Raw genomic sequence first — 112944 nt, forward strand, 5'->3', positions numbered from 1 at the left:
TTCTCGCCGACGCAGGCGGTGACGCCGTCGTCGAAGACCATACCGTCTTCCTTGCACATCAAGCCGTAACGGGCCTTGCCCACATCCAGCTTGGTCCAGGCGTTGGTGTACACGCGGTTGAGGAACTCGCGCGCATCCGCGCCCTGGATGTCGATTTTGCCCAGGGTCGAGGCGTCGAGGAAGCCGACGCTGTCGCGCACGGCCTTGCACTCGCGGGCCACGGCGGCATGGATGTCTTCACCGGCCTTGGGGAAGTACCACGGACGCTTCCACTGGCCCACGTCCTCGAACTCGGCGCCGTTCTTCACGTGCCAGGCGTGCAAGGCGGTGAAGCGTACGGGCTCGAACAGGTGGCCACAGTGCCGACCCGCTACCGCGCCGAAGGTCACCGGCGTGTAGTTGGGGCGGAACATGGTGGTGCCCATCTGCGGGATGGTGATGCCCATCGAACGGGCGGCGATGGCCAGGCCGTTGATGTTGCCCAGCTTGCCTTGGTCGGTACCGAAGCCCAGCGCGGTGTAGCGCTTGACGTGCTCGACCGACTCGAAGCCTTCGCGGGTGGCCAGCTCGATGGCTGCAGCGGTGACGTCGTTCTGCTGGTCGACGAACTGCTTGGGCGCACGGGCGGTGCCCTTGTCGTGCGGCACCTGGAACAGCGCCACGGTGGCGTCTTCCTTGCGCGACACGGTTTTCGGCAGGGTGCCGACGGTGGCCTTGAAGCCGGCCTCGGTGGCTGCGCGCACGCCGCCTTCGAAGCCATCGGCAATGGCATCGCCCAGCGGGTAGACGCCGTTGATGCCGCCGACGCATTCGCGTTTCTGCGGGGCATTGCCCGGCACGAAGCCGAGAATGTCGTCACGCCACACCGGGCGACCGCCCAGGTGCGAGGCCAGGTGAACCACCGGGCTGTAGCCGCCGGACGTGGCGATCAGGTCGCACTCGAGGGTTTCGCCTGGGCTGGTGACCTTGTGCGCCTGCACATCGATGGCCGCCACGCGGGCGCCCGTGACGTGCTTGCTGCCCTTGGCTTCGATCACGGCGCTGGAGGTGAGGATACGGATGCCTTTGGCACGTGCTTCCTCGACCAGCGAACCGCGTGGGTTGTGGCGTGCATCGGCGATGGCGACCACTTGCAGGCCGGCATCGTGCCAGTCCAGCGCGGTGCGGTAGGCGTGGTCGTTGTTGGTCGACAGCACCAGCTTACGGCCCGGCGCCACGCCATAGCGGCGTACGTAGGTGGAGACCGCACCGGCCAGCATGTTGCCCGGCACGTCGTTGTTGCCGTAGACCAGCGGACGCTCGTGGGCGCCGGTGGCCAGGACCACGCGCTTGGCCCGCACGCGGTGCACGCGATGGCGCACCTGGCCGATCGGCGCGCGGTCGCCGAGGTGATCGGTGAGGCGCTCGTGAATGGTCAGGAAGTTGTGGTCGTGGTAGCCGTTGACCGTGGCGCGCGGCAGCAGGGTCACTTCCGGCAGGCCTTCGAGCTCGCTGACGACGCTGGCGACCCACTCGGCAGCGGGTTTGCCGTCGAGAGTTTCGCGGGTGTCGAGCAGGCTGCCACCGAACTCTTCCTGCTCGTCGGCCAGGATCACCCGGGCACCGCTGCGCGCAGCGGCCAGGGCAGCGGCCAGGCCCGCCGGGCCGGCACCGACGATCAGCACGTCGCAGTGCTGGTTCATGTAGTCGTAGCTGTCCGGATCGTTCTGCAGCGGCGCCCGGCCAAGACCGGCGGCTTTACGGATGTACTTCTCGTAGGTCATCCAGAACGACTTGGGATACATGAAGGTTTTGTAGTAGAAGCCCGGCGGCATCATGCTGCCGCCCACCTTGCCGAGGATGCCCATGACGTCGTTGTTGACGTTCGGCCAGCCGTTGGTGCTGGTGGCCACCAGGCCCGAATACAGCGCCTGCTGGGTGGCACGCACATTGGGGATCTGGGTGGCTTCGCTGGCGCCGATCTGCAGGATGGCGTTCGGCTCTTCGGTACCGGCCGCGATGATGCCGCGCGGGCGCGAGTACTTGAAGCTGCGCCCGACGATGTCGACGCCGTTGGCCAGCAGCGCAGCGGCCAGGCTGTCGCCGGCATAACCCTGGTAGGTCTTGCCGTTGAAGGTGAAGTTCAGCACCTTGCTGCGGTCGATACGGCCGCCGCTGGCGAGGCGATAGGTCTGGCTCATACGTTGACTCCCCGTTCGTTTACGGCCGCCGAGCGCTCAGGTGTGTGTTCGCGGGCGCTGACCTGCGGCTTCTCGCCAATCTTGTAGGTTTCCAGGATCTCGTAGGTCTCGGTGTTGCGGGTGACGTTGAAGTACTGACGGCAGCCGGCAACGTGATCCCACAGCTCATGGTGAATACCGCGCGGGTTGTCACGGTAGAACATGTAGGTGCCCCATTCCTGGTCTGAGCAGGCGTTGGGGTCCAGCGGACGGGCGATGTGCGCCTGGCCCGAGGCGTGGAACTCTTCTTCGGAGCGCAGCTCGCCGCAGTGGGGACAGAAGATATACAACATGACGGTGTCTCCGGTTAGTGGGCGACGGCAGCAGCGCCGTGTTCGTCGATCAGTGCGCCGTTGTAGAAACGGTCCATGGAGAACGGCGCGGCCAGCGGGTGCATTTCGCCCTTGGCCAGGCTCGCAGCGAAGACGTTGCCCGAACCTGGAGTCGCCTTGAAGCCGCCCGTCCCCCAACCGCAGTTGAAGAACAGGTTCTTGACCGGGGTCTTGGTGATGATCGGGCAGGCGTCGGGCGAAGTGTCGACGATGCCGCCCCATTGGCGGTTCATGCGCACGCGCGACAGGTTGGGGAACATCTCGACGATGGCCTGCAGGGTGTGCTCGATCACCGGGTACGAGCCGCGCTGACCGTAGCCGACCCAGCTGTCGATACCGGCACCGATCACCAGGTCGCCCTTGTCTGACTGGCTGATGTAGCCGTGCACGGCGTTGGACATGATCACGCTGTCGATGATCGGCTTGATCGGCTCGGAGACCAGTGCTTGCAGCGGGTGCGACTCCAGCGGCAGGCGGAAGCCGGCCAGCTTGGCCATGTGTCCGGAGTTACCGGCGGTGACCACGCCGACGCGCTTGGCGCCGATGAAGCCCTTGCTGGTCTCGACGCCGATCACGGCGCCGTTTTCCTTGCGGAAACCGGTCACTTCGGTCTGCTGGATCAGGTCCACGCCCAAGGCGTCGGCGGCACGGGCATAGCCCCAGGCCACGGCATCGTGACGGGCCACGCCGCCCCGGCGCTGTACGGTGGCGCCGAGGATCGGGTAGCGGGTGTTCTTGGAGCAGTCCAGGTACGGGATCTCGGCCGCCACCTGGGCGGTATTGAGCAACTCGCCGTCCACACCGTTGAGGCGGTTGGCACTGACGCGGCGCTCGGAGTCACGCATGTCCTGCAGGGTGTGGCACAGGTTGTAGACGCCGCGCTGGGAGAACATCACGTTGTAGTTGATGTCCTGGGACAGGCCCTCCCACAGCTTCATGGCGTGTTCGTAGAGGTGCGCCGACTCGTCCCACAGATAGTTGGAACGCACGATGGTGGTGTTACGGGCGGTGTTGCCGCCGCCCAGGTAACCCTTTTCGATCACCGCCACGTTGGTGATGCCGTGTTCCTTGGCCAGGTAGTAGGCCGTGGCCAGGCCATGGCCGCCACCGCCGACGATGACCACGTCGTACACCTTTTTCGGCGTCGGCGTGCGCCACATGCGCTGCCAGTTCTCGTGGTGGCTGAGGGAGTGCTTGAGAAGGCCGAAGCCCGAGTAACGTTGCATGGTGTGGGACTCCACTCAGCGGTAAACAGGAAAATCTGCGCACAGCGCCGCGACGTTCTTCGCCACATCGGCTTCCACGTCAGCGTCACCGAGGTTGTCGAGGATGTCGCAGATCCAGCCGGCCAGGGCCACGCACTGGGCGACCTTGAAGCCGCGAGTAGTGACGGCCGGGGTACCGATACGCAGGCCCGAGGTCACGAACGGCGATTGCGGGTCGTTCGGCACGGCGTTCTTGTTGACGGTGATGTGCGCGCGGCCCAGGGCAGCGTCGGCGTCTTTGCCGGTGAGACCCTGGCGAATCAGGCTGACCAGGAACAGGTGGTTGTCGGTGCCGCCGGAGACCACGTCATAGCCACGGTCGATGAACACCTGGGCCATGGCCTGGGCGTTTTCGATCACTTGCTTCTGGTAGCTCTTGAACTCAGGCTCCAGCGCTTCCTTGAAGCACACGGCCTTGGCCGCGATCACATGCATCAACGGGCCGCCCTGGGCGCCGGGGAAGACCGCAGCGTTGAGCTTCTTCTCGATCTCTTCGTTGGACTTGGCCAGGATCAGGCCGCCACGTGGACCGCGCAGGGTCTTGTGGGTGGTGGTGGTGACCACGTCGGCGAAGGGAATCGGGTTCGGGTACAGGCCAGCGGCTACCAGGCCGGCGACGTGGGCCATGTCGACGAACAGCAGCGCACCGACCTTGTCGGCGATGGCGCGGAAGCGTGGGAAATCGAGGGTCTTGGAGTAAGCCGAGAAGCCGGCGACGATCATCTTCGGCTTGTGCTCGACGGCCAGGCGCTCGACTTCGTCGTAGTCGATCAGGCCGGTGTTGGTGTCGATACCGTACTGCACGGCGTTGTACAGCTTGCCCGAGGACGACACCTTGGCGCCGTGGGTCAGGTGACCGCCGTGGGCCAGGCTCATGCCCAGGATGGTGTCGCCGGCCTGCAGCAGCGCCAGGTACACGGCACCGTTGGCCGACGAGCCGGAGTGCGGCTGAACGTTGGCGTAGTCGGCGCCGAACAGCTGTTTGGCGCGCTCGATGGCCAGCGCCTCGACCTTGTCGACGTGTTCGCAGCCGCCGTAGTAACGCTTGCCTGGATAGCCTTCGGCGTATTTGTTGGTCAGGCCGCTGCCTTGGGCCTGCATCACGCGCTTGGAGGTATAGTTCTCCGAGGCGATCAGCTCGATGTGATCTTCCTGCCGCTGTTCTTCGGCATTCATCGCCGCCAGCAGTGCATCGTCGTAACCCTGGATCTGGTCTTGCTTGCTGAACATCGTGTCTCTCCCGGCAGCGATCATTTTTTGTTGGGAGGGTTCAATGACCCTTTGCGGCGATGGTATGGCCGGGCCGTTGTACACAGATGCCTGCGCGCGCCTTGCAATGGCGCGTTTACGACATTGCTTCATCGCCCATCGACGGGCATGCAGGGCGAGGGATCGATTACCGGTCGCGAGCACGCCTGAGCGCGAACCTTCCAGGCCCCCAGCACGCTGATGGCAATGGCCGTGAGCAGCAGAACAGAGAGGCTGCGCGCCTGTTCGCCGAGCAGGTAGAGGGTCATGCCCACCACAGGCAGCACGGCCTGGTTCATCAACACCATCAGCGAGGACACACTCGCCAGGCGCTCGACCGGCACCAGGCGAATGCGCAGGCCGCGACAGAAGTTGGTCATGAACACCTTGCCAGCGATGTTCAGGGCGTACAGCACGAGAAAACCTGGCAAGTAGGCCTGGGACAGGATCATCAGGGCACTGGCCAGCACCGTCAGCAGCGCCGCCGCACTGAACAGCCGCAGCGCCGGCACGGCGGCGGCCAGGCGTGGGTAGAGCAAGGTCGCGGCCACACCGCAGATTCCCGCGCAGACATCGACGAAGGCGAAGTACTCGATGGGCAACTGCATGGCACGGTCGATCAAACTCACCGCGCCCGCCTCCACCAGTCCGTCGAAGGCATTGTTGCCGACGGCCAGGACCACCGAGCTGACCAGCACCGGCGTCGACAGGATCAGCTTCAGGTTGCCCGGCCCAGGCACTGTGACGTCGCACGCAGCTTCGCAGCGATTGTCAGGCACCACCCGGCTGAAGGCGTAGCACAGGGCGTTGCTGACATACAGCACAGCCGCAAGCAGCAACAAGGCTTCAACGCCAGCGGCGTAGCAGAGGAATCCGCACAACGGCCCGGTGACCATCGCCAGTTGATCGATGCGACAGAGCAGGTTCACATCCCGATCCACGTCGCGGCTGACCAGGGCGATCATCTTTTCGTAGGCAATCAGGCTCTGCGCATTGCCGATCGCGACCAACCCACTCAACAGCCCGCCGAGCAGCGTCACGGTCAGCGCGTCCGGCGCCGCACTGAGCATCAGCACCACGCACAGGCACCCGGCACACTTCAACACATCCGACAGCACCGAGACCTTGCGCACACCCCAGCGGTCGATGGAGCGGCCAACCAGCGGCGTCACCCCTATTCGCGGCAGCCACGTCATGGCGTAGGCCAGGCCCGACCACGCCAGGCTGGCGGTCTGGGCATAGACCATCACCGGCAGGAGGAACACCAGCAAGGCGTCGGCGCTGAGGACCAGCAGCAGGAGCAGTGACAGTGAGCGGGTCATGGTGCCGATGCAGCGCGCGCGGCCTGGGTCAGGATGACCTTGACCTGCCGCCCGGTCACCTGGTCGGTCACCAGCACCGCCTTGGGCGTCTGGGCGGCTGGCGCGATCGCGGCGAGCCGTTTCTGTACCTCGGCCAGCGCTTCCAGATAGCCCAGCGAGGCCAGCGTCGGGTTGGGCGTCAGGACAGGGTAAGGTCGCGCACTCAACGGCCAGTCGATGACATCGTTACCCGGCTCATAAGCGTTGGCGTCATCGAGGTAGAACACCGGGCGGTTCAGGGTGAACACGTGGGTCATGTCGAACAGCGCATGCGCTACCCCGCAGGGAATGATCAGCTCCATTTCAGGATCCGGACGAAACTCATGCCACTCTTCCTGATGCAGGGTAGGAGAGCCTGCGCGCACATCCACCAGCTTCAACCTGATCGACTGGCTGGGTGAACCCAGGAAGGTCAGGTGGTCTTCCTGGCCGAGGTGGATGCCGAACGAGTCGAAGCTGTAGGGTTGCGTCCCATGATCGACGATGTAGAAAGGCGACGGTCCCATGACCGGAACGATACGGCTGTGTTCACCCGTACGCACCGATCCATGCCGCTTGAACTCGACCCCGTGAATACGTGACACGGGAAAGCTCGAAGCCTCTCTTGCGGGACTCACGGCAGGTTGCAACATGAGCTGGACGTGCTCGCCAGTGTCCAGGATGAACTGCCGGGTTTCCGCGTGGGACACTTCGCCGGCGGACATGATCGAGCGTTGCAACGCCGCTAATTGGTAGTACACCCGGTTCGCGGCAGGCTCGCACATCGGGGTCACCCCCTCCACGGCCGCAGGATCAGTGTCCAAGGGAAGATTGATAATGTCGTGTTCAGGCGTCCAGCCAAGAGTCGGTTGCAGGAGCGACGCCAAGGGCGGCAGGAATACGTCATAGGCATTAAGCGTCGACACACCCTCCAACCCGCTGAACGTATGGGCCACACCGGGCGGAATGACCAGTGTCCTGCTGGAAGAAGGGGAAAACCGTAGAGACAGCGAGGTCCTGAACGTAGGCGACGCTTTTCGGCAGTCGATGAACTTGGCGTGAATGACCTGATGCGTATCGCCCAGAAATGTCAGCACATCTTGCTGCGCCAGATGAATACCGAATTGCCCATAGTCGAAGTGCGCTTGCCCGTGGGTGACAATATTCACCGGGCGGGTCGTGGCGAACGGCACCACGAATGACTCGGTACTGCCATTGCCCAGACGCCAGCGGTCGAACCACTGTAAACCTTGGATGTTCATCCGTGCGTTCATCGCATCACATTCGGCCTGCATGAGCCACCTCCCGAAAAAAGCCAGGCGCCTCTCGACGCCTGGCAACTTTTTAGATAGCCACTACCCGGGCACTCAAGCCAGCCTCCTGCGCGCTGCGCAGCAGCGATTGCAAACTGGATGTGTCGAGCGTTTTATAGTGATCTTGCGCCGCTGCAGACTTTATGCCGGCCAAGTAAGCCAATGAGTCAAAGGCCCGGCCAAGCGTGTCCTGCGTGGTTTCCATCATGGCGATGAATGCGTTGGCATGCACAACTTGGCCATCAACTACTGTAGGTTTAACTTCATAGAACTCAGCCACCTCAGATGCTTCGATCATGAGTATTCTCCAATACAGAATCATTATGGAAGTGCCGTTGCCGGCCTACTGATACTTGGGGAGAAATTAGAGTTCGTCAAATCCGAACCCTCTAAGAAGCGCTCAAAATATCCACGTCTCGTTATTTTAATTAATCTCTGAAAGAAACTTCTTACACATCTGAAAGAGGCTTCCTGTTTTTGTTTACGGACAGCGTCAATCGCCTGCTCGCAACGCCTCCCCGCACCAACACCGCTATAGCCCTGACCAGAAACTTCGCTACAGTACCGGGGTGCCCACGGTTTACAGGACCTGCCATGACAGACAAGAGCCAACAATTTGCCAGCGACAACTACTCCGGCATCTGCCCCGAAGCCTGGAAGGCCATGGCGCAGGCCAATCAGGGCCATCAGCGCGCCTACGGCGACGACCAATGGACCGAGCGTGCCGCCGAGCACTTTCGCACGCTGTTCGAAACTGACTGCGAGGTGTTCTTCGCCTTCAACGGCACCGCCGCCAACTCGCTGGCCCTGGCGTCGCTGTGCCAGAGCTACCACAGCGTGATCTGCTCCGAGACCGCCCACGTGGAAACCGACGAGTGCGGCGCGCCGGAGTTCTTCTCCAACGGCTCGAAGCTGCTCACCGCCGCCAGCGTCGGTGGCAAGCTGACCCCCGAATCGATTCGCGAAGTGGCGCTCAAGCGCCAGGACATCCACTACCCCAAGCCACGTGTGGTGACCATCACCCAAGCCACCGAAGTCGGCACCGTCTACCGGCCCGAAGAGCTCAAGGCCATCAGCGCCACCTGCAAGGACCTGGGCTTGAACCTGCACATGGACGGTGCGCGCTTTGCCAACGCCTGCGCGTTCCTCGGCTGTTCGCCGGCCGAGCTGACCTGGAAGGCCGGCGTGGATGTGTTGTGTTTTGGCGGGACCAAGAACGGCATGGCCGTGGGCGAAGCGATCCTGTTCTTCAACCGCGAGCTGGCCGAAGACTTCGACTACCGCTGCAAGCAGGCCGGACAGTTGGCGTCGAAGATGCGTTTTCTCTCAGCGCCCTGGGTCGGGCTGCTGGAAGACGGCGCCTGGCTGCGCCACGCCGAGCACGCCAACCAGTGCGCGCAGTTGCTGGCCTCGCTGGTCAGCGATCTGCCGGGCGTACAACTGATGTTCCCGGTGCAGGCCAATGGCGTGTTCCTGCAATTGCCGGAACTGGCCCTCGAAGCCCTGCGCGCCAGGGGCTGGCGCTTCTATACCTTCATCGGCAGCGGCGGCGCGCGCTTCATGTGTTCGTGGGACACCGAGCAGGACCGCGTGCGTGAACTGGCGGCGGACATCCGCGCGATCATCAGCGGCTGAGCGGCGCTACCGAGCAGGACGGGGCGCGCCGCCAGCGCGGCGCTACGGCTCGCCCAAGGTCCTGGCGATGGCATCGACCGCCGCGTCGACCTTGGCCTGGGTCTGCTCGAGGGTGCGCTGATGCTCGCGCTGCAGTTCGATCTGCCGTGAGCACAGGTTCAGCGCCGCCAGCACCAGCAGCTTGTCGCCGATCAGCGTCGGAAACTTACGCTTGGTTTCGCTCAACGCCACATTGAGCATGTGCGCAGCCTGCGACAGCGTCTGCTCCTCACCCTCGGGCGCCTTGAGCGAATACTCGGTGCCCAGGATGTTCACCACGTTGATCGACTGCGAGTGCAGGCTCATGCGCTGACGGCACCTGCGCTGGCACGCTCGACCAAGGCCTGGATGCGGGCGGCGGTGGCGCCGTTCTGCTCTTCCTGCTCCATCAGCGACAGTTGCAGGGCCTCATTTTCTTCCTTGGCCTGGGCCAGTGCCTGGTCGAGCTGCTGGTTCTGCTCGGTCAGTTGCGCGTTCTTGTGCATCAGGTCGGCGACCAGTTGCTCGAGTTGATTCAGGGAAGCTTCCAACATGCGTCTATCTCGGGTTGTTGCAAAGGGCGCACACGATAAAGAAAAGCATGCGCCCCCGCCATTAAAAATCAGGATCGAAGGCTCTCGTTCCGGCACATTGACAGGGTAAGCGGGGTCTTGTTCCGACCTGGGTCAACCGCCCGTCCGTCCAAGCGATTGTAGAAGGCTCATTTTTTTGGCCGATCCTAAAGACTGGTAGTCCGTTACCGATAGGTTTGTAAGACAAATTCTTTCGCATGGACGCGAGCCATCCTTCCGGACTCGACGTCATGTCACTACGTACGCTGAACATCGCGCCACGCGCACTCCTTGGTTTTTCCCTCATAGGCTTGCTGATGCTGGGCCTGGGTGTATTTTCACTGCTGCAGATGGGGCATATCCGTCAAGCGGGCGTGAACATCGAACAGATCAACATTCCCAGCATCAAGCTGCTCGACGAACTGACCGCCAACAACCAGCGCCTGCGCACCCTCTCCTACCGCCTGATGGTTGATCGCAACCTGCAGGACGAAACCTTGCGCCTCATGGACGAGCGTAACGCGCAGATCGACAAGGCCCGCGACGCTTATGCGCCGTTGATTCTCGAGCCCGGTGAGCGCGCCGCCTTCGACGAACTCGGCCAGGTCCTGGCCCAGTACCGTCAACTGGAAATGCGCCTGCGCGCTTACAGCCAGGCCGATCAGCTCGAAGCGATGCGCGAACTGCTCAACCATGACCTGCTGAGCAACTCCGAGCAGATCAACAAGGCCATGGAAAAGCTCCTTCAGTTCAACGCCACCCAGACCCGCTCGGCCAACGCCGATGCCGCCCAGCAGTACGATCGTGCCTTCATGCTGGTCATCGCGTTGCTGGTGGTCGCCACCGTGCTGATGGTGCTGTTCGCCCTGCTGCTGACCCGCAGCATCGTCAAGCCGATCGACCAGGCCTTGGCGGCCGCCGAGTGGATCGCCAAAGGCGACCTGACCCACGCCATCGACACCGCCGGCACCGACGAGGCCGCGCGCCTGTTGCAGGCCATGGACCAGATGCAGGTGCAGTTGCGCGACACGCTGCAGCAGATCTCCGGCTCCGCTACCCAGCTCGCCTCGGCGGCCGAAGAGCTCAACAGCGTCACCGACGAGAGCGCCCGCGGCCTGGCCCAGCAGAACAACGAGATCCAGCAGGCAGCAACTGCCGTGACCGAGATGACCAGCGCAGTGGAGGAAGTGGCCCGCAACGCCGTGAGCACTTCCGAGGCGTCGGGCGAAGCCAGCCGTTCGGCCGGTGACGGCCGCGACCTGGTGCTGGAGACCGTAAGCGCCATCGAGCGCATGAGCGGCGACGTGCAGAACACCGCCCGCCTGGTCGAAGACCTGGCCGAGCAATCACGCGATATCGGCAAGGTGCTGGACGTGATTCGCGGCCTGGCCGACCAGACCAACCTGCTGGCGTTGAACGCAGCGATCGAGGCCGCGCGTGCCGGCGAGGCCGGACGTGGTTTTGCGGTGGTGGCCGATGAAGTGCGGGCACTGGCGCATCGCACGCAGCAATCGACCAGCGAAATCGAGCGGATGATCGGCAGCATTCAGGGCGGCACCGAACATGCAGTGGAGTCGATGCGCACCAGCACCGAACGCGCCGAATCGACCTTGAACATCGCCCGTGGCGCCGGCCTGGCGCTGGACACCATCGCCAGTGCGGTAGGCCAAATCAACGAGCGCAACCTGGTGATCGCCAGCGCCGCGGAGGAGCAGGCTCAAGTGGCCCGCGAGGTGGACCGCAACCTGGTGAACATCAACGATCTGTCGGTGCAGAGCGCCACCGGCGCCCACCAGACCACGATGGCCAGCGCCGAACTGTCACGCCTGGCCGTCGACCTCAACAGCATGGTTGCCCGTTTCCGTACCTAAGAGCAGCTGCAAGCTTCTAGCTTCAAGCTGCAAGAAGAAGCGGGCCGGTGGAGAGCCTGCTTTTTCTTGTAGCTTGTAGCTTGCAGCTTGTCGCTCGAAGCTTGCCGCTGCCGCGCTACGCGCGGCTAGTAATCGATGCGCACGTCGCCCTTGGGCACGCTGCAGCACGAGAGGATGTAGCCTTCGGCCTCGTCTTCCTCGGTGATGCCGCCGTTGTGCTCCATCTCCACTTCACCGCCCAGCTTGAGCACCTTGCAGGTGCCGCAGATGCCCATGCCGCAGGCCTTGGGGATCATCAGGCCGACTTTTGCCGCGGCGGCGTGCACCGTCTCGCCCGGGGCGATGCGGATGCTCTTGTCGCTGCCGATGAACTCCACCAGGTTGAGGTCGGCGGCGTCCACTTCCGGGGCCTCGGCGGCGGCTTCGGCGTGCTCGACGGCATCGGCCTTGGCCTCCGGTGGCGTCGCGCCGAACGATTCCTCGTGGTAGTTCTTCATGTCGAAGCCCACGGCTTCGAGCATGCGCTTGACCGCGCTCATGTACGGCGTCGGACCACAGCAGAAAATTTCCCGCTCCAGATAGTCCGGCGCGATCAGCTCCATCAGGCGCTGGTTCAGATAGCCGCGATAGCCCGCCCACGGCTCGCCCAGACCATGCTTCTCGCAGACGATGTGCAGGCTGAAGTTCGGCACGCGTGAGGCCATCTGCTCCAGCTCGCGGTGGAAGATGATGTCCTTGGGCGAACGGGCGCTGTGCACGAAGACCATGTCGACATTGGCGTTGGTGTCGTAGAACCAGCGCGCCATGGACATCACCGGGGTGATGCCGACACCGCCGGACAGGTAGAGCACCTTGGCCGCCGGGTAGTCGATGGCATTGAACAGACCGACCGGACCGTGCACCGGCAACTCGGCGCCTTCATGCATGGTGTCGTGGAGGAAGTTCGACACCAGCCCGCCCGGCACACGCTTGACGGTGATCGAGAAGCTGTACGGCACCGACGGCGAACTGGAGATGGTGTACGAACGCATCACCGGCTTGCCTTCGATCTCAAGCTCCAGGGTGACGAACTGGCCCGGCTTGAAGAAGAACATGATCGGCTGGTCGGCCATGAAGCAGAAGGTGCGCACGTCCCAGGTCTCCTGGATGACCTTGACGCAGCGCACGATATGGCGGCCGTTGGCCCAGGTCTGGGTGGTGACCGGATTGAGGAAGGTTTCGGACATGTTCATCTCCAGCAGCCGACTATCGGCTTTCTTATGGCTGCGATAATGCTCAAGCCCGATGTGTCGCACATTCCCATCCGCGACATCGGCGTGCTTATCGCGACCAGCCCCGAGACACAAGGGTTGGGGCGTCGGAATTCGATTCGGCCATGTCGCCCATGGATATGGCCCGGCCACGGCGCGAACGCACACTCCACCGCAAATAGAACGGCTGTTTTTCTGCTGATAGCCTTGCGGCAAACACAACAACGATTAGCCACCTTTCGCCGGCCGACAACGGCCTTGAGGATAAAACGATGGACGTCACCGCAACCCTGAGCCTGGGCGATCCACTGGAACCTGCACGCAAGGCCACCGCCGAGATGCTGCAGACCCGCGAGCGCACGTACTCGCTGCCGCAGCCCTTCTACTGCGACGAGCGCCTGTTCCAGATCGACATGCAGGAGATCTTCCACAAAGAGTGGTTGATCGCGGGGATGACCTGCGAGATTCCGGCGAAGGGCAACTACCTCACCCTGCAGATCGGCAAGAACCCGGTGATCGTGATCCGTGGCGCCGAGGGCAAGGTGCACGCCTTCCACAACGTCTGCCGCCATCGCGGTTCGCGCCTGTGCGTCAGCGACAAGGGCAAGGTGGCCAAGCTGGTCTGCCCGTACCACCAGTGGACCTATGAGCTCGACGGCCGCCTGCTGTTCGCCGGCACCGAGATGGGCGCCGACTTCGACATGAATCAGTACGGCCTCAAGCCGATCAACGTGAAGACGGCCGGCGGCTACATCTTCATCAGCCTGGCGGAGAACCCGCCGGCCATCGACGAGTTCCTGGCCACGCTGGACCACTACATGGAACCGTACGACATGGAGAACGCCAAGGTGGCGGTGCAAACCACCTTGATGGAAAAGGCCAACTGGAAGCTGGTGCTGGAAAACAACCGCGAGTGCTATCACTGCAACGGTTCGCACCCGGAACTGCTGAAGACCCTGCTGGAGTGGGACGACACCAACGACCCGCGCGCCAGCCAGGAATTCAAGGACCACGTGGCCGCCTCCGCCGCCGCCTGGGACGCCGAGAAGATCCCGTACCTGCACAAGAGCCACGGCCTGCGTAACCGCATCGTGCGCATGCCGCTGCTCAAGGGCACCGTGTCGATGACCATGGACGGCAAGCAGGCGTGCAAGAAGCTGATGGGCCGGATCAAGAACCCGGACCTGGGCTCGATGCGCATCCTGCACCTGCCACACTCGTGGAACCACTGCATGGGCGACCACATGATCGTGTTCACCGTGTGGCCGATCAGCGCCCAGGAAACCATGGTCACCACCAAATGGCTGGTGCACAAGGACGCGGTCGAAGGCGTGGACTACGACCCTGAGCAAATGCGCAAGGTGTGGGACGCCACCAACGACCAGGACCGCCGCCTGGCCGAAGAGAACCAGCGCGGTATCAACTCCACCGCCTATCAGCCAGGCCCGTACTCGAAGACCTACGAGTTCGGCGTGGTCAACTTCATCGACTGGTACAGCGATCGCGTGCTGGCCAACCTGGGAGCGGAACCTGCGCCGTACCTGAAGGAAGTGAAGTCGCAGTAAACCTGCGAGGTTGTTGAAAACGCCACGGCCGAGTGATCGGCCGTGGCGTTTTTGTGTGTTGTACAGAGGGTGCGAACAGGTTATCCACAGGTTTGAAAGCAGAAACCTGTGGATACTCGAAACCCATGTAGTCCGAATCGACTGATCATTATTTGATCAAACCCTTGGAAGCCTTTTCCCACGTGGCTTTCAGCGTTTATCGAACACCTTGTCCACAGGGACGCCAACAGAAACTGTGGGCATGACTCACGACGGTTCGAATGCGCTGTGGATAATGCCCTCAAAGCCCTGTATTTCCAGCGTTATGAGGTGATCGCCATCAGATTGATCAATTTTTGACCTAACCTATGAAAGCCCCGTCGACCGTGGCTTCCAGCGCTTGCCCAACATATTATCCACAGAGGGATGAACAGCGATTGTGGGAAAGTTGCGGAGGGTCCGAGGTGAGTCAGGCTATTGAACGACGCACAGACCTGTACATTTTTTGATCATCACCCTACAGCCCTCGTCCGCTCTAGGCTTGAGCAACAAGCGAACACGTTATTCACAGGCTGGCGAACAGTTTCGGGGGACAGTTTGCAGGCGGTGGGACCTTTGCGCTGATTTCACGTCACGAGATGGCGCAAACCCACTAAATAGCCCGTGAGAGCGGCCCGAAGCCACAAAAAAGGGCCGCAAAGCGGCCCCAGAGTTATTCACAGGCAGAGGCGGCTCAGCGCAGCACCCCCTCCTCCACCAACAGCTTGAGAATGGCTTCAGCGCCTTCCTGTGGAGAAACGTCCTTGAGCACCTTGCCGCCCCCGCCACTGGCCTTGGCCGTCGCCGCCTTCATACGGTCGGCACCGCTCTTGGCCTTGATCACTTTCAAGCGCTTGGGGCGTGGCCGCGCCGGTTGCAGGGCATCGCCGTCCAACACCTCGTCCTCGACCACCGCGACATCGCGCGCCGCCAGCACACCCCGGCGTGCCGGACCGAACGCGCTCTGCCGCGGCTTGGGCGCAGCGTTATCCACAGTGGCCAGCAACGGCAGGCGCACCTTCAGGCGACGCCGCTGACCGCGCGGCAAGGCTTGCAGCACCTGCGCGGTGCCATTCTCGATCGACTCCACCTCGGCCAGCCCCACCACCAGCGGCCAGCCCAGCTTCTCGGCCAGGAGAAACGGCAGCATGCCAGAGCCTTCGCCGGTTTCGGCCTGGCTGCCGGTCAGCACCAACTGGGCGCCGGCGTCGCGCAGGTAGTCGCCGAGCACGCCGAGCACGTCGGCGCCAGCGGGTTGCTCCAGCACGTCCAGGTGTTCCAGGCCCATGCCCAGGTAGCCGCGCAGCGCCTCCTCGGCGGGGTTACCGGCATGCACCACCTGCAGGTCGTTGCCTGCCAGTTGCAGGCCGAGTTCGACGGCGCGCGAATCCTGCTCGGCGCGACGGGCGCGACCAGAGCTGGGGTGGGCACCGATGGAAACCAGGCTGATGACTTTCGTACTCATGTCGTGCCCTTATGCCGCGTCGCGCTGAGCGCCGCTGCGGAAGTTGTCCACAGCCTCGATCAGGGCCTTGAGAATCGCCGCGCTGTCGCCAATCACCGACAGGTCGGCCCGCTTGATCATGTCGCAGCCAGGGTCCATGTTGATCGCCACCACCTTGTCGCAGGCGCCGATGCCTTGCAGGTGCTGGATGGCCCCGGAGATACCCACGGCCATGTACACCCGCGCCGTGACCCAGGTGCCGGTCGCCCCGACCTGACGGTTGCGCGGCATGAAGCCGTCGTCCACCGCCACCCGCGACGCGCCTTCGGTGGCGCCCAGCGCCGCCGTGGCCTGGTGGAACAGGGCCCAGTCCTTGACCCCGTTGCCACCGGAGACGATGAACTCGGCCTCGGCCATGGCGATGGCCGCCGGATCCACGGCCACCGGCCCCAAGTCCTCGATGCGCGAAAGGCTACGGGCCACACCTGTGGACAACGCCACCGGCAAGGCTTCGTGACGGGTTTCGCTGACCGGGTCGGCGCATTCGGCTGCGGCCAGGATCAGGCGCGGCAGGCCGCGTTGCAGGTCCTGCTGACCGGCCCCGGCGCGGCCGATGCACTGGCCGTCCTTGATCTGCCAGACCCGCGTGGCCGGGCGTTCGCCCAACGCGGCGCCCAGGCGTCGGCCCAACTCGCCGCCACCGGTGCGGCTATCGGGCAACAGCCAGTGGCGCGGTGCGAACTGGTTATCCACAGCACGCAGGCCTTGAACCAGCTGTTCGGGGGCGTAACCGCTGTAGGCATCGCCTTCGATGACCAGCAAGCGGTCCACCCCGGCGTTGGCGAAGTTGCTTTCCTTGTGTTCACCGAACACCACGGCCAGCACCGCGCCGTCGTTGCCGGCCAGGCTGCGGGCCAGGCCAAGCAGGTCGCGGTCGTGACTGCCCAGGCGGCCACCGACCATGTCCGGTACCACGGTGATGTAGAAGGCAGGATCCGCCACTTGGTGCAGCGGCAACTGCACCTCGGCCGCTGCCGTGCGCCGTGCGCCACCGGCAGTGCCCTGCTGGGCGCCGCTGCGGTCGATACGCTTGAGACCGGCCGGGCCGACGAAGCCGGCTGCCAGTGCGTGAGGGTTCTTGCGCATGAGCCCGTTGGGGCCCATCCAGCTAGTCTGTTGCGTCTGCATCGCGGCGTGCAACGGATGCAGACGGTTACGGGCGATCCACTCGGCGCGTGGGTCGCGGCGGACGATGTCGCTCATCAGTGCACCTCCGCAGGTTCACGTTTGGCCGCAGCCGGTTTGCTGGTCGCTGCTGGCGCTTGTTCTTCGATCAACACGTCGGCGACCAGCTCGGCCAGGTCCTTGATCTGTGGGCGGGGCTCGACCACCCCTTCGAGCATGGCGGTGCACTGCGGACAACCCACCGCCACCAGCTCGGCCTCGGTTTCGCGGATATCGTCCATGCGCATGTCGGGAATCCGCTGCTTGCCGGGAATGTCGGTGATCGGCGCACCGCCGCCACCGCCGCAGCAGCGAGAACGGAAGCCCGAGCGCTGCATCTCGCGCACTTCGATACCGAGCGCCTTGAGCACTTCACGCGGGGCTTCGTACTCGCCGTTGTAGCGCCCCAGGTAGCACGGGTCGTGGTAGGTGACGCTGCCGCCCTTGTGCTGGCCAAGGTTCAGGCGTTTGGCAGCGATCAGTTCGGCGATGTAGGTGCTGTGGTGCTGCACCTGGTAGTCGCCGCCCAAAGCGCCGTACTCGTTCTTGAGGACATGGAAGCTGTGCGGGTCGCAGGTGACGATGCGTTGGAACTGGTACTTGGCCAGGGTCTGGATGTTGCGCTTGGCCAACTGCTGGAAGGTCGCCTCGTCGCCCAGGCGACGCGCCACGTCCCCGCTGTCGCGCTCTTCCAGGCCGAGCACGGCGAAGTCCACGCCCGAGGCCTTGAGCACTTTGACGAAGGCGCGCAGGGTGCGCTGGTTGCGCATGTCGAAGGCGCCATCACCCACCCAGAACAGCACCTCGGTGGTCTTCACGTCCGAGAGCAACTTGAGGTTCAAGTCTGCCGCCCAGTTCATCCGACCGCCCGGATTGAAACCGCCGGGGTTGTCGGTGGCGATCAGGTTGTCGAGCACCTCGGCGCCCTTGTTCGGGGTCGCGCCCTTCTCCAGGGTGAGGTGACGGCGCATGTCGACGATGGCATCGACGTGCTCGATCATCATCGGGCATTCCTCGACACAGGCCCGGCACGTGGTGCACGACCACAGCGTTTCGGCATCGACCAGACCGTTGACGATCGGCTGGTGCGGATGGCCGCCGTGCTCGCCGATGGGTTTGCCGGGGTAAGGGCTGCCGGCGAACTTGGCGTCGGTGCCACCGGCCAGGCCGATGACCATGTCCTGAATCAGTTTTTTCGGGTTCAGCGGCTGACCCGCGGCGAAGGCCGGGCACATGGCCTCGCACTTGCCGCACTGCACGCAGGCGTCGAAGCCCAGCAGTTGGTTCCAGGTGAAGTCCACCGGTTTTTCCACGCCCAGCGGCGCGCTCGGGTCTTCCAGGTCCAGCGGCTTGAGGCCAGTGGAGCGCCCGCCGCCGAAACGTTCGGCGCGGCGGTGCCAGGCCAGGTGCAGGGCACCGGCGAAGGCATGCTTCATCGGCCCGCCCCAGGTCATGCCGAAGAACAGCTCCGACACGCCCCACAGCACGCCCAGGCCGAGAATGCCGACCATCACCCAGCCGCCGGTGTTGGCCGGCAGGATACCCGCCACCGGCAGGGTGGCGATGAAGAAGCTCGCGGCGAACACCAGCAGGCTCTTGGGCAGACGCATCCACGGGCCTTTGGACAGGCGCGAAGGGGGGTTCAGGCGACGCTTGAAGACGAAGATGGCGCCGCAGAACATGATCACCGTGGCCACCAGCAGGGCGTAGCCGAGGATCTTGCTCTGCAGGCCGAAGCCGTGCACCAGGATCGCCAGCAGCGCCGACAGCACGAAACCACCGGCGGTGGCGACGTGGGTCTTGGACATGTACTTGTCGCGCTCGACCACGTGGTGCAGGTCCACCAGGTAGCGGCGCGGCATGGCCAGCAGGCCGCCGATCAGATCGACCTTCGCAGGCCGACCACGACGCCACATGCTCACACGACGCACGGCGCCGAGCACGGCCAGGCCGAGCGCGGCGAACAGCAGGATGGGTAGAAGGGTGTTCAACATGGCAGGCACCTTTGAGCTGCAAGCTGCAAGCTACAAGCGGCAAGAAGAAGCGGCGTCGCCCCTGCTTCGTGCGTGTATCTTGCAGTCCACCGCTGCGTTACAGAATCATTCCCAAGCAACTCCCAAAAGCTGAGCTGCAAGTGAAGCTGACAACGGGCGCTTCTCCTTGCAGCTTGCAGCTTGAAGCTTGCCGCTGCTTCAGAAGTCCTTGCACAGGCGCAAGGCATCGTAGATCGCCGCGTGCACGTTGCGCTGGGCCACGCAGTCGCCGATGCGGTACAGCAGGTAACCTTCGCCCGGCTGGCTGAGGATTGGCTGCGGCTGGATCGCGAACAGGGCTTCGATGTCGATCTGGCCTTTGTTGCGCGAACCGTCCTTGAGGCCGTAGTACAGCTCCTCGTCGGGACGCACGCCGTTCTCGATCACCACCTGGTCGACCACCCGCTCCTCCTTGGCCCCGGTGTATTCGTTCTCCAGTACCGCCACCAGCTTGTCGCCTTCGCGGTAGACCTTCTCCAGCATCATGTCCCCGGTCATGATCACTTCCTTGGGGTACATGCTGCGGTAGTAAGTCGGGAAGGTGGTGCCGCCCATGGCCACACCCGGCTTGATGTCGTCGGTGACGATCTCGACCTGGCTGCCTTTGTCGGCGATGAAATCCGCCACCGACATGCCGGTGAATTCGCAGATGGTGTCGTACACCAGCACGTTCTTGCCCGGCGCGACCTTGCCGTCGAGCACGTCCCAACTGCTCACCACCAGCCCTTCGGCAGCGCCCCAATGGTCGTTCTGCTCGACGAACGGATGACCGCCCACCGCCAGCACGATGATGTCCGGACGCAGGTCCTGGATGGTCGGGATATCCGCCGCAGTGCCCAGGCGCAGGTCCACCTTCAGGCGGGCGAACTCCAGTTGATACCAGCGGGTGATCCCGGCGATCTGGTCACGCTGCGGCGCCTTGGCGGCGATGGTGATCTGCCCGCCGATCTGCTCGCGCTTCTCGAATACGGTCACGTCGTGGCCACGTTCGGCAGCGACGCGCGCGGCTTCCATGCCGGCAGGGCCGGCACCGACCACCACCACCTTGCGCTTGGGCCCGGTGGACTTCTCGATGATGTGCGGCACCCCCATGTACTCACGGGAGGTCGCGGCGTTCTGGATGCACAGCACATCCAGACCTTGGTACTGACGGTCGATACAGTAGTTGGCGCCGACGCACTGCTTGATCTGGTCGATCTGACCCATCTTGATCTTGGCGATCAGGTGCGGGTCGGCCATGTGTGCACGGGTCATGCCGACCATGTCCACGTAGCCGCCTTCCAGAATGCGCGTGGCCTGGTTCGGGTCCTTGATGTTCTGTGCGTGCAGCACCGGTACCTTGACCACTTCCTTGATGCCAGCGGCCAGGTGCAGGAACGGCTCTGGCGGGTAGCTCATGTTCGGGATGACGTTGGCCAGGGTGTTGTGGGTGTCGCACCCCGAGCCCACCACGCCGATGAAGTCGAGCATGCCGGTGGCATCGTAGTACGCAGCGATCTGCTTCATGTCCTCGTGGCTGAGGCCATCGGGGTGGAACTCGTCACCGCAGATACGCATGCCCACGCAGAAGTCGTCGCCGACCTCGGCGCGCACCGCCTTGAGCACTTCCAGGCCGAACTTCATGCGGCCTTCGAAGCTGCCGCCCCACTCGTCGGTCCGCTTGTTGACGCGCGGGCTCCAGAACTGGTCGATCATGTGCTGGTGCACCGCCGACAGCTCGACGCCGTCCAGGCCACCTTCCTTGGCCCGGCGCGCGGCCTGGGCGTAGTTACCGATCACGCGCCAGATCTCTTCCACCTCGATGGTCTTGCAGGTGGCGCGGTGTACCGGTTCACGGATGCCGGACGGCGACATCAGGGTCGGCCAGTTGAAGCCGTCCCAACGCGAGCGACGACCCATGTGGGTAATCTGGATCATGATCTTGGCGCCATGCTTGTGCATGGCGTCGGCCAGGTTCTGGAAGTGCGGGATGATGCGGTCGGTGGACAGGTTGACCGACGCCCACCACTGCTGCGGGCTGTCGATGGCCACCACCGAGGAACCGCCGCAGATGGCCAGGCCGATGCCGCCCTTGGCCTTCTCTTCGTAGTACTTCACATAGCGATCGGTGGTCATGCCGCCGTCGGTCGCGTAGACCTCGGCGTGCGCGGTGCTGAGCACGCGGTTGCGGATGGTCAGCTTGCCGATCTGGATCGGCTGGAACATTGCTTCGAATGCCATGACGCTCTCTCCGGCTTACAACGGCTTCGTAATGAACAGGCCATCTTCGTGGCCTTCTTCCGATCCGCCGTAGACCTGTTCGGCCACGGTGCGGATCTTGCTGCCGCGGGCAGCGAGAATCTGGTCCATGGCACCGGCGAACCAGCCGGTGAACATGTAGTCGACCTTGCGGCCGCACTTGCCATAGACGTACACGAACGCGGAGTGCTTGAGCTTGACGCTGCAGGTGCCCTTGTCCAGGTCGATGTCCTGGATCTCGAACAGGCCCCAGCCACGCTGGCTCAGGCGCTTCATGTAGTGCTCGAACACCGCGACGCCTTCCAGGCCGTGGCACTCGGCTTCTTTCTCGCACCAGTGCCAGGCCGATTTGTAGCCGGCCTTGTAGAGGATTTCAGCGTAGGCGTCGGCGCCCAGCACTTCCTCGATGCCCATGTGGTTGTTGACGAAGAAGTGGCGCGGCACGTACAGCATCGGCAGGGCGTCGCTGGTCCAGACACCGGTCTCGCTGTCGACTTCGATGGGCAATTGCGGGGCGATCTTGGCCATGGAAACTTAACTCCAGAATTTTTTGTGTTGGATGCCCCAGCGTTATTGGCCGGGGCTTGCAGGCTTGGAGAGCGGCTTATTCGCCCCAGACATCTTTCAGGATGTTCACCCAGTTCTCGCCCATGATCTTGCGCACCACGCGCTCGGAATGGCCGCGTTTGAGCAGGGTCTCGGTGAGGTTGGGGAACTCGCCGACGGTGCGGATCCCCAGCGGGTTGATGATCTTGCCGAAGTTGGTCAGGCGACGGGCGTAGCCCTTGTCGTGGGTCAGGTACTCGAAGAAGTCCTGGCCGTGGCCCTGGGTGAAGTCGGTACCGATACCGATGGCGTCTTCACCAACGATGTTCATGGTGTATTCGATGGCTTCGGCGTAGTCGTCGATGGTCGAGTCGATGCCCTTGGCCAGGAACGGCGCGAACATGGTCACGCCGACGAAGCCGCCGTGGTCGGCGATGAACTTCAGTTCCTCGTCGGACTTGTTGCGCGGGTGCTCCTTGAGGCCCGACGGCAGGCAGTGCGAGTAGCACACCGGCTTCTTCGATTCGAGGATGACTTCTTCGGAGGTCTTGGAGCCGACGTGCGACAGGTCGCACATGATGCCCACGCGGTTCATCTCGGCGACGATCTCGCGGCCGAAGCCGGACAGCCCGCCGTCACGCTCGTAGCAGCCGGTGCCCACCAGGTTCTGGGTGTTGTAGCACATCTGCACGATGCCCACGCCCAGTTGCTTGAAGATCTCGACGTAGGCGATCTGGTCTTCGAAGGCGTGGGCGTTCTGGAAGCCGAAGAGGATGCCGGTCTTGCCCAGCTCCTTGGCCTTGCGGATGTCGGCGGTGGTACGCACCGGCATCACCAAGTCGCCGTTCTCGCGGATCAGCTTCTGGCTGGCGGCAATCTGGTCGACGGTCGCCTTGAAGCCTTCCCAGACCGACACGGTGCAGTTGGCCGCGGTCAGGCCGCCTTTGCGCATGTCCTCGAACAGCTCGCGGTTCCACTTGGCGATGATCAGGCCATCGATGACGATGCTGTCGGCGTGTAATTCGGCTGGGCTCATCAGGCTGTCCCCTTTTATCGTGAGGCTTGTAATGGGTCGCGCCGAACCAGGTGCCGGCGGTTTGGGGCCAGCATATGCCTGCGGCCTGTGTCGCCTCGGTGCAAAAACGACAGGGGGTTTGCCGAAAGCGTCAAGGCGGCGAACGGCACGCTCTGGCCTGCCGTTGGTCGATGAGAGCGAGTCTCGACAAGGGCTGTCGATGAACATTTTTCGCACCCCCTATCACCCAGCCCGAGGCTGAGCGAGAATTCCTGACGATTCGTCAGTCTGTTCAGGAGAAAACGGATGAAATCAAAGGCATGGCTGGTCCTGCTGTGCGTGGCGCTGGGCGCCCAGGCCGCCGAGGAAGACAGCACGCCCTGCGACAGCGTCGAGAACGACCAGCAGGCCTATGCGTGCGCGACCTACAACAAGCAGACGGCCGAGCGCGAGCTGAAGTCGGCCTACGACGACCTGCTGCAGCGCATCCGCGATCAGTACGCCGACGAGAACGACAAGGCCAGCGCGCTCACGGCGCGCATGGACGCGGCGCAGAAGCTCTGGGCACAACTGCGTGACGCCGACTGCAAGGTCGAGACCTACGCCGAGAAGCCCGGCAGCAAGGCCTTCGAGGCCGCCTGGAACACCTGCTTGGCACAGCGCAGCGACGAGCGCTCGGAGTACCTGCAGTCGATCGGGCAGCAGTGAATGTCCAGCCTGAACCCGCCCCTGCCCCGGTTCAGGCCAAGGCGGACACCGCCCGCGCCAGGCGGTCCTGCCGTGGGCACTGGGCGAAGCGTGCTCTGTAGCAACGGGTGAAGTACGACGCCGACTCGAAGCCGCACGCCACCGCCACCTGCAGCACGCCCATGTCGGTCTGGCGCAGCAGTTGCCGGGCCTTGTCCAGGCGCAGGCCTAGGTAGAAACCGCGTGGCGTGTCGTCCAGGTGCACGCGGAACAGCCGCTCCAGCTGGCGCCGGGTGACCTGAATCGTCTCGGCCAGCGCCAGGGTGTCCAGCGGCTGCTCGGTATTGCGCTCCATCTCGCCGATCACCTTCACCAGCTTGCGGTTGCGAATGCCGTAGCGCGTGGCGATTTCCATGCGCTGGTGGTCCTGGCGTGGGCGGATGCGCCCGAGCACGAACTGCTCCGACACCTGGATCGCCAGTTCGCTGCCGTGGGCCTGGGCGATCAGATCGAGCATCAAGTCGATGGACGCAGTGCCACCCGCGCAGGTGATGCGCCGACGGTCGATCTCGAACAATTCCTGGGTGGCCTGCAGGCGCGGATAGCGCTCCTTGAACGCCTCCAGCGCCTCCCAGTGCAAGGTGGCGCGGTAACCGTCGAGCAGGCCAGCTTCGGCCAGCACCACCGCGCCGGTGTCGATGCCACCGAGGATGCCGCCCTCGTGCTCGACCCGCCGTAGCGCCTGCTGCAATGCCGGCCCGTGGCACGCCAGCGGCTCGAAACCGGCCACCACCAACAGCATCGCGCCACGCTCGCTGTCGGCCAGCGCCAGGTCGGCATTGACCGACATGCCATTGCTGGCCTGCACCGGCCCGCCGTCCAGGCTCAGCACCCGCCAGCGATACAGCGCACCGCGAAAGCGGTTGGCCACCCGCAATGGCTCCAGCGCACTGATGAAGCCCAGCGCGGAAAACCCTGGCAAGAGCAGAAACTGGATGGTGTCCGGCATCGCTGACTCCTGGGAGGTGGATGGTCGCTGCAGTGCAACTCTTGGTCGCCAGCGTGCGATTGCCCACTGTGCCATGGGCGTAACGTTTTTCCCACGGCCCGCAGAGGCCGGATCCCATAACAATACGCACTGCCGATGGAGAGCCACCATGCATCGCTTGATCCGCCGCAGCCTGTTGTCCTTCGCCCTGAGCAGCACCCTGGTCACCCCGCTTTTCGCTGCAGAACCCGCGGTCTGCAAGAACGTGCGCCTGGGCGTGGTCAACTGGACCGATGTCATCGCCACCAGCGCCATGGCCCAGGTGCTGCTCGACGGCCTGGGCTACCAGACGGCCCAGACCAGCGCCTCGCAACAGATCATCTTCGCGGGCATTCGCGACAAGCGCCTGGATCTGTTCCTGGGGTACTGGAACCCGATCATGACCCAGACCATCACCCCGTTCATCGAGGCGGGCCAGCTCAAGGTGCTGGAAAAGCCCAGCCTGGAAGATGCCCGCGCCACCCTCGCAGTGCCCAAGTACCTGGCCGACCAGGGCCTGAAGACCTTCGCCGACATCCACACCTTCGAGAAGGCACTCAAAGGCAAGATCTACGGCATCGAACCCGGCTCCGGCGCCAACACCCAGATCAAGGCGATGATCGCCAAGAACCAGTTCGGCCTGGGCAAGTTCCAACTGGTGGAGTCCAGCGAAGCAGGCATGCTCGCCGCCGTGGACCGCGCGGTGCGGCGCAAGGAAGCCGTGGTGTTCTTCGGCTGGAAGCCGCATCCGATGAACGTCAACCTCGACATGGTCTACCTGGGCGACAGCCAGGACGCGCTCGGCCCGGACGAGGGCCGCGCCACGGTATGGACCGTCACCGCCCCCGACTACGCCCAGCGCTGCCCGAACGCCAGCCGCCTGCTGGCCAACCTGACCTTCAGTGCCGAGGACGAGAGCCGCATGATGCAGCCGCTGCTCGATCATAAAGACCCGCTGGTGTCGGCGCGCCAGTGGCTCAAGGACCACCCCCAGGACAAGGCCCGCTGGCTCGAAGGCGTGACCACCTTCGATGGCCAGCCAGCGGCAGAGCACCTCAAGCTCAGCGCCCACTGAACCGCGTGGGGCGCCACGCGCCCCGCCTGCAATGCGCTCGCGACACCTTCACCTCGAACCCCAGCACACCGAACCCAAGGCCCCGCCATGAACCATGACGTCATCATCACCTGCGCCCTGACCGGTGCCGGCGACACCGCCGCCAAGAGCCACCTGGTCCCTGTCACCCCCAAGCAGATCGCCGCCGCTGCCGTAGAGGCGGCCAAGGCCGGTGCCACCGTGGTCCACTGCCACGTGCGCGACCCACAAACAGGTCGTTTCAGCCGCGACGTCGCGTTGTACCGCGAGGTCATGGAGCGCATCCGCGAGGCCGACGTGGACGTGATCGTCAACCTCACCGCCGGCATGGGTGGCGACCTGGAAATCGGCCCCGACGAGAACCCCATGGCATTCGGCACCGGCACTGACCTGATCGGTCCGCTGGAACGCCTGGCCCATGTCGAGGCGCTGTTGCCGGAAATCTGCACCCTGGACTGCGGCACCCTCAACTTCGGCGACGGTAATTCGATCTACGTATCGACGCCGGCCCAGCTGCGCGCCGGTGCCAAGCGCATCACCGAGCTGGGGGTGAAAGCCGAACTCGAGATCTTCGACACCGGCCACCTGTGGTTCGCCAAGCAGATGATCAAGGAAGGCCTGCTGCACGATCCCCTCTTTCAACTGTGCCTGGGCATCCCCTGGGGCGCCCCGGCCGACACCACCACCATGAAGGCCATGGTCGACAACCTGCCCGCCGACGTCACCTGGGCCGGCTTCGGCATCGGTCGCATGCAGATGCCCATGGCCGCGCAAGCGGTGCTGCTCGGCGGCAACGTGCGGGTGGGCCTGGAGGACAACCTCTACCTCGACCGCGGCGTGCTGGCCAGCAACGGGCAACTGGTCGAGCGCGCGGTGGAGATCATCTCGCGCCTCGGCGCCCGCGTGCTCACCCCGGCCGAAGGCCGCGAAAAAATGAACCTCAAGCGCCGCTGAGCCTTGTTCCAGGAGTTGCAGCACATGCCTTACATCACCGAGATCAAGATCTTCGCCGCGCTCGGCAGCGGCGTCATCGGCAGCGGCTGGGTCGCCCGCGCGCTGGCCCACGGGCTGGACGTCATCGCCTGGGACCCGGCCCCCGGCGCCGAGCAGGCCCTGCGCAAGCGCATCGCCAATGCCTGGCCCGCCCTGGAGAAACAGGGCCTGGCCCCCGGCGCCAGTCAGGACCGCCTGCGCGTCGTGGCCAGCGTGGAAGACTGCGTGCGCGACGCTGACTTCATCCAGGAAAGCGCGCCCGAGCGCCTGGAACTGAAGCTCGAGCTGCACGCACGCATCAGCGCCGCCGCCAAGCCCAAGGCGATCATCGCCTCCAGTACTTCGGGCCTGCTGCCCAGCGACTTCTACGCCACCGCCACCTTCCCGGAACGCTGCGTGGTCGGCCATCCGTTCAACCCGGTGTACCTGCTGCCGCTGGTGGAGATCGTCGGCGGCAGGCACACCGACGCCAGCGCCATCGACGCCGCCAGGACGGTGTACAGCGCACTGGGCATGCGCCCCCTGCACGTGCGCAAGGAAGTGCCCGGCTTCATCGCCGACCGGCTGCTCGAAGCGCTGTGGCGCGAGGCCCTGCACCTGGTCAACGACGGCGTGGCCAGCACCGGCGAGATCGACGATGCGATCCGCTTTGGCGCCGGACTGCGCTGGTCGTTCATGGGCACCTTCCTCACCTACACCCTGGCCGGGGGCGATGCAGGCATGCGTCACTTCATGGCGCAGTTCGGCCCGGCGCTCAAGCTACCCTGGACGTACCTGCCCGCCCCGGAGCTCACCGAGCGGTTGATCGACGATGTGGTCGAGGGCACCACCGAGCAACTGGGCGAGCACAGCATCGCTGCGCTGGAGCGCTACCGCGACGACACCCTGCTGGCGGTGCTGGACGCGGTGAAGCAGAGCAAGACCGCCCACGGCATGGCCTTCGGCGACTGAGGAGAAATCGATGACGGTACTGCTCACTTACCGCACCATGGTCCAGCCGGACTGGGTGGACTACAACGGGCACCTGCGCGACGCCTACTACCTGCTGATCTTCAGCTACGCCACCGATGCGCTGATGGCGCGCATCGGCCTGGATGCCGACAGTCGCGGGCAGAGCGGGCACTCGCTGTTCACCTTGGAGGCGCACATCAATTACCTGCACGAGGTGAAGCTCGGCACCGAGGTGTGGGTGCAGACGCAGATCATCGGCTTCGACCGCAAGCGCCTGCATCTCTACCACAGCCTGCACCGCGCCGACTTCGACGGCGCGCTGGCGGCCAGCGAGCAGATGCTGCTGCATGTGGACTTGGCGGGGCCGAAGTCGGCGCCGTTCACCGATGAACGAACGCTAAAAATTCAAGAATTGGTAGATACGCAAAGTGGCTTCAAAGGTGACGAATTGGTGGGATGCTTGATGAAGCTGAAATAAGAAATTCTATCCAGAGCGAAACCCTCCGCTGGATAGCATTTTTATCGCCCAATCAGTTTTCGAGCCAGATCTCTTTTTTCTACAGCGATAGCTATCAGAGGTGCCTTCTCGCGAAGCACCTCCAAAGGCATGCCCTTCTCGTATGCTTCCAACCACTGACGTCGGGTTCGCAATATACGCTCGTCGTCGCGGAGCGGTAGCAATGTCAAAGTGCGCTCCGCCAAAGCACGAAACGGTTCCGGAATACATTGACTTACAACCATCTGCATTGAAGGCAACACTATCTCGAACCACCCATCAGCGACGGAGAAGGGATCCAGCAACTCCTCAGCCCTTTTCTTGCTTTTGGAGCTATTCAGCCACCCTTCCACATATCGATAGTTTGACCACTCATAGGCAAGATTTTTATCTTCATGGCAACTCATGAAGTGATCGACGGTGCCGCTGGAAATCCACATCGCGCCAAATCCACAGCGGTCCTTGAATGCCTCTGCCAGCTTCAACCTGAATGGAGACCAGAAATCGCGTGGACGCTTGGCATTAGGGCTATTTTGAAGCCAGGTAGTACCCGCCTTGCGACACGCCTCATCAAATCCCTCTGGTTCTTCAACCGCAATGACCGGAATCATTGAACGCCCCCATCCACAACGGATTTAACATGCATACTACCGATCCAGCGAGGCCAGAAATGATCACCTCCCGGCAAGACGCGAACCAGTTCGTCATGGATTTTTTGAGCGTTATCCAGATTCCCAGGCAGTCCACCGTGTTCACCACGCATCCACGCTTCCGCGATTTCAATGGCCTGTTCAGCTTCGACGGAGCGAGCCTGCGCGAGACCAAATGCGTCTGACACCAGCCAATTCACGACATCCCCTTGCTTCGCCCAAACCTCCTTAGTTACAACGGCCTTACCGCATTCGAGTTGAATATTGAAAACCGCATCACGGTCTTCATCGAAATCGGGTTCTGAGGAAGCAAGTACCAGCGGTGAATGAGTAGCAACAATCAACTGGACGGCCACCTCCTCGCCCGTCATGACGCGCATGACGTTCAACAACGCAGGAATTATCCGCCGTTGCCATTGCGGGTGAAGATGGCACTCGACCTCATCGATCAGAAAAATGATTTCCTTAGCGGGCTTACTTCGACGATCTCGACTGGCTTCCTTATGGGCATTCCAAGTCCATACGAGCATGTAAGCCAACGCGGCGATCCTACGCATACCCGCCGACGCATGAATCAACGGCACATCTTGACCATAAGGCATTTTCAGATGTGGATAGCGAGTTTGATCCGGTCCTATCAATTTGCGCGGCTTACCCGGCAGGATCTTCTCGACACCCGAGGGTGACAATGCATTCAACACATTGCACAGTTCATCGAACGCTGGATCCTGCTCAAGCTGCCAGGTGACCCAGTCAGAAATTAAACCGTTACAAATATTGGTGCCTTGTGCCGAGCGCGCGCCGTACCACACCTGATCAGGATTAAAGTTGAACGCTCTAATTTTCTCGTCTGAACTAGAGTCTTTATCCGTCCAATAATTTCGTTCAGGATCCCAAGCGGAGAAACTTCCATCAACCCCAGCATAGATGACCACGCCGGGTATAGGAGGTCGAGCCTTGGGCTGTGGCCAAGCACCATTTTTAAACTCGACCTCGCCCGATTTGTCACCCGCCGTCACCTTGCTGAAGGTGAATGCAATACGGGGATGTGGATGATCACGTTGGGGTATCGCCACGCCGCGAGCCCAAGTACGCGTGAGTACCCACCAGGCCGTATCAAGCAAAAAGCTCTTACCCAGCCCATTATCACCCGTAATGAAATTCAATCTAGGCGCAAACTCGACCGGACCAAACACTTCCGCCGGCCCGACCCCATTCAAGGAAAGAGTTTTCAACATTACGGATACCCTATGTCGTCTAACTTGATGCAATTGAAATCATCAAGCAACGGATAATCTCAAAATGATAGCAACCTGCCATCGACTCTATTATTGGTCATCCTAATGCTTAAGCTCGACTATAGCCAGAGTGACGCCAGCCGACTGCGACACGAAAAAAGCCCCGGAAGCCGTGAGCATCCGGGGCAGAGAGCGAGCAACATCCACTGTGCCAGAGTGAGGGTGACCAAACCCTCGGTGCCGTGAATGAGTCCAGTGTGCTGACTTCCCCGGGGATGGATTTAGCCGGAAACGACCTGTTCTTAGTCATGGCAGCCATCGCCACGCGCTGTGCTTGCGGGCCTGTCGTGGTGGTCACAGAATCGGTCATCACTGACCGCAGACTAGGACCTTCACCATGATGCATGCCGATTTGATCGATCAGGACGACTTGCTGGGCCACCTGCGCGCACGCGGGTTCGAAATTCCTGCCGGCGCCAGCGCCGAGCAAGCCTGCGAAGCGGCGGTGCGGGGGCTGACCGAGCCCAACGCACGCGCGCTCAAGGGGATGGTGGAGCAGATGTACACCGGCAGCGCGACGATCCTGCCGGCCGTGCGCCAGGCCATCGACAAGCAGTTGCTGCCGGCGCTGGCGCAGTTCAGTCAGCGCGGCTAGCCACGCGCTCGGCGCAGGCCTTATCGACGCGGCACATCATCCGCGATAAGACCTGCGCCCGCTCAGAGCCTCACACTGGCAAAGGTCGACTCGTTGCGCGCCTGGCTCAGCGCCGCCATCGGGCCGCTGTGCGGCGACAGCGCCATGGCCTGCGGAATCGGCATCATCGCCACCTGCTGCGCGGTGTTGGAACCGACGCGTTCGTCACGCGGCGGAATGCCGAAGTATTCGCGGTAGCACTTGGAGAAGTGCGGCGTGGAGACGAAGCCGCACACCGACGCCACTTCGATGATCGACATCGGCGTCTGCTTGAGCAGTTGCCGCGCCCGGATCAGTCGCAGCTTCAGGTAGTAGCGCGACGGCGAGCAGTGCAGGTATTTCTGGAACAGGCGCTCGAGCTGACGACGCGACACGTTGACGTATACCGCCAGCTCGTCCAGGTCGATCGGCTCTTCGAGGTTGGCCTCCATCAGCGCGACGATTTCCTGAAGCTTCGGCTGGTTGGTGCCGAGCATGTGCTTGAGCGGCACGCGCTGGTGATCCTGCTCGTTGCGAATGCGCTCGTAAACGAACATTTCGGAGATAGCTGCCGACAGCTCACGGCCGTGGTCGCGGCTGATCAGGTGCAGCATCATGTCCAGCGGCGCGGTGCCGCCGGAGCTGGTGAAGCGGTTGCGGTCGAGGGTGAACAGGCGCGTGCTCATGTTGACCCGCGGGAAGGCTTCCTGCATCGCGGCCAGACATTCCCAGTGCACGCTGCAGTCGAAACCATCGAGCAGACCGGCACAGGCCAGCGCCCAACTGCCGGTGCAGACCGCGCCCAGACGGCGCGACTGGCGGGCCTGGGCCTGCAGCCAGGTCACGTGTTCACGGGTGACGGCGCGCTGGATGCCAACGCCGCCACAGACGATCACCGTGTCGATGGCCGGCGCGCTGTGCATCGGCGCATCGGGCGTGATCTGCAGACCGTCGCTGGCCCAGACCTGTCCGCCATCCACGGTCAAGGTGTGCCAGCGATACAGCTCGCGCCCGGACAGTTGGTTGGCCATGCGCAGCGGCTCGACGGCCGACGCCAGGGAAATGAGGGTGAAGTTGTCCAGAAGGAGAAACCCGATGGACTGTGGAGCTGTGCGGTTCTGGGTTGGCCCGGAGGTGTACGACGTCATCGCGATTTCTCCTCACACAAATGCAGGGTGTGCCTCAGGCGGGCACCGTTTTCTTGTTATTGCCCCTATCTTTGTACGGGGGCTCTACCCAACTCTAGGCAAACCCCGTGCCTGAAATTGAACGGCTATCCAAAAAAACCTAAAAACGACGTTACCGTGCGTCTTGTAGGGCCTTTCTGTAAGAGGTGGTCATGGAACGCAAAGCAGCGCGCCAGCGCCTCTGCGTGTAACGGCTGAGCAATTCGGTAGCACTTGTGGGAAGGTTGCTCAGAAGCGACATCCACGATGTGTCACCGACAATGACACGCTCGATAGCGACAGCCGACGGTCGGTCGGCATTGGCCGCTGCACAACGATGCAGCACAGCGGCCAGGAAAGGGCCAGATCGGCGCATCAGCACTCGACGGCGTTGACGGCCAGACCGCCGCGCGAGGTTTCCTTGTACTTGTCGTGCATGTCGGCGCCGGTGTCGCGCATGGTGCGGATCACGTGATCGAGGGAGATGAAGTGCTCGCCGTCACCGCGCAAGGCCATCTGCACGGCGTTGATGGCTTTCACCGCCGCGATGGCGTTGCGCTCGATGCAGGGCACCTGAACCAGACCGCCGACCGGGTCGCAGGTCAGCCCGAGGTTGTGCTCCAGGGCGATCTCGGCGGCGTTCTCCAATTGCGCCGGGGTGGCGCCGAGCACGTCGGCAAGCCCGGCGGCGGCCATGGCGCACGCCGAACCGACCTCGCCCTGGCAGCCCACTTCGGCGCCGGAGATCGAGGCGTTCTTCTTGCACAGGATGCCCACCGCCGCCGCCCCCAGGAAGAAGTCCACCACGTTGGACTCGTCCACCGCGTCGGAGAAGCGCATGTAGTAGTGCAGCACCGCCGGAATGATGCCTGCCGCACCGTTGGTCGGCGCGGTAACCATCCGCCCACCGGCGGCATTTTCTTCATTGACCGCCAGGGCGAACAGGTTGACCCACTCCATGGCGCTCATGGTCGAGCCGATCACGTTGGGCTTGCCGATCTCTTGCAGACTGCGGTGCAGCTTGGCCGCACGGCGCCGCACGTTGAGCCCACCGGGCAGCGTGCCTTCGTACTTCAGGCCGTTGTTCACGCATTCCTGCATGGCTTGCCACAGCTTGAGCAGACCGGCGCGAATCTCCGCCTCGCTGCGCCAGACCTTTTCGTTCTCCATCATTAATTGCGACACGCGCATGTCGTTTTGCTTGCACAGCCGGAGCAGCTCGGCGGCGCTGTTGAAATCGTAGGGCAGCACGGTCTGGTCGGCATCCAGCACGCCACTGGCGGCCTGCTGCGCATCGACCACGAAGCCGCCGCCGACCGAGTAGTAGGTGTCGCGGTGCAGCTCACCGGCGGTGCCCTCGGCGACCAGGGTCATGGCGTTGGGGTGATACGGCAGGTTCTCGTCGAGCAGCAGCATGTCGCGGGCCCAGACGAAGTCGATGGGCAGGCGGTTGTCCAGCAACAGCGTGCCGGTTTCGCGCAGGTCGGCGATACGCGGGGTGATCTGGGTCGGGTCGATGGAGTCGGGCCATTCGCCCATCAGCCCCATGATCGTGGCGTTGTCGGTGCCATGGCCGATACCGGTGGCCGACAGCGAGCCGTACAGGCGCACCTCGACGCGTCTCACCTGCTCCAGTTCGCCGCGCTCACGCAGCCCCTGGACGAACAGCGCGGCGGCGCGCATGGGGCCGACGGTATGCGAGCTGGAAGGCCCGACACCGATCTTGAACAGGTCGAACACGCTGATGGCCATTGTCGAATCACCTCTTGATGGGCTTGTTCCTGCGCGCCAGGTGGCGGCGCAGCCAGCTGCTAGGCTGAGGGCGGCGGGTGCCGCGAATGCACGCATGATCGGGGTTTTAACCCAGCCTTCGCCGTCTGCAACCGACCTGATTTTGTCCGGCAGCGCCCTGTAGGGATGGCCACTGTCTGGCCGCTTTCAGGCGAGCCAATGACGCAATTGCACGGCCTCGGGGAGGGAAAAATCCGTAAACGACATTGCCCGTACTGGATGCGACCTGTCCTGCACTGGTTACGACTCCACCAGTAGGCGATTGCCGAACGCTGGTGGATTATCGAAAGCGACTCGTATTGCACGGCCTCGCAACCTGCCCTCTGCAGGCCCGGACGATCAGCCCCCGAGAAAGGACTGGCGTACTGCGCGAACCCGAAGAAAAAATCACAGGAGTCCACCCATGAACGCTTCGCCCTCGCTGTTACTGGCCGCGTTGCTCGCAGCCCCGGTGCTGGCCCAGGCCGCCGAACCCGAGCAATGTCAGACGGTTCGCTTTTCCGACGTCGGCTGGACCGACATCACCGTGACCACCGCCACCACCAGCGCCGTCCTCGAGGCGCTGGGCTACAAGACCCACACCACCATGATCTCGGTACCGGTGACCTACAAGTCGCTGGCCAACGGCAGAGACCTGGACGTGTTTCTCGGCAACTGGATGCCGACCATGGAAAACGACATCAAGGCGTACCGCGACGCCGGTACCGTCGAGACCGTGCGCGCCAACCTGGAGAACGCCAAGTACACCCTGGCCGTGCCGCAGTACCTGTACGACAAGGGCCTGAAGGATTTCAGCGACATCGCCAAGTTCAAGCAGGAACTGGGCGGCAAGATCTACGGCATCGAGCCGGGTAACGATGGCAACCGCACCATCCAGAAGATGATCGACGACAACGCCTTCGGCCTGAAGGACGCCGGTTTCAAGATCGTCCAGTCCAGCGAAGCGGGCATGCTCAGCCAGGTCGACAAGGACCAGCGCAAGAACGAGGCCATCGTCTTCCTCGGCTGGGAACCCCACCCGATGAATACCCGCTTCAAGATGCAGTACCTGACCGGCGGCGATGCCTACTTCGGTCCCGACTTCGGCAAGGCCACCGTCTACACCAACACCCGCAAGGGCTACACCGAGCAGTGCAGCAACGTCGGCCAGTTGCTGAAGAACCTGGTGTTCGATCTCAAGGACGAGAGCACCATGATGGGCTATGTCCTGGACGACAAGATGAAACCCGACGCCGCCGCCAAGCGCTTCATCAAGGACAACCCTGGCAAGCTGGATGCCTGGCTCGCGGGCGTGACCACCGTGGATGGCAAACCGGGCCTGGAGGCGGCCAAGGCCAAGCTCACGCAATAACAATGAAATACGCAGTAGCAGTAATGGTCGCCAACGGCCATTAGGCACTACCTCGGGACGCCACCGTGACGTCCCGGACTGATTTCAATCTTTGCAGGTGGAAGCTCGCTATCATGCTTATCGATCAGAAAATACCTTTGGGGCAGTACATGGCCTCATTCGTCGAGTGGTTGACCCAACATGGCGCCAACTACTTCGATGCCATCGCCCAAGGGCTGGAGTTCATGATCCACGGCGTCACCAGTACGCTGACCTGGTTCAATCCACTCGTGCTCATCGCCATTTTCGCCGCCCTGGCGCACCTGATTCAGCGCAAAGTGGCGCTGACCGTGTTCGTCGCGGTGTCGTTCCTGCTGATCCTCAACCTGGGCTACTGGCAGGAAACCATGGAGACCCTCGCCCAGGTCAGTTTCGCCACGGTGGTCTGCGTGGCCATCGGTGTGCCGCTGGGCATCGTCGCCGCGCACAAGCCGATGTTCTACACCGCCATGCGTCCGGTGCTGGACCTGATGCAGACCGTCCCCACCTTCGTCTACCTGATCCCGACCCTGACCCTGTTCGGCCTGGGCGTGGTGCCCGGCCTGATCTCCACCGTGGTCTTCGCCATCGCCGCGCCGATTCGCCTGACCTACCTGGGCATCTGCGACGTACCGCAGGAACTGATGGACGCCGGCAAGGCCTTTGGCTGCTCGCGCCGCCAGTTGCTCACGCGCATCGAACTGCCCCACGCCATGCCCAGCATCGCCGCCGGGGTCACCCAGTGCATCATGCTGTCGCTGTCGATGGTGGTGATCGCCGCGCTGGTCGGCGCCGACGGCCTGGGCAAGCCTGTGGTCAACGCACTCAACACCGCCGACATCTCGCTCGGCTTCGAAGCGGGCCTGGCGATCGTGCTGTTGGCGATCATGCTCGACCGTATCTGCAAGCAACCGGAACAGCCGGCAAGGAGTGAAGCATGAGCATCATTCGCTTCGAAGATGTCGATGTCATCTTCTCCACCAAGCCGCGCGAAGCGCTGGCGCTGCTCGACGAAGGCAAGACCCGCGAGCAGATCCTCAAGCAGACCGGCCTGGTGGTCGGCGTGGAAAAAGCCAACCTGGACATCCAGAAGGGCGAGATCTGCGTGCTGATGGGCCTGTCCGGTTCGGGCAAGTCGAGCCTGCTGCGCTGCATCAACGGCCTGAACACCGTCAGCCGCGGCAAGCTGTTCGTCGAGCACGAAGGCAAGCACATCGACATTGCCCACTGCACCCCGGCGGAACTGAAGATGATGCGCACCAAGCGCATCGCCATGGTGTTCCAGAAGTTCGCCCTGATGCCCTGGCTGACGGTGCGCGAGAACATCAGCTTTGGCCTGGAAATGCAGGGCCGCCCCGAGAAGGAGCGGCGCAAGCTGGTGGACGAGAAACTCGAGCTGGTGGGCCTGACCCAGTGGCGCAACAAGAAGCCCGACGAACTGTCCGGCGGCATGCAGCAGCGCGTGGGCCTGGCCCGGGCACTGGCGATGGATGCCGACATCCTGCTGATGGACGAACCTTTCTCGGCACTCGACCCGCTGATCCGCCAAGGTCTGCAGGATGAACTGCTGGAGTTGCAGCGCAAGCTGAGCAAGACCATCGTCTTCGTCAGCCACGACCTGGACGAGGCGCTGAAACTGGGCAGCCGTATCGCGATCATGAAGGACGGTCGGATCATCCAGTACAGCAAGCCCGAAGAGATCGTGCTCAACCCGGCCGACGAGTACGTGCGCACCTTCGTCGCCCACACCAACCCGCTCAACGTGCTGTGCGGCCGCAGCCTGATGCGCAGCGTCAACGACTGCAAGCGGATCAACGGTTCGGTGTGCCTGGATCCCAGCGGCGATTCGTGGCTGGACCTGGGCGAAGGCGGTTCGCTGCAACGTGCACGTCAGGGGCAGAACGGGCTGGACTTGCAGAACTGGGCACCGGGTCAGGACGTGGAAAGCCTCGGTCGCAGGCCGACCCTGGTGCATGCCGACATCGGCATGCGCGAGGCGCTGCAGATCCGCTATCACACCGGCAACAAGCTGGTGTTGCAGGAGAACGACAAGGTGGTCGGCATCCTCGGCGACACTGAGCTGTACCACGCGTTGCTGGGCAAGAACCACGGTTGAAGCCATTGCGGGGCAAGCCCGCTCCCACCCGCCACTGGGAGCGGGCTTGCCCCGCGATTGGGCCGCCTGGCGGCCCGCTTCACTGAATCAGCGCACCACGATACCGCGCGAAGCCATGTAGGCCTTGGCCTCCGGCACCGTGTACTCGCCGAAGTGGAAGATACTCGCCGCCAGCACTGCGCTGGCATGCCCTTCCAGAATGCCGTCGGCCAAGTGCTGCAGGTTGCCTACACCACCCGATGCGATCACCGGAATGCCCAGCGCATCGCTGATGGCACGGGTCACGCCCAGGTCGAAGCCGTTCTTCATGCCGTCCTGATCCATGCTGGTCAGCAGGATCTCCCCCGCCCCCAGCGCTTCCATTTTCTTCGCCCATTCCACGGCATCGAGCCCGGTCGGCTTGCGCCCGCCGTGGGTGAAGATCTCCCAGCGCGGCACTTCGCCGGGGCCCGAGACTTTCTTGGCGTCGATGGCGACGACGATGCACTGCGAGCCGAAGCGATCGGCCGCTTCCCCGACGAACTCCGGGTTGAAGACCGCAGCGGTGTTGATCGACACCTTGTCGGCCCCGGCGTTGAGCAGGTTGCGGATGTCCTGCACGCTGCGCACGCCACCGCCGACGGTCAGGGGGATGAACACCTGGCTGGCCATGCGCTCGACGGTGTGCAGCGTAGTGTCGCGACCATCGACGCTGGCGGTGATGTCGAGGAAGGTGATCTCGTCGGCGCCCTGCTCGTTGTAGCGCCGGGCGATCTCCACCGGATCGCCGGCATCACGGATGTTCTCGAACTTGACGCCCTTGACCACCCGGCCGTTGTCCACGTCCAGGCAAGGGATGATGCGTTTGGCTAAAGCCATGGGTCAGCCTCCTGAAGGCAGCGGCAAGCTTCAAGCTTCAAGCTGCAAGCGGCTCGCATAGCGCTCTCCATCTTGCAGCTTGCCGCTTGTAGCTTGCAGCTCTTAGTAGTTGTCGCAGAAGGCCTGGGCCTCGGCGACGTCGAGAGTGCCTTCGTAGATGGCACGGCCGGTGATGGCGCCGATGATGCCGGGGGCCTTGGCGTCCAGCAGGGCCTTGATGTCACCCAGGTTGTGGATACCGCCCGAGGCGATCACCGGGATCGAGGTGGCTTCGGCCAGGGCCTTGGTGAAGGGCACGTTGCAGCCCTGCATCATGCCGTCCTTGGCGATGTCGGTGTAGACGATCGCCGAGACGCCGTCGGCCTCGAAACGCTTGGCCAGGTCGATGACCTGCACCGAACTGACCTCGGCCCAGCCGTCGGTGGCGACGAAGCCGTCCTTGGCATCCAGGCCGACGATGACCTTGCCGGGGAAGGCCTTGCAGGCCTCGGCGACGAACTCGGGCTGCTTGACCGCCTTGGTGCCGATGATCACGTAGCTGACACCGGCCCTGACGTAATGCTCGATGGTTTCCAGCGAACGGATACCGCCGCCGATCTGGATCGGCAGGGTCGGATAACGCTTGGCGATGGCAGTGACCACCTCGCCATTGACCGGCTGGCCCTCGAAGGCGCCGTTGAGGTCGACCAGGTGCAGGCGGCGGCAGCCACCCTCGACCCATTTGGCAGCCATGCTCACCGGGTCATCGGAGAACACCGTGGAGTCTTCCATGCGGCCTTGACGCAGGCGCACGCAGGCACCGTCCTTCAGATCGATAGCGGGGATGATCAGCATGCTCTTTCCTTTCAAGCTGCACGTTGCCAGCGACAAGCTGCAATGCGCGTTATGTGTCGGATCGGCGATCAAGCGTTGGCTGGAAGCGTGGCGCTTGAGGCTTTCAGCTTTTCTCTAAAGCCCAGAGGTCGCTTTCGATGCTCTCGAACCGCTCCTTGAGGTGCAGTTGAACATCGGCGATCGCCCGGTTGTAGTAATGCGGCGCCACTTCGCGGCTGAACAGCTCGAGCACCTCGGCCACCTCGAAACTGCCCAGCTCCAGCTCGAAGCGGTCTTCGAGAAAGCGCTTGAGCGTGTCGAGCGCCTGGCGCTCCTGCTCGGGGGCCAGCGTCAGGATGGGGGCCTTGGTTTTCGAGCGGCTCATCACCAGCGCCCGTCCCAGGCCACGAAGTTCTGCAGCAATTGCAGGCCATGGGTGTGGCTTTTTTCCGGGTGGAACTGCACGGCGAAGCGCGAACCGTCGGCCAGTGCGGCGGCGAAGTCGACGCCGTAATGGCCACGACCGACCACCTGGCCCGGCTTGCCGGCCTGGATGTAGTAGCTGTGCACGAAGTAGAAACGCGCGCGGTCCGGCACGTCGTGCCACAGCGGATGGTCGACGCACTGGCTGACTTCGTTCCAGCCCATGTGCGGCACCTTCAGGTGCTCGCCGTCTTCCGCCAGGCCCTTGCCGAAGAACCGCACCTGGCCGGGGAACAGGCCGATGCAATCGACGCCTTCGTTTTCCTCACTGTGTTCGAGCAACGCCTGCATGCCCACGCAGATGCCAAGAAACGGACGGTCCTGGCTGACTTCACGCACCAGGGCGTCGAAGCCCAGGCGGCGGATTTCGGCCATGCAGTCGCGGATCGCACCCACGCCGGGGAACACCACGCGGTCAGCCTCGCGGATCACCGCCGCGTCGCTGGTGACCAGCACCTTGCCGGCGCCCACGTGCTCGAGGGCCTTGGCCACCGAGTGCAGGTTGCCCATGCCATAGTCGATGACGGCGACGGTCTGCATCACAGGCATCCCTTGGTCGAAGGCATCTGACCGGCCATGCGCTCGTCGAGCGTCACGGCCATGCGCAAGGCGCGGCCGAAGGCCTTGAACACGGTTTCGATCTGGTGGTGGGTGTTGTGCCCGCGGATCGTGTCAATGTGCAGGGTGACCAGCGCGTGGTTGACGAAGCCCTGGAAGAACTCCTGGAACAGGTCCACATCGAAACCGCCGACCGAGGCGCGGGTGAACGGCACGTGCATCTGCAGGCCCGGGCGGCCGGAGAAATCGATGACCACGCGCGACAGCGCTTCGTCCAGCGGCACGTAGGCATGGCCATAGCGGAAGATGCCCTTCTTGTCGCCGACGGCCTTGGCGAACGCCTGGCCGAGGGTGATGCCGACGTCTTCGACGGTGTGGTGATCGTCGATATGCAGGTCGCCCTTGCATTCGATGTCCAGATCGATCAGCCCGTGCCGGGCGATCTGGTCGAGCATGTGTTCAAGGAAAGGCACGCCGATATCGAATCGGGCCTTGCCGCTGCCATCCAGGTTGATCGAGGCCTTGACCTGGGTTTCCAGGGTATTGCGCTCGACGGAAGCCTTACGTTCGACCATCACCAGCTCCGCAAAATCATTGGGCGAAAAGGGCTGCATTATAGGCCCAGAACGCGCCGGCTTGAAACGCGGATGACGTGTGGCGACGCCGTAAATGCATCGCGGGGCAAGCCCGCCCCCACAGTGCAGAACCTGTGGGAGCGGGCTTGCCCCGCGATAGGGCCATCGCAGCCAGCCATCAGCCGGCTGTCATCGGCCTCAGTGGAACAGCACCGCCGTCTTCTGCAAGGTGACCCACACGCCCCAGGCCAGCGGAATCACCACCACCGCCCAGGCCAGCAGCACCAGTGGCAGGCTGCCCGGCGCGGCGTGCCATTCCAGCGACTTGGCCCCGTCGGCGCCCTTGTCGTGGCTCAGCGCGCGCTCGGCGGCCAGCTCGGCATCGGTCATGAAGTACTTGTCGGCCACCGGACGCACCAGCAGGTTGCAGATGAAGCCCAGCACCAGCAGGCCGGCGAGGATGTACAAGGTCATGTCGTAGGCAGCGGCGCGCGGCACGCCGGCCGCCAACTGCGCCTCACGCAGGTAGGTGATCAGCACCGGGCCGAGCACGCCGGCCGCCGCCCAGGCGGTGAGCAGGCGGCCGTGGATCGCGCCGACCATCTGCGTGCCGAACAGGTCGGCCAGGTAGGCCGGAACGGTCGAGAAACCGCCGCCGTACATCGACAGGATGATGCAGAACGCCGCCACGAACAGCGCGACGTTACCGATATGGCCCATGTTCGGCACCAGCGTGTACAGGCCCACGCCCAGGGCGAAGAAGGCGAAGTAGGTGTTCTTGCGCCCGATGTAGTCGGAGAACGACGCCCAGAAGAAGCGCCCGCCAATGTTGAACAGGCTCAGCAAGCCGGTGAAGCCCGCGGCGATGGCGGCGATCTGCGCCAGTTGCGCGGCATTGAGCTCACTGAAGCTCAGGTCGTTGCCCAGCAACTTGCCGCCGAACACTTCCTGCAGCAGTGGCGAAGCCATGCCGAGGATGCCGATACCGGCCGACACGTTCAGGCACAGCACCAGCCACACCAGGGCGAACTGCGGGGTTTTCCAGGCCACGCTGACGTGCACGTGACGGTCGGTGACCATGGCGTTGGCTTTCTTCGCCGGCGGCGTCCAGCCCTCGGGTTTCCAGCCGGTCGGCGGCACGCGGTAGGCCAGGGCGCCTGCGGTCATGAACACGAAATAGATGGCCGCCATGGCGATGAAGCTCTGCCACACGCCCACTTCCTGGCCGTTGGCGAAGTGCCCCATCAGCGCCGTGGCCAGCGGTGCCCCCACCATCGCGCCGCCGCCGAAGCCCATGATCGCCATGCCGGTGGCCATGCCGCGCTTGTCCGGGAACCACTTGATCAGGGTCGAAACCGGCGAAATGTAGCCCAGCCCCAGGCCGATACCGCCGATCACACCCGACCCCAGCCACATCATCCACAGTTGATGGGTCTTGATGCCGATGGCCGAGATCACCAGGCCGCCACACCAGCACAGCGCCGAGACCAGGCCAGCCTTGCGCGGACCGGCATGTTCCAGCCAGCCGCCCAGCACGGCGGCCGAGCAGCCGAGGAAGACGAAGAACAGGGTGTAGATCCAGCTCAGCATCGAGATCTGCCAGTCGCAGTCGGCGCTGAACAGACGGGCGATGAAGCCCAGGTCGGGCGAGCAGGCCACTGGTGCGGTGATGCCAATGGCTTGCGACAGCGGCAGCCAGAACACCGAGAAGCCGTAGGCCATGCCGATGCACAGGTGGATAGCCAATGCCGCCGGGGGTACCAGCCAGCGGTTGAAGCCCGGGCGGGCGATGATGCGCTCCTTGGACAGGAAGCCTGGCGCCGCCCCTGTCGTGTTGCTGCTAGTCATGGATTCGATCCTTATATGAATTGTCAGTGCTTACGGATCGTTTCCCTGGCGTTTCGCGGCACACAAGGCGAATTACGCGCCGTTTTCGGCGTCACTGCCCCGCGACAATCGGTCGCGGACACTCCGGAAGCGAGGCAAGGTTACCAGCATAAAGTGACGGCGAGATCAAACTGACATCATTATTTTTCATAAATCTGCTCGCCCCGTGATTTCGTGCGCAAGCGTTTGCGTCCGATCAGGCCGGGCAGTCTTCGAACGGAACTGTGTCGGGCGACGCTGTCGAAGCCCTTTCATGGCAAACGCCCCCTATCGTGCGTCAGTTACTCAGAAGCGGCGCGCACGGCGCTATACTCTGGCGCTCGAATTCATCCATCGGACTACAAGGACTCGCCCATGAAAGCGTTCGGCAAAATCCTGGGGCTTGGACTTCTCGGGTTGTTGCTGATCATCGTGGCGCTGGGCTTCGCCCTGACCCACCTCTTCGATCCCAACGACTACAAAGACGAAATCCGCGAGCTGGCCCGCAAGAAGGCCCACGTCGAGCTGACCCTCAACGGTGACATCGGCTGGAGCCTGTTCCCCTGGCTGGGCCTGGAACTGCATGAGGCGAGCATCGCCACGCTGAACAACCCCAAGCAGCCGTTCGCCGACCTGCAGATGCTCGGCTTGTCGGTGCGCGTCCTGCCGCTGCTGCGCCGCGAGGTGCAGATGAGCGACGTGCGCGTCGAAGGCCTGAACCTGACCCTGGTGCGCGACCCGCACGGCCACGGCAACTGGGAGGACATCGGCAAGCCGCTGCCCGAGCAGAACGCCAGCGCCGCGACGGCCCCAGCCGAGCCGAGCGAAGCGCCCGCGCCAGCCAAGGGCGATGCCAACGAACGCGCCGTGAAGCTGGACATCGACAGCCTCACCGTGAACAACGCCCGAGTGCAGTTCACCGACGAACAGAGCGGCAGGAGCTATGGCGCCGAAAGCATCCAATTGAGCACCGGTCCCGTGCATGACGGCGTCAGCACACCGATCAAAGCCAGTGCTTTCGTCAGCGCCAGCGAACCGAACATCAAGGCCCGTACCGAGCTGGTCGGCGATCTGCGCTTCGATCGCAAGCTCAAGCGCTATAGCCTCGAAGACATGCGCTTGTCCGGCGAAACCTCGGGCGAGCCGACCGCCGGCAAGACCGTGACCTTCGCCGCCCAGGGCCAGGTACTGGCCGACCTGGGCGCCGACGTCGCCTCCTGGACTGGCCTCAAGGTCTCGGCCAACCAGTTGCGTGCACTCGGCGAGCTGAACCTGCGCGACCTGAGCAGCACCCCGCAGATCAGCGGCGCGCTGTCCATCGCCCAATTCAACCTGCGCACCTTCCTCGACGGCATCGGCCATCCGCTGCCGGCCACCGCCGATGCGAACGCCTTCGCCAAGCTCGAACTGGTCACCCGCCTGGAAGGTTCGCCAACCGCCATCGCCCTGCCAGACCTAGCGGTGAAACTCGATGACAGCAGCTTCACCGGCCGCGTCGCTATCGAAGACTTCGCCAAGCAGGCGCTGCGCGTGCAGCTCAAGGGCGACAAGTTCGACGCCGACCGCTACCTGCCGGCCAAGAGCGAGGAGGCCAAAGGTGCCAAGGCCGCGCGTCAGGCCGAGGTGCAGCAGCAGGAAGCCACGGCAGTCGCCGGGGCCGGCTCCACGCCGCTGCCGAGCGCACCCACCCAAGTGGCCTGGAGCACCGACAAGCTGCTGCCGGTCGATCGCCTGCGTGCCCTGGACCTGCAAGCCGACCTGTCGTTCGGCGCCCTGACCCTGGACAAGCTGCCGATCACCGACGCTCACCTGCAAGCCTCCGGCCAAGGCGGCCTGCTGACCCTGCAGACCCTGCGCGGCGGCCTGTACAACGGCAGCTTCGAGGCCAAGGGCACGGTCGACGTGCGTCCGGCCGTGCCGCAACTGGGCGTCAACACGCAGATCACCCGCGTACCGGTCGAGCACTTCATCAAGCGCGACACGCCAGATCAGGCCCCGCCGGTCAAAGGCCTGCTGACCCTGTCCAGCGACCTCACTGCCAGCGGCAACAGCCAGAAAGCACTGGTCGATACGCTCAATGGCAATGCCAGCTTCACCATCACCGATGGCGTGCTGGTCAACGCCAACCTCGAACAGCAACTGTGCCAGGCCATCGCCACCCTCAACCGCAAGCAGCTCAGCGGCGAGCCACGGGCCAAGGACACGCCGTTCCAAGAACTGCGCGGCACCTTGGTGGTGCGCAACGGCGTGGCCAGCAACCCGGACCTGAAGGTGCGCATCCCAGGCCTGACCGTCAACGGCCATGGCGACGTGGACCTGCGCGTGCTGGGCATGGACTACGGCATCGGCGTACTGGTCGAGGGCGATCAGCGAGCCATGCCCGACCCGGCCTGCCAGGTCAACGAGCGCTACGTCGGCGTCGAGCTGCCGCTGCGCTGCCGCGGCCCGCTGGAGCTGGGCGCCAAGGCCTGCCGCCTGGACAAGGACGGCCTGGGCAAGGTCGCCGCCAAGCTGGCCGGCAACCGCCTGAAAGACAAGATCGACGAGAAGCTCGATGAAAAGCTCGGCGACAAGGTCAGCCCGGAATTGAAGGACGCGCTCAAGGGGCTGTTCAAACGATGAGCCCCCAGCAGTTCTCCAGCGCTGTGCTGGAGTGGTTCGACCAGCACGGCCGCCACGACCTGCCCTGGCAACAGGGCATCACCCCGTACCGGGTGTGGGTGTCGGAAATCATGTTGCAGCAGACCCAGGTGAGCACGGTGCTCAACTACTTCGACCGCTTCATGCAGGCGCTGCCGACCGTGCAGGCGCTGGCCGAGGCGCCCGAAGACGAAGTGCTGCACCTGTGGACAGGCCTGGGTTACTACACCCGTGCGCGCAACTTGCAGAAGGCGGCGCAGATCGTCGTCGCCGAGCACGCGGGCGAATTCCCGCGCAGCGTCGCCCAGCTCACCGAACTGCCCGGCATCGGCCGCTCCACCGCCGGCGCCATCGCCAGTATCAGCATGGGCCTGCGCGCGCCGATCCTCGACGGCAACGTCAAGCGCGTGCTGGCGCGGTTCACCGCGCAAGGCGGCTACCCCGGCGAGCCAAAGGTCGCCAATGCCCTGTGGATGGCGGCCGAGCGCTTCACGCCGACGACGCGGGTCAACGACTACACCCAGGCGATGATGGACCTGGGTGCCACGCTGTGCACCCGCTCCAAGCCCAGTTGCCTGATCTGCCCGCTGCAGCGCGGCTGCGAAGCGCACCTGCTGGGCGAGGAAAAGCGCTACCCCGAGCCCAAGCCGCGCAAAGCCCTGCCCCAGCGCCGGGCGCTGATGCCGCTGCTGACCAACCACGAAGGCGCCATCCTGCTCTACCGCCGCCCCTCCAGCGGCCTGTGGGGCGGTCTGTGGAGCCTGCCGGAGCTGGACAGCCTGGAGCAGCTCGACGACCTCGCCTACCAGCACGGCCTGCGCATGACCGAACGCCAGGCGCTGCAAGGCCTGACCCATACCTTCAGCCATTTCCAACTGGCAATCGAGCCGTGGCTGGTCCGCGTGGACTCGCTCGGACCGCACGTGGCCGAGCCCGACTGGCTCTGGTATAACCTCGCCACCCCGCCGCGCCTGGGCCTTGCCGCCCCAGTGAAGAAACTGCTGGCCCGCGCGGCCGACGCATTGATTGCAGGAGAGTCCCGATGACCCGCACCGTGAAGTGCCGCAAGTACAACGAAGAGCTGCCGGGCCTGCCGCGCCCGCCCTACCCGGGCGCCAAGGGCCAGGACATCTATGAACACATCTCGCAGAAGGCCTGGGACGAGTGGCAGAAGCACCAGACCATGCTGATCAACGAGAAGCGCCTGAACATGATGAACGGCGAGGACCGCAAGTTCCTCCAGGCGGAGATGGACAAGTTCTTCGCCGGCGAGGACTACGCCCAGGCTGAAGGCTACGTGCCACCGAGCGCCTGAGCCCGACCACGACCCATGTCTGTACAAAAAACAGTCAACGGCCGTAAGCGACGGAATTAATTTAAAATTTTTTCAAAAAGTCGTTGACGCAAGATCTGAAAACCTTTTTAATTCGCCCCGTCGCCCAGATAGCTCAGTCGGTAGAGCAGAGGATTGAAAATCCTCGTGTCGGCGGTTCGACTCCGTCTCTGGGCACCACCATTAAGCATCGGGTGGTTGCAAAGTTACCCGAAGCGACACAAGAAACCCGCCCAGTGCGGGTTTTTTGTTGCCTGGGATTTGGCTGCCGGGCTTGATCAATGTCAAACCGCCATCCTCCGCCTCCCCCTAAGCTACGCCATGGACCCCCGATTCCCGCAAGGATCTCCATGAGCGACGACGCACCTCTTCCCCTCCCCGCACCCACCGCCTCTGCCGCGCGCACGGCTCGCGCCCGCAAGCGCAAGCCCGAAGCGACCATCACCCGCATCAGCCAGCAGCCTGCCGCACTGGAAGTGGCCACCGCCCGCAAGGGCAGCAACGAAGACAGCACCAGCGCCCGCCTGCCGGCCAGCTATCCCTACGCCACACGGATGCGCCGCCAGGAGTACGAAAAGGCCAAGCACGCACTGCAGATCGAGCTGCTCAAGGTACAAAGCTGGGCCAAGGACACCGGCCAGCGCATCGTGGTGTTGTTCGAGGGACGCGACGCGGCCGGCAAAGGCGGCACCATCAAGCGCTTCATGGAACACCTCAACCCACGCGGCGCACGCATCGTGGCGCTGGAAAAGCCTTCGGAACAGGAAAAGGGCCAGTGGTACTTCCAGCGCTACATCCAGCACCTGCCCACCGCCGGGGAAATGGTGTTCTTCGACCGCTCCTGGTACAACCGCGCCGGCGTCGAGCGGGTGATGGACTTCTGCTCGCCGCTGCAATACCTGGAGTTCATGCGCCAGGCCCCCGACCTCGAACGCATGCTGTGCAACAGCGGCATCCTGCTGTTCAAATATTGGTTCTCGGTCAACCGCGAAGAGCAACTGCGCCGTTTCATCTCGCGCCGTGACGATCCGCTCAAGCACTGGAAGCTGTCGCCCATCGACATCAAGTCGCTGGACAAGTGGGACGACTACACCGCGGCCAAGGAAGCCATGTTCTTCCACACCGACACCGCCGATGCGCCCTGGACCGTGATCAAGTCCGACGACAAGAAGCGCGCCCGACTCAACTGCATCCGCCACTTCCTCCACGCCCTGGACTATCCGGACAAGGACCACAGCGTCGCCCATGCCCCCGACCCGTTGCTGGTCGGGCGGGCGATGCGCGGTTTCGAAGAGGACGAGGCCACGGAACTGGCCGGCTGAAAAACAAACGCCACCGTGTGAACGGTGGCGTTTGCCGTCGCGATACCGGGCTGGCGGTCAGTGCCAGACAGCGGCGAGCGCGTCGAGCTCTGCGTCGCTGAGCAATCCCTGCGGGTATCGCGCATCCAGAAGGCGGCGTGGATCGGTCTTCCTGACCCGGAGGCTTCCATGGTGCTTCAACCACTGCGCCAACACCTTGAGCGATTCGTGATCGATCGCCACGGGGGACATAGCCGACTCACTTGCTGCATTCATTTCGACACGTACTCCCTGGAGGCGTGAGCGGCCAAACTACCGGGTGAATGTTACAGAACGGGGGTGGGGCCCCCTGCCTGAACCATCCGGCTGAATGCGATACAAGAGCTGTGCCAGGGTGCTGGTCGATCATCGCGAGCGACGCTCGATCAGCTCCGTCCCAGGCAGGCTAGAGGCCGGCTCAGCGCTTGACCGGCGCCGGCTGCTGCTGGGTCAGGCAGTGGATATTGCCGCCGCCCAGCAGCAGCTCTCGGCCGGGGATCATCACCACCTCGTGGTCGGGGAACAGCTCGGTGAGGATCGCTCTGGCGCGGGCGTCGGCTGGATCGTCGAAGCTGGGCGCGATGATGCCGCCGTTGACGATCAGGAAGTTCACGTAGGATCCGGCCAGGCGCACCGAGGGATCGCGCGGCTGGCTGCCGGCGACCTGGTCGACGCCGGCGCATTCTTCTTCGGTGGCATAAAGCGGTCCAGGAATGGGCATCTTGTGCACCACGAACTCGCGCCCTTTGGCATCGCGGGTGTTCTTCAGCACCTCGTAGGCGGCGTGGCAACGGGCATGGTTGGGGTCATTGGAATCATCGGTCCAGGCCAGTAACACTTCGCCTGGACGCACGTAACAGCAGAAATTGTCGACGTGGCCGTCGGTCTCGTCGTTGTACAGCCCATCGGGCAACCAGACGATGGTCTGCACCGCCAACTGCTCGCGCAGGACATCTTCGATCTGCTCGCGGCTCAGGTGCGGGTTGCGGTTGCGATTGAGCAGGCATTCCTCGGTGGTGATCAGCGTGCCCTCGCCATCGACATGGATCGAGCCGCCCTCGAGCACGAAGCCTTCGGTGTGATAGCGCTGGCAACGCTCCATTTCCATGACTTTGGCGGCCAGTTCTTCGTCACGGTTCCACGGCGCGTACAGACCGCCGTCAAAGCCACCCCAGGCGTTGAAGCCCCAATCGACCCCACGCACTTCGCCATGGTCGTCGATGACGAAGGTCGGGCCGGTGTCGCGCACCCAGGCATCGTCGCTGCTCATTTCCACCACACGGATATTCGGCAGCTCGAGCTGACGACGGGCGTTGCCGTACTGCCCAGCCGACACCGCCACGGTGACCGGCTCGAAGCGGGCGATGGCCTTGGCCAGGGTCACATGGGCCGCCTGCGCGGGCTTGCCGCCCTGGCGCCAGTTGTCCGGGCGCTCCGGCCACACCATCCACACCTGGGTCTGTGGCGCCCACTCGGCGGGCATGTGGAAACCGTCGGCGCGGGGAGTCGAATCAAGGGTCTTCATGGAAAGCCTCTGCAGAGTTGGGGGGCGAGCCCGGGCCACGAATGGCCGGATGCCGCCCAATTTATCCGATGCAAATCGGTATTTAAAGGGTACTAAAGCCTAAAATAATGAATTAGACGTTTAGTTAGCCGATATTAATCGACATGAATTCAGTGATTTCCCCCAGCACCTGATCCACGCAGTTGACAAAGTAGTCCACGCTGGCGCGCGTGGTGCACATGGGCGGCTTGATCTTGAGGATGTTCAGGTGGTCGCCGGTCGGCTGCATGAAGATCCCCAGTTCGCGCAGGCGATCGCACAACAGCAGGGTTTCCTCGGTGGCCGGCTCCAGGGTGTGGCGATCGCGGACCAGTTCCAGCCCCAGGTAGAACCCCGAGCCATGGGCCGCACCGGCCAGCGGGTGCTTGTCCACCAGCGCTTGCAGGCGCGACTTGAAATGCCGGCCCACCTCGCGGGCGTTGTCCCACAGCCCCTCGTCGCGCATGACATCGAGCACCGCGATGCCGATGCGGCAACTCACCGGGCTGCCACCGGCCGAGGAAAAGAAGTAGCCCTCGGCCTCCAGCGCCTCGGCGATCTCGCGCCGGGTGATCACCGCGCCCAACGGCTGGCCGTTGCCCATGCCCTTGGCCATGGTGATGATGTCCGGCACCACGCCCTGCTCTTCGAAGCCCCAGAAATGCTCGCCCAGACGGCCGTAGCCGACCTGCACTTCATCGGCGATGCACACCCCGCCACGCGCCCGCACCAGGGCGTAGGCCTGGCGCAGGTAATCCGGCGGCAGCGAGATCCCCCCGGCATTGCCATACACCGGCTCGCAGATCATCCCCGCCAGTTGACGCCCTCGCGCGTCCAGGTCGGCCAGCTTGGCCTCGACATCGCGCAAGTAGGCCGCCGCACTGTCGGGCCCGCGGAAACGTCCGCGGAAGGTGTTCGGTGCCTCTACCGGGTGCACCCAGTCCGGGCGGGTCTCCAGGGCCTGCGGGTTGTCGGCGATCGAAGTGGAAATCGCGTCGGTGGCCACAGACCAGCCGTGGTAGGCCTCCAGCACACTGAGCAGGTCGCGCCCGCCGCTGTAGGCCCAGGCCAGACGGATCGCCAGGTCGTTGGCCTCGGTGCCGCTGTTGACCAGGAACACCCGATCAAACCCAGGCGGCGCCAACGCCAGCAGCCGTTCGGAGAATTCGGCGATGGCCGCGTAGTGGAAGCGCGAGTTGGTGTTGAGCAGCGACCATTGCCGCGCCGACTCGGCAACCATGCGTGGATGACCATGGCCGAGCACGGCCACGTTGTTGAGCATGTCCAGGTACGAGCGACCCTGCATGTCGATCAGGTAGTTGCGCCAGCCCCGCTCGATGTGCGGCGGCTGGGTGTAGTAATGCTTCTGCGAGCGGGCGAAGCTGGCATCGCGACGGGCCAGCAAGGCCTGGGAGTCGGCCAGCGGTTCGGCGTCGCAGTCGAAACCCAGCAGCGCCGCCGGCGACGGGCATAAGGCCAGCCAAGTGGCCGCCTGCGACGGCCTAGCAAAAAACGGCGGCTGAATGTCGGTGTCCAGCGCAAGCTGCACGCCGAGCAGGCCGCAGGTGGAACCGAGCACCTGGCCCTTTTCCACCGACTCGCCGTCCTCGGGCGTGCGCTCCAGCCCGCTCAGCCACAGCCCCCACTGGGCCGTGCTCAGACAGCCGCGCCCATCGCCGGTGCTCAGCCAGATGCCCGCCTGGGGCGCGTGCAACAGGGTTCCGGTGGACAGCTTCAACTCCACGCCCAGGGCACAGGTGGCCGGCTCGTCCGGGCGGTCGATGTGGGTCTGCGACAGGCGATACTGGCCGTACTGGGTGCTGGCCGGCGCGGGCTGGGCGAGCAGCAGACGCTGGTCGAAGCCGGCCTGTTGCCAATTGCCAGCGTCGCAGTGCGGGCTGAGCACGCCGAGGTCGAGCAGGCTGACCTTCTCCCGCGCCAGGCTCGGCAGCAGCGGCGCGCAGCCAGCCAGGTCCGGCGCCTGCGCTGCCATGCCTGCCGCGTGCAGGATCGCCGCCTCCATCAGCGCGGCAGGCAGGGCGGTGGCGGTGTTGAAGATCTCCCACTCATGGGCGATGTTGTCGCGGATGTACTGGTTGTCGGGGTCGACCGTCAGTTGCTGCTCGCTGCTCAGCACCAACACCGCCGAGCGATTCAGCAGCAACGGCCACAGGGCGCGCAACTCGGCTTCGCTCAGCGGGTTGACCGCCTGGTAGGCGGCGACTACCGGCAGGATGCGCAGCGGATCGCCAGCGGCATGGTGGAGCATGGCCGCGCAGGTGACGGACAAATCGGCGATGCGCCAGGTGCGCGACAGATCGCCGAAGTCGATCACCCCCCGCGCCTGCCATTGCAGGTGCTCATCCAGCGCCCACACCACGTTGTCATCGGTGATGTCCAGGTGCACGGCCTGCTTGGGCAACTGCCCGACCAGCGGCGCCAGGCGTCGCTGCGACTGGCTGGCCACTTCCGCGACGCGCTCGCGGTGGGCGCGGTCCTTGATCACCGGCAGCAGGTGTTCGATCAGCACTCCGGCATGGCGCGGATCCCACTGCAGGGTACGCTCCAGGCCCGGATGGTCGAAACCGGCCAGGGCCTTGCCGACCTGGGCGCACAAGGCACCCAGTTCAGCCATCAAGCGCTGCGGCAGGTGCGCCAGACGCGTCAGCGGCTGGCCGTCGAGATACTCGAGCACGCGCCCGCGCAAGGCCTGGCCACCGATCTGCAAGGCCAGCAACCGGCTGCCGTCCAGCGCCGCACGCACCGCCGGCACCGGCAGGCCATGCTCGCGCAGGTAGGCCAGTGCCGCATGCTGGGCCTCCAACTCGATGCGTGCATAACTGCCGTGGCACAGCTTGAACACAAAACGTCCCTGATCGCTGTCCAGCCGGAAATTCACGTCCTGCTGGCTGCCAAGAGGCACCAGCGACCCGTGCAGACCGTAGTAGGCCTGCAAGGCCTGGCGGGCCTGCGTCTCGGAAACCTGGGGGCGTGGCAGGCTGGAGCGGTGGATCAGGGTATGCAGCGGCATGGTGCGAACCTCGGCCTCGATTTCGCCTATGACGCCATCACCCTTGCCGGGACGCAAGTGGGGCTCGCTGCAGTCTGTCACTGCACGCCCGCAGTACGCGCTATGATGAAGCCTTTGCCGGCCTGGCGACCTCACGTGATCGAGGCTGCGGTTCGGCGTCGAGCGGACATCGCTGGGCCAATTCGATTTCAAGGACCTGATCGCATGACCAAAGGCATCGTGCTCGCCGGAGGCTCCGGCTCTCGCCTGCACCCCATCACCCTGAGCGTGTCCAAGCAACTGCTGCCGATCTACGACAAGCCGATGATCTACTACCCGATCTCGGTGCTGATGCTCGCCGGCATCCGCGACATCCTGCTGATTTCCACGCCCCAGGACCTGCCGCAGTACCGCGCGCTGTTCGGCGACGGGAGTCGGTTCGGCATCAACCTCAGCTACGCCGAGCAACCCTCGCCGGACGGTCTGGCCCAGGCCTTCCTGATCGGCGAGTCGTTCATCGGCAGCGACTCGGTATGCCTGATCCTGGGCGACAACATCTTCCATGGCCAAGGCTTCAGCGAACAGTTGCAGCGCGCCGTCAGCCGCCCGAGCGGGGCGACGGTGTTCGGCTATCTGGTGAAGGATCCCGAGCGCTTCGGCGTGGTCGAGTTCGACGCGCAGGGCAAGGCGCTGTCGGTCGAGGAAAAGCCGGCCGTGCCACGCTCGAACTACGCCGTCACCGGCCTGTATTTCTACGACAACGACGTCGTCGAGATCGCCAAGGGCGTGCGCCCCTCGGCCCGGGGCGAGCTGGAGATCACCGACATCACCAATGCTTACCTGCAACGCGGCGACCTGCGCGTGGAGCGCTTCGGACGCGGCTTCGCCTGGCTCGACACCGGCACCCACGACAGCCTGCTGGAAGCTTCGCAGTATGTGCAGACCATCGAGCACCGTCAGGGCCTGAAGGTGGCGTGCCTGGAGGAAATCGCCTACCAGAAGGGCTGGATCGGCAAGGAACAACTGCTGGCCAAGGCCGACGAATTGAAAAAGACCGGCTACGGTCATTACTTGAGCAAACTGGCTGAAGACACACCATGAACGTCATTCCCACCGCCATTCCCGACATCCTGATCATCGAGCCGAAGGTCTTCGGTGACAGCCGTGGCTTTTTCCTGGAGAGCTACAACGCCCGCGCCTTCGCCGAACGCACCGGGGTGCAGGCATCCTTCGTCCAGGACAACCATTCGCGCTCGCAGCGAGGCGTCCTGCGCGGCCTGCATTACCAAGTGCAGAACCCCCAGGGCAAGCTGGTACGCGTGACCCAGGGCGAAGTGCTCGACGTGGCCGTCGACATCCGCCGCAGCTCGCCCACCTTCGGCCAGTGGGTCAGCACCCGGCTGTCCGCCGACAATCAGCACCAGATGTGGATTCCGCCGGGCTTCGCCCATGGTTTCGTGGTGCTCAGCGAGTCGGCGGACTTCCTCTACAAGACCACCGACTACTACAACCCCGCCGCCGAACGCTGCATCCGCTGGGACGATCCACAACTGGGCATCGACTGGCAATTGCAGGGTGCCCCCCTGCTGTCGGCCAAGGACCAGGTTGGGCCTTTGCTGCAAGACGCGGAGCTGTTCCCATGAAGATTCTGGTCTGCGGGCACCACGGCCAGCTCGCCCAAGCGTTGCACGGGGCCTTGGCCGGTCTGGGCGAACTGCACCTGCTGGGTCGCGACCAGCTCGATCTGGCCAATCCCGAAGCGCTGCGCGCGCCGCTGCGTCGGCTGGCACCGGACCTGATCGTCAACGCCGCCGCGCACACGGCGGTGGACCAGGCCGAAAGCGAAGCCGAACTGGCCTACGCGATAAACGCCGAAGGCCCGCGCGTGCTGGCCGAGGAAGCCGCGCGCCTGAAGGCGCCGCTGATCCACTATTCCACCGACTACGTGTTCGACGGCAGCAAGACCTCTGCCTACACCGAAGCCGACACGCCCAACCCCCTGGGCGTCTACGGGCAGAGCAAGCTGGCCGGCGAGCAGGCGATCACCGCCGTGGGCGGCGAGCACCTCATCCTGCGCACCAGTTGGGTGTATTCGCTGCACGGGCGCAACTTCCTGCTGACCATGCAGCGCCTGCTGCAGGAGCGCGCGCAACTGAAGGTAGTGAGCGACCAGATCGGCGCCCCGACCTGGGCCGGCACCCTCGCCGCCAGCACCCGCGCCTTGATCGAACGCTGGCAATCCGGCGAGTCCGGCGCCTGGGGCACTTATCACCTCACGGCCCAGGGCGAGACCTCCTGGTTCGGCTTCGCCCAGGCCATCGCCGCGCACCTGCAAGCGCGCGGCCTGCCCTGCGCCGAGTTGCTGCCGATTCCCAGCAGCGAGTACCCGACCCCGGCGCGGCGCCCGCTGAACTCGCGGCTGGACTGCTCGCGCCTGGCCCAGCAGTGGCACGTCAGCCTGCCGCATTGGCAGCAGGCGCTGAACGACTGCCTGAACTAGCGCATAATCGCGTCAGATCCTTCTGGCGCACTTGGCGATGCTCTCGATTCAGACCCCTTCCCGACGCCCCCGCTGGCGCAGCCTGGCACTGCTGGCGCTGTGCCTGGCCCCGTTGCTATGGCCTCTGCACCACCTGGCCGAACGTTACTACCAGGACCAGCTGGCCTCGCAGAATCGCCAGACCCTCGACCTCTACGTCGCCAACCTGCTCGGCACCCTGCACCGCTACGAAACCCTGCCGCAGATCCTCGGCGACCTGCCGGCCCTGCGTGGGGTGCTGGCCGACCCGTTCCGCCTGGAAGCGGTGACCAACGCCAATCGCCTGCTGCGCGAGATCACCCAACAGACCGGCGCCGAGGTGATGTACCTGATGGACGTCAGCGGCAACACCCTGGCCGCCTCCAACTGGGACAAGCGTGACAGCTTCGTCGGCCGCAACTTCGCCTTCCGGCCTTATTTCATCGAAGCGATGCAGGGCCGGCTGGGGCGCTTCTTCGGCCAGGGCACCACTTCGGCCAAGCGCGGCTACTTCTTCGCCGCCGCCGTGCGCGACGGTGAGCGAGTGGTAGGCGTGCTGGTGGTCAAGGTGGACCTGGACCACACCGAAACCCTGTGGGGGCGCACGCCGGAACAACTGCTGCTGACCGACCAGAACGGCGTGGTGGTGCTCACCTCGCGCCCCGAATGGCGGTTCCGCGCCACCCGCGCGCTGACCGAGCAGGAGCGCACGGCGATGATCGCCATCCAGCCGTATCCGACCCAGGCACCGCAGCCTCTGCACCTGGAGCCCGACGCCTGGCTGACCCAGACCCGCGACATCCAGGAAACCGGCTGGCAGGTGAGCATTCTGGCGCCGCGCATGCTGGTCGATCGCTCGGTGCAGACGGTCATGGCCATCGGCGCCGCCGCCCTGCTGGTAACCATGCTCCTGGCCGGGCTGGTGATGCAGCGCCGGCGTCACTACATGGACCGCATCGAGCTGGAAGCGCGTGGCCGCCAGGAACTGGAAAACCGCGTGGTGGCGCGCACCGCCGACCTGGAGTGGCTCAACACGCGCTTGAAGAACGAGGTGCTGGAACGCGAGCAGGCGCAGCAGGAGCTGGTGCGCGCCCAGGACGAACTGGTCCAGGCCGGCAAGCTGTCGGTGCTCGGCACCATGTCGGCGAGCATCAGCCACGAGCTCAACCAGCCGCTGGCGGCCATTCGCAGCTATGCCGAAAATGCCGAGGTGTTGCTCGATCACCAGCGCACCGAGGACGCCCGTGGCAACCTCAAGCTGATCGGCGAGCTGACCGGGCGCATGGCCTCGATCATCGCGCACCTGCGCGCCTTCGCCCGCCGCGACCGCCATGCGCCGGAAAGCGTGGCCCTGCAACCGGCGCTGGACGATGCCCTGGCGCTGTTGGCCAAGCGTCGCCGGGCGATGGCGGTGGAACTGACCCGCGACCTGCCCGACGCGACCTTGTGGGTGCAGGCCGGTGAAACCCGCCTGCGCCAGGTGCTCGGCAACCTGCTGGCCAACGCCCTCGACGCCCTCACCGAAAAAGCCAATCCGCGACGCCTGTGGCTCAGTGCCGAACAGCGCGATGGCAACGTCTACCTGTACATCCGCGACAACGGCCCGGGCTTCAGTCGCCAAGCCCTGGAACACGCCAAGGAACCGTTCTTCACCACCAAGACCCGGACCCAGGGCCTGGGCCTGGGCCTGGCGATCTGCGAAAGCCTGATGCGCGCCCTGGGCGGCGAGCTGCTGCTGGGCAACCACCCGGAAGGCGGCGCCCTGCTGACCCTGCAACTGCGCGTTGCGCCGCCGGGCGCCAACCTGCAACCCTCGGAGGATTCCTCGGCATGACCGAGCCACTGATCGACAGCCAAATCCAGGTCATCCTGGTCGATGACGATCCGCACCTGCGCCAGGCCCTGAGCCAGACCCTGGACCTGGCCGGCCTCAAGGTCGCCGCCCTGGCCGATGCCCAGGGCCTGGCCGCGCGCCTGCAGCCTGACTGGCCCGGCGTGGTGGTCAGCGATATCCGCATGCCGGGCATCGATGGCCTGCAACTGCTCGAACAACTGCACGGGCTCGATGCCGAACTGCCGGTGCTGCTGATCACCGGCCACGGCGACGTGCCGCTGGCGGTCCAGGCGATGCGCGCCGGTGCCTACGATTTCCTGGAAAAGCCGTTCGCCAGCGATGCCCTGCTCGACAGCGTGCGCCGCGCCCTGGCCCTGCGCCGCCTGGTGCTGGACAACCGCAGCCTGCGCCTGGCCCTGAGCGACCGCCAGCAACTGTCGACCCGGCTGGTCGGCCACTCGGCGCAGATGCAGCGCCTGCGCGAGCAGATCGGCGCCCTGGCCGGCACCCGCGCCGACGTGCTGATCCTCGGCGAGACCGGCGCCGGCAAGGAAGTGGTGGCGCGCGCCCTGCACGACCTGTCGAGCCGTCGCGACGGCCCGTTCGTGGCGATCAACGCCGGGGCCTTGGCCGAATCGGTGGTCGAAAGCGAGCTGTTCGGCCATGAGTCTGGTGCGTTTACCGGTGCGCAGAAACGGCGCATCGGCAAATTCGAGTTCGCCAACGGCGGCACCTTGTTCCTCGACGAGATCGAGAGCATGAGCCTGGATGTGCAGGTCAAGCTGCTGCGCCTGCTGCAAGAGCGCGTGGTCGAGCGCCTGGGCGGCAACCAGTTGATCCCGCTGGATATCCGCGTGATCGCCGCGACCAAGGAGGACTTGCGCCAGTCCGCCGACCAGGGGCGTTTCCGCGCCGACCTGTACTACCGCCTGAACGTCGCGCCGCTGCGCATTCCGGCGCTGCGCGAGCGCGGCGACGACATCCTGGTGCTGTTCCAGCATTTCGCCGATGCCGCCAGCCAGCGCCACGGCCTGGCGCCGCACACCCTGCAACCGGCGCAACGCGCGTTGCTGCTGCGCCACGAGTGGCCCGGCAACGTGCGCGAACTGCAGAACGCCGCCGAGCGCTTCGCCCTGGGCCTGGAGCTGGCCCTGGACGAGCAGGCCAGTGCTGCCAGCCCCAGCGCCGAGCCTCAGCGTGGCGGCACGCTGAGCGAACAGGTCGAGCAGTTCGAGCGCTCGCTCATCGCCGCCGAGCTGAGCCAGCCGCACAGCTCCATGCGCAGCCTGGCCGAGGCCCTGGGCATTCCCCGCAAGACCCTGCACGACAAGCTGCGCAAACATGGCCTGAGCTTCGCCGACGGCAGCGGCGGCCATGACGACCACGAGGAAACGCGCCCATGAGCCGCGACAGCCAGTACCTGCAACAGGTCCTGCACCACGATATTCCGCTGACCGCCGAGATGGGCCTGCAGGTGCTCGACTGGCAGGCGCAGCGCCTGCGCTTGACGCTGCCTTTGGCGCCCAACGTCAACCACAAGAGCACCATGTTCGGCGGCAGTCTCTACTGCGCGGCGGTGCTGGCGGGGTGGGGCTGGTTGCACCTGCGCTTGCGCGAGCTGGGCATCGACGATGGGCATATCGTCATTCAGGAAGGGCAGATCAGTTATCCGTTACCGGTCACCGGCACCGCCGTGGCCTGCTGCGAGGCGCCGCCGGACAAGGACTGGCAGCGTTTCCTGGCGCTGTATCAGCGGCGCGGCCGGGCGCGGCTGACGTTGCAGACCACGGTCGCCAACCAGGGCAGCGAAGCAGCCGCTGTGGTGTTCAGCGGCCAATACGTACTGCATCGCTAGAAAGCAGGTTGCCTCACGGCTCGAGGATCGACCCCAGCAGCGCGTCGCGCCACTCGGCGTCACTGGGCAGCGCCAGGAAGAAGGGATTGAGCAATGACTCGCGCGGCGGGTAGCGAAACGGCTGACCCGCCAGATCGATGACCTCGCCACCGGCCCCTTCGAGCACGCCCTGCGCCGCTGCCGTGTCCCATTGCGAGGTCGGCGCCAGGCGGGGGTAGAAGTCCGCCAGACCCTCGGCGAGCAAGCAAAACTTCAACGAGCTGCCGATGTTCGCCAACGCCAGCTCGCCGACCGACGCGCCCAGCGAGGCCAGCAGCGCCTCCTGTTCGGGGCTGCTGTGGCGACGGCTGGCGACCACGGTGAAACGCGCGTCGGCCGGTGCTGCGGTGCGCACCCGAATCGCCCGGGTCAGTCCGCCCGCCGTGAGATGCCAGGCGCCCAGGTCGCGCCCGCCGAAGTAGCAGCGGCCATTGGTCGGCGTCGCCACCACACCGAACACCACCTCGCCTTTGTCCACCAGGGCGATGTTGACGGTGAACTCCTCGCTGCCGGCGATGAATTCCTTGGTGCCATCCAGCGGATCGACCAGCCACCAGCGCGTCCAGCCTTCGCGCACGGCCAGGGCGATGTCGCAGTCTTCCTCGGACAGCACCGGGATGTGCGGCGCCAGCGCGTGCAGGCCATCGGCGATGATGCGGTGCGCGGCCAGGTCGGCGGCGGTGACCGGTGAATCGTCGGCCTTGTTGCTGACCGCGACCTCGGTGCGCCAGAACGGCAGGATCGCCTCGCCCGCGCGTTGGGCCAGGGCCACCGCTTCGTGCATCAGTTGCAGATCGTTCATGCGCTCAGCAGCCCCCGTTGGATCAGCAGGTCGCGGGTCAGGTACAGCGCCGCCAGGGCGCGCCCCTCGCTGAACTGCGGATGGGTGGCCAGGGCCGAGAGTTCGCGCAGGTTGACCTTGTCCACGCGCATTGGCTCGGGCTCGTCGCCCTCCAGACGTTCCTCGTACAGGTCGCTGGCCAGCACCACCTGGATTTTCTGACTCATGTAGCCAGGCGACAGCGACAGTTCGGTGAGGTGTTCCAACTGACGCGCACCGAAACCCGCTTCTTCCTTGAGCTCGCGGTTGGCGGCGGCCAGCACGTCCTCGCCCGGCTCGATCAGGCCCTTGGGCAAGGACAGCTCGTACTCGTCGGTGCCGCCGCAGTATTCCTCGATCAACAGCGCATGCTCGGCATCGATCAGCGCCACGATCATCACCGCACCATAGCCATTGCCACGACCGACCAGGCGCTCGTAGGTGCGCTCGTTGCCGTTGGAGAAACGCAACTGCACGGCTTCGACCCGGAACAGACGGCTGCTGGCGACGATCTCGCGACTGAGGACGGTGGGTTTCTGGCGCATGGGTGCGGCTCCTTGGCATGAACGGGTTACTATACCGTGGCTTGCCGACCTGACGAGAGTTTCCCATGCCTGTTCTGCCCTGGTCCGCCATCGACACCGTCCTGCTGGACATGGACGGCACCCTGCTCGATCTGCACTACGACAATCGCTTCTGGCTCGACCACCTGCCCCAGCGCTATGCCGAGTTGCACGGCGTGAGCCGGGCGATGGCCGAACTGGAACTGCGCCCGCTGTTCGAGCAGCATGCGGGCACGCTGAATTGGTATTGCCTGGATTTCTGGAGCCGCGAATTGCGCCTGCCGATCCGTGAGCTCAAGCGCGAAATCGCCGACCTGATCGCCCTGCGCCCGGACGCCGACACCTTCCTGGCCGCGCTGCGCCAGGCCGGCAAGCGCGTGGTGATGATCACCAATGCCCACCGCGACTCGCTGTCGCTCAAGCTCGAACGCATCGAGCTGGCGCCCTACTTCGAGCGGATGATCAGCTCCCACGACTACGGCTACCCGAAAGAGAGCCCGCAGTTCTGGGACGCCCTGCGCGCCGACATCGACTTCGAGCCAGCGCGCAGCCTGTTCATCGACGACACCTTGTCGATCCTGCGCAGCGCAGGCCGGTTCGGCGTCGGCCATCTGCTCGCCGTGCGCCAGCCCGACAGCCGCGCAGCAGAGCGCGATACGCAGGAATTCGCTGCAGTCGAGGATTATCGGGCGTTGTTGCAGGGCCTGTGACGGACGCTTCGCGGGCGACCCCGCGAAGACCACCGCGCGCGGCTCAGTCGGGAATGCGCAGCACCTGCCCTGGATAGATCTTGTTCGGGTCCGACAGCATCGGCTTGTTGGCCTCGAAGATCTTCTGGTACTTGTTGCCGTCGCCATACACCCGCTTGGAGATGGCACTGAGCGTATCGCCCTTCTCCACCGTGACGAACCGCGCCGCCTTGTCGGCCGCACCGCTGACGGTGATCTGGTCCTCCACCGAGGCCACACCTTCGATGTTGCCCGCGGCCAGGATGATCTTCTCCTTCTCTTCCTGGCTCGCCACTTCGCCCTTGAGAATGACTTTGTCGCCCTCGACCGAGGCCGTGATGTTCGGATTGCCCAGCCCCACGTTTTGCACGTGCTTCTTCAACTGTTCCTCGGCATTGGCATTGCCAGGGGTCAGCAGATCGATCAACTTCTCGCCGGCTTCCTTCACGAAACTGAACAGGCTCATGACGTGCTCCTTATGTAGATGAGTGCTCGGAACGGTTCAGTCTAGGCGAGGAATTCCCTGGGCGCCTGCTGCGACCAATCGACGCGGCCTATCACGGTATAGAACCTAACGATTAGACGCCGCACAGCCACTGGCACTAGGCTTGTATGCGTATACCAGCCGCCGGTGATCCGTCCCGATGAACAGCAAGCCTCCGGTCTGCGCGGCCTCAACACCCCTGTCCCTGCCCGCCGCCAGCAACACCTACGATTATGTCCAGTTGTCCGACCAGACGGGCGAGCGTACGCCGCTGGCCGAAGAAGTCGCCCTGGCCATCGTCTACAACGGCCTGAACCAGGCGGTGATGCTGGTCAGCCCGACCGACCTGGAAGACTTCGCCGTCGGCTTCAGCATCGGCAGCGGCATCGTCGCCAACCTGGAAGACATCTACGACGTCAAGCTGTCCGGTAGCGGCTCGGCGTTGTACGCCGATGTCGAAATCTCCAGCCGCGCGTTCTGGAACCTCAAGGACCAGCGCCGCCAGTTGGCCGGTACCAGCGGTTGCGGCCTGTGTGGCGTCGAAGCCCTGGAGCAGGCCTTGCCAGCGCTGCAACGCCTGCCCGGCGCGCCGCTGCCGCCGGTGCAGTGGCTGGACGATCTGCGCCGACGCATCGACGCCTTCCAGCCGCTCGGCCAGCACTGTGGCGCGGTGCATGCCGCGCTGTTCATGGACCGCAACGGTGAACTGCTGCTGGGCCGTGAAGACATCGGTCGACACAACGCCCTGGACAAGCTGATCGGCGCCCTGCTGCGCCAGCGCATCGACACCCAGGGCGGCCTGGCCATCGTCACCAGCCGCTGCAGCCTGGAATTGATCCAGAAAGTCCTGCGCGCCGGCATCCAGACCCTGGTCAGTCTTTCTGCGCCCACAGGCCTTGCCCTGCAGTGGGCGCGCCAGCACAACCTCAACCTCATCCATCTGCCCAAACACAGCGCACCGCGGGTGTTCAGCCCCGCGGCGGAGTCGTAAAGCCGTGACCTCCTACGAGAAAGTTCCAGACAACGCCCCTGCTTCCAGCCCTCGCTACAAGCCCTACCACGGCGCCGCCGGTGGTTGGGGCGCGTTGCGCAGCGTGGCCAAGGCCTGGGTCGGCAGCGACAACGCGCTGAAGAACATTCGCGCCCTGCTCAAGACCAACCAGCATGGCGGCTTCGACTGCCCCGGCTGCGCTTGGGGCGATTCGCCGGAAAGCGGCATGGTCAAGTTTTGCGAGAACGGCGCCAAGGCGGTCAACTGGGAAGCCACCAAGCGCCGCGTGGACGCCGCCTTCTTCGCCCGCTACAGCGTCAGCGCACTGCTCGAGCAGAGCGACTACTGGCTGGAGTACCAGGGCCGACTGACCGAGCCGATGGTCTACGAGCCGGCCAGCGACCGTTACCGGCCAATCGACTGGGACGCCGCCTTCGCGCTGATCGCCGAACACCTCAAGGCGCTGGAATCGCCGGATCAGGCCGAGTTCTACACCTCCGGGCGCGCCAGCAACGAGGCCGCCTACCTGTACCAATTGTTCGTGCGCGCCTACGGCACCAACAACTTCCCCGACTGCTCGAACATGTGCCATGAGGCCAGCGGCGTGGCCTTGGGCCAGAGCGTCGGCGTGGGCAAGGGCACCGTCACCTACGACGATTTCGAGCATGCCGACGCGATTTTCGTGCTCGGCCAGAACCCCGGCACCAACCACCCGCGCATGCTCGATCCGCTGCGTGATGCGGTCAAGCGCGGCGCCCAGGTGGTCTGCGTCAACCCGCTCAAGGAGCGTGGCCTGGAGCGCTTCCAGCACCCGCAGCACCCGCTGGAAATGCTGCTCAACAGCGACCGCCCGACCAACACCGCGTTCTTCCGCCCGGCCCTGGGTGGTGACATGGCGCTGCTGCGTGGCATGGCCAAGTTCCTCCTGCAATGGGAACGCGAGGCCCAGGCCAAGGGCGAGCCAGCGATCTTCGACCACGCCTTCATCGCCGAGCATGGCCAGGGCGTGGACGAGTACCTGGCCGTGGTCGAGGCCACGCCGTGGGCGCAGATCGTCGAGCAGTCGGGCCTGACGCTTGACGATATCGAGCTGTCAGCGCGTATGTACTGCAAGGGCAAGCGCGTGATCATGTGCTGGGCCATGGGTATCACCCAGCACCGCCACTCGGTGCCGACCATCCAGGAAATCGTCAACCTGATGCTGCTGCGCGGCAACATCGGCAAGCCTGGCGCTGGCCTGTGCCCGGTGCGTGGCCACAGCAACGTGCAGGGCGACCGCACCATGGGCATCAACGAGCGGCCACCGGTGGCCCTGCTCGATGCCATCGAGCGGCGCTTCAACTTCCCGGTCCCGCGCAGCAACGGCCACAACACGGTCGAGGCGATCCACGCCATGCTCGAAGGTCGGGCCAAGGTGTTCATCGGCCTGGGCGGCAACTTCGCCCAGGCGACGCCCGACACCGAGCGCACCGCCCAGGCGCTGCGCAACTGCGCACTGACCGTGCACATCAGCACCAAGCTCAACCGCAGCCACCTGATCCACGGCCAGCAGGCGCTGATCCTGCCATGCCTGGGGCGCACCGACATCGACATGCAAGGCGAAGGCCCACAAGCGGTGACGGTGGAAGACTCGTTCAGCATGGTTCACCCCTCCAACGGCCAGTTGCGCCCTCTGTCGCGGCAGATGCGTTCCGAGCCTGCGGTGATCGCCGGCATCGCCGCTGCCACGCTGGGCAGCTATCCGGTGGACTGGAACTGGATGGTGGCCGACTACGACCGCATCCGCGACCTGATCGCCGACACCATTCCCGGCTTCACCGATTTCAACCAGCGCCTGCACCAGCCGGGTGGTTTCTACCTGGGCAACAGCGCCGGCGAACGGCAGTGGAAGACCACCACCGGACGCGCCAACTTCAGGGCCAACCTGCTGCCGGACAGCCTGCTCGACGAGCGCGTACGCGCCAGCGGCCAACTGCCGGACCTGATCCTGCAATCGATGCGCTCGCACGATCAGTACAACACCACCATCTATGGCCTGGACGACCGTTATCGCGGCGTGCGCGGCCAGCGCGAGGTGCTGTTCGCCAACGAGGCCGACATCATCCGCCTGGGCTTCAAACCGGGGCAGAAGGTCGACATCGTGTCGCTGTGGGGCGATGAGCACGTGCGCCGTGTGCACGGTTTCACCCTGCTGGCCTTCGATATTCCGGCAGGCCAGGCGGCGGCTTACTACCCTGAGGTGAACCCGCTGGTGCCGCTGGAGAGCATCGGCGACGGCAGCCACACGCCGACGTCGAAGTTCATCGCCATCCGGCTGGAAGCCGCACGCGAAAACGGCCAGATCATTCGCGTGGCCTGACCTGCGCGCTATCGACTGCGGCCGCGCTGTCCTCATGGATCGCGCGGCCGCGTCGTTTCAGAAGCGATTCAGCCGATAGGCTGCCATTTCCGGGCCAGCGGCTTCATCGGCCAGACGGCCCACCCACTCGGCCGTCAGCGCGGCCTGGGTCAGGCCCAGGTGCTGGTGCCCGAAAGCCAGCAACACGCGGCCCGCGCATGCTCGGTCGATCACCGGCAGCGAATCGGGCAGCGAGGGCCGCATGCCCATCCACGGAGTCGCCCCTTCGGCAGACAACTCACGCTGGAACAGGCCTTGGCTCAACCGATGCAGTTGCCAGGCGCGCGGCAGGTTGGGCGGCGCCTGCAATCCGGCGAATTCCACCGTGCCCGCGAGCCGCAGCCCGCCCTCCATGGGCGTCATGATGAAGCGGCGCTCCCAGGACGTGACCGCCACGGGCAAGCGCTGCCGCTCGTTCGGCAACATCAGGTGATAACCGCGTTCGGTGTCCAACGGCACCCGCTGGCCGGTCAATGCCTGCGTCAGGTGGGCCGAATGGGCACCGCAGCAGATCAGTACCTGTCGGGCCGCAATCCTGCCGTGGTCGCCGCTCAACTGGACCTGCTCGGCGTGCACCTGTCCACCTTGGACCTCGGCCTGGACGAAGCGCACGCCGTGGGCCAGGGCCGCGTCGAACAGCGCACGGAGCAGCCGGTACGGATCGACGAAATGTCCGGTGTTCGGGAAGAACAAGCCACCGAGCAGCCTGTCGCTCAACTGCGGCGCCGTCTCGTGCAAGCGCTCGGCCGACCACAGGTCCACCGGCACGCCCTGCGCCTGCATGCGCGTGCGCAGGGCGACCAGGGGTTGCAGCGACTCGGGCCGCTCGTACACCAGCAACGAGCCATCGCCCTGGAACAGCTCGCCCTGCCCGATCGAGGCCAGCAATCGCTGCCACGCCGACAGACTGCCTTCGTTGAGCCGACGCAGGCCGGCCACCGTGCGCTGGTAGGGTGCCGGACGCAGGTTGAGCAACAGCCGGGCGAACCACGGCAGCGCCTTGGGCAGGTATTTCCAGTCCAGGCGCAGCGGGCCCATCGGGTCCAGCAGCATGCCCGGCAGGCGCTTGCAGATCGACCAGTCGGCGATGGGAAACACCTGCTCGCTGGCCAGGTGCCCGGCGTTGCCATACGAGGCCCCCATGCCCGGTGGCTGACGGTCGATCAACATCACCCGGCGACCCTGGCGGGCCAGTTGCAGGGCGCAGGCGACCCCGACGATGCCTGCCCCCACCACCGCGATATCGGTATCCAGCGGCTGATCCATGCTCACGCTTCCCGTCTGCCGTCGAGCAAGCGCCTCAGCCTCAGTGGATTGCCCTGCTGCAACGCCTGGGGGAGCAAGGCATCGGGCACATCCTGATAGCACACCGGCCGCAGGAAGCGCAGGATCGCGGCGCTGCCCACCGAGCTGGTGCGGGCATCGGAGGTGGCCGGGAACGGCCCGCCATGGACCATGGCATCGCAGACTTCCACGCCGGTCGGCCAGCCGTTGACCAGAATCCGCCCGGCCTTGCGCTCCAGCACCGGCAACAGGAGGCGGGCGCTGTCGATATCGGCCGCGTCCAGATGCAGCGTGGCGGTCAACTGCCCTTCCAGCCGCTCGGCCACTTGATGCACTTGCCGATCGTCACGGCACACCACCAGCAACGACGCCGCGCCGAATACCTCGTGCGCGAGCCCAGGGTCGGCCAGAAACGCGTCGGCCTGGGTGACGTACAGCTGGGCCTGGCCCTGATTCGGCCCTTGCCCGGCCAGCCCACTGGCGACGGCCTGCACCTGGGGATGGGCGCGCAACCGGCCGACGCCGGTCTCATAGGCCTGATGGATAGCCGGGGTCAGCATGGTCTGCGCTGCGACTTGACGCAATTGCGCACTGGCCGCGTCGATGAAGCGCTGCACGTCGGGGCCTTGGCGGGCGATGACCAGGCCGGGGTTGGTGCAAAACTGTCCGGCGCCTTGGGTCACGGAGGCGACGAAACCCTGTGCCAGCGCGTCGGTCCGTGCGCCTAATGCCGCTTCGAACAGGAACACCGGATTGATCGAACTCATCTCGGCGTACACCGGGATAGGCTCCGAACGCGCCTGGGCCGCCCGGCACAGGGCGATGCCCGCGGTGCGCGAGCCGGTGAAACCGACCGCCTTGATGCGCGGGTCGCTGACCAGCGCGATGCCCACCTCATGCCCCGCGCCATAGAGCAGCGAAAAGGTGCCCTCCGGCAGCCCGCAATCGCTCACCGCCTGCGCCAGCGCACGGCCCACCAGCTCGCTGGTACCTGGATGGGCGCCGTGGGCCTTGACCACCACCGGGCACCCGGCAGCCAAGGCCGAGGCGGTGTCGCCACCGGCGACCGAGAAGGCCAGGGGGAAGTTGCTGGCGCCGAACACTGCCACCGGACCGAGTGCCACCTGGCGCTGGCGCAGGTCCGGACGCGGCAATGGTTGGCGCTCGGGCAGCGCCGGATCGATCCGCACGTCCAGCCATTCGCCGGCGCGTACCACGCGGGCGAACAGGCGCAGTTGCTGGCAGGTGCGCCCGCGCTCGCCCTGGATGCGCGCCTTGGGCAGGCCGGTTTCGGCGACGGCGCGTTCGACCAGCGCATCGCCCAGCGCTTCGAGGCCATTGGCGATGGCGTCGAGAAACAGCGCCCGTTGCTCGAGCGTGGTTGCCCGATAGGTGTCGAACGCAGCCTCGGCCAGCGCGCAGGCCTGGGCCACCTGCTCGCGGCTGGCGCCGGGATAGGCCGGCTCCAGAGGCTGGGCCGTGGCTGGGTTGATGGCGTGAACGGCAGCGCCGACGCCGGGTGTCGAGGTCTGGCCGAGCAGCAGGTTACCGGTGAGCCTCATGGCGTCTCCTGGGCATTCGATGAAGGGGAAAACGGGCTGCGAGGCAGCCCAGGGCGGGCTCAGGCGAGGTTCTGCTCGGCCGACCAGTTGGCGTACCAGGTGCGGAACAGCGCGTACTGCTGTTCGGCGTAGTGACGCTGGGCGACGCTCAGTTCATCGCTTTCGTTGAAGTGCAGGCTGTACTCGCGGTCGCCGTTGAGCACCATCAGGTGCTTGTAATACAGCACCAGGTCGCAGCCTTCGTCGAACGACGAGAGCACGGCCAACGCCGACTCCAGCTCACGGGCCTGGCGACGGGCACGGGCGTCGCCCTTGGCGGCTGCACGGCTGAGACTGACCAACTGCAGCACCTCGCGTGGCAAGGCATTGCCGATACCGGTGATGGCACCCGTGGCGTTGCAGTTGACGAAGCCATGCACCACCTGGGTGTCGACACCGACCATCAGCGTCACCTGGTCATCCTGGGACGTGATGTGTTCGGCGGCATAACGCAGGTCGGCACCGCCGCCGAACTCCTTGAAGCCGATCAGGTTGGGGAACGCGCGGCGCAGGTCGAAGAACAGCTCGGCGCGGGTGGCGAAGCCGTAGTAAGGACTGTTGTAGATCACCGCCGGCAGCGCCGGTGCGGCCGCCAGAATGGCCGAGAAGTGATGTTTCTGGGCGGTCGGCGAGGCGCCGCGGCTCAGCACCCGGGGAATGACCATCAGGCCAGCGGCGCCGACCTTCGCCGCGTGGGCAGCATGGGAAACCGCCTCGCGGGTGTTCACCGCGCCGGTGCCGACGATGGTGGGAATACCCGCGGCCACCAGACGCGCCACCCCTTCCTGGCGTTCGGCTTCGGTCAGCAGCGGCCAGTCGCCCATGGAGCCGCAGTAGACCACGGCGCTCATGCCCGCCTCGATCAGCGCCTGGCCCTTGCGCACCAGGGCGTCGAAGTCGGGAGTACGGTCGGCAGTGCAGGGGGTCATCAGCGCGGGCATGGTGCCGCTGAAAATGTTGTCGGTCATTGTGATTGCTCCTGAGGCTGTTCAGTGGAAGAAGGAACCGGGGTCAGATGCCCCAGGCGAACGGTTCGTGCTCGTCGATCAGCAGGGTGCTGTCGGCGGTGAGGTAGGCGCGGCCGGTGATGAACGGGCGAATACCCTCGCCATGCGGCTCGTAGCGGCCGTGGAACTGGCTGCCGGTGATGCTGGCCTGGGTCCAGACCTGGCCGGGCTGCAGCTTGCCGTCCGCCGCCAGGCAGGCCAGCTTGGCGCTGGTGCCGGTGCCGCAGGGCGAGCGGTCGTAGGCCTTGCCGGGGCACATCACGAAGTTGCGGCTGTCGGCATGGGGGTCGTCGGCGAACAGCTCGACATGGTCGATGGGCGCGCCCTGCTCGCCGGTGATGCCCTGCGCCTGCAGCGCTTCGAGCATCGTCCAGGTGTAGGCGGTCAACGCCTCGCGGTTGTCCAGTTCCAGACGCTGACCATGCTCGGAAACCAGGAAGAACCAGTTGCCGCCCCAGGCGACGTCGCCGTGCACCACGCCATGCCCCGGCACCGTCACCGCCACCTGGCGGCGATAACGGTAGGACGGCACGTTGCCGACGGTGATGGCACCGTCCTCGTGCAAGGTGGCGCTGACCTGGCCGACCGGCGTGTCGATCCTGTGCAGACCTGTGCCAATCAGGCCCAGGTACTGCAACGAGGCGATCAGGCCGATGGTGCCGTGGCCGCACATGTTCAGGTAGCCGGTGTTGTTGAAGAAGATCACCCCGCAGGTGGCGTCAGGCGATACCGGCGGGCAGTACAGCGCGCCGACCAGCACGTCGTTGCCGCGCGGTTCGAGCAGGCAGGCGCGGCGCCAGTGATCGTGCCGTTCGCGCAACTCGTCGCGCTGCTCGGCCAGGCTGCGCCCGTGCAAGGCGGGAAAGCCTTGCATGACCAGGCGGGTCGGTTCGCCGCCGGTGTGGGAATCGATGACGTGGAGTCGTTTCATGGGCAAGGTCCGTGGCGAAGGTCAGGAGAACGCAGCGGTGGCCGGCGGGCCGGTGACGGTGTCGGCAGCGCTTTCGCTTTCGTCATCGCCCTCCAGGCGCACCAGGGCGGCCGGCACGCCGGTGGCGGCGCCCCAGTAGTAGATTCCCAGCGCACAGATAGCGACGACGACGGTGTCCAGCGGGTGGCCGAGCACCCCCAGGCCGCCGAAGCTGCCCAGCCACGACAGCAGCAAGGTGATCGCGTAGAAGCCAATCAGCCAGGCCGAGGCGCGCACCTGCTGAGCCAGCGACAGGTGCTCGGTGGGGACGAAACGGCGGCACAGCAGGTACAGCACGAACATCGCGATCTGCAGCGTCAGCAGCCAGGACACCGTGCTCCAGCCGGACCAGTAGACGATCAGCGCCGCGATGATGAATGACAGCGGGCCGAGCACCGCCATGCCCTTGACCCGGAACGGGCGTGGCATCTGCGGGGCGCTGCGACGCAGCGCGGCCACGCTCACCGGTGCCACGGCATAGCTGAGCACCAGCGCCGCCGAGACCACGTTGATCAGCGCTTCCCACGACGGGAAAGGCAGGGTCCAGAACACCGACAGCGCGAAGGTCAGCCACAGGGCCGGACGCGGGATGCCGGACTGTGCGTCGATGCGGGTGAAGTAGCGGAAGAAGGTGCCGGTCTGCGCCCAGCCGTAGATCACCCGGGGCGTGGCGTTCATGTAGATGTTGCCGCAGCCGCTGGGCGAGATCACTGCGTCGGCCACCACCAGGTAGGCCAGCCAACCTACGCCCAGGGCCAGGGCGATGTCGCGGTACGGCAGCGCCAGTTCGCGGGTTATCCCGGCCCAGCCGTTGGCCAGCATCTCGGTCGGTACGCTGCCCAGAAAGGCCAATTGCAGCAGGGCGTAGATGGCCGTGGACAGCAGCACCGACAGAATCAGCGCGATGGGGATGGTGCGCTGGGGATTCTTCACTTCGCTGGCCACCGAGATGATCGGGGTCAGGCCCAGGTAGGCGAAGATGATGCCGCCGGCCGACACCGCCATTTCCACACCGGAGAGGCCGAACGGCGCGAATCCCTGGACCTGGAAGTTGGCGGGCTTGAAGAAGGTGAACAGCACGCCGATGACCAGCAGCGGCACGATGAACTTGAACACGCTGATCAGGTTGTTGGCTTTGGCGAAGGTTTTCACGCTGCGGTAATTGAGCCAGAAGAACAGCGCGAGCAAGGCGAACTGCACCAGCCAGCCCAGCACGGTGGGATCGCTGGAAGCGGTCTTGGTCAATCCCGGGAACCAGGCAGCGGCGTACTGGCGTGAGGCGACCACTTCGATGGCGATCAAGCTGGAGAAGGCGATCAGGGTGATGAAGCCCATCAGGTAACCCAGCAGCGGCCCATGGGAGTACACCGGATAACGCACCACGCCGCCCGCCCGTGGCAGGGCGGCGCCCAGCTCGCAATAGACGATGCCCAACAGCAGCACGGCGAAACCACCCAGCAGCCAGGAGAAAATTCCGGCTGGGCCGGCGATGGCCGAGACATGGCTGGCAGCGAACAGCCAGCCGGAGCCGAAAATCGCGCCGAGGCCGATGAACGTGAGGTCCAGCAGGGATAACTGTTTCTTGAATTTGCCTGACATGGTTGCGCCTTGTTGTTGGTTATTGGATAGGCAGGTCTGATGTCACCCGAGGCGGCTAGGCGCCGCGATCGTGCTGAACGCAGGGCGGCGTTGCGCAGTAACAGAGTGAACCGAGCGCGGGCTGGCTTCTTGATGGTTTTCGGCAGATGCGATGACGATATCGGCACAGTCGGCAGAAACGCTGGCGTGCCAGGGCGGGCCGCAGCTAGGCTGTCGATCGCACCTCGACAGGTCTGCGTGCTTCAGGCGAATGCCCGAGCAGGCCGGGTGCGGCCCTTTTCTTCAACCAAGAATCGACCGATGAACGATCTGCCACTGGCCACCCTGTACCAGTCTCTCGAGCAGTCCCGCCCGGCCACCTTGGAGGCCTTGCTGGCGGGCGTGTCGCTGCTGCTGCCGATCCTCGACGCCATCCCCAACGCGGCGATCTTCATCAAGGATCCGGCAGCACGTTATGTGCTGGCCAACAGCACCTTGGTGCAGCGTTGCGGCTTGAGGCGCCTGCAGCCACTGCTGGGCAAGACCAGCGCCGAGGTGTTCCCGGCGCAGTTGGGACCGGGCTATACCGAGCAGGACCGGCGGGTGTTGCAGGAGGGTCGGGTGCTGGAGGACCAGTTGGAGCTGCACCTGTACGGCAGCCGCGAGCCGGGCTGGTGCCTGACCCACAAGCGCCCGCTCTACAATCATCTGGACGAGATCATCGGCCTGGTGGGTATTTCGGTCGACCTGCAGGCCGCTGCCGACCGCCACCCCGCCTACCGACGCCTGGCGGCGGTGGACGAGCATATCCGCAGGCACTTCCATCAGCCGATCAGCCTGCGCGAGCTGACCCGCATCGCTGGGATCTCCGTGGCCCAACTGGAGCGCTACTGCAAACGGGTGTTCCACCTGACGCCGCGGCAGATGATCCACAAGGCGCGATTGGAGCAGGCGCATCGGCTGTTGCTGAGCGACAGGCCGATCACCGAGGTGGCGATGGCCTGCGGCTACACCGATCACAGCGCCTTCAGTCGTCAGTTCAAGCAACTGACCGGCTTCACCCCGCGCCAGTATCGTCAGGCCACCTCGCGCAGCGCAGACGACGCAGTGCCGAATCGGTGCTGAACGAGGCACGCGAAGTAATCTAGGACTGCCGAAAAAGCACAAAGTTTCATACGCAAATCAACAACTTAGAAGATTGTGTACAACTCGTGCCAATCGTCGGATTTTCGTTGCCAGCCCCTCCTTCGAGCGGCAAATTCCGCCTCGTCATCCCTATGAGGCTCTGTTGATGAAGAAGTACTCCTCGATTCTGTTGTTGTCTCTCGGCCTGCTCAGCGGCGCTGCCATGGCCGGCGGTACCACCGAAGCCGGCGTTGGCGGCGCATTGGGCGGGGTACTCGGCTCGGTGGTCGGCCAGTCCATCGGCGGCAACACCGGCTCGGCCATTGGTGCGGGCTTGGGTGGTGCAGCGGGCAGCGCCGTCGGCGCCGACAAACGCCAGCGCGGTGAAGCGGCCATTGGCGGCGCACTGGGCGCAGCGGGCGGTAACGTGGTGGGTCGCCAGTTGGGCGGCAGCACAGGCAGCCTGGTGGGCGCAGCGGCCGGCGGCGGCGCCGGTGGCGCGTTGGGCAACTATATGGGCAATCGCGCCGACCAGGACGATCGCCGCTACCGCCGCGACGACCGTCGTCACTGGGACCACGGCCCTCGTGATCGCCACTACGGCCACCGCAAGCACGGGCGCCACGGTCGGCACTGATACACGCCACGCCCTACGCCTGACACCTAAGGCCTCGCCCTCACCCGGCGAGGTCTTTGCGTTTGGGCAAATGACAGGGCTTAGGGGCCTCCCCGATATGGAGGCCGAGAGTCACTGGATATGATTTCCCATCCGCCATCAGAACACGGGACGCAGGGAATGCGCACGAGCATCGTCGATCCAACATGCCAGCCCGGCCCCGGGAGGCCTTAGGATGACGGACGCCACCTGCACTCCAACGCTGGACCAGGCCTGCTTCGAGCGTATCCGTCAGCGGGTCTGCCAGGCCACGGGCTATCGCCTGGCCGACGAGCGCCGCGCGGTGGTCGCCAGTCGCCTGCAATCGCGCCTGCAACACCACGGCCTGACCAGCTTCGACGCCTATCTCGAGCGCGTCGACGAACAGCCCGCCGAACAGGCGTTGCTGTTGAGCCTGCTGATCGCCCGCGACACCTATTTTTTCCGCGAACACCGCCACTTCGAGCATCTGTTTCGCTGGCTGCAGAGCCTGGATCATCCACCGCGTCTGTGGAGCGCCGCCTGCGCCAGTGGCGAGGAAGCCTGGAGCCTGGCCATGGTGGCCGACCAGAGCGTACCGACCGGCTGGGAAGTCCTGGCCAGCGACTACGACAGTGGCTTGCTGCAACAGGCGGCCCGTGGCCGCTACGACTTGTCCCAGGCACGCTATTTCCCCCCCGGCTGGATGAGCCGCTACTGCCTGTGTGGTGCCGAGCCACCTGCCAGTCGTCTACAGATCGCCTCCGGTCTGCGGGAGCGGGTACGCTTCGAGCACATCAATCTGATCCAGCCATTGCCGGATGGTCTGGGTGAGTTCGACGCGATCCTGCTGCGCAATTTGCTCGCGGGTTTCGACCAGCGATGCAAGGCCGATGTGCTGCTGCGCCTGATGCCCCACCTGCGCCCCGGCGGGCTGCTGATGATCGGTCACAGCGAAAGCATCCACGGCCTGGACCTGCCACTGCGGCCGATACTGCCGTCAGTGTTCGAACGCTTATGATGAACAGCACTGCCGCATCGAACGGCAGACAAGGACTGGTCGCGCTCCCGCGCGGCAGTGCGCTTGTGGATCGAGCAGGCCTGCCGCCCCCCTTCCCTTGCGAAACAGGCCTTGACCCATGCCTTGCCGAATCCTGCTTGCCGACGACTCGCCCCTTTTCCGCGCCGGCCTGCGCGCCCTGCTCGAACAGAAGAAGGAATACGCCGTCGTAGCCGACACCAGCGATGCCATGAGCGCCGTGGCCCTGGCGGAAAAGCTGCGGCCGGAAATCGTCGTGCTGGACATGAACAGCGACACCCTGAACCGCCAGCAAGTGCTGCAAGAGCTGTTCATCCGCGTACCGGGCAGCCGCGTGCTGATGCTGTCGGCGCGCTCGGAGCTGGAGCATGTGATGAACTGCCTGCAGCTCGGCGCACAGGGTTTCCTGCTCAAAAGCGCCACGGTCTGCGAATTCGAACAGGCCTTGCAGACCTTGCGCAGTGGCGGTCAGTACTTGTCATCGACGGTGCTGCCGATGGTCATCGGCCAGGCCCTCAAGCACAACCGCAAGCGCCCGGCCAGCCCCGCACAGGCTCCGCTGACCCCACGCCAACTGGAGATCCTGCGCCTGATCGCGCGGGGCGAAAGCACCCGTTCGATCGCCGACGGCCTGGGCCTGAGCGTCAAGACCGTCGAAGCCCATCGCTCGCAGATCATGCACCGCCTGCAGATCCACGATGTCCCCGGACTGGTGCTGTTCGCCGTCCGCGAGGGCATCATCTGCCTCAACGATTGAGCGACAACCCGGCCAGGATCAATTGCAGGGTTTCGGGCAGCGTTGCAGCACGGCCCGTGGCGCGCTCGACGAACACTTGCACCACTCGGCCCATCGCGCAGGCTTCTGACTCACCCGGACGATACAGTGCCAGACGGAACTCGACGGTGCTGCCACCCAGGCGCGAGACACCCAGCGCCACTTCGAGCACATCGGGGAAGCCTGGCAAGGCGAAGAAATCGGCCGCCGAACTGACCACCAACGCCGCCAGCTCGCCTTCACGCAGGTCGAGTTCGGCCTGCTCGACCAGAAAAGCCTGGATGGCGGTTTCGAACAGGGCATGCACGGTGGAGCCGGCCATGTGGCCGTTGTGATCGTTGTCCTGCGGGCGGGTGAGGATGGGGTGGAAATGCGAGAAGGCACTGCGCTGGATGGACTCGGTCATGGGGTATCCAAAGCGGGTGGCGGGAAAACAAGCTTCCCACATTTGCCCGAAGACACTCCAGAGGCACGCGCAGCGCCCTCGCCAGTCACAAAAAAGCCGCCCCGAGGGGCGGCTCTTCGTCGCGTGGAACGCGCTTACAGCTGCGGACCGGCCGCCTTGATGGCTTCAGAGACGTCGAACTTCTTGAAGTTCTCGGTGAACAGCTTGGCCAGGCCTTTGGCGGCCTCGTCGTAGGCGGCCGGGTCAGCCCAGGTGTTGCGTGGGTTGAGCAGTTCGGTGTCGACGCCCGGGACGGCCTTCGGCACGTCCAGGTTGATGATGTCCAGGTGCTCGGTTTCGGCACCGATCAGCGCGCCGCTCTGGATCGCAGCGATCACGGCACGGGTAGTCGGGATGCTGAAGCGCTTGCCAACGCCATAGCCACCGCCAGTCCAACCGGTGTTGACCAGGTAGACCTTGGAGCCGAAGCCTTTGATACGCTTGATCAGCAGCTCGGCGTACTCACCCGCCGGACGCGGGAAGAACGGCGCGCCGAAGCAGGTGGAGAAGGTCGACTTGATGCCGCTGCCCGAGCCCATTTCGGTGGAACCGACCAGGGCGGTGTAGCCGGACAGGAAGTGATAGGCCGCCTGCTCGTTGTTCAGGATCGACACAGGCGGCAGCACGCCGGTCAGGTCGCAGGTCAGGAAGATGACGGCATTCGGCTCGCCGCCCAGGTTCTTTTCGGAACGCTTGGCGACGTGCTCCAGTGGGTAGGCGGCGCGGCTGTTCTGGGTCAGGCTGACGTTGGCGTAGTCGGCATGGCCGGCTTCGTCGATGACCACGTTTTCCAGCACTGCGCCATGCTTGATGGCTTTCCAGATGACCGGCTCGTTCTTCTCGGACAAGTCGATGCACTTGGCGTAGCAGCCGCCTTCGATATTGAAAACGACGCCCTCGCCCCAGCCGTGCTCGTCGTCACCGATCAGGTAACGGCTTTCGTCGGCCGACAGGGTGGTCTTGCCGGTGCCGGACAGGCCGAAGAACAGGGTCACGTCGCCTGCCTCGCCAATGTTGGCGGCGCAGTGCATAGGCAGTACGTCAGCAGCCGGCAGCAGGAAGTTCTGCACCGAGAACATGGCCTTCTTCATTTCGCCGGCGTAGCGCATGCCGGCGATCAGCACCTTCTTCTGGGCGAAGTTGAGGATGACGCAGCCATCGGAGTTGGTGCCGTCACGCTCGGGCACGCACTCGAAATTGGCGACGTTCAGCACCTGCCACTGGTCGCGACCGGCCGGGTTGAACTGGCCGTCTTCCGGGCTGATGAACAGGCAGCGGCCGAACAGGTTCTGCCAGGCGGTCTGGGTGGTCATCTTGACCGGCAGGTAGTGCTCTTGGGCAGCACCGACGTGCACGTAGGAAACGAAGTGTTCCTGAGCGTTGTTGAACGCCTCGACGCGGTCCCACAGGGCATCGAACTTGTCGGCCGGGAACTTGCGGTTGATAGGGCCCCAGGCAATGGCGGCAGAGGTGCTCGGCTCATCGACGATGAAGCGGTCAGCGGGCGAACGACCGGTGCGGTGACCGGTTTCCACGACCAGTGCGCCAGTATCGGCCAGCACGCCTTCCTTGCGAGACAGCGCTTGTTTCACCAGCTCGTCGACGCTCAGGTCGGTGTACACGGTGTTGTTGGCTTGCGTCATGAGATACCCCATCCGGCCCGAGGCCGAGTGCTCCAAACGTTTTGTAGTGGTCTGTTTCAAACTACTACAGCGAAAAAAGTGGCCGGATTATGCCAGAAACGCCCAAAAAAAGTAGGCCCCTCCTGTCGTATCTGCGCTTTTGCGCAGTTAGACAGGAGAATCTCCTGTGATGAAGCGTTTCAGTGGAGAGTTTCTGATGCCCCGTCCGTGCCACCGCCAGCGAACAATTGCGCTACATCGGTTGCATCGAAGAGATAGCGCTCGTTGCAGAACTGGCAATCGATTTCCACCGTGCCGCCACATTCCTCGACCAGCGCCTTGGCATCGGCCTCGCCGAGGCTGACCAAGGCATTGCCGGAGCGCTCTCGGGAGCAACTGCAACTGAAGCGCAGTGGCTCGACATCGAACAGGCGCACAGCGTCCTCGTGATAGAGGCGATGCAGCAAGGTTTCGTTGTCCAGCGCCCACTCCTGGGCCTTGAGGGTACTGGCCAGGGCCACTACATGCTGCCAGCTCTCGTCACGCGCTTCGTCATCGGGCTGGCGATCGCGCGGCAACTGCTGCAACAACAGGCCACGGGCCTTGCCGGCGGAGGCATCGAGCCAGAAGCGGGTGTTCAACTGCTGGGACTGCACGAAGTAGTTGGTGAAGCACTCGGACAGGTTCGCGCCATCCAGGTCGACGGTGCCCTGGTAGCGCTGGCCTTTGATCGGGTCGATGGTCAGCGTGAGGTGACCGTCGGGCATCAGCTCGGCGAGGCCGGCCTCGTCGGCGATCTGGTCGGCCTCGTAGCGGGCCATGCCGCGGATGTCGCGCTCGCCCGAGCACTCGACCATGAGCAGCGGGATGGGCCCTTGCGAGCGCGCCTGGAGAATCAGCAAGCCGTCGAACTTGAGTGCACCGACCAGGAGCGAGGTGGCGGCCATCAGTTCACCCAGCAGCGTGGCGACCGGCTGCGGATAGGGATGGCGCGCCAGCACTTCGCCGTAGCTGTGGTCGAGGGAGACCCATTCGCCACGTACGTCGCGGTCTTCGAAAAGGAAGCGTTGGGTGAAATCGGTGTCAGGTAAATCGCTCATGGTTTCCCGGCTATCTGAATATTCTGAAAAGGATGACAAAATGATTGCAAGAGCCTACAAAGGCCCGTCGAAAGCGCCCACAAGGCGCTGAACTCAAGCTGGCGATCGAGGTATTTTATGGATAATCGGCCACTGTTCCAACCAAGGTGGTCCTGGGGACCGCTGGCATTCTGCACCCTGCTGCCTATTGCACTACTGTGTTTCTGGTTGTGGCCGTTTGGCCAGATCCTGTTTCTGACTTTCGACGAGTGGCTGTTCCGCAGCCTCAACACGCCATTGGCCGACAACGCCGTCTGGCGCTGGATCTGGACCGTGGGCAGCCTGCGGCCCTTCGATATCGTCGTCGGCCTGATCCTGCTCGCCTTGCTGATCAAGGGCGACTGGGTGTTCAAGGCCGTTCAGGTTCGCCAGGCATTCTTCGGCTTTTTCGTCAGCCTGCTGCTGTTAGTGGTGGTGCGCGCGCTGTTTTCCAAGTGGGTCGATGCATCCGGTTGGCAGCATGACAGCCCGTCGATCGTGTTCGACGACGCCGTGCGCCTGAGCCAGTACTACCCGCACCTGGAAGAGCACTGGGAACTGAAAGACCGGTCGAGCAAGAGCTTCCCAGGCGATCACGCCTCGGTGTTGCTGCTCTGGGCACTGTTCATGAGCCTGTTCAGCCGGCGCCTAGTCCAAGCCCTGGCGATCTGGGCCCTGGCCACGCTGTTCATGCTGCCACGGCTGGTGGCCGGCGCGCACTGGGGCCAGGACGACTACGTCGGCGGGCTGGGCATGGCCGTGCTGGCACTGGGCTGGACCGTGCACACGCCGCTAGCGGCCAAGGCCAGCGCGGCGCTGGTGCGCTGGACCGCGCCGCTGTTCCGACTGCTGGGCAAGCTGCCGCTGATTGGACGCATGAGCGTGATTCGCGGCGCCTGAACCGCGTGTTGTCGGTCAACCGCGCCGAGCCAACGGCGCGGCTGACCGCACAGTTGAAATCGCCTAGTCGAAACTGCCCTGCAACTGATGAATCTGTCGGCGCTGTTTCTTGTTCGGCCGTCCATCGGTGGTCATCCCCACCGCGCCCGCCTTGCGCAGCTCGGCCGCCTGCTGACGACGCTGCAGGCTCTCGGCGGTTTCCTCGTAAAGGGTCTGCGCCTCAGGCGCGCCGCGCCGTACCAGCGACAACGCCTTGACCACCACGGTCTTTTCATCGAATCCGGTGCGCAGCACGAATTCATCGCCCACCCGAGGTTCCTTGCCCGGCTTGCAACGCTCGCCGCGACAGTGCACCTTGCCACTTTCGATGGCCGCCTTGGCCAGCGCGCGGGTCTTGTAGAAGCGCGCCGCCCACAACCACTTGTCCAGGCGTACCTTGTCGTCTTCTTCCGACTTTTGTGCCATCTCTGTACCTCGAATTCTGTCTTTAACCGAACTGTACTACCGTAGCTGTCGGATGCAAAAAGTCCGTGTGATGCTTACAGTTCACCACCTCGTTCGCAGGCTGTGCTAATTGAAAACATTTGATCATCTGACAGTGATTGGCCTGCGCGAATGGATCGCCTTGCCCAACCTCGGCCTGGCAGGCCTGCGCGCCAAGATCGACACCGGCGCCAGCACCTCGAGCCTGCATGCCACCGACATCGAGCCGTTCGAACGCGATGGCCAACCCTGGGTGCGCTTCACCGCGCACCTGGGCTCGGTGGTGCAACTGCGCCACCGCCGCTGCGAGGCGCCATTGGTGACCATGAAGACCATCAAGAGCTCCAACGGCCACGCCCAGACCCGCTATGTGATCCGCACGCCGCTGGCATTGGGCGATCGGGTATGGGAGGTGGAGTTCACCCTAGCCTGTCGCAAGAGCATGCGCTACCGACTGTTGCTGGGATCGAAGGCGCTGGTACACGGTCAACTGGTAGTGAACCCGGGCCTCAAGTACGTCCAGGACAAACCGGCCTTCGTGGCCACCCTCCCCCCTGTCACAGGTGCTGCATGAAGATCGCCGTGCTTTCGCGTAATCCGCGTCTGTATTCCACCCGCCGGCTGGTCGAAGCCGGCATCCAGCGCGGTCACGAGATGGTCGTGATCGACACCTTGCGCGCCTACATGAACATCGCCAGCCACAAGCCGCAGATCCACTACCGTGGCAAGCCGCTGGAGGGCTTCGATGCGGTGATCCCGCGCATCGGCGCCTCGGTCACGTTCTACGGCTGCGCCGTGTTGCGCCAGTTCGAGATGATGGGGGTCTATCCGCTCAACGAGTCGGTGGCCATCGCCCGCTCGCGGGACAAGCTGCGCTCGCTGCAGTTGCTGTCACGGCGCGGCATCGGCCTGCCGGTCACCGGCTTTGCCCACTCGCCTGACGACATTCCCGACCTGATCCAGATGGTCAACGGCGCCCCGCTGGTGATCAAGGTGCTCGAAGGCACACAGGGCATCGGCGTGGTGCTGTGCGAGACCACCAAGGCTGCCGAGTCGGTGATCGAGGCGTTCATGGGTCTCAAGCAGAACATCATGGTCCAGGAGTACATCAAGGAAGCCGGCGGCGCCGACATTCGCTGCTTCGTGGTGGGCGACAAGGTGATCGCCTCGATGAAGCGTCAGGCCAAGCCAGGGGAGTTCCGCTCCAACCTGCACCGAGGCGGCGTGGCCAGCCTGATCAAGATCACCCCCGAAGAGCGCATGACCGCAATACGCGCGGCCAAGGTCATGGGCCTGAGCGTGGCGGGTGTGGATATTCTGCGTTCCAACCACGGACCGCTGGTGATGGAGGTGAACTCGTCACCGGGTCTGGAAGGCATCGAGGTCACCACCAGCAAGGATGTGGCCGGGATGATCATCGAGCATCTGGAGAAACATGGCGGGCCGAATCAGACCCGCACCAAGGGCAAGGGCTGATCCACAGGGTTCGCGGCGCAGGCCGCGAACCCGGCTCACACCGCGTTGCGCGGCAACAACAGACCCAGCGGCAGGCGCACGCGGGCCTCGATACCCCCGCCGGAGCGGTTGCGCAACTCCACATTGCCGCCATGCTGCGCCGCAATACGCTTGACGATCGCCAGCCCCAGGCCCGTCCCCTTGCCACCGCGTGCGCGATCGCCACGGATGAACGGGTTGAAGATGGTTTCCAGCTCGGACTCTTCGATACCGGCGCCGCGGTCCAGCACACTGAGCACCACATAGGGCGCGCTCTGGTCGCCCGACACGTAAGCCGCCACTTCCACACCCTGCCCGGCGTGGTGCAGGGCATTGCCGATCAGGTTGCCGAGCATGCGCTTGAGCGAGACGCGCCGCAGCGGGAACGGCGGGATCGGCTCCAGGCACAGCCGCACCCGCTCCTCAGGCTGGTTGTAGGGTGCGACCACTTCGCGGATCAAGTGCTCCAGGTCGACTTCCTCGACCGGCTCGTCGCGGCCGTCGCGGATGAACGCCAGGAACTGGTCGAGGATGGCGTCCATGTCTTCGATGTCGCGCACCATGTCCTCGCTCAACTCGCTCTCGTTGCCCATCAGCGACAGCGACAGGCGCAACCGGGTCAGCGGCGTGCGCAGGTCATGGGAGACCCCGGCCAGCATCAGCTCGCGCTCGCGCCCGGCCTGCTCGACGTCCTCGGCCATCTGATTGAAGGCACGGTACACCTCGGTCATCTCGCTGGGCGTATCGCTGATGGGCAGGCGCACGCTGCGGCCCTGGCCCAACTGGCGGGCGGCGAACACCAGGCGCTTGAGCGGCTGGTTGAGCTGGCGCACGAAGATCCAGGCCGACGCCGTGGACAGCAGGCCGATCGCCAGGAACCAGCCGAGCACGTTCCAGATTTTCTGGCCCCGCAGCGGGTGCGGGTACAGCGGCACCTTCAGCCAGCCCGGGCCCAGGCTCGGCGCGTTGACCCACAGTGCGGGCGGGGCATGCACACGCAGGCGCACTTCGGTGTCCTCGCCCAGCTCGGCCTGCATCTGCCGCTGGTAGATCTCGCTGTAAGGCCAATGCTGTTCGCCTTCGGGCACGCCCGCGCCGGTGACCCGGATCAGCCCGGCCGCTTCGGCGATCTGGTCGCGGTTTTCCTCGTCTGCCGCCCAGTAGGCGCGCAGGGTGAGGGCCACGCCGTGGCTGTACTGGCGATCGACCAGCACGTCCTCGTTCATCAATAGATAAACCAGGGTCAGGGCCTTGGAGAACAGCACGACGATCAGCACCAGCCACAAGGTGCGGGCGAAGAAGCTTTGCGGAAACCAGAGGGGCGTTTTCATCAGGAGCACTGCTGCGAAGCGGGAACAGGAAGGCCGGCGACCATAGACGAAAACAGGGCGACCCTTGCGGGTCGCCCTGCCGCGTCATGGCAGAGGCTCATTTGCCGGCATTTCCATCCGGCACGAAGACGTAGCCCACACCCCATACCGTCTGGATGTAACGGGGTTTGGACGGGTCGGGCTCGATCATCCGGCGCAGGCGCGAGATCTGCACGTCGATGGAGCGCTCCAGCGCGTCCCACTCGCGGCCACGGGCGAGGTTCATCAGCTTGTCGCGGGTCAGCGGCTCGCGGGCGTGCATGACCAGCGCCTTGAGCACGGCGAACTCGCCGGTGGTGAGCATGTGCACTTCGTCGCCACGGGTGAGCTCGCGCGTGGCCAGCGACAAGGCGTAGTCGCCGAAGGTCACGACCTCGTCCTCGCTGCCCGGCGCCCCGGGCACGCTCGGCGCCTGACGGCGCAGCACCGCCTTGACCCGCGCCACCAGCTCGTCAGGGTTGAAGGGCTTGGCCAGGTAGTCGTCGGCGCCCAGTTCCAGGCCTTTGATGCGGCTGAGCTCATCGCCCTTGGCGGTGAGCATGATGATCGGAATCTGGTTGTTCGCCGCGCGCAGGCGGCGGCAGGCGGAGAGGCCGTCCTCGCCAGGGAGCATGAGGTCGAGCACCACCAGGTTGAAGACTTCACGGGCCAGCAGGCGGTCCATCTGCTCGACGTTGGGCACGGCACGGGCGCGGAAGCCCTTGCTGGTGAAGAAACGCTCCAGCAGGCTGCTCAGCCCCGGATCGTCGTCCACGATGAGAATCTTTTCGCCTTCAGCATTGTTTGCGGTGCTGGTCATCAATAACTCCTCTGAGATCGCCGCGCATTATGGCGTAGCCATTGCAACGCGTGCCGTGTGCATTGTTAGCAGATTTTTCCCCCGGCGCCACTTCCCCGCCCCGCGCATGGCCCAGCGCTATCACCGCAAGCCGGACGCGATCGGTATAATGCGCCGCTTTCATCCAGCGCCGTCGGGCTCCAAGTGCCGCCGCGGCCTCATGCATTCACATTTGTCAGGTGGTTCTCATGGACAGCATCAACAGCCGTATCGCCGAGGAACTGGGCGTACGCCCACAACAGGTGGAAGCGGCCGTAGGCCTGTTGGACGAAGGCTCGACCGTGCCCTTCATCGCCCGTTACCGCAAGGAAGTGACCGGCAGCCTGGACGACACGCAACTGCGCCACCTGGAAGAGCGTCTGCGTTACCTGCGCGAACTCGACGAGCGCCGCGCCAGCATCCTTTCCAGTATCCAGGAACAGGGCAAGCTCACTCCCGAACTGTCCCGCGAGATCGCCCTGGCCGACACCAAGACCCGCCTCGAAGACCTGTACCTGCCGTACAAGCAGAAGCGCCGCACCAAGGGCCAGATCGCCCTGGAAGCCGGCCTCGGCGAGCTGGCCGACAGCCTGTTCGACGACCCGCAACTGAATCCGGAAGAACACGCAGCACGCTTCGTCGATGCCGACAAGGGCGTGGCCGACGTCAAGGCCGCGCTGGAAGGTGCCAAGTACATCCTCATGGAGCGCTTCGCCGAAGATGCCGCCCTGCTCGACAAGCTGCGTGGTTTCCTCAAGCACGAAGCGGTGCTCACCGCACGCGTGGTGCCGGGCAAGGAAGAAGAAGGCGCCAAGTTCCGCGACTACTTCGCCCATGACGAACTGCTGCGCAACGCCCCGTCGCACCGCGCCCTGGCAATCTTCCGTGGCCGCAACGAGGGCGTGCTGAGCGCCTCGCTGAAGGTCGGCGAGGAACTGCCGGGCACCCTGCACCCTTGCGAGGTGATGATCGGCCAGCACGTGGGTGTCGAGAACCGCGGTCGTCCGGCCGACAAATGGCTCGGCGAGGTGGTGCGCTGGACCTGGAAGGTCAAGCTCTACACCCACCTGGAGACCGACCTGTTCGGCGAGTTGCGCGACAACGCCGAGGGCGAGGCGATCAACGTCTTCGCCCACAACCTGCACGACCTGCTGCTGGCCGCCCCGGCCGGGCCGCGCGCCACCCTGGGCTTCGACCCGGGCCTGCGCACCGGCTGCAAGATCGCCGTGGTCGATGCCACCGGCAAGCTGCTGGACTACACCACCGTGTACCCGCACGCCCCGAAGAACGAGTGGGACCGCACCCTGTCGATCATGGCCGCGCTGTGCGCCAAGCACTCGGTGGAGCTGATCGCCATCGGCAACGGCACCGCCAGCCGCGAGAGCGACAAGCTGGTGGCCGAGCTGGTCAAGAAATACCCGGCGCTGAAGATCACCAAGGTCATGGTGTCCGAAGCCGGCGCCTCGGTGTATTCGGCCTCCGAGCTGGCCGCCCGTGAATTCCCTGACCTGGACGTGTCGATCCGTGGCGCCGTGTCGATCGCCCGCCGCCTGCAAGACCCGCTGGCCGAGCTGGTGAAGATCGATCCTAAATCCATCGGGGTCGGCCAGTACCAGCACGATGTGTCGCAGGTGAAACTGGCGCGCGGCCTGGATGCGGTGGTCGAGGACTGCGTGAACGCCGTCGGCGTGGACGTCAATACCGCCTCGGTGGCGCTGCTCACGCGCATCTCCGGCCTCAATGCCACCCTGGCGCAGAACATCGTCGCGCACCGCGATGCCAACGGTCCGTTCGCCACCCGCGCGGCATTGAAGAAAGTCAGCCGCCTCGGCGAGAAGACCTTCGAACAGGCCGCCGGCTTCCTGCGCGTGATGAACGGCGACAACCCGCTGGATGCCTCGGCGGTGCACCCGGAAGCTTATCCACTGGTGCAGCGCATCGCCGCCGGCACCGACCGCGACATCCGTTCGTTGATCGGCGACAGCAGCTTCCTCAAGCGCCTGGACCCGAAGACCTTCACCGACGAGACCTTCGGCCTGCCCACCGTCACCGACATTCTCCAGGAGCTCGACAAGCCCGGCCGCGACCCGCGCCCGGAGTTCAAGACCGCCACCTTCCAGGACGGCGTCGAAGACCTCAAGGACCTGGAGCCGGGCATGATCCTCGAAGGCGTGGTGACCAACGTCACCAACTTCGGCGCGTTCGTCGACATCGGCGTGCACCAGGACGGCCTGGTGCACATCTCGGCGCTGTCGGAGAAGTTCGTCAAAGACCCGCGCGAGGCGGTCAAGGCGGGCGATGTGGTCAAGGTCAAGGTGATGGAAGTGGATATCCCGCGCAAACGCGTCGGCCTGTCCATGCGCATGGGCGATACCCCAGGCGAGAAAGTCGAAGGCCAGCGTGGCGGCGCACGCGGCAAGGGCGACAAGAGCGGCAACCGCCCGCAGCAGGCCCCGCGCCCGCGTGAAACCGTCAGCGCAGCGCCAGCGAACAACGCCATGGCGGCGCTGTTCGCCAATGCCAAGCAGTTGAAGAAGAAATGATGGAAGTGCCTCGGGAATACGTCGAGAGCGCCTTCAGCCAACTGCTGGGCTGCCGTCTGCAGCACCTGGAAACGGGTGTGGCGACGGTGGCCCTGGCGCTGACGCCACCGCTGCGCAACCGCGGCCAGAAGCTGCACGGCGGGGCGATCTTCAGCCTGGTCGACATCGCCATGGGCCTGGCCTGCTCGGCCAGCCATGGCTTCGACCAGCAGAGCGTCACCCTCGAGTGCAAGATCAACTACCTGCGCGCCGTCAGCGACGGCGAGGTGCTGTGCACGGCCAGGGTGATCCATGCCGGGCGCCGCACCCTGGTGGTCGACGCCGACGTCACCCAGGGCGACAAGCGAGTGGCCAAGGCGCAGGGAACCTTCGTGGTTCTCTAGCTCACCAAAGGGTAACTGCGGTATGTTGCTGGCATCGAGCCATTGGGGTCGCTTGCCAGCCCTTCGCGCCTACGGCGCGCAGGGCCCACGCAAAGCCCCGGTTGCATCACCGGAACCGCGTAAACCAGGCGACAACGCCAGTTCCTTTGTACCTACCCTTGTAGACCGTCATCCCTACCCCCATATCGGGGCGACCGACGCGTGAAGGAATACACCTTGAGCGACCTCCTCAATCGCCGCCTGAGCTTGCTCGGCAACCACCTCCCCCTGCTCAAGCAGTGCCTGCACGGCATCGAGCGCGAGTGCCTGCGGGTGACCGCCGAAGGCCGTCTGGCCCAGACCCCGCATCCCGAAGCCCTGGGTTCGGCGCTGACCAACGAGCAGATCACCACCGATTATTCCGAGTCGCTGCTGGAGTTCATCACTCCGGCGCTGGCCGACCCGGCCGAGGTGCTCGACAACCTCGAGCAGGTCCACCGTTTCGTCTACACCCAACTGGGCGACGAGTACCTGTGGAGCCCATCGATGCCCTGCGCGCTGCCGGCCGAGGAAGACATTCCGATCGCCGAGTACGGCACCTCCAACATCGGCAAGCTCAAGCACGTGTACCGCAAGGGCCTGGCCCTGCGCTACGGCCGCACCATGCAGTGCATCGCCGGCATTCACTACAATTTCTCGCTGCCCGAAGCGCTCTGGCCCCTGCTGCGCCAGGACGAGGCCAGCGCCGAAAGCGACCGCGACTACCAATCGGCCGCCTACATCGCCCTGATCCGCAACTTCCGGCGCTACAGCTGGCTGCTGATGTACCTGTTCGGCGCTTCGCCGGCCCTGGACAAAGGCTTCCTGCGTGGCCGTGCGCACCAGCTCGAAGAGCTGGACGGCGAGACCCTGTACCTGCCTTACGCCACCAGCCTGCGCATGAGCGACCTGGGTTATCAGAGCAACGCCCAGGCCGGCCTGACGCCGTGCTACAACAACCTGGCCAGCTACACCGACAGCCTGCGCAAGGCCGTCGGCACGCCCTACCCGCCCTATGTCGAGGTCGGCACCCATGTCGACGGCGAATGGGTGCAGTTGAACACCAACATCCTGCAGATCGAGAACGAGTACTACTCGAACATCCGCCCCAAGCGCGTCACCTACACCGGCGAGCGGCCGATCCAGGCCCTGACTGCGCGTGGCGTGCAGTACGTGGAAGTGCGCTGCCTGGACATCAACCCGTTCCTGCCGGTGGGCATCGACCTCACCGAAGCGCGCTTTCTCGACGCTTTCCTGCTGTTCTGCGCCCTCGACGAGAGCCCGCAACTGGAGAACGGCGAATGCAACCAGTGCTCCGGCAACTTCCTCAGCGTGGTCAAGGAAGGTCGCCGACCGGGTCTGGAACTGCAGCGTGACGGCCAGCCGATCACGCTCAAGGCGTGGGCCAGCGAGCTGCTCGGCCGTATCGGGCAACTGGCCGAACTGCTCGACCGCGCCCACGGCAGCGACGAGCACGCCACAGCCCTGGCCGAGCAGCAGGCCAAGGTCGACGACCCGGAGCTCACTCCGTCCGCCCAAGTACTGGCACGCATGACCGAGCACGACGAGACCTTCGTCAAGTTCGCCCTGCGCCAGAGCCAATTGCACGCCGACAACTTCCGCCAGCAGCCGCTGCCAGCCGAACGCCAGCAGGCGTTCGAAACCCTGGCGCGCGATTCGCTGGCCGAGCAGTCGCGCCTGGAGCAGCAGGAAGTGGGTGACTTCGACCTGTTCGTCGGCGCCTACCAGGCCAGCATCCTGGCCATCAGCAACTGATGAGCCGCGCCGCCGTCGCCCGCAAACCGCGCGCCAGCAGTCAGGCGAGGATCGCCACGATCCTCGCCGCGGCGCGCGAACTGCTGACCGACGGCGGCGTCGGCGCGCTCTCGATCTACAGCGTGGCCGAGCGGGCACAGATCCCGCCCTCGTCGGTGTATCACTTCTTCGCCAGCGTGCCTGCGTTGCTCGAAGCCCTGACCGCCGATGTGCACCGGGCCTTTCGCGAGGCCCTGAACGCCCCCATCGACAGCCGAGGGTTCACCACCTGGCATGAACTGTCCCGCTTGGTCGAGCAGCGCATGCTCGCCATCTATCACGAGGACGCCGCCGCGCGGCAGTTGATCCTGGCGCAGCATGGACTGAGCGAAGTGGTGCAGGCCGACCGGCAGCACGACATGGAGCTGGGCAAGCTGATGCACAAGGTGTTCGACCAGCATTTCCACCTGCCGGTGATGCCGACGGATGTCGATGTGTTCGCCTTGGCGATGGAGTTGAGTGATCGGGTGTACGCGCGTTCGGTGCAGTTGCACGAAGCGATCACCCCGCGCATGGCCGAGGAAGCCCAGCGGGTGTTCGAGGCGTATCTGGGGCTTTACCTGCCCCCGTTTCTGGCCAAGCGTATCTTCTGAGTACTGGGGCCGCATCGCGGCCCCTGATACCCGCATCACAGCTTGGCGATGGACACCTCGGTCGATTTCACGAAGGCGATCACCTCGCTGCCGACCTGCAGTTCCAACTCCTTGACCGAACGCGTGGTGATCACCGAAGTGACGATACCGGAGGCGGTCTGCACGTCGATTTCCGACAAGACCGGACCTTCGAGGATTTCTTTCACGGTGCCCTTGAACTGGTTGCGTACGTTGATCGCTTTGATGGTCATGGGATGCTTCCTTCTCTTTGGCTTCGGGGGTTCAGTGAGCCCAACGCAATTGCGTGGGCAGAGGGGCAACAGGTTCCGGTGCCGGCGGGGTGCCGGGTACCGAAAGGACACGGTCGAGCACTGCGCTTTCCAGCAAGGCCAGGCGCTGGGAACCTCGCGCCCGGGGCCTTGCCAGGTCGACGGCGAGGTCCAGACCGACCTCACCGTCCTCGATCAGGATCACCCGGTCGGCCACGGCGACGGCCTCGCTGACGTCGTGGGTGACCAGCAGCACGGTAAAGCCGTGCTCACGCCAGAGGCGCTCGATCAGTTGCTGCATCTCGATCCGGGTCAGGGCATCCAGCGCACCCAGTGGCTCGTCGAGCAGCAGCAGACGCGGTTGATGGATCAGCGCCCTGGCCAAGGCCACGCGCTGCTTCTGTCCGCCAGACAATGCGGCGGGCCATTCATGGGCACGGTCCGCCAGACCGACCTCCGCCAGCGCTTGCAATGCCCGCGGGCGCCAGTCGCCCTTGAGGCCAAGGCCGACGTTGTCGATGACCTTCTTCCACGGCAGCAGCCGGGCGTCCTGGAACATCAGGCGAGTTTCTTCGCGCGCTTGCTCCAGCGGCGCCGCGCCGGCCAGCAGGTCACCGGCACTGGGTTGATCGAGGCCGGCCAGCAAGCGCAGCAGGGTGCTCTTGCCGCAGCCCGAGCGCCCGACGATGGCAACGAACTGGCCGGCCGGGATGTGCAGGTCGATGCCCCGCAGCACCTCACGCTGACCGAATGCCTTGCGCAGGCCCCGGGCCGCCAACGGAATACCGCGCAACAGGTGCGGCGGTTGCTTCTCGAGCACGCTCATGCGCCCTCCTTCCTGGCCACTTGGTAAGCGGGATGCCAGCGCAGCCAGACCCGTTCCAACCCACGTGCAGCCAGGTCGGCGAGCTTGCCGAGCACGGCGTACAGGACGATGGCCAGCACCACCACGTCGGTTTGCAGAAACTCTCGGGCATTCATCGCCAGGTAGCCGATGCCAGCGTTGGCCGAAATGGTTTCGGCGACGATCAGGGTCAGCCACATGAACCCCAGGGCGAAGCGCACGCCGACCAGGATCGACGGCAGCGCGCCGGGCAGGATGACCTGACGGAACAGGGCGAAGCCCGACAGCCCGTAGCTGCGCGCCATCTCCACCAGGGCCGGGTCGACGTTGCGGATGCCGTGGTAGGTGTTGAGGTAGATCGGGAACAAGGTGCCCAGGGCGACCAGGAAGATCTTCGCCGACTCATCGATGCCGAACCACAGGATCACCAGGGGGATCAGCGCCAGGTGCGGCACGTTGCGGATCATCTGCACCGAACTGTCGAGCAGGCGTTCACCCCAGTTGGACAATCCGGTGATGAAGCCCAGCACCAGGCCGATGCTGCCGCCGATGACGAAGCCTACGGCAGCGCGCCAGCCGCTGATCGCCAGGTGGGTCCACAGCTCGCCGCTGCGCACCAGTTCGACCCCGGCGGCCACCACCGCGCTCGGGGCGGGGAGGATGCGCGTGGACAGCCAGCCGGCACTCACTGCCAGTTGCCATACCGCCAGCAGCAGCACCGGCAGCGCCCAAGGCGCCAGGCGTTGGCTCAAGGTGGAGGACGTTGCACGACTCATCAGGCGCCCCCTCAGCTCTGCGACACGGATTTGGGCAGGATGTCGTTGGCCACCATCTCGCCGAACGGACTCACGTAGCCGCCCGCCTTGGCCGGCTCCGGGCGCTGCACGTCCAGGTGCGGGAACAGCAGCTCGGCGACGCGATACGACTCCTCCAGGTGCGGATACCCGGAGAAGATGAAGGTATCGATGCCCAGGTCCGCGTATTCCTGCACCCGCGCTGCCACTGTTGGGCCGTCGCCGACCAGCGCAGTGCCAGCACCACCGCGCACCAGGCCGACACCGGCCCACAGGTTGGGGCTGACTTCCAGGTTGTCGCGCCGGCCCTTGTGCAGCGCCGCCATGCGCTGCTGGCCGACCGAGTCGAAGCGCGCCAGCGAAGCCTGGGCGCGGGCGATGGTGTCGTCGTCCAGGTGCGAGATCAGGCGCTCGGCGGCGGCCCACGCCTCGGCATTGGTTTCCCGCACGATCACATGCAGGCGGATGCCGAAGCGCACTTCGCGGCCCTGGGCCTTGGCTTTCTCGCGCACCGCTGCGATCTTCTCGGCCACGGCCGAAGGCGGCTCGCCCCAGGTCAGGTACAGCTCGACCTGCTCGGCGGCCAGGTCCTGGGCGGCCTCGGACGAGCCTCCGAAATACAGGGGCGGGCGCGGTTGCTGGATCGGCGGGTAGAGCAGCTTGGCGCCTTTGACCTGCAGGTGCTTGCCGTCATAGTCGACCACCTCGCCTTCGAGCACCTTGCGCCAGATACGGGTGAACTCCACCGACGCCTCGTAGCGCTCCTGATGGTTCAGGTGCAGGCCGTCTCCCGCCAACTCGTCGGGGTCACCGCCGGTCACCAGGTTGAACAGCGCGCGGCCATTGGACAGGCGATCCAGGGTCGCCGCCTGGCGCGCCGCCACGGTCGGCGAAATGATGCCTGGGCGTAGGGCGACGAGAAACTTCAGGTGCTGGGTCACCGGAATCAGCGAGGCGGCCACCAGCCAGGAATCCTCGCAGGAGCGACCGGTGGGGATCAGCACGCCACCGAAACCGAGGCGGTCGGCCGCCTGGGCGATCTGGGTCAGGTAACCGTGGTCGACGGCGCGGGCGCCCTCGGTGGTGCCCAGGTACTTGCCGTCACCGTGGGTGGGCAGGAACCAGAAAATGTTCAGACTCATTGGAGTGGTCTCCTCAAAAGGGGCCGGCACCGTAACGACGCTACGGCGCGCGTATCAGGGTTCAGGGCGCGCTGGCGACCTTGGCGGCCGGGGTCCAGATCACATCCTTGATGCTCAAGGGCTTGGGAATCAGCTTCAGGGCCTGGAAGGTGTCGGCGATCTTCTGTTGCGCGGCGACCACGTCGGGGCTCAGCGGCGCGGCGCCGTAGCCTTGGCGCTTGACCGAGGTGAGCGTGATGTCCGCCGGCAGGCCTAGCAGCGGCGCGACTTGATCGGTGACCTGCTGCGGGTTGGCCTGGGCCCATTGGCCCACTTCGCGGACTTGCTCGATGAGCGTGCCGATCACGGCTGGGTGCCGCGTGGCGAAGTCTCGCGTGGCGAGATAGAACTGGTGGTTGTCGACCAGACCCTCGCCATCACGCAAGGTACGGGCCTGCAATTGCTGCTCGGCGGCAGCCTGGTAAGGGTCCCAGATCACCCAGGCATCGACGCTGCCGCGCTCGAAGGCGGCGCGGGCATCGGCGGGCGGCAGGTACACCGGCTGGATATCGCTGTACTTCAAACCGGCGTCTTCGAGGGCGCGCACCAGCAGGTAGTGCACGTTGGAGCCCTTGTTCAAGGCCACCTTCTTGCCTTTGAGTTCCTTGACCGAATGAATCGGCGAATCCTTGGCCACCAGGATCGCTTCGCTGTGCGGGGCGGGCGGCTCATAGGCCACGTAGAGCAGATCGGCGCCGGCCGCCTGGGCGAAGACAGGCGGGGTCTCGCCGGTGACGCCGAAGTCGATGGAGCCGACGTTCAGCCCTTCGAGCAGTTGCGGCCCACCGGGGAACTCGGTCCATTGCACGTCGATACCTTGCTCGGCCAGGCGTTTTTCCAGCGCGCCCTTGGCCTTGAGCAGCACCAGGGTGCCGTATTTCTGATAGCCGATACGCAGGGTATCGGCCTGGGCTTGGGTGATGACGCCGAAGGTCACGGCCGCCGCGAACAGGGCGACCAGACCACGACGCAAAAGGACGGTGCGCATGGCGCTCTCCTGTGCGAATGAGGTTCGGGTTGCACCTGCTTGCCTCGTTGACGGGCGAGTAAGGTGGCGAAACGGTGAAGCGGGTTCAGATGCTCCAGCGAGCGCTGATCAGGCGTTCTTCGAGTACGCCCGGCGCCAGCGGCCTGGGCCGTCGGGCCAGGGCGGCGTGGAAGGTCTGCAGCGAGTCCAGCAGGCGCGCCTGCAGGGGCTCGGTCAGGCGCGCGGGCTGGCTGGCGTCGGCGTAGGCGACCTGGCTGTCGTCGGCGAAGATCCCTTGCAGGGTTTCCTGCGCCTTGAGCGTCGACAGCACGGGTTTGAGGGCATAGTCCACGGCCAGCATGTGGGCGATGCTGCCGCCGGTAGCGATGGGCAACACCACCTTGTGTTCCAGGGCGCGCTCGGGCAGCAGGTCGAGCAGCGTCTTCAGCGCGCCGGAGAAGGAAGCCTTGTACACCGGCGTGGCGACGATCAGGCCGTCGGCCTGGGCCACCAGTTGCTGGAAGTGTTGTACCTGGGGGCTGTCGAAGCGCGCATGCAGCAGGTCTTCGGCAGGGAATTCCCGCACCTGGAAAGTCACCACTTCCACGCCGCGATCCTGCAACCACTGGCGCGACTGTTCGAGCAGCACGCCGGAACGTGATCGTGTACTGGGGCTGCCGCCTATTGAAACAACCAGCATCTGAACGATTCCTTGAATGGATTTCCGGGGAGGACCCCTTGGGATGACTGCGACATTAGCACTCGATGCGATATATCCATAAATCATATTTTTTCATTTGTTTATTCTTTTATCTGATATACGACAACAGCGGTGCGCGACCACTTTCACTGAAACTCATCCATAAAAAAGGGCCGTCGAAACGGCCCGAATACCCTGCATGGCTAAGAGCAGTGCAACGAGAATTCAGCGATTGGGTTGCGGCGTCAGGCGCAAGTAAGGCTTCACCGCCCGATACCCTTTAGGGAAGCGCTGGCGGATTTCTTCCTCGTCCTTGAGCGAGGGCACGATCACCACGTCGTCGCCATCCTGCCAGTTGCCCGGCGTGGCCACTTTGTGGCTGTCGGTCAGTTGCAAGGAGTCGATCACCCGCAGGATCTCATTGAAATTGCGCCCGGTACTGGCCGGATAGGTGATGGTCAGGCGCACCCTCTTGTTCGGGTCGATCACGAACAGAGAGCGGACGGTGAGGGTATCGCTGGCGTTGGGGTGAATCAGGTCGTAGAGGTCCGACACCTTGCGGTCGGCGTCGGCGATGATCGGGAAATTCACCACCGTGTTCTGCGTTTCGTTGATGTCCTCGATCCACCTGTGGTGCGAATCGACCGGGTCCACCGACAAGGCGATGGCCTTGACGCCGCGCTTGGCGAACTCATCCTTGAGCTTGGCGGTCAGGCCCAGCTCGGTGGTGCAGACTGGGGTGAAGTCGGCCGGGTGCGAAAACAGCACGCCCCAACTGTCGCCCAGCCACTCGTGAAAGCGCAGGGTGCCGACGCTGGAATCCTGTTCGAAGTCGGGGGCGATGTCGCCAAGTTTGAGGCTCATGGAAGCGGCTCCTGTGCATGTCTGGCCTTGTAGGATCGACTGTGCCTGCTTCCAAACAAAAACAAAAAGAATAGATCACGATTTATTTATAACTATTTTGCACATCGAATCGCCGGCATAAAAAAGCCTCGCAAGGTGCGAGGCTTCTTGGGTGTCGCTACGTCTTACATGAAGTTGTAAGTGTAGTTGACGATGAAGCGGGTCTGGTCCTGATCGGCCAGCGAGCTGGTGCCAGTACCACGGTAGACACCGTGACGCAGGGTAGCGCCCAGGCCTTTGAAGGTACCTTGCTGGATCACGTAGTCGATGCGCGCGTCGCGCTCCCACTCGCTGAAGGTGCCATTGCCGTTGGCGTTCTTGCCGTCTTCGCCTTTGAGGTAGGAAACCGAAGCCTTCAGGCCCGGTACGCCCAGACGTGCGAAGTCGTAGGAGTACTGACCGAAGGTGGTGTTCTCACCGGCCTTGGCGAACTGGTTGATCATGCTGTCGGTGAACAGGTAGAAGCTGGCACCGCCGGCGCCTTCCGGACGACCGTTGCCGTCGCGAACGCTGCCTTGGTTCAGCCAGACGAAGCCACCGTCGTCGTTGACGCGCTGATGACCCAACAGGAAGGCGTGACCACCCAGGGTGTAGGTGAAGATCGCCGACCAGGTCTTGTTGTCGACCTCGCCCGGGGTCTTGGCATAGCCACCGTTGTTGTTGAAGTTGTAGCCACCGCCCTTGCCGTTGCGGCCGTCGCTGCTGCTGTCGAAGTAGCGCAGGTCGGTCTTGAACGACTGGTCGTCGGCGATCTTGAAGACGTGGGTGGCGCCCAGGAAGTTCTGTTTGTAGAAGTCTTCCAGGTTCGAGTAGTAGTACTGCAGGGTCAGGTCAGGCGTGAGCTTGTAGTCCAGACCACCGAAGCGGAACTTGTTGCTGTCAGCAGTGGCACCGTTGACCGACAGGCCAGTACGGTTGCTCGACGCGCGACCCATGGCGTGGGTCAGCTGACCGGCGTTGATGGTCAGGTTGTCGATTTCTTTCGACTGGATGGTGCCGCCTTCGAAGGTCTGTGGCAGCAGACGACCGTCGTTGGAGACCAGGATCGGCAGGTTCGGGGCCAGGGCGCTACCGAAGTGCACTTCGGTCTTGGAGAAGCGGGCCTTGGCGTTGGCGCCCAGGCGTGCCCACTGGCTGGCAGCGGAGCCGTCGCTGTCGCTCGGGAAGAAGCTGCTGTTGTCCGGGTGCTTGCCACGGCCGCCGTCGAGGTGGATACCCCACAGTGCCTGGGCGTCGACGCCGAAGCCAACGGTGCCTTGGGTGAAACCGGAGATGTAGTCGAGCTTGAAGCCCTGACCCGACTCACGGTTGTCGGCACCGCCATCGCGGTTGTCGTTGTTGAAGTACATGGTGCGCGAGCTGACGGACAGTTTGCTGTCCTCGATGAAGCCGGCGGCGCCTGCTTGTTGGGCGAGAACCCCCACTGCCACGGCCAGGGCCAGGGCCAGGCTGGACTTGTACATGCTTTGCTCCTCTACGTTCTAATTTTTGTACTCTCCAGGCGGTGGGATCTTCATGCCCCACTCACCCCGGGTAAGCGATTTAGCACCAAGGTGTGACCGGTAAGTCAATCGTTACCGGGTATTACACGACTTTGGTCTAAGGCTTCCTGCGCTACAGGATAATGACAATCCTATAAATCCAAAATGACCGTTTTGTGAAACGGTCAGATTATTACGGAATAACGATGGAACCTTCAGCTGCTTTTGTTGTATCGGCGCGACGGCTGATCGCTGAAGGTTATGTGCAAACCTTTGCCTGTCACATTCGAACAAAAGTCGTCAGAGCTTAGCCTTTCACGAAAATTTCACAAGGGCTCGATGACCGCTTCGAGCACAAAAAATTGCCGCCTAAGCTAATTCTTAAAAGTTATTTATTTTTGAATTCTTAGATCATTTAGGCTCGCCGTCATTCTTCCCAGCTTGACGCGAGGTTCGCCCATGCCATCCCCTGTCCTGCCGCGCCTGTTCGCCACTTTGCTGCTCGGCAGCCTGTGCGGTCTCGCCCAGGCTGCCGACGTGACCGTGGCCTACCAGACCACCGTCGATCCGGCCAAGGTCGCCCAGGCCGCCGGTCGCTACGAACAGGCCAGCCACGCCAGCATCGATTGGCGCAAGTTCGACAACGGCGCCGACATCATCGCCGCCGTGGCCTCCGGCGACGTGCAGATCGGCTACCTGGGTTCCAGCCCGCTGGCCGCCGCCACCACCCGCAAGGTGCCGGTGCAGACCTTCCTGATCGCCACCCAGATCGGCGCTGGTGAGGCGCTGGTCGCGCGCCAGGGCATCGATACCCCGCAGGATCTGATCGGCAAGAAGGTCGCCGTGCCCTTCGTCTCCACCGGGCACTACAGCCTGCTGGCGGCGCTGAAAGCCTGGAACATCGACCCCGCCAAGGTGCAGATCCTCAACCTCGCACCGCCGGCGATCATCGCCGCCTGGAAGCGCGGCGACATCGACGCCACCTATGTCTGGGATCCGGCCCTGGGCGTGGCCAAGGAAACCGGCAAGGTGCTGATCACCTCCGGCGAGCTGGCGCAAAAAGGCGCGCCCACCTTCGACGCCTGGATCGTGCGCAAGGACTTCGCCGAGCAGCACCCGCAAATCGTCAAATCCTTCGCCCAGGTCACCCTCGACGCCTACGCCGACTATCGCAAGGATCCGCAAGCCTGGCTGGCCGATGCGCACAACGTGAACGCGCTGGCCAAGTTGTCCGGGGCCAAGGCCGCCGACATCCCTGGCCTGCTGCAAGGCAACGTCTACCCGCTGGCCGCCGAGCAGAAGGCCCTGCTGGGCGCGCCCAGCACCGAGGCGCTCAGCCACACCGCAGCCTTCCTCAAGGAACAGGGCAAGGTCGAGGCGGTGCTGCCGGACTACGCGCCCTACGTCACCGCCCAGTACCTGCCCGACTGATCAGTTGAAGGCGCCACGCGGCGCCAATCGGAGCCCGCCATGGCCTTGCTCGAACTGGAGCGCATCAGCGCACAGTACCCCGGCGCCAGCACCCCGGTGCTGGATGACATCAACCTGACCCTGGCCCCCGGCCAACTGCTGGTCGCGCTCGGCCCCTCGGGCAGCGGCAAGACTTCGCTGCTGAACCTGATCGCCGGTTTCGTCGCGCCCAGCGGCGGGCGCATCACCCTCGATGGCCAACCCGTGCGCGGCCCCGGCGCCGACCGTGGCGTGGTGTTCCAGGACGACGCGCTGCTGCCCTGGCAGACCGTGCTCGGCAACGTCGCCTTTGGCCTGGAACTGGCCGGCATTCCCCGCGCACAACGTGAAGCCAAGGCCCGCGAGATGCTAGCTCTGGTCGACCTGGCCGGGTTCGCCGAGCGGCGCACCTGGCAACTCTCGGGCGGCCAGAAGCAGCGCGTCGGCCTGGCCCGCGCCCTGGCCGCCGACCCACGGCTGCTGCTGATGGACGAGCCGTTCGGCGCCCTCGATGCCTTCACCCGCGAGCAGATGCAGACCTTGTTGTTGCAGGTGTGGCAGCGCACGGCCAAGCCGGTGCTGCTGATCACCCATGACATCGAAGAAGCGGTGTTCCTGGCCAGCGACTTGATTCTGCTGGCGCCCAATCCGGGACGAGTGGTCGAGCGCCTGCAACTGGACTTCGGCCAGCGCTACGCCGCTGGCGAATCGGCACGGGCGATCAAGTCCGACCCGCGCTTCATCGAAACCCGCGAGCACGTGCTGTCGCGCGTGTTCGCCCAACGCGGTGTGCACCGCGAGGAGTCCGCATGAGCACGCTGGAGCTGCCGGTCACCGGCAAAGCGCACGCCTCGGCGTCGCCCACCGTCAACCCACGACGTGCGCTGTCGACTCGCTGGATCAGCGCCCTGACCCTGGCCACTCTGCTACTGGCCTGGTGGCTGGTGACGGCCGCCGGCTGGGTCGAGCCGCTGTTCCTGCCGTCGCCCGGCGATATTCTGGTCAAGGGCTGGGTGCTGCTGACCCAGGGCTACATGGACATGAGCCTGTGGCAGCACCTGAGCGCCAGCCTCGGGCGCATCGGCGCCGCCCTGCTGGCAGCCACGCTGACGGCCATTCCGGTCGGCGTCGCCATCGGTTGCAACCGCGTGGCGCGCGGCGTGCTCGACCCGCTGATCGAGTTCTACCGGCCCATCCCGCCGCTGGCTTATCTGCCGCTGATCGTGATCTGGTGCGGCATTGGCGAGCTGTCGAAGGTGTTGCTGATCTACCTGGCGATCTTCGCCCCGATCGCCATCGCCACGGCCACCGGTGTGCGCACCGTCGATCCAGCGCGGCTGCGCGCCGCGCAGTCGCTGGGGGCGAGCCGGGCGCAACTGATTCGCCATGTGATCCTGCCCAGCGCCCTGCCCGACATTCTCACCGGCGTGCGCATCGGCCTGGGCGTCGGTTGGTCGACCCTGGTCGCCGCCGAACTGATCGCCGCCACCCGCGGCCTGGGCTTCATGGTGCAGTCGGCCGCGCAGTTCCTGGTCACCGATGTGGTGGTGCTCGGCATCGTGCTCATCGCGCTGATCGCCTTCGCCCTGGAAATGGGCCTGCGCGCCCTGCAACGCCGCCTGGTGCCCTGGCACGGACAGAGCCACTGACCTTCGCCCCCTGCATAGCGAGCCCCGACATGAGCCTGACCCTCACTCCCCTCAGCCCGGCGCTGGGCGCCCAGATCGACGGCATCGACCTGTCGCGCGCACTCCCTCCCGAGCAGCGCGATACCCTCGAACAGGCCTTGCTCGAGCACCAGGTGCTGTTCTTTCGCAAGCAATTCATCACCCCGGCGCAGCAGGCGCATTTTGCCGCGCACTTCGGCGACCTGCACATCCACCCGATCTACCCCAACGTGCCAGAAACGCCCCAGGTGCTGATCCTCGACACGGCGGTCACCGACGTGCGCGACAACGCCGTCTGGCACACCGACGTGACCTTTCTGCCGACCCCGGCGCTGGGCGCGGTGCTCAGCGCCAAGCAAGTGCCCGCCTATGGCGGCGATACCCTGTGGGCCAGCGGCATCGCCGCGTTCGAGGCACTGTCGGCACCGTTGCAGCTACTGCTCGACGGCCTCAGCGCCACCCACGACTTCACCCGCTCGTTTCCGCTGGAGCGCTTCGGCAGCACAGCCGAGGACCTGGCACGCTGGGAAGCCACCCGGCGCAACCACCCGCCGCTGTCGCACCCGGTGGTGCGCACCCATCCGGTCAGCGGACGCAAGGCGCTGTTCGTCAACGAAGGCTTCACCACGCGCATCAACGAACTGGCCGAACACGAGAGCGAGGCGCTGCTCAGGCTGCTGTTCGCCCACGCCACGCGGCCGGAGTTCAGCATCCGCTGGCGCTGGCAGGAGGGGGATGTGGCGTTCTGGGACAACCGCGTGACCCAGCATTACGCGGTGGACGATTACCGGCCGCAGCGACGGGTGATGCACCGCGCGACCATTCTCGGGGATGCGCCGTTCTGAACACCTGCGCAGGTCACCCTCGACCCGCGCAGGCCTTCACCACGACAACGCCGCGTGCTACCTGACCAGATGCAGGAACTGCATGTGCCGCTCGTACTGGTCGAGGATGTCGTTGATGATCTGCTCCTTGCTGTAGCCGACCAGATCGTAGTTCTGACTGCCCTCGGCCAAGTGCACCTCGGCGCGGTAGTAACGGCGGTTCTTCAATTCCTGCGCGCCCAGGCCGCCCAAGGCGAAGGACGGGGTGAAGTAGCCGCGCATCTGCACTTGGTAGATGAACGGCTGTTCCTCACCGTGGCCGACCTTGAGGCTGACGTTGTCATGGCTCGGGTCGTCCTGGGTGATCAGCGTCAGCCCCTTCTGCTCGAACACCTCGGTCACATCGGCGATCGCCGGACGCACCACGTCGTCCATGAAGCGGTACACCTCGTCGCGCGATGGGAAGTGCACCGCCTGGCTCAGACGGTGCCGCCAGCCACCCCGGCCACGGCGGGTCTGGGCGAACGGCGCCAGCGAGTGCATCTGCGCGATGCGCCGCTGGCTCTCCAGGTAGAACGCTTTGTGCAGCCCCCACATCATGCACAGCAGAATCAGCGAGAACGGCAACGAGGTGAGCACCACCGCCGACTTGAGCGAGTCGATGCTCCCGGCGAACAGCAGCGCACTGGTGACCAGCGCGGTCATCGCGCCCCAGAAGATCCGCAGCCAGTTCGGGCCGTCTTCGTCGGCGTCCCCGCCCTTGGCCGACAAGGTCGATAGCACCACGGTGCCGGAGTCGGCGGAGGTGACGAAGAATACGAAGCTGATGAACACGGTGACGGCGATCACCGTCTTGCTCCAGGGGTAGGTTTCCAGCAGCAGGTACAGGCTCATGGACGGGTTGTCCAAGGCTGACTGGCCCAACGCGGTCATGCCGTGATTGATGACCTGGTCCAGGGCACTGTTGCCGAAGATCGACATCCAGGCCAGGGTGAAGCCCAGCGGAATCAGCAGCACGCCGAAGACGAATTCACGGATGGTGCGCCCGCGCGAGATGCGCGCGATGAACAGCCCCACGAACGGCGACCAGGCAATCCACCAGGCCCAGTAGAACACCGTCCAGCCGCCCAGCCAGTCACGGTTCTCGCCGTAGGCATAGACGTCGAAACTCTTGCGCGGCAAGGCGCCCAAGTAGTCGCCCAGGTTCTGGATCAAGGTATTGAACAGGTGCTGGGTGGGACCGGCGAACAGCACGAACAGCAGCAGCGCGCAGGCCAGGAACAGGTTGATGTCGCTCATCACCCGCACGCCCTTCTCCACCCCGGCGACCGCCACGGCCACCGCCGCGCCCATCATCAGCACGATCAGCAGCACCTGCACCCATTGGCTGTGGTCGATGCCGAACAGGTAATCCAGGCCGGAATTGAGGTGCAGCACGCCAAAGCCCATGTCCGCGCCCAGGCCGAACACCGTGGCGATGATGCCGAAGCCGTCCACCGCATAGCCGATCGGCCCGTTGATGCGCTTGCCGATCAGCGGATACAGCGCCGAGCGCAGCGCCAACGGCAGGTTGTGGCGGTAGGCGAAGTACGCCAGGGCCATGCCGACGAAGGCGAACACGCCCCAGCCGTGCAGGCCCCAGTGCAGGAACAGGATCTGCATGGCCTGGCGCCCGGCCTCGACCGTGCCCGCTTCGCCCTGGGGCGGCTGCAGCATGTGGGTCAGCGGTTCGGACACGCAGAAGAAGAACAAGGTGATGCTGATGCCGGCGGCGAACAGCATGCCGGCCCAGGACAGGTAACTGAACTCGGGCTCGTCATGGTCGGCGCCGAGCTTGATCTTGCCGTAGCCGGACACGGCCGTGACCACCACGAACACCAGGTACAAGGTCATGGCCAGCATGTAGTACCAGCCGACCGTATTGGCCGCCCAGTTCTGCGCGGCCAGCAGCCAGTCGCCCGCCGCCTGGGGGTTGGCGATGACGACGAGACCGAAGATAAGGATGAAGCTTGCCGCGAAATAGAACACCGGCGGGTTCATGCGGACCTTGCCGTTGGCAAGGGAAGTGGTCGGTGCACTCATGGACGGCGCACCTCGACAGCGGTGAAAAGGTTCGGGTTGAACGGGTTCAGCAAAGGGAATCCTCCTGTTGAACACCGGCAGCGGACCAGCGTTTTAAATTGAACAAGCGTTCAAGTTAAACACGGTTCGAGCTTCGATGCGACCGTTGGCCGCTGACCGGGCGAGTGATTGACCTTGCTTTTTCGCCAGCAGTTCCAGGCTCATCGCCACAGGAACCGCTGATCCCTCACTGCTTGTCCTGACAATCCAACTGCAAATTAGCCTGGGTGATATTGCTCTCGGCCGGCACGCTGCGGGTCAGCCAGACGTTACCGCCGATGGTCGAGCCCTTGCCGATGGTGATGCGCCCGAGGATGGTCGCACCGGCGTAGATCACCACGTCGTCCTCGACGATCGGATGCCGCGCCAGGCCCTTGTGCAGGGTGCCGGACTCGTCGCTGGGGAAACGCTTGGCGCCCAGGGTCACCGCCTGGTAGATACGCACCCGCTCGCCGATGATCGCCGTCTCGCCGATCACCACGCCCGTGCCATGGTCGATGAAGAAACTCGGGCCGATCTGCGCGCCGGGGTGAATGTCGATGCCCGTAGCCGAGTGCGCCAGCTCCGAGCTGATCCGCGCCAGCAGCGGCAGGCCGGCTTTGTACAGGTGGTGCGCCAGACGGTGATGGATGATCGCCAGGATGCCGGGATAGCACAGCAGCACCTCATCCACGCTGCGCGCCGCCGGGTCGCCGTGATACGCCGCCAGCACGTCGGTGTCGAGCAGCACGCGCATCTGCGGCAGGGCAGCAGCGAAACCCTGGATCAGGCTCAAGGCGTGGGCGTCGACATCCTCGACGTCGACAGTGCCGTGCCGCGCCGCATAGCGCAGCTCCAGGCGCGCCTGGGTCAGCAGCGAGGTGAGCGCGGCATCCAGGGTGTGCCCGACATAGAAGTCTTCGCTTTCCTCGCGCAGGTCCACCGGGCCCAGGCGCATGGGAAACAGCGCGCCGCACAACTGTTCGAGGATCTCGCGCACCGCCTCGCGCGACGGCAGCTCGCGACCGCCCTGCTTGTTGCTGCAGCGCCCATTGCGGCTGCGCCACTGGTCACGGGCCTGGCGCAGCTCGCTGACGATGGTCGGCAATTGCCAATGGCCGGTGGAAGGATGTTCGCTCACGGTGGTCTCCTGGCTGGCGGCGGCCGGATGAATCGGCGCTGATGATAGGCGAATCACTCTACGGCAATTCTTCCCTTGGAAAAAACACCGCTTTATTCCATTCTGCGCCGAGTGCCGCAGCGCCGGTGCGCAGCTCCATAGCGCAACGGAATAACGGCTTCGTTTTTAGTATTTCCCGAGCTAACGGCTCACCCCTATAGTCGCCACCTACTCTAACAACAGTGCGGGAACAGCCATGACTCGACTCACCAAGCCCCTTCTGAACGCCAGCCTGGCCCTCCTGCTGGGCGCCGGCCTGTTCAATGCCGCCTTCGCCGGCGAGGAACTGAAGACCATCCAGGAAAAAGGCGTGATCAACGTCGGCCTGGAAGGCACCTACCCACCGTTCAGCTTCGTCGACGAAAACGGCAAGCTGGCGGGCTTCGAAGTGGAACTGGCCGAGCTTCTGGCCAAGCAATTGGGGGTCAAAGCCAAGGTTCAGCCGACCAAGTGGGACGGCATCCTCGCCGCGCTGGAATCCAAGCGCCTGGACGTGGTGATCAACCAGGTCACCATCTCCGAAGAACGCAAGAAGAAGTACGACTTCTCCGAGCCCTACACCGTTTCCGGCATCCAGGCGCTGGTGCTGAAGAAGAAGGCCGAGCAGTTGAACATCCAGACCGCCCAGGACCTGGCGGGCAAGAAGGTCGGCGTGGGTCTGGGCACCAACTATGAACAGTGGGTCAAGCAGGACGTGCCCAAGGCCGACGTGCGCACCTACGAAGACGATCCAAGCAAGTTCGCCGACCTGCGCAACGGCCGCATCGACGCCATCCTGATCGACCGCCTGGCGGCGCTGGAGTACGCGCAGAAGGCCAAGGACACGCAACTGGCCGGCGCCGCCTTCTCGCGCCTGGAGTCCGGCGTGGCGCTGCGCAAGGGCGAACCGGAGCTGCTCGCGGCAATCGACAAGGCCCTGGAAACGCTCAAGGCTGACGGCACGCTGGCCAAGCTGTCCGAGAAATACTTCGGTGCCGATGTCACTCGATGATGCCTGAGACCCTGCAACTGGTGATCGACTCCGCGCCCTTCCTGCTCAAGGGCGCGGGCTACACGGTGCTGCTCAGCGTCGGCGGTATGTTCTTCGGCCTGGTGCTGGGCTTCGCCCTGGCGCTGATGCGCCTGTCGAAGATGCTGCCGCTGGACTGGCTGGCGCGGCTCTACGTCTCGTTCTTCCGCGGCACGCCCTTGCTGGTGCAGTTGTTCGTGATCTATTTCGGCATGCCGCAGATCGGCATCGAGCTCGATCCGATCCCCGCCTCGCTGATCGGCCTGTCGCTGAACATGGCGGCGTACATCTGCGAGATCTTGCGCGCCGCCATTTCCTCCATCGACCGGGGCCAATGGGAGGCGGCGGCCAGCATCGGCATGACCCGCACCCAGGCCATGCGCCGGGCGATCCTGCCCCAGGCCATGCGCACCGCCCTGCCGCCGCTGGGCAATAGTTTCATCTCGCTGGTCAAGGACACCGCCCTGGCCGCGACCATCCAGGTGCCGGAGCTGTTCCGCCAGGCGCAGTTGATCACCGCGCGCACCTTCGAAGTGTTCACCATGTACCTGGCCGTGGCGGTGATCTACTGGATCCTCTGCAGCGTCCTGGCCTACTTCCAGAACCGCATGGAAGCGCGCGTCAACCAGCATGACCAGGAGCACTGAAGATGATCGTCGTAGAGGGCCTGACCAAGCAGTTCAAGGGCCAGACCGTGCTCAAGGGCATCGACCTGAACGTCGCCGCCGGTGAAGTCATCGCCATCATCGGCCCCAGCGGCTCGGGCAAGACCACCTTCCTGCGCTGCCTGAACCTGTTGGAGACGCCCGATGCGGGGCGAATTCGCATCGGCGACATCGACATCGATGCCGCACGCCCGCTCAGCGCTCAGCAAAGCGCCATTCGGCGTCTGCGCCAGCAGGCCGGGTTCGTGTTCCAGAGCTTCAACCTGTTTCCCCACCGTACCGCCCTGGAGAACGTCATCGAAGGGCCGGTGATCGTCAAGAAGACCCCGCGCGAGCAGGCCGTGGCCTTGGGTCGTCAACTGCTGGCCAAGGTCGGCCTGGCCGGCAAGGAAGACGCCTACCCACGGCGCCTGTCCGGCGGTCAGCAGCAGCGAGTGGCCATCGCCCGCGCCCTGGCCATGGAGCCGCAGGTGATCCTGTTCGACGAGCCCACCTCGGCCCTCGACCCGGAACTGGTGGGCGAGGTGCTGGCCACCATCCGCGGCCTGGCGGAGGAAAAGCGCACCCTGATCATCGTCACCCACGAAATGAGCTTCGCCCGCGACGTGGCCAACCGCGTGGTGTTCTTCGACCAGGGGGTGATCGTCGAGCAGGGCGAGGCCAAGGCGCTGTTCGCCAACCCGCAGCACGAGCGCACCCGCCAGTTCCTGCGCAAGTTCCTCGGCACCGCCGCTGCGCAAGACTGAACCAAGGTGGCGCAACACCCCTTGCAACTCCCTGTCTTGATGCGTTCTGGAATCTTGGGCAGCGGCCCAGTAGGAGCGGCCTTGTGTCGCGATTGGACCGCAAAGCGGTCCCAGCAATGGCAGCGGCGAAGCTGAAAACCTGGGACCGTTGCGAGGTCCCAATCGCGACACAAGGCCGCTCCCACGAGGGCGTGCAGACCCCAAGAAGTTGAGCAAGACCGCTGGTAAGTGGTAGGTGAATCATGCGTTTGTTGCTCATCTGCAGCGCATGATTTCCAGAATCCAGCGCGGTGTTTGTGGGAGCGGCCTTGTGTCGCGATTGGACCGCAAAGCGGTCCCGGCAATGGCAGCGGCGAAGCTGAAAACCTGGGACCGCTACGCGGCCCAATCGCGACGCAAGGCCGCTCCCACGAGGGCGTGCAGACCCCAAGAAGTTGAGCAAGACCGCTGGTAAGTGGTAGGTGAATCATGCGTTTGTTGCTCATCTGCAGCGCATGATTTCCAGAATCCAGCGCGGTTTTTGTGGGAGCGGCCTTGTGTCGCGATTGGACCGCAAAGCGGTCCCGGCAATGCCTGCGGCAAGCTGAAAACCTGGGACCGTTGCGAGGTCCCAATCGCGACACAAGGCCGCTCCCACGAGGGCGTGCAGACCCCAAGAAGTTGAGCATGACCGCTGGTAAGTGGTAGGTGAATCATGCGTTTGTTGCTCATCTGCAGCGCATGATTTCCAGAATCCAGCGCGGTTTTTGTGGGAGCGGCCTTGTGTCGCGATTGGACCGCAAAGCGGTCCCGGCAATGGCAGCGGCGAGGCTGAAAACCTGGGACCGTTGCGAGGTCCCAATCGCGACGCAAGGCCGCTCCCACGAGGGCGTGCAGACCCCAAGAAGTTGAGCAAGACCGCTGGTAAGTGGTAGGTGAATCATGCGTTTGTTGCTCATCTGCAGCGCATGATTTCCAGAATCCAGCGCGGTTTTTGTGGGAGCGGCCTTGTGTCGCGATTGGACCGCAGAGCGGTCCCGGCAATGCCTGCGGCAAGCTGAAAACCTGGGACCGCTACGCGGCCCAATCGCGACGCAAGGCCGCTCCCACGAGGGCGTGCAGACCCCAAGAAGTTGAGCAAGACCGCTGGTAAGTGGTAGGTGAATCATGCGTTTGTTGCTCATCTGCAGCGCATGATTTCCAGAATCCAGCGCGGTTTTTGTGGGAGCGGCCTTGTGTCGCGATTGGACCGCAAAGCGGTCCCGGCAATGGCAGCGGCGAAGCTGAAAACCTGGGACCGTTGCGAGGTCCCAATCGCGACACAAGGCCGCTCCCACGAGGGCGTGCAGACCCCAAGAAGTTGAGCAAGACCGCTGGTAAGTGGTAGGTGAATCATGCGTTTGTTGCTCATCTGCAGCGCATGATTTCCAGAATCCAGCGCGGTTTTTGTGGGAGCGGCCTTGTGTCGCGATTGGACCGCAAAGCGGTCCCAGCAATGGCAGCGGCGAAGCTGAAAACCTGGGACCGCTACGCGGCCCAATCGCGACGCAAGGCCGCTCCCACGAGGGCGTGCAGACCCCAAGAAGTTGAGCAAGACCGCTGGTAAGTGGTAAGTGAATCATGCGTTTGTTGCTCATCTGCAGCGCATGATTTCCAGAATCCAGCGCGGTTTTTGTGGGAGCGGCCTTGTGTCGCGATTGGACCGCAGAGCGGTCCCGGCAATGCCTGCGGCGAGGCTGAAAACCTGGGACCGTTGCGAGGTCCCAATCGCGACACAAGGCCGCTCCTACAAGTGATTGAGCGGCGCCCGTGCACAGCGATGAATGCCAGAACCCTCTTCTATGCATATTCCAAAGCGTTAGTTCATAAAGGTTTTATAAGCGCATAAGGTATATCCACCGGACCACCGGACCCGCACTCATCCGTCGCAATCAGTTGCACGCGATGCATTCACTTCGTGAGGTTCAGGAATGGTCAGCCACACTCTCTCCCCGCTCGGGGCGTCGAGTGCCGCCAGGGAGCGGCACTGATGTCCAGCCAAGCCAACAGTCAATCGAACCACGAGACCGACAGCATGCCGCGGCTGCTGCCGGCGGCGATCCTGCGCGACGACGCCCAGGCGCTGCAGGCCGCCCGCGAACTGGCCGACACCGCCAGGACTCAGGCCGCGCAGCGCGATCAGCAGCGTCAGTTGCCGTGGGCCGAAATCGAACAGTTCACCCGCTCGGGCCTGGGCAGCATCAGCGTGCCCAAAGCGTTCGGTGGCCCCGGCGTATCCTTTGTCACCCTCGCCGAAGTGTTCCGCCTGATCAGCGCCGCCGACCCGGCCCTGGGACAGATTCCGCAGAACCAGTTCGGTCTGCTGCAGTTGCTGCGCGACACCGCCACCCCGGCGCAGCAGGCCCGCCTCTACCGCTCGGTGCTGGACGGCTGGCGCATCGGCAATGCCGGGCCCGAGCGCAACACCCAAAACACCCTCACCCTCAAGGCACGCCTGACCCGCGACGGTAGCGGCTATCGCCTCAGCGGCGAAAAGTTCTACTCCACTGGCGCCTTGTTCGCCCATTGGGTGTCGGTCAAGGCGCTGGACGACGAAGGCCGCCAGCGCCTGGCCTTCGTGCGCCGCGGCAGCCCCGGCCTGCGCATCGTCGACGACTGGTCCGGCTTTGGCCAGCGCACCACCGCCAGCGGCACGGTGCTGCTGGAGCATGTCGCGGTGGAGGCGGACCTGGTGATCGACAACTGGCGCCAGAGCGAGCGCCCGAACATCCAGGGCGCCGCCTCGCAGTTGATCCAGGCCGCCATCGACGCCGGCATTGCCGAAGCGGCCATCGACGACGCCATCGACTTCGTGCGCCACAAGTCGCGGCCCTGGATCGACGCCAAGGTCGAGCGCGCCAGCGATGACCTCTACGTGATCGCCGACATCGGCCGTCTCAAGCTCGACCTGCACGCCGCCGAGGCGCTGTTGCGCAAGGCCGCACAGGTGCTGGACGAGGTCGATGCCGGGCCGGTGGATGCCGCCGCCGCGGCCCGTGCCTCCATCGCCGTGGCCGAAGCCAAGGTGTTGACCACCGAGATCGCGCTGCTGGCCAGCGAGAAGCTGCTGGAACTGGCTGGCAGCCGCTCCACCCTGGCCGAGTTCAACCTCGACCGCCACTGGCGCAACGCGCGGGTGCATACCCTGCACGACCCAGTGCGCTGGAAGTATCACGCGGTCGGCGCCTACTACCTCAACGGCACGCTGCCTGCGCGGCATTCCTGGATCTGATTGCTCGCCGAGGGCTGCTTTGGCGGCCCTCCGCCCCGGAGCCCCCCATGACGACATCCCTGATCACCAGCGACGCCCAGGCCCTGGCCGTCGCCGAAGACCTCGCCCGCCACCTGCAAGGCGGCAGCGCCCTGCGCGACCGCGAACGGCGCCTGCCCCACGCCGAGCTGGAACTGTTCACCCGCTCCGGCCTGTGGGCCATCAGCGTGCCCAAGGCCTACGGCGGCGCGCAGGTGTCCAACGTCACCCTGGCCAAGGTCATCGCCCGCATCGCCCAGGCCGACAGCTCGCTCGGGCAGATTCCGCAGAATCACTTCTATGCCCTCGAAGTGCTGCGGGTGAACGGCAGCGCTGCGCAGCAGCAGCGCCTCTACGCCGAGGTGCTCGGCGGGCGACGCTTCGGCAACGCCCTGGCCGAACTCGGCACGCGCACCGCCCACGACCGCACCACGCGCCTGACCCGCGACGGCGACGGCTACCGCATCGACGGGCGCAAGTTCTACGCCACCGGGGCGCTCTACGCCCAGCGCATCCCCACCTCGGTGATCGACGACGACGGCGTGCAGCAACTGGCGTTCGTCCCCGCCGACAGCCCCGGCGTGCAGGTGATCGACGACTGGAGCGGCTTCGGCCAGCGCACCACCGGCAGCGGTTCGGTACTGTTCGAGAACGTGCGCGTCGAGGCCCAGGACATCGTGCCGTTCCAGTCCGCCTTCGAACGGCCGACCCCGGTGGGACCGTTGGCGCAGATCCTCCACGCCGCCATCGACACCGGCATCGCCCGCGCCGCAGTCGAAGACGCCCTGGCCTTCGTCCGTCAGCACAGCCGCCCATGGATCGACTCCGGCGTCGATCAGGCCTCGGCCGACCCGCTCACCCTGCATGCTTTCGGCCGCCTGAACATTCGCCTGCATGCCGCCGAAGCCCTGCTGGAACGGGCCGGCGAAACCCTCGACCGGGCCCAGCGTGACGCCAATGCCGACTCGGTGGCCGCCGCCTCCATTGCGGTCGCCGAGGCGCGGGCGATCAGCACCGAGATTTCCCTGGCGGCCGGCAGCACCCTGTTCGAGCTGGCCGGCAGCCGCGCCACCCTGGCCGAGCACAACCTCGACCGCCACTGGCGCAACGCGCGGGTGCACACCCTGCACGATCCGGTGCGCTGGAAGTACCACGCCATCGGCAACTACTACCTGAACCGCGAAAACCCGCCGTTGCGAGGGACGATCTGATGCCCAGGCAGATCCTGCTCAACGCCTTCAACATGAACTGCGTCGGCCACATCAACCACGGCCTGTGGACCCATCCACGGGACACCTCGACCCGCTACAAGGACATCGAGTACTGGACCGACCTGGCGCGCCTGCTCGAACGCGGGCTGTTCGACGGCCTGTTCATCGCCGATATCGTCGGCACCTACGATGTCTATGGCCACTCGCTGGACGTCACGCTCAAGGAGTCGATCCAGCTACCGGTCAACGACCCGCTGCTACTGGTCTCGGCCATGGCCGCCGTGACCCGCCACCTGGGCTTCGGCCTGACCGCCAACCTCACCTACGAGCCGCCGTACCTGTTCGCCCGTCGCCTGTCCACCCTCGACCACCTGAGCAAGGGCCGCGTGGGCTGGAACATCGTCACCGGCTACCTGGACAGTGCCGCCCGCGCCATGGGCCTGGCGCAACAGCCCGAACACGACCGGCGCTACGACCAGGCCGACGAGTATCTGGAGGTGCTGTACCAGTTGCTCGAAGGGAGCTGGGCCGACGATGCGGTGGTCGCCGACCGTCAGCGGCGCGTCTATGCGCAGCCTGAACGGGTGCGCAAGGTCGAGCACCACGGCGAGTTCTACAAGGTCGACGGCTACCACCTGTGCGAGCCCTCACCGCAGCGCACGCCGGTGCTGTTCCAGGCCGGCAGTTCCAGCCGGGGCCTGAGCTTCGCCGGGCAGCATGCCGAATGCGTGTTCATCGGTGGCCAGACCCACGCCGGCACCCGCGCCCAGGTCGACAAGGTGCGCGCCGCGGCCCAGGCAGCGGGCCGCGATGCGCAGGCGATCAAGGTGTTCATGGGCATCAGCGTGATCGTTGCCGCCACCGAGGCCGAAGCGCGCGCCAAGCACGCCGAGTACCTGCGCCATGCCAGCGCCGAGGCCGGGGTGGCGCACTTCGCGGCCTCCACGGGCATCGACTTCGCCGCGTTCGACCTTGACGAGCCGATCCACGCCGGCCCGGGCAACGCCATCCAGTCGGCCAACAAGATACTTCAGGACAGCACCTGGACCCGCCGCCGTCTGTTGCAGCAGCACGCCCTGGGCGGGCGCTACGTGACCCTGGTGGGCTCGCCCGAGCAGGTCGCGGAACAATTGATCGGCTGGATCGACGAGACCGGCCTGGATGGCTTCAACCTGACCCGCACCGTCACCCCGGAAAGCTACGAAGACTTCATCGAGCTGGTGATTCCCGAGCTGCAACGTCGCGGTCGCTACAAGACCGCCTATGCCGACGGCACCTTGCGCCAGAAGCTGTTCGCCAGCCCCAGCGCGCACCTGCCGGCCGATCACCCCGGCAGCCGCCATCGCTTCCCCGACCCTGTCCCGACCGGAGCCCTGCACCATGCTTGAGAAACTCTACCGCCCCGCCGTGGCCCTGCTGCTCAGCCTGGGCCTGTCCAGCGCCGCCCTGGCCGAGCCGCCGCTGAAGATCGGCACCACCGCCGCGTTCGCCATCCCCCTGGAAGCGGCGGTCGAAGAAGCGCACAAACAAGGGCTCGAGGTGAAGCTGATCGAATTCAGCGATTGGATCGCGCCCAACGTCAGCCTCAACAGCGGCGACATCGACGTGAACTACTTCCAGCACATCCCCTTCCTGGAAAACGCCAAGGCCGCCGCCGGCTTCGACCTGGTGCCCTACGCGCCGGGCATCATCAACAACGTCGGGCTGTACTCAAAGCGCTACAAGCGCTTCGCCGACCTGCCCGACGGCGCCAGCGTGGCCATCGCCAACGACCCGATCAACAGCGGACGCGGCCTGCAATTGCTGGCCAAGGCCGGGTTGATCAGCCTCAAGCCGGGCGTGGGCTACAAGGCCACCGAAGCCGACATCGTCGACAACCCGAAAAAGCTCAAGATCATTCAGGTCGAGGCCGTGCAACTGGTGCGCGCCTACGACGATGCCGACCTGGTGCAGGGCTACCCGGCCTACATCCGCCTGGCCAACAGTTTCGACGCCACCTCGGCGCTGCTGTTCGACGGCCTGGAGAACAAGGAATACGTGATCCAGTTCGTGATCCGTCCGCAGAGCAAGGACGATCCACGCCTGGCCAGGTTCGTCGATATCTACCAGCATTCGCCGGCCGTGCGCGCCGCCCTGGACAAGGCCCATGGCAGCCTGTACCAGGCCGGCTGGGAGGGTTGAGATGAGCAGCGCCCACGCCCTGCGGGCGCCCCTGGCTCCCCGCGAACCTGCCCGGGCGCGCGAGCACGCGCTGCGCCCGGACGTGAACCAGGCCCACGTGCGCTTCATCGGCCTGGCCAAGACCTACCCCGGCCAGCGCCAGCCGGCGCTGCACGGCATCGACCTGAACATCCGCCGTGGCGAGATCTTCGGCATCATCGGCCGCAGCGGCGCCGGCAAGTCGTCGCTGCTGCGCACCATCAACCGCCTGGAGCAACCCAGCCATGGGCGCGTGCTGATCGACCAGGTGGACATTGCACCGTTCGACGAAACGCAACTGGTGGCGCTGCGCCGACGCATCGGCATGATCTTCCAGCACTTCAACCTGATGTCGGCCAAGACCGTATTCCAGAACGTCGAGCTGCCGCTGAAGGTGGCCGGCGTGGCCAAGGCCGAGCGCCAGCGCAAGGTCCGCGAGCTGTTGGAGCTGGTGGGGCTGGAACAGAAACATGGGGTGTATCCGGCGCAGTTGTCGGGCGGGCAGAAGCAGCGCGTCGGCATCGCCCGCGCCCTGGTGCACGACCCGCAGATTCTGCTGTGCGACGAGGCCACCTCGGCACTGGACCCGGAGACCACCGCCGCGATCCTCGACCTGCTGCGCGACATCAACCAGCGCCTGGGCCTGACCATTGTGCTGATCACCCACGAAATGGCGGTGATCCGCGAGATCTGCCACCGCGTGGTGGTGCTCGAGCGCGGCGAGGCGGTCGAGCAGGGCGAGGTCTGGCAGGTGTTCGGCACACCGCGCCATGCCGTCACCCGCAGCCTGCTCGCGCCTCTGCAAGCCAAGCTGCCGGAGAGCTTGCAGCGCACGCTGCAGGCCCGACCCGGCCACCCCGAAGCGGCCGTGGTGCTGCGCCTGCACGTACTCGGCGAGCCGGACCTGACGGCGCTGTGGCATGACCTGGGCGGGCGCGTGACCCTGCTGCAGGGCGGCATCGACACCCTCGGCAGCCAGACCCTGGGCCAGCTGATACTGGCCGTGCGCGGCTCGCCGCACAGCGCGGCGCAACTGCTCGAGCGCGCCCGGCGCTGGACGACCGACGTGGAGGTGCTCGGCCATGTGGACTGAACGCTTGCTGCAAGGCCTGCTCGACACCCTGCTGATGGTCGGCGTGTCTTCCTTGATCGCGTTGCTGGTGGGCATCCCGCTGGCGGTGCTGCTGGTCACCAGCGACAAGGGCGGCATCTACCAGGCGCCCCTGCT

102 protein-coding genes, 1 tRNA gene and 2 pseudogenes (2 of these 105 cut by a window edge) are annotated in these 112944 nt (G+C 64.8%); 52 read left to right on the forward strand and 53 right to left on the reverse strand.

Going from position 1 to position 112944, the window contains the following annotated elements; all coding sequences use genetic code 11:
• From NJ69_RS16955 to NJ69_RS16985, 7 genes are all read right to left on the reverse strand, one after another.
• Nucleotides 1-2180: the 5' portion of a sarcosine oxidase subunit alpha gene (locus NJ69_RS16955; protein WP_039581286.1), read on the reverse strand. 838 nt of this gene lie to the left of the window's left edge; only the first 2180 of its 3018 coding nucleotides appear in the window; it begins with the start codon at nucleotides 2178-2180; the stop codon falls past the left edge of the window.
• Entirely contained in the window at nucleotides 2177-2512 is a 336-nt protein-coding gene (locus tag NJ69_RS16960) for a sarcosine oxidase subunit delta (RefSeq protein WP_039581290.1), read from the reverse strand. Before NJ69_RS16960 ends, NJ69_RS16955 begins: the two co-directional genes overlap by 4 nt.
• Before the next feature lie 14 nt (nucleotides 2513-2526).
• Nucleotides 2527-3777: a sarcosine oxidase subunit beta family protein gene (locus tag NJ69_RS16965; RefSeq protein ID WP_029615229.1), complete on the reverse strand. Its 1251-nt coding sequence runs from the start codon at nucleotides 3775-3777 to the stop codon at nucleotides 2527-2529.
• Nucleotides 3778-3792: 15 nt separating this feature from the next.
• Nucleotides 3793-5046 (reverse strand): serine hydroxymethyltransferase, encoded by a 1254-nt coding sequence (locus NJ69_RS16970; RefSeq protein ID WP_039581293.1) that lies wholly within the window; start codon nucleotides 5044-5046, stop codon nucleotides 3793-3795.
• A gap of 128 nt (nucleotides 5047-5174) precedes the next feature.
• Nucleotides 5175-6386, reverse strand: a complete 1212-nt coding sequence (locus NJ69_RS16975; protein WP_052192136.1) for a hypothetical protein — start codon at nucleotides 6384-6386, stop codon at nucleotides 5175-5177.
• Nucleotides 6383-7699, reverse strand: a complete 1317-nt coding sequence (locus NJ69_RS16980; protein WP_039581295.1) for a dTDP-4-dehydrorhamnose 3,5-epimerase family protein — start codon at nucleotides 7697-7699, stop codon at nucleotides 6383-6385. The genes NJ69_RS16975 and NJ69_RS16980 overlap by 4 nt, the downstream gene beginning before the upstream one ends.
• Before the next feature lie 49 nt (nucleotides 7700-7748).
• Nucleotides 7749-8015, reverse strand: coding sequence for a hypothetical protein (locus NJ69_RS16985; RefSeq protein ID WP_039581298.1), 267 nt, complete (start codon nucleotides 8013-8015; stop codon nucleotides 7749-7751).
• A 296-nt stretch (nucleotides 8016-8311) separates the two neighbouring features.
• On the opposite strand from NJ69_RS16985, the gene NJ69_RS16990 reads away from it, so the two are divergent.
• Nucleotides 8312-9352, forward strand: coding sequence for a threonine aldolase family protein (locus NJ69_RS16990; protein WP_039581301.1), 1041 nt, complete (start codon nucleotides 8312-8314; stop codon nucleotides 9350-9352).
• A 42-nt stretch (nucleotides 9353-9394) separates the two neighbouring features.
• Here the strand turns inward: NJ69_RS16990 and NJ69_RS16995 are convergent, their stop codons facing one another.
• Both NJ69_RS16995 and NJ69_RS17000 read right to left on the reverse strand, forming a co-directional pair.
• Complete coding sequence (locus NJ69_RS16995; RefSeq protein ID WP_029614876.1) at nucleotides 9395-9697, reverse strand: cell division protein ZapA; 303 nt, start codon at nucleotides 9695-9697, stop codon at nucleotides 9395-9397.
• A complete protein-coding gene (locus tag NJ69_RS17000) occupies nucleotides 9694-9924 on the reverse strand; it encodes a hypothetical protein (RefSeq protein ID WP_039581302.1) in 231 nt (76 codons plus the stop codon). Before NJ69_RS17000 ends, NJ69_RS16995 begins: the two co-directional genes overlap by 4 nt.
• Before the next feature lie 269 nt (nucleotides 9925-10193).
• Between NJ69_RS17000 and NJ69_RS23250 the strand changes: the two are divergent.
• Together NJ69_RS23250 and NJ69_RS23255 are read left to right on the forward strand one after the other, a co-directional pair.
• Nucleotides 10194-10958, forward strand: a pseudogene (locus tag NJ69_RS23250) (MCP four helix bundle domain-containing protein); the annotation flags it as partial.
• A complete protein-coding gene (locus NJ69_RS23255; protein ID WP_432416640.1) occupies nucleotides 10950-11813 on the forward strand; it encodes a methyl-accepting chemotaxis protein in 864 nt (287 codons plus the stop codon). The pseudogene NJ69_RS23250 and the gene NJ69_RS23255, both read left to right, overlap by 9 nt.
• 125 nt (nucleotides 11814-11938) lie before the next feature.
• Here NJ69_RS23255 and gbcB read toward each other — a convergent pair whose 3' ends face one another.
• Nucleotides 11939-13039 (reverse strand): glycine-betaine demethylase subunit GbcB, encoded by a 1101-nt coding sequence (gene gbcB / locus NJ69_RS17010; protein ID WP_029614881.1) that lies wholly within the window; start codon nucleotides 13037-13039, stop codon nucleotides 11939-11941.
• A gap of 296 nt (nucleotides 13040-13335) precedes the next feature.
• Between gbcB and gbcA the strand changes: the two genes are divergently transcribed.
• The gene (gene gbcA, locus NJ69_RS17015) at nucleotides 13336-14628 is read left to right on the forward strand and encodes a glycine-betaine demethylase subunit GbcA (protein ID WP_029614882.1); all 1293 of its coding nucleotides are present in this window, start codon (nucleotides 13336-13338) and stop codon (nucleotides 14626-14628) included.
• A gap of 712 nt (nucleotides 14629-15340) precedes the next feature.
• On the opposite strand, the gene NJ69_RS17020 is transcribed toward gbcA, so the two are convergent.
• From NJ69_RS17020 to NJ69_RS17045, 6 genes are all read right to left on the reverse strand, one after another.
• On the reverse strand, nucleotides 15341-16111 hold the full coding sequence (locus tag NJ69_RS17020; protein WP_039581306.1) for an electron transfer flavoprotein subunit beta: 771 nt from the start codon (nucleotides 16109-16111) through the stop codon (nucleotides 15341-15343).
• Nucleotides 16112-16120: 9 nt separating this feature from the next.
• Nucleotides 16121-17353, reverse strand: a complete 1233-nt coding sequence (locus NJ69_RS17025; RefSeq protein ID WP_039581307.1) for an electron transfer flavoprotein subunit alpha/FixB family protein — start codon at nucleotides 17351-17353, stop codon at nucleotides 16121-16123.
• A complete protein-coding gene (dgcB, locus tag NJ69_RS17030; protein WP_039581309.1) occupies nucleotides 17353-19308 on the reverse strand; it encodes a dimethylglycine demethylation protein DgcB in 1956 nt (651 codons plus the stop codon). Before dgcB ends, NJ69_RS17025 begins: the two co-directional genes overlap by 1 nt.
• Before the next feature lie 198 nt (nucleotides 19309-19506).
• Nucleotides 19507-21567, reverse strand: coding sequence for a dimethylglycine demethylation protein DgcA (dgcA, locus tag NJ69_RS17035; protein WP_039581311.1), 2061 nt, complete (start codon nucleotides 21565-21567; stop codon nucleotides 19507-19509).
• 15 nt (nucleotides 21568-21582) lie between these two features.
• Nucleotides 21583-22113, reverse strand: a complete 531-nt coding sequence (locus NJ69_RS17040; RefSeq protein ID WP_021782648.1) for a DUF5943 domain-containing protein — start codon at nucleotides 22111-22113, stop codon at nucleotides 21583-21585.
• A 76-nt stretch (nucleotides 22114-22189) separates the two neighbouring features.
• Nucleotides 22190-23167, reverse strand: coding sequence for a dipeptidase (locus NJ69_RS17045; RefSeq protein WP_039581315.1), 978 nt, complete (start codon nucleotides 23165-23167; stop codon nucleotides 22190-22192).
• A 285-nt stretch (nucleotides 23168-23452) separates the two neighbouring features.
• Here NJ69_RS17045 and NJ69_RS17050 point away from each other — a divergent pair, with 285 nt between their 5' ends.
• Complete coding sequence (locus NJ69_RS17050) at nucleotides 23453-23854, forward strand: lysozyme inhibitor LprI family protein (RefSeq protein WP_039581316.1); 402 nt, start codon at nucleotides 23453-23455, stop codon at nucleotides 23852-23854.
• Between the two features lie 31 nt (nucleotides 23855-23885).
• Here NJ69_RS17050 and NJ69_RS17055 read toward each other — a convergent pair whose 3' ends face one another.
• Nucleotides 23886-24842, reverse strand: a complete 957-nt coding sequence (locus NJ69_RS17055; protein WP_039581318.1) for a GlxA family transcriptional regulator — start codon at nucleotides 24840-24842, stop codon at nucleotides 23886-23888.
• A 148-nt stretch (nucleotides 24843-24990) separates the two neighbouring features.
• Between NJ69_RS17055 and choX the strand changes: the two genes are divergently transcribed.
• The 4 genes from choX to NJ69_RS17075 all read left to right on the forward strand — a co-directional run bounded on the left by choX (nucleotide 24991) and on the right by NJ69_RS17075 (nucleotide 28375).
• Nucleotides 24991-25935, forward strand: coding sequence for a choline ABC transporter substrate-binding protein (gene choX, locus NJ69_RS17060; RefSeq protein ID WP_039581320.1), 945 nt, complete (start codon nucleotides 24991-24993; stop codon nucleotides 25933-25935).
• A gap of 87 nt (nucleotides 25936-26022) precedes the next feature.
• On the forward strand, nucleotides 26023-26907 hold the full coding sequence (locus NJ69_RS17065) for a 3-keto-5-aminohexanoate cleavage protein (RefSeq protein ID WP_029615124.1): 885 nt from the start codon (nucleotides 26023-26025) through the stop codon (nucleotides 26905-26907).
• A gap of 24 nt (nucleotides 26908-26931) precedes the next feature.
• Entirely contained in the window at nucleotides 26932-27897 is a 966-nt protein-coding gene (locus NJ69_RS17070; RefSeq protein WP_039581323.1) for an L-carnitine dehydrogenase, read from the forward strand.
• Between the two features lie 10 nt (nucleotides 27898-27907).
• Nucleotides 27908-28375 carry a thioesterase family protein gene (locus NJ69_RS17075; protein ID WP_039581326.1) on the forward strand — a complete coding sequence of 156 codons (468 nt, stop codon included), beginning with the start codon at nucleotides 27908-27910 and terminating at the stop codon, nucleotides 28373-28375.
• Nucleotides 28376-28416: 41 nt separating this feature from the next.
• Here NJ69_RS17075 and NJ69_RS17080 read toward each other — a convergent pair whose 3' ends face one another.
• Together NJ69_RS17080 and NJ69_RS22480 are read right to left on the reverse strand one after the other, a co-directional pair.
• The gene (locus NJ69_RS17080) at nucleotides 28417-29004 is read right to left on the reverse strand and encodes a hypothetical protein (RefSeq protein ID WP_039581328.1); all 588 of its coding nucleotides are present in this window, start codon (nucleotides 29002-29004) and stop codon (nucleotides 28417-28419) included.
• Nucleotides 29001-30281 carry an AAA family ATPase gene (locus NJ69_RS22480; RefSeq protein WP_080754771.1) on the reverse strand — a complete coding sequence of 427 codons (1281 nt, stop codon included), beginning with the start codon at nucleotides 30279-30281 and terminating at the stop codon, nucleotides 29001-29003. Before NJ69_RS22480 ends, NJ69_RS17080 begins: the two co-directional genes overlap by 4 nt.
• Before the next feature lie 397 nt (nucleotides 30282-30678).
• Here NJ69_RS22480 and NJ69_RS17090 point away from each other — a divergent pair, with 397 nt between their 5' ends.
• Complete coding sequence (locus NJ69_RS17090; protein ID WP_029615122.1) at nucleotides 30679-30936, forward strand: hypothetical protein; 258 nt, start codon at nucleotides 30679-30681, stop codon at nucleotides 30934-30936.
• Nucleotides 30937-30998: 62 nt separating this feature from the next.
• Here NJ69_RS17090 and NJ69_RS17095 read toward each other — a convergent pair whose 3' ends face one another.
• Both NJ69_RS17095 and NJ69_RS17100 read right to left on the reverse strand, forming a co-directional pair.
• A complete protein-coding gene (locus tag NJ69_RS17095) occupies nucleotides 30999-32102 on the reverse strand; it encodes a GlxA family transcriptional regulator (RefSeq protein WP_039581333.1) in 1104 nt (367 codons plus the stop codon).
• A 393-nt stretch (nucleotides 32103-32495) separates the two neighbouring features.
• Nucleotides 32496-33872: an L-serine ammonia-lyase gene (locus NJ69_RS17100; protein WP_039581336.1), complete on the reverse strand. Its 1377-nt coding sequence runs from the start codon at nucleotides 33870-33872 to the stop codon at nucleotides 32496-32498.
• A 442-nt stretch (nucleotides 33873-34314) separates the two neighbouring features.
• On the opposite strand from NJ69_RS17100, the gene NJ69_RS17105 reads away from it, so the two are divergent.
• From NJ69_RS17105 to choV, 3 genes are all read left to right on the forward strand, one after another.
• Nucleotides 34315-35262 carry a choline ABC transporter substrate-binding protein gene (locus NJ69_RS17105; RefSeq protein WP_039581338.1) on the forward strand — a complete coding sequence of 316 codons (948 nt, stop codon included), beginning with the start codon at nucleotides 34315-34317 and terminating at the stop codon, nucleotides 35260-35262.
• Between the two features lie 110 nt (nucleotides 35263-35372).
• On the forward strand, nucleotides 35373-36221 hold the full coding sequence (gene choW / locus NJ69_RS17110) for a choline ABC transporter permease subunit (protein ID WP_209435542.1): 849 nt from the start codon (nucleotides 35373-35375) through the stop codon (nucleotides 36219-36221).
• On the forward strand, nucleotides 36218-37396 hold the full coding sequence (gene choV, locus NJ69_RS17115; protein WP_029612905.1) for a choline ABC transporter ATP-binding protein: 1179 nt from the start codon (nucleotides 36218-36220) through the stop codon (nucleotides 37394-37396). The genes choW and choV overlap by 4 nt, the downstream gene beginning before the upstream one ends.
• Nucleotides 37397-37483: 87 nt before the next feature.
• Here choV and hisF read toward each other — a convergent pair whose 3' ends face one another.
• From hisF to NJ69_RS17145, 6 genes are all read right to left on the reverse strand, one after another.
• Nucleotides 37484-38254, reverse strand: coding sequence for an imidazole glycerol phosphate synthase subunit HisF (gene hisF / locus NJ69_RS17120; protein WP_029612904.1), 771 nt, complete (start codon nucleotides 38252-38254; stop codon nucleotides 37484-37486).
• Nucleotides 38255-38356: 102 nt separating this feature from the next.
• A complete protein-coding gene (gene hisA / locus NJ69_RS17125) occupies nucleotides 38357-39088 on the reverse strand; it encodes a 1-(5-phosphoribosyl)-5-[(5-phosphoribosylamino)methylideneamino]imidazole-4-carboxamide isomerase (RefSeq protein WP_039581342.1) in 732 nt (243 codons plus the stop codon).
• Nucleotides 39089-39191: 103 nt separating this feature from the next.
• Entirely contained in the window at nucleotides 39192-39452 is a 261-nt protein-coding gene (locus tag NJ69_RS17130; protein ID WP_029612901.1) for a DUF2164 domain-containing protein, read from the reverse strand.
• Nucleotides 39452-40090, reverse strand: coding sequence for an imidazole glycerol phosphate synthase subunit HisH (gene hisH, locus NJ69_RS17135; RefSeq protein WP_039581344.1), 639 nt, complete (start codon nucleotides 40088-40090; stop codon nucleotides 39452-39454). The genes NJ69_RS17130 and hisH overlap by 1 nt, the downstream gene beginning before the upstream one ends.
• Nucleotides 40090-40683 (reverse strand): imidazoleglycerol-phosphate dehydratase HisB, encoded by a 594-nt coding sequence (gene hisB / locus NJ69_RS17140; RefSeq protein ID WP_039581346.1) that lies wholly within the window; start codon nucleotides 40681-40683, stop codon nucleotides 40090-40092. Before hisB ends, hisH begins: the two co-directional genes overlap by 1 nt.
• A 198-nt stretch (nucleotides 40684-40881) precedes the next feature.
• Entirely contained in the window at nucleotides 40882-42531 is a 1650-nt protein-coding gene (locus tag NJ69_RS17145) for an OFA family MFS transporter (RefSeq protein WP_039581349.1), read from the reverse strand.
• A 393-nt stretch (nucleotides 42532-42924) separates the two neighbouring features.
• Between NJ69_RS17145 and NJ69_RS17150 the strand changes: the two genes are divergently transcribed.
• The 5 genes from NJ69_RS17150 (at nucleotide 42925) to ppk2 (ending at nucleotide 47844) form a co-directional block, all read left to right on the forward strand.
• Entirely contained in the window at nucleotides 42925-45171 is a 2247-nt protein-coding gene (locus tag NJ69_RS17150) for an AsmA family protein (RefSeq protein WP_039581352.1), read from the forward strand.
• A complete protein-coding gene (gene mutY / locus NJ69_RS17155) occupies nucleotides 45168-46235 on the forward strand; it encodes an A/G-specific adenine glycosylase (RefSeq protein WP_039581355.1) in 1068 nt (355 codons plus the stop codon). The genes NJ69_RS17150 and mutY overlap by 4 nt, the downstream gene beginning before the upstream one ends.
• Nucleotides 46232-46504: an oxidative damage protection protein gene (locus NJ69_RS17160; protein WP_029612825.1), complete on the forward strand. Its 273-nt coding sequence runs from the start codon at nucleotides 46232-46234 to the stop codon at nucleotides 46502-46504. Before mutY ends, NJ69_RS17160 begins: the two co-directional genes overlap by 4 nt.
• Before the next feature lie 122 nt (nucleotides 46505-46626).
• Nucleotides 46627-46702: transfer RNA gene (locus tag NJ69_RS17165), tRNA-Phe, on the forward strand.
• 170 nt (nucleotides 46703-46872) lie between these two features.
• On the forward strand, nucleotides 46873-47844 hold the full coding sequence (ppk2, locus tag NJ69_RS17170) for a polyphosphate kinase 2 (protein WP_039581357.1): 972 nt from the start codon (nucleotides 46873-46875) through the stop codon (nucleotides 47842-47844).
• Nucleotides 47845-48280: 436 nt separating this feature from the next.
• Here ppk2 and aguA read toward each other — a convergent pair whose 3' ends face one another.
• Complete coding sequence (gene aguA / locus NJ69_RS17180; RefSeq protein WP_039581360.1) at nucleotides 48281-49387, reverse strand: agmatine deiminase; 1107 nt, start codon at nucleotides 49385-49387, stop codon at nucleotides 48281-48283.
• 124 nt (nucleotides 49388-49511) lie between these two features.
• Nucleotides 49512-52436: an aminotransferase gene (locus NJ69_RS17185; protein ID WP_039583295.1), complete on the reverse strand. Its 2925-nt coding sequence runs from the start codon at nucleotides 52434-52436 to the stop codon at nucleotides 49512-49514.
• Between the two features lie 204 nt (nucleotides 52437-52640).
• Here NJ69_RS17185 and rfbA point away from each other — a divergent pair, with 204 nt between their 5' ends.
• Genes rfbA through NJ69_RS17215 form a run of 6 tightly spaced genes read left to right on the forward strand, consistent with a single transcriptional unit; the run spans nucleotide 52641 to nucleotide 58622 of the window.
• Nucleotides 52641-53516 (forward strand): glucose-1-phosphate thymidylyltransferase RfbA, encoded by an 876-nt coding sequence (gene rfbA / locus NJ69_RS17190; protein WP_039581363.1) that lies wholly within the window; start codon nucleotides 52641-52643, stop codon nucleotides 53514-53516.
• Complete coding sequence (gene rfbC / locus NJ69_RS17195; protein WP_029612831.1) at nucleotides 53513-54058, forward strand: dTDP-4-dehydrorhamnose 3,5-epimerase; 546 nt, start codon at nucleotides 53513-53515, stop codon at nucleotides 54056-54058. Before rfbA ends, rfbC begins: the two co-directional genes overlap by 4 nt.
• The gene (gene rfbD / locus NJ69_RS17200; protein WP_039581365.1) at nucleotides 54055-54915 is read left to right on the forward strand and encodes a dTDP-4-dehydrorhamnose reductase; all 861 of its coding nucleotides are present in this window, start codon (nucleotides 54055-54057) and stop codon (nucleotides 54913-54915) included. The genes rfbC and rfbD overlap by 4 nt, the downstream gene beginning before the upstream one ends.
• A gap of 37 nt (nucleotides 54916-54952) precedes the next feature.
• A complete protein-coding gene (locus NJ69_RS17205) occupies nucleotides 54953-56767 on the forward strand; it encodes a sensor histidine kinase (protein ID WP_039581367.1) in 1815 nt (604 codons plus the stop codon).
• Nucleotides 56764-58170 (forward strand): sigma-54-dependent transcriptional regulator, encoded by a 1407-nt coding sequence (locus NJ69_RS17210; RefSeq protein WP_039581369.1) that lies wholly within the window; start codon nucleotides 56764-56766, stop codon nucleotides 58168-58170. Before NJ69_RS17205 ends, NJ69_RS17210 begins: the two co-directional genes overlap by 4 nt.
• Nucleotides 58167-58622 carry a YiiD C-terminal domain-containing protein gene (locus tag NJ69_RS17215; protein ID WP_039581371.1) on the forward strand — a complete coding sequence of 152 codons (456 nt, stop codon included), beginning with the start codon at nucleotides 58167-58169 and terminating at the stop codon, nucleotides 58620-58622. The genes NJ69_RS17210 and NJ69_RS17215 overlap by 4 nt, the downstream gene beginning before the upstream one ends.
• A gap of 13 nt (nucleotides 58623-58635) precedes the next feature.
• Here NJ69_RS17215 and cysQ read toward each other — a convergent pair whose 3' ends face one another.
• Nucleotides 58636-59463, reverse strand: a complete 828-nt coding sequence (gene cysQ / locus NJ69_RS17220) for a 3'(2'),5'-bisphosphate nucleotidase CysQ (protein WP_039581374.1) — start codon at nucleotides 59461-59463, stop codon at nucleotides 58636-58638.
• Nucleotides 59460-60026 (reverse strand): ADP compounds hydrolase NudE, encoded by a 567-nt coding sequence (nudE, locus tag NJ69_RS17225; protein WP_029612833.1) that lies wholly within the window; start codon nucleotides 60024-60026, stop codon nucleotides 59460-59462. Before nudE ends, cysQ begins: the two co-directional genes overlap by 4 nt.
• Nucleotides 60027-60091: 65 nt before the next feature.
• Here nudE and yrfG point away from each other — a divergent pair, with 65 nt between their 5' ends.
• Complete coding sequence (gene yrfG / locus NJ69_RS17230; RefSeq protein ID WP_039581377.1) at nucleotides 60092-60754, forward strand: GMP/IMP nucleotidase; 663 nt, start codon at nucleotides 60092-60094, stop codon at nucleotides 60752-60754.
• Between the two features lie 43 nt (nucleotides 60755-60797).
• Here the strand turns inward: yrfG and lysM are convergent, their stop codons facing one another.
• Nucleotides 60798-61238, reverse strand: a complete 441-nt coding sequence (gene lysM, locus NJ69_RS17235) for a peptidoglycan-binding protein LysM (RefSeq protein ID WP_029612834.1) — start codon at nucleotides 61236-61238, stop codon at nucleotides 60798-60800.
• A gap of 178 nt (nucleotides 61239-61416) precedes the next feature.
• Between lysM and fdhD the strand changes: the two genes are divergently transcribed.
• Both fdhD and NJ69_RS17245 read left to right on the forward strand, forming a co-directional pair.
• Entirely contained in the window at nucleotides 61417-62247 is an 831-nt protein-coding gene (gene fdhD, locus NJ69_RS17240) for a formate dehydrogenase accessory sulfurtransferase FdhD (protein WP_039581379.1), read from the forward strand.
• Between the two features lie 4 nt (nucleotides 62248-62251).
• Complete coding sequence (locus NJ69_RS17245; RefSeq protein ID WP_039581382.1) at nucleotides 62252-64606, forward strand: FdhF/YdeP family oxidoreductase; 2355 nt, start codon at nucleotides 62252-62254, stop codon at nucleotides 64604-64606.
• Between the two features lie 57 nt (nucleotides 64607-64663).
• On the opposite strand, the gene NJ69_RS17250 is transcribed toward NJ69_RS17245, so the two are convergent.
• From NJ69_RS17250 to NJ69_RS17270, 5 genes are read right to left on the reverse strand one after another with little or no spacing between them, the layout of a single operon-like run.
• Nucleotides 64664-65911 (reverse strand): NAD(P)/FAD-dependent oxidoreductase, encoded by a 1248-nt coding sequence (locus NJ69_RS17250; protein ID WP_039581384.1) that lies wholly within the window; start codon nucleotides 65909-65911, stop codon nucleotides 64664-64666.
• Nucleotides 65912-65913: 2 nt separating this feature from the next.
• A complete protein-coding gene (locus NJ69_RS17255) occupies nucleotides 65914-67491 on the reverse strand; it encodes an aldehyde dehydrogenase (NADP(+)) (protein WP_039581387.1) in 1578 nt (525 codons plus the stop codon).
• A gap of 59 nt (nucleotides 67492-67550) precedes the next feature.
• A complete protein-coding gene (locus NJ69_RS17260) occupies nucleotides 67551-68498 on the reverse strand; it encodes a dihydrodipicolinate synthase family protein (RefSeq protein WP_039581388.1) in 948 nt (315 codons plus the stop codon).
• Between the two features lie 43 nt (nucleotides 68499-68541).
• Nucleotides 68542-69468 (reverse strand): 4-hydroxyproline epimerase, encoded by a 927-nt coding sequence (locus NJ69_RS17265; RefSeq protein ID WP_039581391.1) that lies wholly within the window; start codon nucleotides 69466-69468, stop codon nucleotides 68542-68544.
• A 21-nt stretch (nucleotides 69469-69489) separates the two neighbouring features.
• Complete coding sequence (locus NJ69_RS17270) at nucleotides 69490-71106, reverse strand: APC family permease (protein WP_039581393.1); 1617 nt, start codon at nucleotides 71104-71106, stop codon at nucleotides 69490-69492.
• A 300-nt stretch (nucleotides 71107-71406) separates the two neighbouring features.
• On the opposite strand from NJ69_RS17270, the gene NJ69_RS17275 reads away from it, so the two are divergent.
• The 4 genes from NJ69_RS17275 (at nucleotide 71407) to NJ69_RS17290 (ending at nucleotide 74640) form a co-directional block, all read left to right on the forward strand.
• Nucleotides 71407-72210: an AraC family transcriptional regulator gene (locus tag NJ69_RS17275; RefSeq protein ID WP_039581394.1), complete on the forward strand. Its 804-nt coding sequence runs from the start codon at nucleotides 71407-71409 to the stop codon at nucleotides 72208-72210.
• Between the two features lie 166 nt (nucleotides 72211-72376).
• Nucleotides 72377-72847, forward strand: a complete 471-nt coding sequence (locus NJ69_RS17280; protein WP_039581397.1) for a YMGG-like glycine zipper-containing protein — start codon at nucleotides 72377-72379, stop codon at nucleotides 72845-72847.
• A gap of 214 nt (nucleotides 72848-73061) precedes the next feature.
• On the forward strand, nucleotides 73062-73865 hold the full coding sequence (locus NJ69_RS17285) for a CheR family methyltransferase (protein WP_039581399.1): 804 nt from the start codon (nucleotides 73062-73064) through the stop codon (nucleotides 73863-73865).
• A 118-nt stretch (nucleotides 73866-73983) separates the two neighbouring features.
• Nucleotides 73984-74640, forward strand: a complete 657-nt coding sequence (locus NJ69_RS17290; protein WP_029612855.1) for a response regulator — start codon at nucleotides 73984-73986, stop codon at nucleotides 74638-74640.
• On the opposite strand, the gene NJ69_RS17295 is transcribed toward NJ69_RS17290, so the two are convergent.
• From NJ69_RS17295 to hslO, 3 genes are all read right to left on the reverse strand, one after another.
• Nucleotides 74630-75064 (reverse strand): acyl-CoA thioesterase, encoded by a 435-nt coding sequence (locus NJ69_RS17295; RefSeq protein WP_039581401.1) that lies wholly within the window; start codon nucleotides 75062-75064, stop codon nucleotides 74630-74632. The two genes, NJ69_RS17290 and NJ69_RS17295, sit on opposite strands and share 11 nt — an antisense overlap.
• Nucleotides 75065-75198: 134 nt before the next feature.
• Nucleotides 75199-76746, reverse strand: coding sequence for a phosphoenolpyruvate carboxykinase (locus tag NJ69_RS17300; protein WP_039581404.1), 1548 nt, complete (start codon nucleotides 76744-76746; stop codon nucleotides 75199-75201).
• Nucleotides 76747-76925: 179 nt separating this feature from the next.
• The gene (gene hslO, locus NJ69_RS17305) at nucleotides 76926-77825 is read right to left on the reverse strand and encodes an Hsp33 family molecular chaperone HslO (protein ID WP_039581405.1); all 900 of its coding nucleotides are present in this window, start codon (nucleotides 77823-77825) and stop codon (nucleotides 76926-76928) included.
• A gap of 356 nt (nucleotides 77826-78181) precedes the next feature.
• Here hslO and NJ69_RS23260 point away from each other — a divergent pair.
• Nucleotides 78182-78283, forward strand: a pseudogene (locus NJ69_RS23260) (hypothetical protein); the annotation flags it as partial.
• A gap of 73 nt (nucleotides 78284-78356) precedes the next feature.
• Nucleotides 78357-78743: a phosphatase PAP2 family protein gene (locus NJ69_RS23265; protein WP_432416641.1), complete on the forward strand. Its 387-nt coding sequence runs from the start codon at nucleotides 78357-78359 to the stop codon at nucleotides 78741-78743.
• A 63-nt stretch (nucleotides 78744-78806) separates the two neighbouring features.
• On the opposite strand, the gene NJ69_RS17315 is transcribed toward NJ69_RS23265, so the two are convergent.
• On the reverse strand, nucleotides 78807-79208 hold the full coding sequence (locus NJ69_RS17315; protein WP_029612859.1) for an RNA-binding S4 domain-containing protein: 402 nt from the start codon (nucleotides 79206-79208) through the stop codon (nucleotides 78807-78809).
• Nucleotides 79209-79350: 142 nt separating this feature from the next.
• On the opposite strand from NJ69_RS17315, the gene NJ69_RS17320 reads away from it, so the two are divergent.
• Nucleotides 79351-79800 carry an ATP-dependent zinc protease family protein gene (locus tag NJ69_RS17320; protein ID WP_205419341.1) on the forward strand — a complete coding sequence of 150 codons (450 nt, stop codon included), beginning with the start codon at nucleotides 79351-79353 and terminating at the stop codon, nucleotides 79798-79800.
• Nucleotides 79797-80702 (forward strand): 30S ribosomal protein S6--L-glutamate ligase, encoded by a 906-nt coding sequence (gene rimK, locus NJ69_RS17325; protein WP_029612860.1) that lies wholly within the window; start codon nucleotides 79797-79799, stop codon nucleotides 80700-80702. Before NJ69_RS17320 ends, rimK begins: the two co-directional genes overlap by 4 nt.
• A gap of 35 nt (nucleotides 80703-80737) precedes the next feature.
• Here rimK and NJ69_RS17330 read toward each other — a convergent pair whose 3' ends face one another.
• Nucleotides 80738-82051: an ATP-binding protein gene (locus NJ69_RS17330; protein WP_029612861.1), complete on the reverse strand. Its 1314-nt coding sequence runs from the start codon at nucleotides 82049-82051 to the stop codon at nucleotides 80738-80740.
• A 97-nt stretch (nucleotides 82052-82148) separates the two neighbouring features.
• Nucleotides 82149-82889, reverse strand: a complete 741-nt coding sequence (gene ompR, locus NJ69_RS17335; RefSeq protein ID WP_039581411.1) for an osmolarity response regulator transcription factor OmpR — start codon at nucleotides 82887-82889, stop codon at nucleotides 82149-82151.
• Between the two features lie 227 nt (nucleotides 82890-83116).
• Here ompR and NJ69_RS17340 point away from each other — a divergent pair, with 227 nt between their 5' ends.
• The 4 genes from NJ69_RS17340 to NJ69_RS17355 all read left to right on the forward strand — a co-directional run bounded on the left by NJ69_RS17340 (nucleotide 83117) and on the right by NJ69_RS17355 (nucleotide 88259).
• Entirely contained in the window at nucleotides 83117-85450 is a 2334-nt protein-coding gene (locus NJ69_RS17340) for a Tex family protein (RefSeq protein ID WP_039581413.1), read from the forward strand.
• Nucleotides 85450-85833 carry a PaaI family thioesterase gene (locus tag NJ69_RS17345; RefSeq protein ID WP_052192138.1) on the forward strand — a complete coding sequence of 128 codons (384 nt, stop codon included), beginning with the start codon at nucleotides 85450-85452 and terminating at the stop codon, nucleotides 85831-85833. The genes NJ69_RS17340 and NJ69_RS17345 overlap by 1 nt, the downstream gene beginning before the upstream one ends.
• A gap of 216 nt (nucleotides 85834-86049) precedes the next feature.
• On the forward strand, nucleotides 86050-87627 hold the full coding sequence (gene gshA / locus NJ69_RS17350) for a glutamate--cysteine ligase (RefSeq protein WP_369811591.1): 1578 nt from the start codon (nucleotides 86050-86052) through the stop codon (nucleotides 87625-87627).
• Nucleotides 87627-88259, forward strand: a complete 633-nt coding sequence (locus tag NJ69_RS17355; protein WP_039581420.1) for a TetR/AcrR family transcriptional regulator — start codon at nucleotides 87627-87629, stop codon at nucleotides 88257-88259. Before gshA ends, NJ69_RS17355 begins: the two co-directional genes overlap by 1 nt.
• Before the next feature lie 35 nt (nucleotides 88260-88294).
• Here the strand turns inward: NJ69_RS17355 and NJ69_RS17360 are convergent, their stop codons facing one another.
• From NJ69_RS17360 to NJ69_RS17395, 8 genes are all read right to left on the reverse strand, one after another.
• Nucleotides 88295-88510 carry a TOBE domain-containing protein gene (locus tag NJ69_RS17360; RefSeq protein WP_008095172.1) on the reverse strand — a complete coding sequence of 72 codons (216 nt, stop codon included), beginning with the start codon at nucleotides 88508-88510 and terminating at the stop codon, nucleotides 88295-88297.
• 31 nt (nucleotides 88511-88541) lie between these two features.
• Entirely contained in the window at nucleotides 88542-89354 is an 813-nt protein-coding gene (gene ssuB, locus NJ69_RS17365) for an aliphatic sulfonates ABC transporter ATP-binding protein (RefSeq protein ID WP_037027602.1), read from the reverse strand.
• Nucleotides 89351-90148: an aliphatic sulfonate ABC transporter permease SsuC gene (gene ssuC, locus NJ69_RS17370; RefSeq protein WP_039581432.1), complete on the reverse strand. Its 798-nt coding sequence runs from the start codon at nucleotides 90146-90148 to the stop codon at nucleotides 89351-89353. Before ssuC ends, ssuB begins: the two co-directional genes overlap by 4 nt.
• A gap of 11 nt (nucleotides 90149-90159) precedes the next feature.
• A complete protein-coding gene (gene ssuD / locus NJ69_RS17375) occupies nucleotides 90160-91308 on the reverse strand; it encodes an FMNH2-dependent alkanesulfonate monooxygenase (RefSeq protein ID WP_039581434.1) in 1149 nt (382 codons plus the stop codon).
• Nucleotides 91309-91369: 61 nt separating this feature from the next.
• Nucleotides 91370-92335: a sulfonate ABC transporter substrate-binding protein gene (locus NJ69_RS17380; protein WP_039581436.1), complete on the reverse strand. Its 966-nt coding sequence runs from the start codon at nucleotides 92333-92335 to the stop codon at nucleotides 91370-91372.
• Between the two features lie 85 nt (nucleotides 92336-92420).
• Nucleotides 92421-93014 carry an NADPH-dependent FMN reductase gene (gene ssuE / locus NJ69_RS17385; RefSeq protein WP_039581437.1) on the reverse strand — a complete coding sequence of 198 codons (594 nt, stop codon included), beginning with the start codon at nucleotides 93012-93014 and terminating at the stop codon, nucleotides 92421-92423.
• A 225-nt stretch (nucleotides 93015-93239) separates the two neighbouring features.
• On the reverse strand, nucleotides 93240-93878 hold the full coding sequence (locus tag NJ69_RS17390) for a peroxiredoxin (RefSeq protein WP_039581440.1): 639 nt from the start codon (nucleotides 93876-93878) through the stop codon (nucleotides 93240-93242).
• 164 nt (nucleotides 93879-94042) lie between these two features.
• Nucleotides 94043-95380 (reverse strand): OprD family porin, encoded by a 1338-nt coding sequence (locus tag NJ69_RS17395; RefSeq protein ID WP_039581441.1) that lies wholly within the window; start codon nucleotides 95378-95380, stop codon nucleotides 94043-94045.
• Between the two features lie 477 nt (nucleotides 95381-95857).
• Here NJ69_RS17395 and tauA point away from each other — a divergent pair, with 477 nt between their 5' ends.
• The 4 genes from tauA to tauD are packed head-to-tail and all read left to right on the forward strand — an operon-like array spanning nucleotide 95858 to nucleotide 99359.
• Complete coding sequence (gene tauA / locus NJ69_RS17400) at nucleotides 95858-96829, forward strand: taurine ABC transporter substrate-binding protein (RefSeq protein ID WP_039581443.1); 972 nt, start codon at nucleotides 95858-95860, stop codon at nucleotides 96827-96829.
• Between the two features lie 39 nt (nucleotides 96830-96868).
• A complete protein-coding gene (gene tauB, locus NJ69_RS17405; protein WP_029612871.1) occupies nucleotides 96869-97660 on the forward strand; it encodes a taurine ABC transporter ATP-binding subunit in 792 nt (263 codons plus the stop codon).
• Nucleotides 97657-98496: a taurine ABC transporter permease TauC gene (gene tauC, locus NJ69_RS17410; protein ID WP_039581446.1), complete on the forward strand. Its 840-nt coding sequence runs from the start codon at nucleotides 97657-97659 to the stop codon at nucleotides 98494-98496. Before tauB ends, tauC begins: the two co-directional genes overlap by 4 nt.
• A gap of 29 nt (nucleotides 98497-98525) precedes the next feature.
• A complete protein-coding gene (gene tauD, locus NJ69_RS17415) occupies nucleotides 98526-99359 on the forward strand; it encodes a taurine dioxygenase (protein WP_039581450.1) in 834 nt (277 codons plus the stop codon).
• 57 nt (nucleotides 99360-99416) lie between these two features.
• Here tauD and betT read toward each other — a convergent pair whose 3' ends face one another.
• Both betT and epsC read right to left on the reverse strand, forming a co-directional pair.
• The gene (gene betT, locus NJ69_RS17420; protein WP_209435543.1) at nucleotides 99417-101378 is read right to left on the reverse strand and encodes a choline transporter BetT; all 1962 of its coding nucleotides are present in this window, start codon (nucleotides 101376-101378) and stop codon (nucleotides 99417-99419) included.
• Between the two features lie 268 nt (nucleotides 101379-101646).
• Nucleotides 101647-102579 (reverse strand): serine O-acetyltransferase EpsC, encoded by a 933-nt coding sequence (gene epsC / locus NJ69_RS17425; RefSeq protein WP_039581456.1) that lies wholly within the window; start codon nucleotides 102577-102579, stop codon nucleotides 101647-101649.
• A 235-nt stretch (nucleotides 102580-102814) separates the two neighbouring features.
• On the opposite strand from epsC, the gene tcyJ reads away from it, so the two are divergent.
• From tcyJ to NJ69_RS17470, 9 genes are all read left to right on the forward strand, one after another.
• A complete protein-coding gene (gene tcyJ / locus NJ69_RS17430) occupies nucleotides 102815-103609 on the forward strand; it encodes a cystine ABC transporter substrate-binding protein (protein WP_029612873.1) in 795 nt (264 codons plus the stop codon).
• Complete coding sequence (gene tcyL / locus NJ69_RS17435; RefSeq protein WP_029612875.1) at nucleotides 103609-104274, forward strand: cystine ABC transporter permease; 666 nt, start codon at nucleotides 103609-103611, stop codon at nucleotides 104272-104274. Before tcyJ ends, tcyL begins: the two co-directional genes overlap by 1 nt.
• Before the next feature lie 2 nt (nucleotides 104275-104276).
• Nucleotides 104277-105038 (forward strand): L-cystine ABC transporter ATP-binding protein TcyN, encoded by a 762-nt coding sequence (tcyN, locus tag NJ69_RS17440; protein ID WP_039581458.1) that lies wholly within the window; start codon nucleotides 104277-104279, stop codon nucleotides 105036-105038.
• A gap of 2008 nt (nucleotides 105039-107046) precedes the next feature.
• Complete coding sequence (locus NJ69_RS17445) at nucleotides 107047-108288, forward strand: SfnB family sulfur acquisition oxidoreductase (protein ID WP_039581460.1); 1242 nt, start codon at nucleotides 107047-107049, stop codon at nucleotides 108286-108288.
• A 47-nt stretch (nucleotides 108289-108335) separates the two neighbouring features.
• A complete protein-coding gene (locus tag NJ69_RS17450) occupies nucleotides 108336-109517 on the forward strand; it encodes an SfnB family sulfur acquisition oxidoreductase (RefSeq protein WP_039581464.1) in 1182 nt (393 codons plus the stop codon).
• Nucleotides 109517-110905 carry an LLM class flavin-dependent oxidoreductase gene (locus tag NJ69_RS17455; protein ID WP_039581465.1) on the forward strand — a complete coding sequence of 463 codons (1389 nt, stop codon included), beginning with the start codon at nucleotides 109517-109519 and terminating at the stop codon, nucleotides 110903-110905. The genes NJ69_RS17450 and NJ69_RS17455 overlap by 1 nt, the downstream gene beginning before the upstream one ends.
• Entirely contained in the window at nucleotides 110898-111698 is an 801-nt protein-coding gene (locus NJ69_RS17460) for a MetQ/NlpA family ABC transporter substrate-binding protein (RefSeq protein ID WP_039581468.1), read from the forward strand. Before NJ69_RS17455 ends, NJ69_RS17460 begins: the two co-directional genes overlap by 8 nt.
• Before the next feature lies 1 nt (nucleotide 111699).
• Nucleotides 111700-112809, forward strand: a complete 1110-nt coding sequence (locus NJ69_RS17465; protein WP_039581470.1) for a methionine ABC transporter ATP-binding protein — start codon at nucleotides 111700-111702, stop codon at nucleotides 112807-112809.
• A protein-coding gene (locus NJ69_RS17470) for a methionine ABC transporter permease (RefSeq protein ID WP_039581473.1) crosses the window boundary here: on the forward strand, nucleotides 112799-112944 show its start. 499 nt of this gene lie beyond the right edge of the window; the window shows 146 of its 645 coding nt (coding positions 1-146); it begins with the start codon at nucleotides 112799-112801; its stop codon lies off the right edge, out of view. Before NJ69_RS17465 ends, NJ69_RS17470 begins: the two co-directional genes overlap by 11 nt.

This window comes from Pseudomonas parafulva, assembly GCF_000800255.1.
Taxonomy (GTDB): Bacteria; Pseudomonadota; Gammaproteobacteria; order Pseudomonadales; family Pseudomonadaceae; genus Aquipseudomonas; species Aquipseudomonas boreofloridensis.

Excerpts from the sequence above, each read along its gene's own strand:
- NJ69_RS16960 (WP_039581290.1), bottom strand. The coding sequence starts at position 2,512 with ATGTTGTATATCTTCTGTCCCCACTGCGGCGAGCTGCGCTCCGAAGAA.
- NJ69_RS16965 (WP_029615229.1), bottom strand. The coding sequence starts at position 3,777 with ATGCAACGTTACTCGGGCTTCGGCCTTCTCAAGCACTCCCTCAGCCAC.
- NJ69_RS16970 (WP_039581293.1), bottom strand. The coding sequence starts at position 5,046 with ATGTTCAGCAAGCAAGACCAGATCCAGGGTTACGACGATGCACTGCTG.
- NJ69_RS16975 (WP_052192136.1), bottom strand. The coding sequence starts at position 6,386 with ATGACCCGCTCACTGTCACTGCTCCTGCTGCTGGTCCTCAGCGCCGAC.
- NJ69_RS16980 (WP_039581295.1), bottom strand. The coding sequence starts at position 7,699 with ATGCAGGCCGAATGTGATGCGATGAACGCACGGATGAACATCCAAGGT.
- NJ69_RS16985 (WP_039581298.1), bottom strand. The coding sequence starts at position 8,015 with ATGATCGAAGCATCTGAGGTGGCTGAGTTCTATGAAGTTAAACCTACA.
- NJ69_RS16990 (WP_039581301.1), top strand. The coding sequence starts at position 8,312 with ATGACAGACAAGAGCCAACAATTTGCCAGCGACAACTACTCCGGCATC.
- NJ69_RS16995 (WP_029614876.1), bottom strand. The coding sequence starts at position 9,697 with ATGAGCCTGCACTCGCAGTCGATCAACGTGGTGAACATCCTGGGCACC.
- NJ69_RS17000 (WP_039581302.1), bottom strand. The coding sequence starts at position 9,924 with ATGTTGGAAGCTTCCCTGAATCAACTCGAGCAACTGGTCGCCGACCTG.
- NJ69_RS23255 (WP_432416640.1), top strand. The coding sequence starts at position 10,950 with ATGCAGGTGCAGTTGCGCGACACGCTGCAGCAGATCTCCGGCTCCGCT.
- gbcB (WP_029614881.1), bottom strand. The coding sequence starts at position 13,039 with ATGTCCGAAACCTTCCTCAATCCGGTCACCACCCAGACCTGGGCCAAC.
- gbcA (WP_029614882.1), top strand. The coding sequence starts at position 13,336 with ATGGACGTCACCGCAACCCTGAGCCTGGGCGATCCACTGGAACCTGCA.
- NJ69_RS17020 (WP_039581306.1), bottom strand. The coding sequence starts at position 16,111 with ATGAGTACGAAAGTCATCAGCCTGGTTTCCATCGGTGCCCACCCCAGC.
- NJ69_RS17025 (WP_039581307.1), bottom strand. The coding sequence starts at position 17,353 with ATGAGCGACATCGTCCGCCGCGACCCACGCGCCGAGTGGATCGCCCGT.
- dgcB (WP_039581309.1), bottom strand. The coding sequence starts at position 19,308 with ATGTTGAACACCCTTCTACCCATCCTGCTGTTCGCCGCGCTCGGCCTG.
- dgcA (WP_039581311.1), bottom strand. The coding sequence starts at position 21,567 with ATGGCATTCGAAGCAATGTTCCAGCCGATCCAGATCGGCAAGCTGACC.
- NJ69_RS17040 (WP_021782648.1), bottom strand. The coding sequence starts at position 22,113 with ATGGCCAAGATCGCCCCGCAATTGCCCATCGAAGTCGACAGCGAGACC.
- NJ69_RS17045 (WP_039581315.1), bottom strand. The coding sequence starts at position 23,167 with ATGAGCCCAGCCGAATTACACGCCGACAGCATCGTCATCGATGGCCTG.
- NJ69_RS17050 (WP_039581316.1), top strand. The coding sequence starts at position 23,453 with ATGAAATCAAAGGCATGGCTGGTCCTGCTGTGCGTGGCGCTGGGCGCC.
- NJ69_RS17055 (WP_039581318.1), bottom strand. The coding sequence starts at position 24,842 with ATGCCGGACACCATCCAGTTTCTGCTCTTGCCAGGGTTTTCCGCGCTG.
- choX (WP_039581320.1), top strand. The coding sequence starts at position 24,991 with ATGCATCGCTTGATCCGCCGCAGCCTGTTGTCCTTCGCCCTGAGCAGC.
- NJ69_RS17065 (WP_029615124.1), top strand. The coding sequence starts at position 26,023 with ATGAACCATGACGTCATCATCACCTGCGCCCTGACCGGTGCCGGCGAC.
- NJ69_RS17070 (WP_039581323.1), top strand. The coding sequence starts at position 26,932 with ATGCCTTACATCACCGAGATCAAGATCTTCGCCGCGCTCGGCAGCGGC.
- NJ69_RS17075 (WP_039581326.1), top strand. The coding sequence starts at position 27,908 with ATGACGGTACTGCTCACTTACCGCACCATGGTCCAGCCGGACTGGGTG.
- NJ69_RS17080 (WP_039581328.1), bottom strand. The coding sequence starts at position 29,004 with ATGATTCCGGTCATTGCGGTTGAAGAACCAGAGGGATTTGATGAGGCG.
- NJ69_RS22480 (WP_080754771.1), bottom strand. The coding sequence starts at position 30,281 with ATGTTGAAAACTCTTTCCTTGAATGGGGTCGGGCCGGCGGAAGTGTTT.
- NJ69_RS17090 (WP_029615122.1), top strand. The coding sequence starts at position 30,679 with ATGATGCATGCCGATTTGATCGATCAGGACGACTTGCTGGGCCACCTG.
- NJ69_RS17095 (WP_039581333.1), bottom strand. The coding sequence starts at position 32,102 with ATGACGTCGTACACCTCCGGGCCAACCCAGAACCGCACAGCTCCACAG.
- NJ69_RS17100 (WP_039581336.1), bottom strand. The coding sequence starts at position 33,872 with ATGGCCATCAGCGTGTTCGACCTGTTCAAGATCGGTGTCGGGCCTTCC.
- NJ69_RS17105 (WP_039581338.1), top strand. The coding sequence starts at position 34,315 with ATGAACGCTTCGCCCTCGCTGTTACTGGCCGCGTTGCTCGCAGCCCCG.
- choV (WP_029612905.1), top strand. The coding sequence starts at position 36,218 with ATGAGCATCATTCGCTTCGAAGATGTCGATGTCATCTTCTCCACCAAG.
- hisF (WP_029612904.1), bottom strand. The coding sequence starts at position 38,254 with ATGGCTTTAGCCAAACGCATCATCCCTTGCCTGGACGTGGACAACGGC.
- hisA (WP_039581342.1), bottom strand. The coding sequence starts at position 39,088 with ATGCTGATCATCCCCGCTATCGATCTGAAGGACGGTGCCTGCGTGCGC.
- NJ69_RS17130 (WP_029612901.1), bottom strand. The coding sequence starts at position 39,452 with ATGAGCCGCTCGAAAACCAAGGCCCCCATCCTGACGCTGGCCCCCGAG.
- hisH (WP_039581344.1), bottom strand. The coding sequence starts at position 40,090 with ATGCAGACCGTCGCCGTCATCGACTATGGCATGGGCAACCTGCACTCG.
- hisB (WP_039581346.1), bottom strand. The coding sequence starts at position 40,683 with ATGGTCGAACGTAAGGCTTCCGTCGAGCGCAATACCCTGGAAACCCAG.
- NJ69_RS17145 (WP_039581349.1), bottom strand. The coding sequence starts at position 42,531 with ATGACTAGCAGCAACACGACAGGGGCGGCGCCAGGCTTCCTGTCCAAG.
- NJ69_RS17150 (WP_039581352.1), top strand. The coding sequence starts at position 42,925 with ATGAAAGCGTTCGGCAAAATCCTGGGGCTTGGACTTCTCGGGTTGTTG.
- mutY (WP_039581355.1), top strand. The coding sequence starts at position 45,168 with ATGAGCCCCCAGCAGTTCTCCAGCGCTGTGCTGGAGTGGTTCGACCAG.
- NJ69_RS17160 (WP_029612825.1), top strand. The coding sequence starts at position 46,232 with ATGACCCGCACCGTGAAGTGCCGCAAGTACAACGAAGAGCTGCCGGGC.
- ppk2 (WP_039581357.1), top strand. The coding sequence starts at position 46,873 with ATGAGCGACGACGCACCTCTTCCCCTCCCCGCACCCACCGCCTCTGCC.
- aguA (WP_039581360.1), bottom strand. The coding sequence starts at position 49,387 with ATGAAGACCCTTGATTCGACTCCCCGCGCCGACGGTTTCCACATGCCC.
- NJ69_RS17185 (WP_039583295.1), bottom strand. The coding sequence starts at position 52,436 with ATGCCGCTGCATACCCTGATCCACCGCTCCAGCCTGCCACGCCCCCAG.
- rfbA (WP_039581363.1), top strand. The coding sequence starts at position 52,641 with ATGACCAAAGGCATCGTGCTCGCCGGAGGCTCCGGCTCTCGCCTGCAC.
- rfbC (WP_029612831.1), top strand. The coding sequence starts at position 53,513 with ATGAACGTCATTCCCACCGCCATTCCCGACATCCTGATCATCGAGCCG.
- rfbD (WP_039581365.1), top strand. The coding sequence starts at position 54,055 with ATGAAGATTCTGGTCTGCGGGCACCACGGCCAGCTCGCCCAAGCGTTG.
- NJ69_RS17205 (WP_039581367.1), top strand. The coding sequence starts at position 54,953 with ATGCTCTCGATTCAGACCCCTTCCCGACGCCCCCGCTGGCGCAGCCTG.
- NJ69_RS17210 (WP_039581369.1), top strand. The coding sequence starts at position 56,764 with ATGACCGAGCCACTGATCGACAGCCAAATCCAGGTCATCCTGGTCGAT.
- NJ69_RS17215 (WP_039581371.1), top strand. The coding sequence starts at position 58,167 with ATGAGCCGCGACAGCCAGTACCTGCAACAGGTCCTGCACCACGATATT.
- cysQ (WP_039581374.1), bottom strand. The coding sequence starts at position 59,463 with ATGAACGATCTGCAACTGATGCACGAAGCGGTGGCCCTGGCCCAACGC.
- nudE (WP_029612833.1), bottom strand. The coding sequence starts at position 60,026 with ATGCGCCAGAAACCCACCGTCCTCAGTCGCGAGATCGTCGCCAGCAGC.
- yrfG (WP_039581377.1), top strand. The coding sequence starts at position 60,092 with ATGCCTGTTCTGCCCTGGTCCGCCATCGACACCGTCCTGCTGGACATG.
- lysM (WP_029612834.1), bottom strand. The coding sequence starts at position 61,238 with ATGAGCCTGTTCAGTTTCGTGAAGGAAGCCGGCGAGAAGTTGATCGAT.
- fdhD (WP_039581379.1), top strand. The coding sequence starts at position 61,417 with ATGAACAGCAAGCCTCCGGTCTGCGCGGCCTCAACACCCCTGTCCCTG.
- NJ69_RS17250 (WP_039581384.1), bottom strand. The coding sequence starts at position 65,911 with ATGGATCAGCCGCTGGATACCGATATCGCGGTGGTGGGGGCAGGCATC.
- NJ69_RS17255 (WP_039581387.1), bottom strand. The coding sequence starts at position 67,491 with ATGAGGCTCACCGGTAACCTGCTGCTCGGCCAGACCTCGACACCCGGC.
- NJ69_RS17260 (WP_039581388.1), bottom strand. The coding sequence starts at position 68,498 with ATGACCGACAACATTTTCAGCGGCACCATGCCCGCGCTGATGACCCCC.
- NJ69_RS17265 (WP_039581391.1), bottom strand. The coding sequence starts at position 69,468 with ATGAAACGACTCCACGTCATCGATTCCCACACCGGCGGCGAACCGACC.
- NJ69_RS17270 (WP_039581393.1), bottom strand. The coding sequence starts at position 71,106 with ATGTCAGGCAAATTCAAGAAACAGTTATCCCTGCTGGACCTCACGTTC.
- NJ69_RS17275 (WP_039581394.1), top strand. The coding sequence starts at position 71,407 with ATGAACGATCTGCCACTGGCCACCCTGTACCAGTCTCTCGAGCAGTCC.
- NJ69_RS17280 (WP_039581397.1), top strand. The coding sequence starts at position 72,377 with ATGAAGAAGTACTCCTCGATTCTGTTGTTGTCTCTCGGCCTGCTCAGC.
- NJ69_RS17285 (WP_039581399.1), top strand. The coding sequence starts at position 73,062 with ATGACGGACGCCACCTGCACTCCAACGCTGGACCAGGCCTGCTTCGAG.
- NJ69_RS17290 (WP_029612855.1), top strand. The coding sequence starts at position 73,984 with ATGCCTTGCCGAATCCTGCTTGCCGACGACTCGCCCCTTTTCCGCGCC.
- NJ69_RS17295 (WP_039581401.1), bottom strand. The coding sequence starts at position 75,064 with ATGACCGAGTCCATCCAGCGCAGTGCCTTCTCGCATTTCCACCCCATC.
- NJ69_RS17300 (WP_039581404.1), bottom strand. The coding sequence starts at position 76,746 with ATGACGCAAGCCAACAACACCGTGTACACCGACCTGAGCGTCGACGAG.
- hslO (WP_039581405.1), bottom strand. The coding sequence starts at position 77,825 with ATGAGCGATTTACCTGACACCGATTTCACCCAACGCTTCCTTTTCGAA.
- NJ69_RS17315 (WP_029612859.1), bottom strand. The coding sequence starts at position 79,208 with ATGGCACAAAAGTCGGAAGAAGACGACAAGGTACGCCTGGACAAGTGG.
- rimK (WP_029612860.1), top strand. The coding sequence starts at position 79,797 with ATGAAGATCGCCGTGCTTTCGCGTAATCCGCGTCTGTATTCCACCCGC.
- NJ69_RS17330 (WP_029612861.1), bottom strand. The coding sequence starts at position 82,051 with ATGAAAACGCCCCTCTGGTTTCCGCAAAGCTTCTTCGCCCGCACCTTG.
- ompR (WP_039581411.1), bottom strand. The coding sequence starts at position 82,889 with ATGACCAGCACCGCAAACAATGCTGAAGGCGAAAAGATTCTCATCGTG.
- NJ69_RS17340 (WP_039581413.1), top strand. The coding sequence starts at position 83,117 with ATGGACAGCATCAACAGCCGTATCGCCGAGGAACTGGGCGTACGCCCA.
- NJ69_RS17345 (WP_052192138.1), top strand. The coding sequence starts at position 85,450 with ATGGAAGTGCCTCGGGAATACGTCGAGAGCGCCTTCAGCCAACTGCTG.
- NJ69_RS17355 (WP_039581420.1), top strand. The coding sequence starts at position 87,627 with ATGAGCCGCGCCGCCGTCGCCCGCAAACCGCGCGCCAGCAGTCAGGCG.
- NJ69_RS17360 (WP_008095172.1), bottom strand. The coding sequence starts at position 88,510 with ATGACCATCAAAGCGATCAACGTACGCAACCAGTTCAAGGGCACCGTG.
- ssuB (WP_037027602.1), bottom strand. The coding sequence starts at position 89,354 with ATGAGCGTGCTCGAGAAGCAACCGCCGCACCTGTTGCGCGGTATTCCG.
- ssuC (WP_039581432.1), bottom strand. The coding sequence starts at position 90,148 with ATGAGTCGTGCAACGTCCTCCACCTTGAGCCAACGCCTGGCGCCTTGG.
- ssuD (WP_039581434.1), bottom strand. The coding sequence starts at position 91,308 with ATGAGTCTGAACATTTTCTGGTTCCTGCCCACCCACGGTGACGGCAAG.
- NJ69_RS17380 (WP_039581436.1), bottom strand. The coding sequence starts at position 92,335 with ATGCGCACCGTCCTTTTGCGTCGTGGTCTGGTCGCCCTGTTCGCGGCG.
- ssuE (WP_039581437.1), bottom strand. The coding sequence starts at position 93,014 with ATGCTGGTTGTTTCAATAGGCGGCAGCCCCAGTACACGATCACGTTCC.
- NJ69_RS17390 (WP_039581440.1), bottom strand. The coding sequence starts at position 93,878 with ATGAGCCTCAAACTTGGCGACATCGCCCCCGACTTCGAACAGGATTCC.
- NJ69_RS17395 (WP_039581441.1), bottom strand. The coding sequence starts at position 95,380 with ATGTACAAGTCCAGCCTGGCCCTGGCCCTGGCCGTGGCAGTGGGGGTT.
- tauA (WP_039581443.1), top strand. The coding sequence starts at position 95,858 with ATGCCATCCCCTGTCCTGCCGCGCCTGTTCGCCACTTTGCTGCTCGGC.
- tauB (WP_029612871.1), top strand. The coding sequence starts at position 96,869 with ATGGCCTTGCTCGAACTGGAGCGCATCAGCGCACAGTACCCCGGCGCC.
- tauC (WP_039581446.1), top strand. The coding sequence starts at position 97,657 with ATGAGCACGCTGGAGCTGCCGGTCACCGGCAAAGCGCACGCCTCGGCG.
- tauD (WP_039581450.1), top strand. The coding sequence starts at position 98,526 with ATGAGCCTGACCCTCACTCCCCTCAGCCCGGCGCTGGGCGCCCAGATC.
- betT (WP_209435543.1), bottom strand. The coding sequence starts at position 101,378 with ATGAACCCGCCGGTGTTCTATTTCGCGGCAAGCTTCATCCTTATCTTC.
- tcyJ (WP_029612873.1), top strand. The coding sequence starts at position 102,815 with ATGACTCGACTCACCAAGCCCCTTCTGAACGCCAGCCTGGCCCTCCTG.
- tcyL (WP_029612875.1), top strand. The coding sequence starts at position 103,609 with ATGCCTGAGACCCTGCAACTGGTGATCGACTCCGCGCCCTTCCTGCTC.
- tcyN (WP_039581458.1), top strand. The coding sequence starts at position 104,277 with ATGATCGTCGTAGAGGGCCTGACCAAGCAGTTCAAGGGCCAGACCGTG.
- NJ69_RS17445 (WP_039581460.1), top strand. The coding sequence starts at position 107,047 with ATGTCCAGCCAAGCCAACAGTCAATCGAACCACGAGACCGACAGCATG.
- NJ69_RS17450 (WP_039581464.1), top strand. The coding sequence starts at position 108,336 with ATGACGACATCCCTGATCACCAGCGACGCCCAGGCCCTGGCCGTCGCC.
- NJ69_RS17455 (WP_039581465.1), top strand. The coding sequence starts at position 109,517 with ATGCCCAGGCAGATCCTGCTCAACGCCTTCAACATGAACTGCGTCGGC.
- NJ69_RS17460 (WP_039581468.1), top strand. The coding sequence starts at position 110,898 with ATGCTTGAGAAACTCTACCGCCCCGCCGTGGCCCTGCTGCTCAGCCTG.
- NJ69_RS17465 (WP_039581470.1), top strand. The coding sequence starts at position 111,700 with ATGAGCAGCGCCCACGCCCTGCGGGCGCCCCTGGCTCCCCGCGAACCT.